We start from the raw sequence: 114968 nt of genomic DNA, 5'->3' as shown, positions 1-114968 counted from the left end.
TGCCATGATGACGCCCGTCGGCCGCCAGATCGTTTTGCAGGCGACACCGAAATCCGAGCTGGTGCGGGCGATTGCGTTGATCACATGGCCCGCGCTGATCGCACCTGTTCTCGGCCCCGTGATCGGCGGCTGGGTGACGACGGCAATCGGCTGGGAATGGAATTTCCTGATCAATGTGCCGCTCGGCCTTCTCGGGCTTGTCCTGGTGATGAAATGCGTGCCGCAAGACCGACCTACAGCACCGCGCAGCTTCGACACCTGGGGCTTTGTGCTGACATCCGCCGCGCTTGCCCTGTTTCTCAGCGGCCTCGAGCTCTTCAGCGGACCGCATGGCGGCGCCTGGGCGCTGGCGCTGGTGGTGGCAGGTGCGGTCTCGGGTCTGCTCGCTATCCGCCATCTCAAGGCAACCGCCCATCCGCTTATGGATCTCTCCGTCCTTTCGGTGCCGACCTTTGCGCTGGCGACCCTGACGTCGGGGACTGCTGGACGCCTGGCGATCAATGCGACACCCTTTCTCCTGCCCTTGCTGTTCCAGGTCGGTTTCGGCTTCGACGCGCTGCAGACCGGGCATCTCATCCTTGTCTACTTCCTGGGCAATCTGATGATGAAGAGCGTGACCACCCCGCTGCTGCGCATACTCGGTTTCCGGCGCTTGCTGGTGACGAACGGGATGCTGGCGGCGGGCAGCGTCGCGGCCTTCGCCCTTGTTGAGCCTGACACGGCCTATGGGCTCCTCGCGCCGCTGCTGCTTTTTGCGGGCCTCACCCGGTCCATGCAATTCACGTCGCTGTCGACCATCGCCTTTGCCGATGTCTCGCCGGAGCAGCGTGGCGCCGCGACCACCATAGCAGCCATGCTGCAACAGCTCTCCATGCTGCTGGGTGTCGCGCTATCGGTGTTGGTCATCCGGCTGTCGGCCTTCCTCCAGGCGGGCGGTATTGATGAGCCAGCTGTCTCGCTTGCCGATATCCGGGCCGCCTTCGTCGCGGTCGCCGTCGTTGGACTGGCATCGGCCTTGCGCTTTCTGGTTCTACCACCGGATGCGGGCGCAGAAGTCTCCGGCCATCGGGTGTGACGCTTCTCTATTGCCAGCCCACCTGCCGCGGGATTGGCATCTCCGTGCCGCGTCGCGGCACGGAGGTCTTGACGAACGCTCGGAAGCCTAAGCGGACTGAATGCTGTTGATCTTGTCGAGACCGCCGACAATATCGGCAAAATCCTTCCACACGGACTGGGCACCCTTCTGCCAGTCTTCGAAGGCTTCGGGCTTTAGGAGCTTGCCGCCATTTGCCAGGGCGGTCTCGACCGACTTGGCTTCGTCTGCGACGATCAACTGGTTGAAATATTGCGCCCCTTCCGCAGAGGCTTCCGCCAGAACCGTCTTTTCCTCGTCGTTGAGCTGGTTCCAAGTGCCCGCGGCAAAGTAGACCACGCCGGATGCCCAGATATGGCCTGTTTCGGTCATGTAGGGCACCACCTCGTAGAGCTTGAAGCCGGCATAGGCGGACTTGGTCAGGTCCATGGCATCGGCAACGCCGGTGGCAAGAGAATTATAGGTTTCCGTGATCGGGATGCCGACCGGCGTGGTGCCGAAGGCGCTCCACAGCTTAGTGTGAAGCGGGCTCTGAATCACGCGGATCTTCTTTCCGTTCAATTGTTCGGGCCGGGTGATCGGCTCCTTGGCCAGCAGGTGTCGGGCGCCATAGTTGATGAAGTCGCCGACGATGAACTGCTGGGCTTCCAGCTTCTTCCTGAGCTCTGCGCCCGTCTGGCCGTTGACAACGCGGCGAACATGGTCGGCATCGCGGAACAGGAAGGGCAGGTCGAGAAGTTGCAGTTCCGGGACCCAGCCCGACAGCGAAGACACGGTCGACAGGCTGGCATGGACGGAACCGAGACGCAGCCCCTCCGCCACTTCCTTCTCGCCGCCAAGCGCACCGTTCTTGACGATATTGAACTTGATGCGGCCGGGCAGCTTGGCTTCCACCAGTTCGCTGATTTTCACCCAGATCTTTGTCTCTGGCTTGTCGTCTCCAAACAGCGATGCGACGGTCAGGGTGCGCGGGGCCGCATAGGCCGAGCGCAGGAAGGCCGGCGCGGCAAGGGCAGCGGTACCGATGGCACCGATCTTCAGTATAGTGCGGCGGTTGATGGGATGCATAACGTTGTCCTCCGATTAGAACAGGCTGGCCCAGGCGCAGAGAATTGCGAGGGCGACAAGAAGGGAAAGCAGGTAGGGCGCGACCGCCCGGAAAAGCGCGGTCGCCGGTACGCGGGTGACACCACTGACAACGAAAATCAGCATGCCGATGGGCGGCGTCAGGCCGTGGATCATCAGGTTGACCACGATGATGACGCCGAAATGGATGGGATCGATGCCCGCGGCGATCGCGGCCGGCAGCAGGATCGGTCCGAAAAGCAGGATGGCCGCGCCGATATCGAGCACGAGGCCGACAACCAGCAGGATCAGGTTGGACAGCAAGAGGACGGCAATCTTGCTTCCGCCCAGCAGTGTGACGAACTGCGTAATGAGGTCGGATACATTGTCCACCGCCAGAAGGAAGGCAAACGGTCCGGCGGTGCCGATCAACAGCCCGATAGCGGCGGCCTCCGTGGCGGACTGGCGAAACACGGCAAAGATGCCTGACGCGCCGACCCTGCTGCCGATGCCAAGGAACAGGGTGTAGAGGGCTGCAAGAGCCGCAGCCTCGGTCGTCGTGACAATGCCGATGCGAATTCCGGCCACCACGATCACGCCCAGGCCGAACGCAGGGATGGCCGAAAGAGCCGCCTTCCAGCGTTCGGCGCCAGGGACTCGGGGCTGCGGGGCAACATCGCGCACCGTCAGGTGGATCGCCACAGCGAGGCAGATGGCCATAAGCCCGCCTGCGAAGAAGCCCCCGACCAGCAGCGAGCCGACCGAGAGATTGGTGGCGGTAGCGAGGATGAGGAAGGCAATCGAGGGCGGGATGACATTGTCGAGCACCGAGGTGGCGGCGATGATGGCGCCCGCCTGATCGGGGCGATAGCCGTGCTTGACCAGTTCCGGCTGGAAGGTCGAGGCGCCAAAGGCGGCATTGGCCACTGATGATCCTGAGGCCCCGGAAAACAGCACGCTGGTCAGGAGCGTCGTCTGGGCGAGGCCGGCGCGGCGATGGCCCACCATGGCTGCGGCAAAACGCACCAGTTGCTGGGCGACCCCGGATGCTGTCAGCATCGCACCCGCCAGCAGGAAGAAGGGGATGGCGAGCAGCAGGAATTTCGACATGCCTGTGACCGTCGAGGAGACGATCGCTGGCTCCGGTAGCGGACTGCCGAAGGCCATCGCCACATAGGCTGCCGCCAGGAAAGCATGGGCAAGGGGGGCCGCGAGCACCAGCCCGAGCGCTGCCACCAGACCGAGCCAGATGCTGGGCGGCAGCGGACTTGCGATCTGTAGTAGGGGAACACCGGCATAGACGGCTGTCCCGATCGCCAGGGACGCCACGGCGGAGACAGCGTTGCCCTCCCCAAGGCGCTGTAGCAGCAAGACGGCGAGCACCAGGCCGCCGCCAATGCCGATGAAGCCAAACCTGACCCATTCCGGCAGGCCGAGCGACGGCGAGGTGCCGCCGAGCATCGAGACAATCTCGCTGCTGCCAAACATCAGGATCAAACCCGCCGTGACGGAAAAACTATCCGCAAGCGCTGCAATGGCGGGATGCAGGCGGGTGGGAAAGAAGCGCAGGAAGACGTCAAGCCGCATGGCGAGAGCACTCTTCAGGCTCAGGGGAGCGCCGATCGAAATCAGCGCCACATGCAACCAGATGCCCAGGTCCTCAGAACCGACAAAGCCAGTACTGAACACATAGCGCAGGCCGACACTGGTCAGCACAACAATCAGCAGCACGGCGAGAAGTGCCGCGGCTACAGCCCCCAGCACGGCATCCAGGGTGCGTGATACGCGCCTTGCCATGACGCGTCCGGCATCAGCCGCCGGGTCGAGTGTCTGGGTGGAACTGGCCATATCAATCCCTTGCGATCCCTCAGGATGCCTTTGCGTTCGAGAGATCCCGGTCAAACAGGGTTGACCATGTGTAGTTGCGTGCCGGCGCGACGTGCCGCGTGACGTCGAGGCGTGGCAAGACCTTTTCTCCGAAACGAAACGCCTCCTCAAGCAAAGGCATGCCCGAGAGGATGAAGGTTTCCACGCCTGCCTTGCGATAGGCCTCCAAGGTCCGGATCACCGTGTCCGGGGAGCCGACGATTGCGGTGCCGGGTCCAGGTCGTACCAGACCTATGCCGGCCCAGAGATTGGGGGCGATTTCCAGGTCTCTCAGGTTTTCCGGCTTCTGGCCACCATGCATCGCGGTCATGCGGCTTTGGCCGACCGAATCCGTCTTGCTGACAAAGCGCTGGTTGGCGGCAATTGCGCGCTCGTCCATGCGCTTGTACAGGTCGGACGCCGCATCCCAGGCCTCTGCGTCGGTGTCGCGGACGATCACGTAGAGGCGTATGCCGTAGTCCAGGCTGCGGCCATATTCGGCCGCCTTTGCCTTGACCGCTGCCACCTTGGCCCCGATCTGCTCCGGCGTTTCGCCCCACGACAGATAGGTCTGCACATGCTTGGCAGCGACATCCAGTGCCTTGTCGGAGGATCCTCCGAACCACAGAGGGGGAGGGGCAATTGTTTCCCCCACGGGCAAAGCCAGTTTCGCGCCCTCCGTCTGGAAATACTTGCCATGGTGGCTGACGGTCTCACCGGCAAACAGCCGGTGCCAGATCTGCAGATATTCATCCGCCATATCGTATCGCTCGTCGTGGGGCATAGTCATGCCGTAGGCGCCGAGCATCTTGGCGTCGCCCGACACCACGTTGATCAGCAGGCGATCGCGTGAGAACTCCTGCAGCGTGGCTGCCATCTTCGCCAGAAGGGTCGGCGCGACAAGCCCAGGATGGATGGCGACGAGGAATTTCATTCGTTCCGTATAGGACAGCAGTGCGCTTGCCAGAACCCAGACGTCATGGGCTCCGGTGGCAAACAGCGCACCGGTGTATCCGAGTTGGTCATAGGCGAGGGCCAGTTGCTTGTAATAGCCGAGATCGACCTTTCGGGATCCTTCGGGCTGCCACGGATAGGCGCCATCGGGCGCGCACATATACCATAAGACGTTCATCGTCTGTCCTAACGTTGTATTGCGGTTTGGCCAGGAACAACAGGCGCATCGAAATGGCCGTGGCGAAACAGCGTCTCCGTTTCGTCCTGCTGTTCCGACAAGATCGTGTCGTCGAAGGGCACGACGGAGAGATCACGCGAGCGCAGGACCCGGGCCCAGGATGCGGCATCGCCTTCGCTGCCGGGTTCCGCTGCCAGCAGATCGGCCGCCTTGTCGATATCCGCCATCACCTCCCGGCCGACCCGGTCCAGTTCGGCAGCGATGGCTGCTCGGGTCGCCGGATCCAATCCATGGCGCGCCAGCGTCCAGAACAGCGAACGGTTGGGAATAAGGGATCCGCAGCGCACCAACTCCCTCAGATCGTCTCGCTGCAGAGCCGCCTCCAGCCGCGGCGACATGGTTACCCAGGCCTCGACCTCGCCGTCCAGCAGATCCTTCTGCGCATCCCTGTCGCCACTTTCGATGCGCGTCACGTCGCTCAGGGCGAGCCCTTCGTTTTCCAGGCTTTTGGCGAGAAGATAGGTGTGGAACGAGCCGTCGATCAGGGATATGCGCGTTCCGACAAGTTCTGCAACCTCGCGGATACGACTGTCCCTGCGCACAAGGATCGCGCCATTGGCGGGTCTTGGCGCCGATGCGGCAATATAGATCACGTCGAGGCCGCAGGCATCGGCCTCAATCGGAGGCGTCGAGCCTGTGCCGCCGAAATCGATGTCGCCAGCCTGAAGAAGCGCAGCCGTGTCCCGACCTTCGCGGTAGGGAATGAAGCGGGGCGAGAACTGAGCGAAGGCGCCGGGCCAAAGGCGCGCCAGACGCAAATGCAGATTATTCGGGTGAACGCCGATTTTCATGACCTCTCCTCTGATGGCCATCAATTTACTTTTTTATAGAATGATGGCGAGGAATGGTTTGGCGCGCGGTGCGTCGCCAAGAAGATAAAAAACTATAAAATCTATAGATTGCAAAATATACAGTGATCTAACGCTTTGACGGGAGCATCGCATTGAAATTCCTGCAATCTGAATTTACATTTTTATGAACTGTAGGGCGGGGAGTGTCATGACCAGACCCATATCGACGCGGATTTGTCGGAGTGTCTCCGAGGCAAGCGACCTTTTGAAGCTGATCGCCAATGCCAATCGGCTCGCCATTGCCTGCTACCTGCTGGAGCGCGAAGCCTCGGTCTCGGCGTTGGAATTCGAGCTAGATATCCCCCAGCCGACCCTGTCGCAGCAACTGAGTGAACTGAGGGCGGCGGGCGTGATCGAGGGGCGGCGTGAGGGCAAGGCGGTGGTATACCGGGTGGTCGATCCGCGGATCGTCACGCTGGTTCAGACGTTGCGCGGCTTCTACGCCGATCTTTCCGACGTCACGGGCAAGGCGCGCATGGGGCGTCTGCCGTTGGACCAGATGATGTTTGATTAAGTGATGATCGATATCTACACCTGGCCGACGCCCAACGGCTTGAAAATCTCCATTGCGCTCGAAGAGCTTGGCCTTCCATACCGGGTTCACAGCATCAATATCGAGAAGGACGAGCAATTCGCGCCTGCATTCGTTGCGATAAACCCGGCCGCAAAAATTCCTGTCATTGTGGATCAAGACACCGGAACTGTTCTCACGGAATCCAGCGCGATCCTCGTTTACCTTGCGGAGAAAACGGGAAGGCTGCTGCCTGAGGGTGGCGCGGCGAGGCTGCAGGTTCTGGAATGGCTTTTTTGGCAATCGGCAAGCTTTGGCCCCACGCTCGGCTATGCCCACTATTTCCTGACCTATCATGCCGGCGCGGCACCCTTTGCGGAGACGCGCTTCGGGGCGGATGTGCGCCGTCTCTATGAAACGCTTGAGCGCCGCCTCAATGGCCGTGAGTTTGTCGTTGACGTTTACTCGATCGCCGATATCGCTGTCTGGCCCTGGGTTTCCAGATTTGCCCGGCACCGGATCTCACTTGATGATTTTCCCGAAACGCGCCGGTGGTATCTGGTGCTCGGCAACCGCCCTGCCATACAGCGCGGATATCGTATCCCCCATTTTACCGCCGGGATCCCTTTGCCGTAGCGGACGCGCGCCCGGCCGAAAAAGCGGATCTGCGGGCTTGCAGCCTGACCGCCGATCCCATGGCGACATAAGACTAAGGGAACCGGTGCCGGGGTAGGATTTTCCCCAAAGCATGCAACGAATGAAACGTTTATTGTCTATAGAATTTATCGTCTGATCTATCCTTGGTGTTACGGATCTGGTCGATCCAGGGGATCCGCCAGTCCAAAACAGCCGCTGTGAGACGCTGATGACCGCGGCCAATGCGAGGAGTGAGGACGATGACGAAAAGCGCACATAACGAAACGCTTGCACTACATGCCGGCTGGAGAGCCGATCCGTCGACCGGGTCGGTCCAGCCACCCATCCACCAGACGACGTCATTCCAGTTTCAGAGCGCGGACCACGCATCGCGGCTCTTTGCCCTGGAGGAACTGGGGCCGATCTACACCCGTATCGGCAACCCGACAAACGACGTGCTGGAGCAGCGGCTTGCAGCGCTCGAAGGTGGTGCCGCGGCCCTCGTGCTCGCGTCAGGCCAGGCTGCGTCTGCCTTCGCCGTGCAGAACCTTGCACGGGTGGGGGACAATATCGTCAGCTCCACCGATCTCTATGGCGGTACCTGGAACCTCTTTGCCAACACCTTGAAGGACCAGGGCATCGAAGTCCGGTTCGTGGATCCGCAGGATCCGGAGGCGTTTGCCCGTGCGACGGACGAGCGCACGCGCGCCTATTATGCCGAGACCTTGCCCAATCCGAAGCTCCAGGTGTTCCCGATTGCCGAAGTCGCCGCCATTGGCCGCAAGCTCGGCATTCCCTTGATCGTCGACAACACCGCTGCTCCGCTGCTCGCCCGTCCCTTCGATCATGGTGCCGCCGTCGTCGTCTATTCGACGACCAAGTATATCGGCGGCCATGGCACCTCGATTGGTGGCGCCATCATCGATGGCGGCAATTTCGACTGGGAAGCGGCCGGCGCCCGCCAGCCTGCGCTGAACACGCCTGACCCAAGCTATCACGGTGCGGTCTGGACCCAGGCGGTGAAGCCGCTCGGCCCCGTGGCCTATATCGTCAAGGCCCGTACGACCCTGCTGCGCGACCTTGGCGCGGCCTTGTCACCCTTCAATGCCTTCCTGACCCTTCAGGGACTTGAGACCCTGCCTCTGCGCATCGAGCGCCATAGTTCGAATGCCCAAAAGGTAGCGGAATTCCTGTCCAAGCGTCCGGAAGTCAGCCGTGTCATCTATCCCGGTCTGCAGCAGGGTGTCGCCCGCGAGCGGGCGGACAAGTATCTGAAGGGCGGATATAGCGGACTTGTCGGCTTCGAGCTGGCCGCCGGTCGCGAGGCCGGTCGCCGTTTCATCGATGCCCTGCAACTGCACTATCATGTCGCCAATATCGGTGACGCCCGCAGCCTGGCGATCCATCCGGCATCGACCACGCATTCGCAGTTAACGGCCGAGGATCAGTTGAAGACCGGGGTCACGGCAGGCTATGTCCGCCTGTCGGTCGGTATCGAGCATATCGACGACATCCTGGCCGACCTGGAACGGGGGCTGGAGGCTGCTGAGGGGCTGAGGGCCGCGGCCTAATAAGCTCAGATCGTAATCAATGAATTGAAGGCGGAGCGAGGCATGTCCTCGCTCCGCCTTCTTGCCATTGGAGGGCTGCTCTGGCGCTTTGAAACGAGAGGGACTGCAATGTCAGCGCCCGGGAGAGATGCTCATCCCATGAGCGGGAGCAGCATCTTTCCCGGGCGCTCGAGTGCACGACGCTTTCGGGATCACCGTGACGGGGTCACACACGCACAGTTTTACCTCCCAAGTCGGCGGTTGCGCGAACCGCGAAATTTCAGGGTCGAATTTTCCTGCGCGCGGAATAATATAGCACATTAAATCACTAGAAAATATTGATTGATTCAAGCGGGATGCTACCCTTTCAGCACTGACACGAAGGAAGCATCCATGACGAAATTCAACAGATTTCTGGCCTTGGGCATATCAGCCCTCGCGGTTTCGGCCGTCGCTATGTCCTCCGTTTTTGCCGCGGAGCCGGTGAAAGGTGGAACGCTCATTTACCTTGAGCAGCAGGCCCACACGAACCTTTATCCGCCGGCAGGCGGTTTCTATCCCAATGGCGGGATCCTGAATCAGATCACGGACAAGCTCACGTACCAGAATCCAAAGACGCTCGAGATCGAGCCCTGGATTGCACAATCCTGGGAAGTCAACGCTGATGCGACGGAGTACACTTTCAAGCTTCGGCCAGGCGTCACCTTCTCCGACGGCACGCCTCTCGATGCGAGCGCTGTTGCCAAGAACTTCGACACCTTTGGCCTGGGCAACAAGGCTCTGAAGCAGCCCGTCTCGGAAGTCGTCAACAACTACGATCGCAGTGAGGTGATCGACCCGCTGACGGTGAAATTCTACTTCAAGCGCTCATCGCCCGGCTTCCTCCAGGGCACCGCCGTGATCGGTTCGGGCCTGGTCTCTCTCAAGACGCTTGAATTGCCGTTCGAGCAGCTTGGCGACGCCACAAAGATCACCGGCTCGGGACCGTTCGTGGTCGAAAGCGAAACGCTTGGCAAGGAGCTCAACCTGAAGGTCCGCGAGGACTACAACTGGGGCCCGGCGAAGCTTGAGCATCAAGGTCGAGCCTATCTCAACGGTATCAAATACATCGTAACGGGCGAAGACAGCGTTCGCATCGGTGCGCTGCTCTCCGGTCAGGCCGATTTCATCCGGCAGATCCAGGCCTATGACGAGGGCCAAGTCGAGGCTCAGGGCTTCAAGATCTATGCTCCGAGCACCCGCGGCATCAACAACAGTGTGGTCTTACGCCCCGACAATTCGCTTGTCTCCGATGTCAGGGTTCGCCAGGCCTTGCTGGCGGCGACCAACCGGCCGGAAATTGTCTCCACCCTGTATTCCAAGAACTATCCCGTCGCGACGTCCATCATCGCGTCCACTGCGATCGGTTACGTAGACCAGTCTGCCAAGCTTGGTTTCGATCTCGACAAGGCCAAGGCGTTGCTCGACGAGGCTGGGTTCAAGCCCGGTGCGGATGGCATTCGTGAAAAGGACGGCCAGAAGCTGGTGCTGACCGCTTACGAATCCCTGCCGCAGCCGCAGAACAAGGCGGCGCTTCAGTTGGTCGCACAGCAATGGAGCAAGGTCGGCGTGAAGCTCAACGTGCTCGCCGGCGATGCCGGCAGCCGCACCGTCGACGATCTCGATCCGTTGAAGACGCCCGTGTCTCCGGCCATGGTCGGCCGCGCCGATCCCGACGTGATCAAGAGCCAGTATCATCCGAAGAACCGCGACGTGCTGCGCCAGAAGGGCGGCGGCAGCGACAAGGTGCAGAGCTTCGTTGACGACAAGCTGAATGCGCTTTTGGAAGGGATCGCCTCGGAGCCCGACCGCGAGAAGCGTCTGAAGATCGTTGCTGAGACGCAGGCCTATGTGCTCGATCAGGCCTATGCCATCCCGATCTTCGAAGAGCCGCAGGCCTTTGCTGCCGCGCCCTATGTCGAAGGTGTCGCGTTCGAGGCGGTCGGTCGCCCGAGCTTCTACAGCGTCTGGCTCAACAAATAAGACCTTGAGGCGGTCGGCCATGCCGGCCGCCCATTCCATCGACATGCCGCTTCCGGATGAAGGAAAGTGCAATGGCAAGATATGTGATTTTGCGGATCGGCCAGGCCTTGCTGGTGCTTTTGGCGGCCTTCACGCTGTCATTCATCCTGCTCCAGGCGATGCCCGGAGACGCGGTGCTGATCAAGTTTCTCAATCCCGAATACGGGCTGAGTCCAGAACAGATCGCGGAACTGCGCGCTTCCTATGCTGTGGGCGGCCCTCTGCTCACACAGTATGTCACCACGCTGACCAATTTCCTCCAGGGCGATTTCGGTTATTCGGTTCAGGCGGGCGTTCCGGTATCGGCGCAGCTTGCCGCCAATGTTCCCGATACGTTGAGGCTCGCGCTGTTCGGCTTTCTGGCCGCGATCGGTCTTGCCAGCCTGATCGCCTTTCTGTCGAGCTTTACGCCCTTTTCCTGGCTTCGAAATCTGGTCCAGTCGCTGCCGTCGCTCTTCATCTCCATCCCGGTCTTCTGGCTTGGCATCATGCTGATCCAGATCTTTTCCTTCCGGCTGAAGCTGGTGTCGGTCATCAATCCCGGTCCATGGGAAAGCCTTGTTCTGCCGGTTCTCACACTTGCCGTGCCGATATCTGCGCCGCTTGCGCAGATCCTGATCCGCAATCTCGACGAGATCCAGACCCGGCCATTCGTATCCGTCGCGCGCGCCAAGGGGGCATCGCGCGGACGGGTGCTCTGGCGGCATGTGGCCCGCAACGCCATTCTCCCGGTCTTGACGATTGCCGGCGTCCTGTTTGGCGAGCTGATCGCCGGCGCCGTGGTAACTGAGACCGTTTTTGGCCTGAACGGCATCGGCGGACTGACCGAAAAGGCCGTCGGCAACCAGGATCTGGCGGTGCTTCAGGCCATCGTCGTGATCTCGGCGACAGCCTTCGTCTTGATCAACCTTCTGGTCGATCTGGCTTATCCGTTTCTCGATCCGCGCCTGCGCAGCAGGAAAGGAGCTACCGTATGACGACCTTCGATCCATCGACGAGGGATTTCGTGCTCGCCGCCGAGAGGCCCGCCTTGTCAGGTCAGATCCGCAGGCCGCGTTGGTTGCGATCCTTATCACGGCTGCGGCCCGGCCTGGTCCTGGCCTGGCTTGTGCTCGCCACCGTCATTCTCTGGGCTTTGTTTCCCGGCCTCTTCACCAGTTACGATCCGCTTGAGGGCGTGCCCGGCGGCCAGCTGAAGGCACCAAGCCTGCTGCATCTCTTCGGAACGGACTCGCTGGGGCGCGATCTCTATGCGCGGGTCGTCTACGGTTCCGTGCATTCTTTGTCGGGTGCTGTGGCTGCCGTCGGCGTCGGTCTGGTGGTCGGCGCGGCACTCGGACTTGCGGCCGGCGCGATCGGCGGGTGGATTGATGACGTGATCATGCGTTTCGTTGATGTGCTTCTTGCGATCCCGACACTGCTGCTGTCGCTCAGCATCATCATCCTGCTCGGCTTTGGCACCATCAATGCGGCGATTGCCGTCGGCGCAACCGCCATTGCCGGATTTGCCCGCCTGACCCGATCCGAGGTGGTCCGGGTGCGGCACAGCGAGTTCGTTGAGGCGGCCTTCGGCAGCGGCGGAACGTTTTTCAAGGTGCTTTGGCGCCACATCCTGCCCAATTCTCTGACATCCGTCATCGCGTTCACCGCCCTGCAGTTCGGCTGGGCCATCCTGCAGATCTCCACGCTCGGATTTCTCGGCTATGGCGCGCCGCCGCCCACACCCGAATGGGGCCTGTTGATTGCCGAAGGCCGCAACTACATCGCAACCGCCTGGTGGCTGACGGCAGTGCCCGGCTTCGTTGTCGTGGCAGTTGTCCTTGCTGCCAACCGGATCAGTCAGTCGATCGGCGGGAGGTCCTGATGAGCGCGCACGAGAAGCAACCCGTCCTCGACGTGGAGGGCCTCAGCATCTCCTATGGCGATGATGGCGGGTTTACCCCTGTGGTTCATGAGGTGTCGTTCAGGGTGGCGTCTGGCGAAGTTGTCGCCCTGGTCGGCGAAAGCGGCTCGGGCAAGACATCAACCGCCCAGGCGATCATCGGTCTGCTGGCTGGCAATGGCCGCATCGACAAGGGTGCCATCCGCCTCAACGGGACGGACATCGTGGGATGGAGCCAGAAACGGCTGGATACTATCCGCGGGGCTGCGATCAGCCTCATCCCGCAGGACCCGTCCAGTTCGCTCAATCCGGTGCTGACGATCGGCGCGCAGGTGCGGGAAATCCTGGAGCTTCACGGCCGCGCCAAGGGCCGCGAGGCGGATCGTCGGGTCATCGAACTGCTTGAGCATGTCGGCCTGTCCCAGCCGGAGCTGCGCGCGCGCCAATATCCGCACGAGCTTTCTGGCGGCATGAAGCAACGGGTGCTGATCGCCATCGCGATTGCGTTGCAACCGGCATTGATCATTGCCGACGAGCCGACCTCTGCGTTGGATGTCACCGTCCAGCGGCGCATTCTCGACCTGATCGACGATCTGCGCCGCGAGTTTGGTACATCGGTTCTGCTGGTGACCCATGATCTTGGCGTGGCGGCCGACCGGTCCGACCGGCTGGTTGTTCTGCAGGGCGGACGTATCCAGGAGCAAGGCCGCACCGCCGACGTCCTGGCCTCACCGCAGAGCCCCTATACCCGCAAGCTTCTCTCTGATGCGCCATCGCTGGCACCCGCCACGGCAAGGGCTCCGGTGGATCCGGTTGCAGACGACGTCATTGTCGTTGACAATCTCGTCCAGGACTTCAGGCTCTCCGGCGCCGGGGAATTCCGTGCTGTCGGCGGCGTGTCCTTCACGGTTAAAGGAGGCACGACGCATGCCATCGTCGGTGAAAGCGGTTCCGGAAAAACCACGACCATCCGGGCCTTGGCCGGCTTCCAAAGTCCGACCGATGGTGCGATCCGCATCGATGGCCAGGATGTGAAGGCGTTGCGCGGCGAAACCCTGCGCCAGTTCCGACGCACCGTGCAACTCGTGTACCAGAACCCGTTCAGCTCGCTCGACCCCCGCCAGACGATCTCCCAGGTCGTCGAGGAGCCGCTCCTCAACTTCTCCACTGTTGCGCGGCGCGAGCGTCTCGAACGGGTGGCGGCGATCATCGATCGCGTGGGGCTGCCGCCGGCGGTGCTGACGCGACGGCCGCACGCGCTTTCGGGTGGACAAAGGCAGCGGGTTGCCATCGCTAGGGCTCTTATTCTCGAGCCTAAAGTGGTCTTGCTCGACGAGGCCGTGTCAGCCCTTGATGTCACCGTGCAGGCGCAGATCCTCGACCTTCTCGCCCGCCTGCAACAGGATTTCGGCCTGACCTATCTGTTCGTGTCGCATGACCTCGCTGTCGTTCGGCAGATTGCCGACACCGTCTCCGTGCTGAAGGGCGGCAAGCAGGTGGATTACGGCGCTGTTCGTGACGTGTTTGCGCGGCCCTTGAGCGCCTACACGCAAGAGCTCCTGGACGCCATTCCGGGCAAGAGACTACCGGCCCTTCACGGGTCTGATTTTCACCAAGCAGGATGACCACCATGACCAGCACAAGACACGGCAAGCGCCTCGGATTCTTCACCCGGCTTCTCGACGAGGCGGAGGCCGGTGAGCGCTATCGTCTGGCAGCCGAGCAGATCGCGCATGCCGAAGCCTTCGGCTTCGACAGCGCGTGGATCGCCCAACATCACTTTCATGCCGATGAAGGCGGGTTGCCGGCTCCAACGGTGTTTCTGGCCCATGTCGCGGCCCGGACCTCCAGGATCCGCCTGGGAACAGGGGTGATCACCCTTCCGATGGAAAATCCGATCCGAGTTGCGGAGGATACGGCCGTGCTCGACCTGTTGTCGAAGGGTCGCTTGGAGATCGGCTTTGGTACGGGCGGCACGCGGGAATCGTTCGAGGCTTTCGGGATCGACAGCGACAAGCGAGGCGATGTCTATGCATCACACCTCAAAACCGTGCGCGATGCCTGGGCCGGGCGCGACCTTGCCGCCGGCAACCGGCTCTATCCGGCCGCTCCGCAATTGCTGGATCGCGTCTGGCTCGCAACCTTTTCCGCTACTGGTGCGAAACTGGCAGGAGAAAGTGGCGATGGCCTGATGCTCTCACGCACCCAGCCACGTGCTGCCGAAAATCCCGACGCCACGCTCTGGGATCTGCAGAACCCGATGATCGACGCTTATCTCTCCGCCCTGCCGGCGGGCCGGGCACCGCGCATCCTCGGGTCCCGCAGCGTCTTCATTGCCGACGATCGCAAGGAGGCGCTGCGTCTGGCAGAGATTGGCCTGACCCGAGTTGCAAAGCGTTTCGCGGAGGCGGGACATCGCATCGTCGGCAGCTCCGTGCAGGACCTCATCCGGGCACTGGACAGCCACGTGGGTACACCCGAAGACGTGATCGCCTCGCTGAAGGCCGATACCGCGCTCGCCCGTGCGACCGATCTGGTGTTCCAGGTTCACTCTGTCGATCCGCCGCATCGGTCCATCCTGCGGTCGATCGAACTGGCGGCGACGGAAGTGGCGCCTGCTCTCGGATGGGCGCCTGCTCAGACTGAACACCTCGCCGCAGCCCAGTAAGACATCAAAGACCTCAAGGTAGGAAAGCATGACCACACCCATTCCTGACGTCATCGATCACCTCGCCGGGATCGCTGCCCATAGCGAACTTGACCGGCTTCGCGCGCGGCGTCCCGTGACCCGGGAGAACGCGCAGAAAAGCTACAGCGCCCTGTTCGAACCCGCCTCGACCGACGATGTGAGCCTGGCCGAGCGTTTCGCCGTTGCGGTCTTCGTCGCCGAACTGCACGGTGCTGCCGAAGCCGCAAGGTTTTATACCGAGAAGCTCGATACTGTGGCTGAAGGTGTGGCTTTGTCCGCCTTCGCCAAGTCGGCTGCGGCGGAAGCTGCCGATCGCGGCCCTTACGGCCATTATCCAGCCGGTCCTCTATCGGCTGAAAATCAGGACGGGCCGCATTATCACGTGTCATCCGCGCTGCAGGCCTCCGCCAGCGCCCGGCTTGTCGCAGCGCTGGAGCATGCGCACCTCCTGGTCTTCCATCTTCGTGATGCCGATCCGGCGGCGCTTCGCCGGCTGATCGAAGCGGGATGGTCGACCACCGGCATCGTCACGCTTTCGCAGCTCATCTCTTTCCTGGCCTTCCAGATCCGTGTCATTGGCGGTCTGAAAGTCCTGGCCGCAGCCTGAATCCGAGGATTTTTAATGACCGATACCGTAATCGAACCCGGCGTCACCAATCCGCCTGCTGTCTTCACCCAGGACAGTATCGGCTGGACGCCCTGGCTGGAGCCGTTGCAGGAATCCGACCTGACGGAGCGGCACTGGGAGGGGCTCGTGGAGACGTCTCGCGCCAAATCGCCCTACTTCATGCTGCTGGTGCGTGATCCCGCCATTCTCGAGGCGCGGACCAAGACGGACAAGGATATTTTCTACAATACGGTGGACGGCTTGCCGCGGGCGGATCGAGAGCTGGCCGCGACGGCCGCATCGCGCTTCAACGGTTGCATCTTCTGCGCCTCGGTGCATTCGCGCTTTGCATCCCATCACTCCAAGCGCGGCGAGGACGTGCAGCGTCTGCTGGATGAGGGCATCGAGGCTGATCTCGGCGAGCGGTGGAATGCGATCGTTGCCGCATCTGTCGCGCTCACCGCAACGCCTCCGACCTTCGGACCGGAGCACGTTGCTCAATTGAAGACGGCTGGTCTGAGTTCCGATGACGTGTTTGACGTCATTCACGGCGCAGCATTCTTCAACTGGGCGAACCGTCTGATGCTGACGCTTGGCGAACCTCTGCCGGCAACGGTCGCGGCAGCAGCATAAGGCGCGGTCAACAATATCGACCATCTTTCTAGCGGGGCACATCCCCCGTCCGTCTGCTTAAGGAGGGGCGGGGGATCGTGCCGTCAGATCGGGCTCTCCCAAGGCAATCAAAGCCTTGGCGAATAGCCTAACCCTACCCTATCTCAACAATTCCCGCAGTCGCGGCGTTGCGAAGTCGAGGAACGTCCGGAGTTTCAGCGGCATCAGGCCCTCCGATATGTGTAGGAGATGAACCGGCGAAGCATTCTGTTCAAAATTCTCCAGCAACGGCACCAGCAAGCCGGCCTCGACTGCCCGCTTTGCCTGATAGGCCATGACACGCGTTATTCCGAGACCTGCTGCGGCAGCATCGACCGCCGCTTCGGCCGTGTTGACGGAAAGGCGCGTCCGGATTGGCACTTCGATTTCTTTTGCCCCGTCGCGGAACGTCCACAACCGTGTTGAGAGTACTCCGTTGAATGCAATGCAATCGTGGTCCTTGAGGTCGTGGGGATTTGACGGATGGGAGCGCCGCGCCAGATAGGCGGGATTGGCATAGGTGGTAGTGCGGATCGAACCCAGGCGGATCGCGATGAGGCTGCTGTCTGAAAGCTCGCTGATGCGCAGGGCGACATCGATATGTTCGTCAGCGAGACTGATCGTCCGATCGCTCAGCGTCAGGTGAATGTTGATATCCGGAAATGCCTTCAGGAAGTCCGTGATAACCGGCAGCACATGCAGGCGACCGAAGACAATCGGCGCCGTCATGGTCAGGTCTCCCTTTGGTGCAGCATGTTCTCCGGTCGCGCGGCGTTCGGCTTCGTCTACTCGCTCAAGAATTTCGCGCGCTGCAGCGACGTAACTCTCTCCGGCCTCCGTGAGCAGAATCCGGCGGCTGGTGCGGGTAAGCAGGCGAACGCCAAGATGAGCCTCCAATTCGGCGATCTTGCGGCTCACCGTCGGTAGCGGCGCGTGCAAGGCGCGTGACGCAGCGGAAAGGCTGCCCTGTTCCACCACGGACAACAGAACCGCCATGGCATCAAGCCGATCCATATCTGGCTTCCATAAAACGAGAGGATGACTACAGAAATAGGTCTCTACTACGAAAAGATGGATATCGCTAGCTATTTGCCATGCCGGATGATGGTGTCCGGATCTCAAGGGAGCCAGCGATGAAACTCTATCACTTTCCACTATCAGGCCATGCGCACCGCGCTCGCCTCTTCCTGTCTCTGCTCGACGTGAACGCTGAGATCATCGAGGTCGATCTCGCAAGCGGCCAGCATAAGACGCCAGAATTCCTCAAGCTCAACCCGTTCGGTCAGGTGCCAGTGCTCGAAGATGGTGGTGTCGTCGTCAACGATTCCAATGCCATCCTCGTCTATCTTGCCACGAAGCTTGGCCGCAAAGACTGGCTGCCGGATGATCCGGCTTCCATCGCGAAGATCCAGAAGTGGCTTTCCGTCGCGGCCGGAGAAATTGCCTATGGCCCGTGCGCGGCACGTCTGATCACGGTTTTCGGCGCGGACTTCCGGGCCGATGAGGTGATTGCACGCGCTCAGCGGGTTCTTGCCCTCATCAATGCTGAACTTGAAAACCACCCCTTCATGACAGGCGACACGCCGACCGTCGCGGATGTCGCACTTTACAGCTACATCGCTGGCGCGCCGGAAGGCAATGTTGACCTGGCAGGGCATCCGCATGTTCTCCAATGGCTGGCGCGGGTCGAAGCTTTGCCCGGTTTCGTTTCTTTCCCGAAAACACCAGTCGGCCTCGCAGCCTGAGACAATCTCGCGGTCGGGACCTTGGTCCCGACCGCCGTTTCGCAAAGGAGGCTCCAATGGCTGTTGAAGAATCGTCACCGTCGTCACCGTGGCATGCGGGTGAACTGCAGTTGCAGCGGCACGCCGGTGTGGCCGAGCAGATGGATCCCATCGGGCGCAGGGTCCTGCGCACCTTCCTGCTGGAGCAGCACCGCGAGTTCTATCCGCTGCTGCCCTTCATTGTCATCGGATCGGTTGATCGCGATGGCATGCCATGGGCAACGATCCGCAGCGGACGGCCAGGCTTCCTGCATTCGCCCGATCCGCTGACACTAGACATCAATGCCGCCAGCGATCCGGATGATCCGGCCGAAGACGGACTGAAAAACGACGACGCGATCGGTCTGGTTGGCGTCGATCTCATCACGCGCCGGCGCAATCGGTTGAATGGGACTATTATCCGCAGCGGCAGCGACCGCTTTTCCGTTGTCGTCGGGCAGAGCTTTGGCAATTGTCCGCGCTATATCCAGAACCGGGATTTCAGCTTTGTGCGCGATCCGGCCTTGCCCAAGCGTTCCGAGGTGCTGGTTTCAGATCGGCTGGACGGACACGCGCGGGACATCATCGAAGCTGCCGACACTTTTTTCGTGACGTCTTATGTGGAGCGCGACGGTGAGGGACGACAGGTGGATGTCTCCCATAGAGGTGGCCGGCCCGGCTTCGTTCGCGTGGATGCCGATGGTGGCCTGACAGTGCCGGATTTCAATGGAAACCAGTTCTTCAATACGCTCGGCAATTTCATCATCAATCCGCGCGCAGGACTTCTATTCGTTGATTATGCGACGGGTGACCTGCTGCAGATCACTGGCAGAGTCGACGTCATACTGGATTCACCCGAAATTGCAGCCTTCGAGGGCGCCGAACGTCTTTGGCGCGTGACGCCTGACGAGGTGGTGCTGCGCAAAGACGCATTGCCGCTGCGATGGAGCCTGCTCGAAGGCGGCCTATCGCCGAGCAGTCTGATGACAGGCGGATGGAAGGAGGCCGCAAGCCGCCTCAAGATTGCGGCCCAGCCAAAGACATGGAGACGCTTTCGCGTGCAGCAGGCCATCGAGGAAAGCTCGACGATCCGCTCGCTATACCTTGCACCTGTTGATGGCGAGGCTCTCATCCCACATCAGGCAGGACAGCATCTGCCGATCCGCATCAAGGACGGGCAAGATACGGTCCGTCGCAGCTATACGATATCCAATGCTCCAGCGGATGGCTTCTACAGGCTGAGCATCAAGCGGGAAGGCCGGGCATCCAGACTTCTGCTCGCAATGCAGGAAGGCGACGAGATCGAGGCACTGGCGCCGGTGGGAGCGTTCACCATCGACGCAATGGAACGCAACCGACCGGCCGTTCTCCTTGCGGGTGGCATCGGCATCACGCCGTTGCTGCCCATGTTGCGCCATGTCATCCAGACGGGCGACAGGACGCGCTATCGCCGACCAGTCTGGTTGTTCCGGTCGTCGCGCATGTCTGCCGAAAGAGCGTTTGATCGCGAAATCGGCGAACTGGTTGCACGCAGCGAAGGCACGATTCGGGATGTCAGGGTGCTCGGTGCGCCTGATGTCGGCGAAGAGGGGCTCTTTGATGCAGCGGGCCGCATCGATATGCCGTTGTTGAAGGCCCATTTGCCATTTGCCGACTTTGACTTCTATATCTGCGGGCCGTCGTCCTTCATGCAGTCGATGTATGACGGGCTGCGCGGACTGAATATCCCAGACGGCCGTATCCATGCCGAGGCTTTCGGCCCTTCCGGTCTGAAGCGTGATCCTGATGCTCGCCTGTCCGCGCGGTCGACCAAGCCCACACCTCACGTTCCGACCCGCGTCGTCTTTACACAATCGGGAAAAGAGGCGCTCTGGCAGCCTGGCGGTGGCTCCTTGCTGGATCTCGCAGAGCAGAGTGGCCTCAGTCCCATCTACGGCTGCCGGGCTGGCACTTGCGGCGATTGCCGAACGAAGATTGTCACGGGTGACGTCAGCTATCAGTCAGAGCCTAGCTATGCGGTCGCAACGGGCGAGGCACTGATCTGCTGTTCGGTGCCTGCACAGACGGACGAGGATTTGCAGCTCGAACTGTGAGGACTGGCCAGATCGGTGCGCGCCTTTGCCCATCCAGCTCTATGGAAGAGGTGCATCGGATTGGCCTCTCAGTTCGCTGGCGCCATCAGGCGCAACGGCGAAACGATGGTCGAGCGCACTACGCTGGCCCCTGTGCGGGCGAGGCGAAGGCCGAGCGTTGCGTCGTCGGTATCGATCCGCTGTTCGGCCAGACGGCTCGCGAGCGCCTGTAGCATGTCAGAATTCTCCGCAAAGGCGTTGTGCCCGAGCATGTCATTCTGCTGTACGTCGGTGGCATCGATTACGCTGATGCCCTCGCGCGCGAGTTCAGCCTTGTAGGGCCTGAGATCGACCGAGCCCAGCCGGCCGACGTCGCCAGCGATGAAGGTTGAGGCCGCCAGCGCCAGATCGTTGCGCGAGGCATAGACAGTGAAGCGCGGCCGCTTCTCTCCCATCTCGATCACCTGGCGGCGGAACACGTCGACATCGATATCCGGCGAGGCGAGCACGACATTGCGCACCTTAGGCGAGACCCGCCCGGCCTTCAGTGCCACGTCGCGCAGCGCCTCCATCGTTAGCCAGGTGCCCATGGAATGGGCGAGCACGGTGATATCGGCCACATCAGGGCTGCGAATGGCTTCCTCCAACAGGGTTACCAGACCGAAGCGCGAATAGATCGTGCTCTCCTTGTCATAGACATAATCGAGCGCATTGCCGCGCGATGGCCAGGTAAACAGCACCGGCGCGGCATCCGCGCGGATGTCATGCGTTATCTGGGCGAAGCGGAACACGGCGTCGGCATAGGTCGTGTTGAAACCGTGCACGAAGATCAGCACCCGCCGCTTGCCGCCACTGCTGCGTTTGAACCAGTCCATAGCCTGGGTCTCACTCATCTGCTTGGCACTGGTCACGACGAAGGCCCTTTGCGGATCCGCCCGGCCACCGCTCGGCCACTGGATCTCGCCGGGGCGACGCCGGTCGTCCGGGGGGATCGACACGGTGATGTTGTCGAGCCGGATGTCCTCGCCGCGTTCGCCGGAATAGCGCAGGGCCTTGTGCTCAGACGGCGCACGCGTTGTCGCCACCAGCATATCGACCTTGCCGGTGGTGGGATCGTCGACCGTCACTGGCACGAAGACGTCTGGCCGATGGCCGCAGGCAGCCAGCACCAGAAGGAGGCCGAGAACGCCGGCCAACCGGCCAATGCTTGCAAGTGAAAACCGCGCCGATGGCGCGGTTCCCCTTGAGACGGGCTTCGTGAAGACGGATCTACTGAGCATGCGTGATGGTCCCTTCGGTCGCAGTATCGCCCACGCCGACCGCCTTGTCCTGCTCGGCCATGAGGAGCCAGAGCAGCAGGCAGGGCAGCAGCGTCAGCGTCAGCACGGTAGCCGCCGCCAGGCCGCCGATGATGGCATAGGCCATCGGGCCCCAAAAGATCTGGACAGCGATCGGGATCATGCCGAGGATGGCGGCAAGGGCCGTCAGCAGGATCGGCCGCGACCGGTGGACGGCCGCATGCACGATCGCCTCGCGGATCGGCTCACCCTTGGCGACATTCTGGTCCACTTCCTGGATCAGGATGACGGCGTTGCGGATGATCATGCCGGAGAGCGCGATCACGCCGAGCTGTGCGACGAAGCCCATCGGCGTGCCGGTCGGCAGCATGGCGGCCACCACGCCGATCAGGCCGAAGGGGGCCATGGCCACGGCAAGTGCCATGCGCGAGAAGCTCTGCAGCTGGACCATCAGCAGCGCGACGATGACGATCAGCATGATCGGAAGCACCGCGAAGACCGAGGCATTGCCCTTGGCGGCTTCTTCGGTGATGCCGCCCGACTGGATCGCATAGCCGATCGGCAGGGTTTCCCTGAGCGCTTCGAGCGAGGCGTTGACCTCGGCAGCAACGGTTGCCGGCTGCAGCCCCTTGGCGACGTCAGCCTGGACGATGATCATCGGACGACCCTGACGGTGCCAGATAACAGGTTCTTCCATGCCGTATTCGATCGTCGCGACCTGGCGCAGCGGCACCGAACGGCCATCGCTGCCACGCAGGTTTATGTTGCCGATCGTCGCGATCGACGTGCGGTCAGCCTCGATGCCCTTGACCACGACGTTGACCAGTCGGTCGCCGTCCCGGACACTGGTGATGGTCGAGCCGGCGAAGATCGCGGAGATTTCGCTTGCCACCGATTCCGAGCTCATGCCCAGCGCCCGCGCCTCGACCTGGTTGACGACAACAGTCACGCGTCGCTGCGGTTCGCCGGCCGTCAGGTTGACGTCGCGGGTGTTGGCATTGTCACCGACGACATTCGCCACCTTCAGCGCCAGTTCGCGCACTGTCTTGTAGTCTTCGCCGGTGACACGGTACTTCAGCGGCCAGCCGACCGGGGGACCGAGTTCGAGCGGCGAGACACGGGTGGTGACATCGGCGAAGTCCTTGCGCATGGCCTCTTCGAGGCGGGCGCGCACGGCGTCGCGTTCGTCGATGCCCTTGGTGACGACAACGGTCTCGCTGACATTGTCGTTTTCCAGCAGCAGATCCATCGGCAGGTAGAAGCGAACCGAACCGGAGCCGACATAGGTGGTGAAGTGGGCGACATCGTCGTCCGCCTTCAGCAGGGCTTCGAGCTTGCGGGCCCGCTCTTCGGTCGCCTCGCGCGAGGCGTTCTGCGGCAGGGTCAGGCTGACAAGCAGTTCGGGGCGGTCGGAGGCCGGGAAGAATTGTTCCTCAAGTTTGGTTGCGCCGAAGCCGGAGAGGACGAGCAGCGCGACCGCCGTTCCCAAGGTCAGCCAGCGATGGCCAAGCGACCAGTTCAGCGCCCGCTTGTAGGCGGCCATCACGCGTCCGTCTTGTTCCGCATGGCGCGGCATGGTCTTGGGCAGGATCCAGGTGCCGAGCAGCGGCGAGAAGAGCACCGCGACGATCCAGGACGCCAGAAGCGAGATCAGGACGACCATGAACAGGGAGAATGTGTACTCACCCGCACTCGACGCTGCAAAACCGACTGGGATGAAACCGGCGATCATGACTAGCGTGCCCGTCAGCATCGGGAAGGCGGTGGTCTCATAGGCATGGCTTGCGGCAACCGCCCGGTCTTCGCCGTTTTCGAGACTGGAGACCATGCTTTCCACGGTGATCATGGCATCGTCGACGAGCAGGCCGAGTGCGATGATCAGGGCCCCGAGCGAAATACGCTGCAGGCCGATGCCGGCGAGGTCCATGCCGAAGAAGGTCATGGCCAGCACGAGCGGGATCGAGGCGGTGATGACGAGGCCGGCCCGGGTTCCGAGCGAGACGAAGGAGACGGCGAGCACGATGACGATCGCCTCGATCAGCACCTTGACGAAGCCGCCCACGGCCTCCTTGACCACGGTGGTCTGGTCGGCCACCTGGATCATCTCGATGCCATGCGGCAGTTCGGCGGCGATCTCGGCCATGCGCTCCTTGAGGGTCTCGCCGAAGGCGAGCAGGTTGCCGCCTTCGGACATGGAGATGGCGAGACCGATAGCCGGCTCTCCGTTGACCCGGAAGGCAGGCGCCGGCGGATCAACGAGTTGGCGCTCGATGCTGGCGACGTCTTCAAGCCGAATGAACCGGTCGCCGACGCGGAAGGTGAGGTCGTGCAGGCTCTTCTCGGAGGTGAAGGCGCCACTCACGCGCAGCGAGACCTTCTCGCTTTCGGTGCGCACCGTGCCCGTCGGGGTGATCGAATTCTGAGCGCGGACCGCTTCCATGGCAGCGGCCGGATCGACGCCAAGGCTGGCGAGCTTGGCCGAGGAGAATTCGATGACGATCTCTTCTTCCTGGACGCCGAGCACATTGACCTTGCCGATATCCTTGATCGCAAGAAGCTCCGCTCGAACGGTCTCGACGCGGTCACGCAGTTCGCGCTTGGAGAAGCCCTCCGCCTGGAAGGCGTAGATGCTGCCGAAGGTGTCGCCGAACTCGTCATCGAAGAACGGGCCCTGTACGCCCTGGGGCAGGGTGGGAGCGAGATCGGTGATCTTCTTGCGGACCTTGTACCATACATCGTCAACCTCCGCAGGCGGGGCGTCGTCCCGCAGGTTGACGAAGATCACCGACTGGCCGGGGCGCGAATAGCTCTGGGTGTGATCGAGATAGGGCGTTTCCGAGAGCTTCTTTTCCAACTTCTCGGTCAACAGGTTCACGGTGTCCGTGGTGCTGGCGCCCGGCCACATGGCCGAGACCACCATGGTCTTGATGGTGAACGGTGGATCCTCGTTGCGGGACAGGCGCTGATAGCTCCAGATGCCGGCGACCACGGTCATGATCATCAGGAAGATGACCAGCGACTGATGCTGGAGTGCCCAGGTGGAGAGGTTGAACTTCTTGCTCTGCGGTTTCGATGCGTTGGCCATCACTGACCCTCCCCTGCCTCGAGCTTGACCACTTCGCCGTCACGCAACTTGCTGACGCCGGCCGTGGCGATGATGTCACCTGTCTTGAGGCCGGAGGCGACGTAGATGTTCTGGTCGTCGTAGCGATCGATCTGGACGGTGCGATAGGCGAGCTTGCTCGACGCCTTGTCGAAGACGAAGACGGCCGTCGCACCGTTGCTGTTGGTGAGCGCAGAGGCGGGCAGCTCGACCAAATCCCTGGGCGAGATCACGATGGTGCCGAGCACGGCGGCGCCGAACGGCATACGCTGGCCTTTGTCGTCGAGCGATACCTTGACCCGGAAGGTCCGGGTGATCGGATCGGCGGACGGCGTCACCTCGCGCACGGTCCCCGTTGCGGTTGCCGCCGGGTTGGAAATCAGGCTGACCTCTACTTCGGTGGTCTCGGCGCCGGCATTGAGCAGTCGCTCCGGAATGTCGAAGACGGCGTCGCGATCCTGGTTTGATATGACGGTTACCACCTGCTGGCCGGCCTGTACCACCTGGCCGACATTGGCGCCGACGGCCGAGACTATGCCGTCGCGCGGCGCCTTGATCTCGGTATAGGTCAGCGTCTCCTCTGCCGTCGACAAGGCGGTCGTGGCGGCTGCAAAACGCGCTTGCGCTGTCTGCAGGTTGGCCTCGGCCTCCTGCAGCTGCGCTCGCGATATGGCGTTCTTCGAGAAAAGCTCGCGGTTGCGCTCGGCGGTCAGGCGGGCGAATTCCAGGGCTGACTGGGTGGTTGCCAGTTCGGCGCGCGCGGTCAGCACGTTGTTCTGCGCGGGTACCTTGTCTATGCTGGCGAGGCGTTCGCCGGCCTTGACCTCGATGCCATTCTCCACACGGAAGGTAAGCTGGCCGTCGAGACGGAAGCTCATCGGGGTCTCGTAGCGTGGGCGGATTTCGCCGGTCTGGCTGACGGTCTCGCCGATCGAGCGGATCTCGGCGACGACCGACTTAATCGGACGGGGTGCCTTGGCTTCCGGCTCGGCCTCGCTGCAGCCGGCGAGCAGTCCCAGGACACCCGCCAGCGCGACGTATTTCAGAATGCTGGTCTTCATTGTGCGGCTCCTTGCGGGCGAAGCCCGCTGATGAACAGTTCGATCTTTTCATCGACAAGTTGATCGACATTTCCAAAGTCGAAATCGTTGAAGGTGGAGGCGAGGGTCACGATGCCATGCACGCCGGCCCAGATAATCTGCGTGGACCGCTCGCTGTCTGAGGTGGCGATAAGGCCTGCGGCAGCAGCCTTGGCGATCTGCTCGGCAAGCTGGCGATACGGCAGCATCGTAGCTTCGTCTTCCATCAAGGGTGACGTGAGCCCCTGATCGTTTTCCAAGAACAGCATCCGAAAACGATCACGGTCCTCAAGGCCAAAGCGAGCATAGGCCTTCATCATGGAACGGACGGCAGACAGCGGATTATCCGCTGTCCGATGGATTTCGTCGAAGCGGTTGCGCAGCTCGGTGATCGCATCACGGCAGAAGTCGACAATCAGATCCTGCTTGCTTGGATAGTAGCGATAGAGGGCACCTGCCGTCATCCCGAGGCTGTCCGCCAGCCCCCGCATCGACAATTGGCCGAGGCCCTCGCGTCCGACGATCGTCGCGGCGGCTGACAGAATGGTTTTGCGGAAGTTGCGGATGTCGTCGTCGCTCAGTGCTTGTCTTGGCATGATCACTCTCTCACGGAATTAAATTACGCGTTCAATAAACGCGTTTAATAAACGTGTCAAGCGATCAGCGAAAGTCTCATGTTCGCCGTCGGATGACGCGATCATGGTCTCAAGGATTCGCTTCTGACGATGCATCGTCACAGCAGGCGCGTCATGAGGTTGGGACTAGCTTCCAATGGTCGGAACAGGGGCGGAGCCATCCAAGCCCGATGTTGCAGGGGCTCCTATTGAACTCAGGGTAAGGGAGTCCAGAACCAATCCGGTTCGAGGTTGGCCGCTCTTTAGATTTAAAAATGGACGGGATCTTACTTTAAATCAGACGGCAATTGAGTTAAGAATGGCCGCATGAATGAACATCCGAGTCCAAAGTCGCTTGTCGATCGGAAAGCCTTGCCTCTCATAGAGGCAGCGCTCGCCGATACCCGTGTGGTTTTGATATCGGGGCCTCGGCAGGCTGGCAAGACAACGCTCGCGCGCATGTTCGCAGACAGGGATCGGCCATATATCACATTGGACGATGCGAGTACCTTGAATGCCGCTAAAGCCGACCCGACAGGGTTTGTTCGCGGAATCAAGCGGGCGATTATCGACGAAGTCCAACGAGCGCCCGATCTGATGCTGGCAATCAAGGCAAGCGTGGATGAGGACCAGGAGCCAGGCCGGTTTCTGCTAACAGGTTCTGCCAATCTCGCGACCATTCCTGCGATTGCTGACTCGCTCGCCGGACGAATGGCTGTCATTCCGCTTCTACCCTTCGCGCAGGCCGAAATCCGTGCAAGTCCGGGCCTCATGCTCGATCGGTTGTTTGCGGGGGAGGAACCAGCCGTTGACGGTAAGATTGTTCTGGGCAATGACCTGATGAGCATGGTTCTTGCCGGTGGCTATCCTGAAGCCTTGAGGCGCACCACGGCGGCCCGTCGCGTCTCGTGGCTCGAAGACTATGTCAGTCTGATCCTGGACCGCGACGTGCGCGACATTGCCAACATAGATCAACTCGATCGTTTGCCGCGCCTCCTGAATATTCTTGCGGAGCACGCTGGGCAGTTGATCAACAATAGCAGCTTCGGTTCGGCGCTGGGATTATCCGGGGTCACCGCTCAGAAATACATAGCCATCCTGGAGCGGCTATTCCTCATCAAGACGCTGGTGCCATGGTCGAACAACCGGCTTAGTCGGCTTGTCAAAACGCCAAAGCTGCATTTCATCGACACGGGGCTCCTGGCTGCGTTGCGCGAGGATGAACTGGCCCGGCTATCCGGTGACAAGACTCGATTTGGCGCCATTCTGGAGAGTTTCGTCGTCTCCGAACTGATGAAGCTGGCATCCTGGTCAGAGAGACGCGTATCGTTCTCACACTATAGAACCAAGGATCTGGATGAGGTCGATGTCGTGATCGAAGACCGGCGCGGTCGGATCATCGGCATTGAGGTCAAGGCGTCTGCGACCGTCAAGGCAGATGATTTTCGTGGGTTACGTCAGTTGCAGGCAGCCGTCGGTGACCGTTTCGTGCGAGGCCTCGTGTTGCATGATCATGACCGCATCACACCATTCGCCGAACGCCTGCAGGCAGCACCCATCTCGATCCTGTGGTCGATGTGAGTGGGTCTGTAGGTTCAAGTTACCGCTGCACGATGATGATAGCCCTTCTTCAACAGAAAGATTTGTGGAGCGGGAGCCTTTCGGACCGGATAGGAGGCCCTTCACCGCAGCGTACCCTTCCATCACTCCGCGCCGTGCTAACTCACCATGCTATTAAGATAGCTGGCATATTTCTCGGCCAAGCCAGGCTGTAGCTGTTCAAGGACAGGTAGAGCGCTTTGATAGGCGTAGTCGAGATTGTTGATGCTGGGCACTTGGTTTGCAAATCGTCGTGCCTGCTCATGGTAAATTCCAGGGTTCTTCTCGACCGACTGGGCGAAGCTGGTCAAGGTGATCTGGGCATTGATGGCCAGCGCCCTATGCCGTTGTTCGTCAGAAAGCGGCAGGCCTTTCCATGTCATCAGGCCGTGGATATCGACGAAGCGCAGCAGCGCCGTATAAAGCTCAGCTTCATCCGGAAGCCCCGCGCGGCGGAACAGTAGAAGCTTGGTCTCTTCCAACGAACTCTTCTCAGCCCAACGGCCAAGATCATAACGGAACAGGGTTGCGGGCTCGTGCAGAATACGCCCTGAGGCAATCAGGCAGTATATCAGCACCCAGTCGCAATAATCACCCAGGGTGGGATGACACGCATTGAACTTGCGATAGAGGCTGACCAGCAGTTCTCGCCGAAACGCGCTGTAGAATACGCTGTTGTTGCGAGGAGCCGCCTTTACTAGCTGGCGGATCCGATCATCGGCATTCTCGGCGTCGAGTGGAAATTTCTCTATCGAGCGCGCGCCGTCCTGCACTGTCCAGACCATGGTAACGGGCCTGACCCCGACAACGTCGTTTGGCAGGTCTGCCAGATCCACCCGCCGTCGTCCGTCCAGGGAATAGAGTTCGTCATCATCGCCCATCGCGAGAACATATGGCGTGTTTGCGGTTTCCATCGTTGTCAGGAAGTTGCGCCGCGCGTCAAATCCGTCCGTGTCGATATAGGTCAGGTGCGGCGATGCATTCTCGAAGTGCCGCTTCTTGTCCGGGTCTCCTGAATTGTCTGCGACGATCACCTGCGCGCCGGTCTTTTCCGCGTAGATCAATGCGCTTTCGAGAGAGGCTATGGATGTCTTCAATGGGCGATTGCTGGGGATAAGAATGGAAAGCTGCGTCATATCATGGCCCCGCCCGTTGCTGCATCGTCCCTTGAAGGCTGTGTTTGGCTGTACTGGGGAGGAGAATCCGACAGTAGAGCCATGTTTTGCCGTCTGGCGGCTACCTACCGCAAGCGCCCGCGAGAACCGGCGCTACGCACCTTGGAAAGCAATTTGTGCGAAGCCGTATTGGCGCCCGCCCCCACAGTGCCTTCAAGATCGATCAGTTCAATAGGTTCGACTATTGCGTTGACGATATCGTAGATCTCATGGGGATTTGCCGCGCCTGCCACGTCGTTGCGCACGTAAACGCCATTATCGGTAAAACCGGTGGGCACTTCTTTGAGATAGCCTTTGAACTTTGGATTGAAATCTTTTAAAAATCGGCCGCCATGCCACTGGCGAAGGGCGGTCTGATAAGCGGCTCGCATGGCATCGAAGGCTTCGCGATCTCGGAAGTGCTCCACTGATCGCGCGCACGCCATGACGAAATTCCGCTCCCAATTGAGGTATTGGAACTTGTACTTCCACTTGTACCATTGCTGGGCGATGGCGATCGACGAGCTTACGCCCAGCATGTTGCTGAACGGGAAATCCTTGAGATATGGATCAAGATCGAAGCTGCGACCAAGTTCGGCCTCGTACAAGGCGACTTTCGCCTTGATATCGGCCATTCGACCGATGGAATAGGAGTTACTTTCCGGACAGGCCCCGAATATAGAGAACGGACGCTCGCAAAACACGAATTGTTTGCCGTTGTTGATCACCTTCATGGCCATGTCGTAGTCAACCACCGGATGCTCGAAATAGCGTCCTCCGGCTTCGTCCCTGATCTTATCCAGCAGCGACCGGCTGATCGCGGAGTGATACACCGAGAAGCCCGATCCAGGGACGATCGTCGAGCCTTCCCACCCGAACATGCGCTGTTGCAATTGCTTGCGGGTGAACCTTTTCGCGCCTTTGTAGAGCGGTACGTGGAAAAATCCGACCGGCTCTCCTTCGACGGGCCAGGCATAGGATATGCTGCCCCAGCCGACCGCTTCGACATCAGTCACGTGCTGCTCGACATTGCCGATGAGATCGGCGACGTCGGGATCGCAATGGTCATCATCGCCGATAAAGACAATCCACTCGCCGGTCGCGGCGCACATCGTGCGCTCCCAGTTATCAATCATGGACAGGGTCTGCGGGGCCGATGGAATATAGACGATGCGAGGATCACCTCGCAGACCGGCCATGTAGCTATTCATGACCTCAGGATCGTCAGAATTATCCGCGATGACGAACTGAACATCCGTCCGAGGATTTCGCACCATCCCCTCGATAGTCGCCTTGAGGTAGCGTTGGCGGTTTCGCGACGGAACGCAGATCGACACTTTGGGTTGCTTTACCATATCTAATTTCCTGTCACCAACGCAGCCAGCACCATCTAGGATGGTATGGCCTTAATCTGATGCCAGGCTTGCGTTTTGAGGAAACCTATCGTGGGTCAGTAGGGCTTGATGACACCCCCGCCCCCCCACCCGCATCGGCTTGGACCACAAGGCGCCGAGAAGAAAGCCTGGTACAAGCTCTAGAGCGTAGCTTGTGCAGATAAACGGCGGCGGTTGGGGAGTGCGGTGGCATGATCCAGCCGAAATGCACATGGATGCGGCGCCTAAAGGCCAGGAAAAATGCGTCCCCCTGACCGGTGCTGGCGGGAAGTCTTCAATGAGGTTGCGATGACGAGACTGCTTTTTGTTATACCGCCATACTTCAATGCGTCTGACTATATCGGCAAGGTGCGCAACGCCGTCCTTCCGGCCTTCACCATTCCATACGGCATCCTGTCGATGGAGACTTACCTCAAGAAGAACTGCCAGACGGATCTTGAGATTCAGCTGGTGGATCTCAACGTGACCTTGAAGGAACTGGTCGAAGACGGTCGCGCCGACGACCACGAGCAGATTTTCGCCGACCAGTTGCGCGGTATCCTCGATCAGTTCCGTCCCGACATCGTCGGCGTTTCGGCCCTGTTCAACTCCTCGTTCCGCTATATCCAGTCGCTGGTTGCGACGGTGAAAGCCTTCGACCGGGATATCTTGACCATTGCCGGGGGCGGTTTGCCGTCTGCCGCCTACAAGATGATGTTGGAGCGGTGTCCGGACCTGGACGCGATTTGCAAGGGCGAAGGCGAGCAGCCGCTCAAGGCGCTGATTGACGCCCCGGATCGCACGGTCGTGCTGGCCGACCATAAGGCCTGGGTCACCCGCGAGGGCGTGGCGCGCGGCAAGGTGCCGGCACATGATTTCATCGACGACCTCGATGACATCCCCCAGCTCAATTATGAAATTCTCGATCTGGACAATTACAACAGCCGCAGCATCGACAAGCGCTATGCCGGCGAACAGCGCCGCGAAATGGCGATACACACCTCGCGCGGCTGTCCGTTTCTGTGCGTCTTCTGCTCCAATCCGTCGCTGCATGGCCGCACGGTCCGCTTCATGTCGATCGAGCGTGTTGTCGAGGACGTTCGCCGAATGCGCGATGAGTTCGGCATGACCGTGCTGATGGTCGAAGATGACCACTTCTTCCAGGACAAGGAGCGGGCGAAGCGTTTGCTGGCCGCCCTGGCCGAACTCGATGTGCGCCTGGAATTTCCAAACGGCGTGGCGGTCTATGCCATCGACGAGGAAGTGGCGGAACTCTTCTCCAGGGCAGGGGTGTCGGCCGTTGCATTGGCGGTGGAGTCGGGCTCGGATCACGTGCTCAACAATATCATCAAGAAGCCGCTGAAGAAGAAGCTGATCCGGCCGGCAGTCGAGGCTCTGCGCAAATTCGATGTGCGCAGCCACGTCTTCATCGTTGCGGGCCTTCCCGGAGAAGAGGACGAGCATCGGCAGGAAACGCTGGAAATGCTCTTGGACAACGGCTTCGACTGGATCCACGTCTATCTGGCGATCCCCATTTATGGTAGCCGGCTTTACGAGATCTGCGTCGAGAAGGGCTATATCCAGTCCACCGACAACGACGATTTCGTCGCAACGAAGACAGTGCTCAACATTCCCGGCCAGGATCCCAAGAAGCTTGAGGCCTATGCCTACGAGACGCAGCTTCGCGTCAACTTCATCGAGAACTACAACATGCGCATCGGCCGCTACGATGTCGCCATTCACTACATGAAGAATGTCTGCGACAAGTATCCCGATCATGCGCTCGGGCAATTGTATCTCGCCCGGTGCTATGCCGCGACCGGCGAGCAGAAGCTGGCGATCGACCACGCGACCAAGGCGCTCGAGATCTTCGAACGTGATGCCTATTGGCGCGAGCTGGCAGAGCGATATGACGTCGATTATTCCAACGCCTTGACGCTGGCTTTGCCGGTCAATCAGGCTCCGCAACTGATCTCACACGTCGGGTGAGGGGCCTTAAGCCGAGGCAACTCGGCGTGGCAGGTGACCGATGGCACCGCATCTGAATTTGGCAAGGCCGGTCTTTTTGCCGGCCTTTTCGCTTTGGTGCGGGCAGTGCCGCTGATGTTCCCGACACCAAGCCCCAATGCAAATTCGGACCGAAGGCGGTCAGCGCCTTCGGTCCGAATCTTTCGTCATAGGAGAGGCGTCTGCGCTCTATGTTCAGGCGCGATAGAGGAAACCGTCCGCCGAGGCCGTGATCATGATCTTGTGCTCGATCGTCTTGTCGATGGTGAGCTTCAGGGCATCACCGTCGGCAGCGGTGCGTCCTTCTGACTCCAGCAGCTTCATGTATTCCCACACAGCGGTCTTGGGATTGTTGCCCTTGCCCCAGGGACGGTCGGCGCACATGTCGGGCGGAAGATCTTCAACGCCGCTGTCCCACACGACGCAATAGGAGTTCTTTGACGTCAGCGGTGCGTAGAGCTCCAGTTCCGCCAGCACATGCTCATGGGTATGGTTGGAATCGAGGAAGACCATGATCTTCTTCTGGCCCTCGGTATGCGCAAGCACCTGGTCGAAGATGCCCCGGTCGACCGATGAACCCTGGATCATGTGGATCTTGTGATGCATCGGGTGGCGCTCGACACCGGCGCGATTGTGCGGCCTGATATCGATATCCACGCCGACCACTTTCCGGGTGCTGGCCTTCGGGTCGAGCACCGTGCCGGCTTCGATGGCGTCGCAGTAATCCATCATGGCCAGCATGGATGCGCTCATCACCAACGAGCCGCCATGGGCAATGCCGGTCTCGATGATGAGATCCGGGCGGCAACGCCAGATCAATTCCTGGATCGCATAGATATCCTGCGGAACCTGGATGATCGGTCGCCCGAGCCAGGTGAAGTTCTGGGCATAGTTATGCCGGATGCATTCCCGCACCCAGATCTGCGACAGCCCGATGAAGCCGGTGTCCTGGCCTGCGCCAAGAATGTTTCCGCGGACGTATTCAGCGAATTTTTGATCTTCGGTCATGCCGGTACTTTCGATCCCTATATTTTCCTAGCGTGTATATCGAACCACTGAGTCCGAGGTGCGATCCGGGTTCCCTGCCGGTCGCGCACGGTTGTGGCATAAAGCTCGACCATCGTATCGTAGTCCATCCAGCCGCCGGGGATGTCTTCCCCCAGGGGACCGGAGGAACCCGGCCTGAACTGGTGCCCTAGCCGGTCGTCCCGCATATCGGGCACCTTGGACTGGTCGAGCAGTTTGAAATTGGTGTATCCGACCTCGGCCAGGATACGAAGGTAGTCGAAGCCGAAGCGGCAATCCTCGACGCTCAGAAACGCCGGAACCGCTTCGGCGGAGGCCAATTGCTGCAGGACCACCAGATCCACGCCCTCGACGTCGATCTTCAGTGTATGGGGCACGCCATAAGTCTCAAATAGCTCCAGCAAAGTGACGCAGCGCACCGTGATTTCCTGACATCGGCTGTCGTCGCGCCCGGCCCAGTTGATGTCGATGCTGCTCCAGTGATCGTTGTCGACATTGACGAAAAAGACGGTTTCTCCGCTGTGCTGCCAGATCGCCGCGTGCAGGATCGTCAGGTCGCCAGCTTCTATCTGCGTCTGGAAACGCTGTCTTGCTGCCTCGCAAAGGCCCGGATTGGCCTCGATCGCCAGCACGCGAAAGCCGCGGCGCAGATAATATTCCGTATCGTCGCCGTTGTTCATGCCCAGATCGTAGATCAACGGCCTGGTTTTCGTATCAGACATGGGCTCGGTATCTCTCTTCCGGAATGGCATAGACGACGGCGCCCGTGCCGCACCAACTGTGCAGCCGGAACAGGAAGCGGTAATCGCTCAAGGTGTTGCGAAGCCATTCGGGGATAGCCACGATCCCATCCGCATTGTGATAGACCGTGATGGCAAGCAGCGGACGATGGGTGAGCAACATCGTCTGCGCGCCTATCAACGCAGACAGTTCGCCGCCCTCAAGATGCAGTTTCACGAAGCTTGGCGCGATATCCAGGATATCAAGGGGAGTGGTTCGGCGGACAGTCTGGCCGGTTGCGGCAATCTGGGATGCATAGCCAAGCCCCGCATGGAACCGCGCGTCACGCGCGTCTGCCGCCAGGAGGGCATCGCTGACGGTTACCTTCTCGCGCATGTCTGGCGGCAAGGTTGCTACCGTTTCGCTCAGCGCCGAGGCGCTGTGCGGGTCCGGCTCGATGGCATGGATCGAGGCGAAATTGCCTCCGGTCTCATCAATCATGCGGCGCAGGACGATCCCGTCATAAGCGCCTGCATCGACAAAGACCTCCCTGTCCGTCAGGACCGCCTTGACTTCTGGAATGAAGAACCGGTCGGCGATGTTGATCGGAGCCTCGTCAAACGACCATTCTTCACGCAGCCTGCGCCAGGCCACGAACTGGAGGTAATGCGCCCGCGACAGATCATCGGACCATGCGGACACCACCTGCTTCATCGCCGTGACGTCATCTGCTGCAAATTCCCCGGCAAACCAACCATTGGATAGGGGATGCCGGTCGCGAAAAGCTTCCGCAACGTCATAGAATGGCACGACGCGTTTCCAGCCCGCATCGTTCAGCGCCGCCTGCAGCGGCGCAAAAGCAAAGTTGACGATGCTGACCGCGAGGATGCCGTTTTCCTTGACCGACATTGGTACGTTATCGGGAGCGGCCATCGGCAGGCCGCCCCATGACGGGTCGGCTGAAAGCGCTGCGGCATCACGATCAACAACCAGGGCGATCGGACGGCCAACCAGATTGAGATGGTCCCGGGCGAGGCGCCCCAAATTTCCGGCGCCATAGAGGACGAGCGGATCGTCGTCCTCAAGGCGTACAGGCCCGCAGTCGGCTTTGGCAGCCCCGATTTCCTCGATCAGGTGACATGCCATCGCGGTATCGGGCACATCAGATAAGCTTCTGGCGACGATCGGATCGGTGGTATGGCGCCCTTGCCTCGATAAAATTAGTTGCGCGTCTTCCGGAACTGTCATTGTCGTACGCTTCTGGCTCAGGTCAATTGGAACGATAGTTAAACGATTCGGAAACAACGCCGATGCAACACTTAGGCGATATCTAGCGAGATGACCTTGCCCGAACGTGTCGCAAAAACCGTATTATTGACTGGCGCAAGCGGTTTCGTGGGGCGGCAAATATGCAGAAGCCTTGTTGAGCAGGGCCATGAGGTCGTCGCAACCGTCCGCAGCCAAAGCGCGCGCCGGTCGGATCTTGATCCCGGGATATCGCGCATCATCGAAACGGATGACCTTTTCCAGGAAACCGAACAATGGTGGGCTGACAAGCTCAGGGGCATCGATGTCGTCGTTCATGCCGCCTGGTATGTCGAATGGCGCAAATATGTGGACTCCGAGGCCAACCTGGACTGTCTCACGGGCACGCTGGCGCTGATTCGCGCAGCATCGCGCAGTGGCATCGGCCATTTCATCGGGCTTGGCACATGCATGGAATATCAGCTTCCGTCATCACGCCTGACGATCGAATCACCTCTCCAGCCGCAGAATCTCTATTCCGCCTGCAAGCTGTCTGTTTACCATATTCTTCTGGAATATTGTAAGCATCAGGGTCTGGCGTTCTCATGGTGCCGGATTTTCTATCTATTTGGAGAGGCAGAGAATTCGTCTCGCCTGGTGCCCTATATCCGACGGCAGATCGAAAACGGAGAAATTGCCAAGCTTTCCGCTGGCACGCAGATTCGGGACTTTCTGGATGTGAAGCGAGCGGGTGAAATGATTGCCAAGGTTGTGACGACTGGTCAGCGTGGCGCAATCAACATCTGCTCAGGTACGCCAATCACCATACGCAAGTTGGCGGAAACGATTGCAGATGAATATGGCAGGCGCGACCTCCTGGAGTTCGGAACAGCGCCGATCCACCCATCGGACCCGTCGGTCGTCGTGGGAGTATGCAACGTGATCGAGCCCTGAGAAAGTCGGAGACATCGAATGAAAGCCCAGTTGAAGCCGCGTATCAACCTCGAGGGCCGTACCGCGCTTGAGACTGTCATTCCTCTGGAGACGCCGTTTATTGTCTTCATCGATCCGGCAAGTTCCTGCAATTTCAAATGCACATTCTGCCCGACAGGCCACAGAAGCCTGATTGCCGATACCGGGCGGTATCAGGGCGCGATGAAATATGAAGTGTTCACCAAGGCAATCGACGATCTCGCCGCCTTTGGTAAACCGATCAAGGTTCTGCGCATGTACAAGGATGGCGAGCCCTTCCTCAACAAGCGTCTTGCCGACATGATCCGCTACGCCAAGAACAGCGGATATGTCGACTATATCGACACCACGACAAACGGCACCTTTCTGACGCCAGAACGCCTGGGGCCGGTCATCGAGGCCGGACTGGACAAGATCAACATCTCTGTTGATGGCATGACGCGCGAGACATACCAGCAGTTTACCGGTTTTGATTTTGATTTTGAAAAATTCGTCAGCGGCGTAAAGTGGCTTTACGAGAACAAGGGCGATCTGGAGATTTCGATCAAGATCCCCGGCGAACTCATCACCGAAGACGAGCGCCAGCTGTTTTTCGACACCTTCGGGGATCATTGCGACCGTATCTTCATCGAGAATTTTGCGCCGTGCTGGCCGGAATTCAATGTCGAGGAGCGCTCGGGCATCAAGATCGGCGACGTCGGCATTTATCAGCAGACGCTGCGTCCCACCGATACCTGCCCGTATATCTTCTACGCCATGAGCGTGAATGCCGATGGCCTTGTGTCGTCCTGCTTCCTCGACTGGGGCCGCAAGCTGATCATTGGCGATGTTCGCACGACGCCTCTGTCCGAAATCTGGAATTCGGACAAGATGAACGCCCTGCGCCTGCAGCATCTTGAAGGTCGCCGCTGCGAGAACAAGGTTTGCGGAAGCTGCGGCCAGCTGACCCACTGCCTGCCGGACAATATCGATGACCATCGCGACATGCTGCTGAAGCGGTTCCGTGAAAAGGTCGTGATCAATCCGGCCGTTCCGGCCCCCGGCGGTATCAGAGAGACAAGCCCGATCGCCGCTGAATGAAGATCCTGCATCTCATGCCGCATCTGGGGGGAGGGGTCGGCAAGGCCCATTCCGCCCTTCGGCATGCGGCGTCTGGCGGCATCGAGCACCACTACCTCCTGCTTGAAGAGCCACGGGACCGGCGCTTTGTCGAGCAGATCGAAGCCTTGGGTTCGACAGTCGATGTCTGCCTCGACAGGTCCTCGATTGAGGCGCATGTCGCGGCTGCCGATATCGTGCAAATCGAGTGGTGGAACCACCCCTTGCTCTACAGGCTCTTGAGCAAGCCACTGCCCGAGGCCCGGTATGTCTTCTGGGTCCATATATCGGGATTGAATGCGCCCTATTATCCCCCGGGGCTAATCGAGCGGTCCAGCCGTTTCGTCTATACCTCGTCCTGCTCGCTGGACTGGGACGGCCTCTCGGGCTTGCCGGCGCAGGTCCGGGACCGGCTTGCCGTGATCGGCAGCGGATTTGGTTTTGATCCGCTGTCGCTGTCGTCAACCTATCAGAAATCGCAGGTCACCTATCTCGGAACCGTCGACTTTGTGAAGATGCATCCCGAATTGTTCGCCATCATCGATGGGTGTCCCGAAGACTGTCACGTGACGCTTTACGGCGCATTCGATGCTGAGGGCGAGCCCGTTCGGGCATGGCGGGCGATGCGGCACCCCGAGCGCGTGACCTTTGCCGGACAGATTGCCGACCCGCGCGCGGTGTTGGAGCAGACCGCAATTTTCCTTTATCCCTTGCGGCCAGATCATTACGGCACGGCGGAAAATGCGTTGATAGAGGCGATGTCGGTGGGCGCGGTGCCACTGGTGATGGCCAACCCGGCTGAAATGGCTATCGTTCGCCACGGGGTGAATGGGGTCGTTGCTGCTGATCCCGCCGACGCTGCGGCAAAGCTCGCGGATCTTCTGCGCCATCGCGAACAGCTTGCGCCAATGTCAATGGCGGCCATGCAGGATGCCGCCAGTCTTTATACGCCCACGAGATCCGCCAGGCTTTTTCAAGATCTTTATCGGGACGTGATGACGACCCCAAAGATTGCCCCCGACTTTGCCTCGGTCATCGGCAGTGAACCCCTGCAGTGGTTCCTGTCCACCCAGTTTCCAGATGGCCGCGCAACCGGCGACTTGCGCCTCTCAAGGACGGGATCCTCCTCCAAGGGTAGCCTGGATCACTTCCTGGCCGTGTTCCCCGACGACGAGGGGCTTCTGTCGCTTCGCCCGACGACCCAGCCAGGAGCATATCCATGAAACTCGCTGTGCTAGTCTCTTCCGGCGGCGCTGCGTTTGAACAAGTGGCTCGCATCACGCAGCGGGAAGGTATCAGCTTTACCGTCATCACAGATAGAGAATGCGGTGCGGAAGCAGTAGCCCACCGCATCAAGGCGCATCATGTGAGGGTGGACGAGAAATCCAGACAACTCTTCTCGGCCAAAGTGGCGTCGACCGTGCACGCGCTTGGTATCAAGAACCTTCTGCTGTTTTTTGACCGGCTGGTTTCCAGCGAACTCTTCGACAGTGTCGAGACCTACAACATCCATCCGGCGGCATTGCCGGCCTTCAAGGGATTGAGGGGCGTGGAAGACGCTTATGCAGCGCGCGTTCGCCTGCTTGGGTGTTCACTTCATCGGGTTGATCAGAGCATGGATGGCGGCGAGCTGATTTCGCAGATTGCGTGTGGAGTGGACCCGGAATGGCCTCTTTCCCGATGGCAAAAGCGTGCATACCTCATGAAGGTCTATTGTGGTTTGGTCTGGGTCAACAAGGCCATGGGTACCGACGCAGGCCTCCCGCCCGTGAACGCCTCACATGGCCTCCCAAGCAGTTGGATGGATGCATTTCGAGACTTGCAGGCAATGGACGGTGAAGCCGTGGTATGAGGTGAAGCCTAATGCAAGCTCCCTGTCAGGAAAACCCAGGCCTCGCTGGCGAATGCCGTGCTTGGCGGAAGATCGACCAGCACTGCCGCGGTGGAGCGAGGCGATAGACGCGCCAAAGGCTCCTGGCCTCTTGGGCACCATTCAAACTACTTTTTAGCTGCCCATTCTGTCGTCTGAAGTAGGCCTCTTGACTTTTGATGATGATCGTCATATTTAATGATTATGAACATAATCAAAAACTGGTTGTCGTGGGTCGACCAGGGTAAGCTAAGAGGCGAGCTGCATGAGCAGGCAACAGAAGACGGTGTTCTTGACGGGCGCATCGAGTGGTATCGGCAAGGCGACAGCAATTGCTCTGACCAAAGCAGGGTATCGCGTCATCGGCACGAGCCGGACCGCAAAGCCTGGCGAGGTCCGTGATGGGATCCGACTGATCGCCTGCGACGTCACTTCGGAGGCGTCAGTTGCGGAAGCGGTCGCAGCAGCACATGCCGAGCTTGGACGCATTGACCTTCTCATCAACAACGCAGGCTTCGGGATCGTGGGAGCTGCAGAAGAGAGCTCCATCGAGCAGGTGCGGGCGCTCTATGACACCAATGTCCTCGGTGTCGTGCGTGTGACGAACGCCGTACTCCCCATTATGCGTAAGCAAGGCAGTGGTCGCATTCTGAACGTAGGTTCCGGCCTTGGTTTCATCCCCGCACCGTTCAATACGCATTATTCGGCCACCAAGCATGCACTCGAGGGATATTCGGAAGCCCTCGATCACGAAGTTCGGGGCTTTGGCATTCGCGTGCTGGTGATAGAGCCGGGTACGACTGCTACGTCCTTCGAGGCAAGCTCTGTGCCCGCAGACGCTCCCCTTAAGGACTACGATCGTCTTCGCGTTGGCTACAACGTTGCCTATGCCAAGGCGATGGAGGCAGCAGATACGGCGCAAAGCGTTGCCGACACCATTGTCCGGGCGGCGACCGACGAGGCCCCGAAGCTGCGTTACCCCTCGGGCAAGGTGGCGCAGCAAGGCGCTTTTGCCCGCCGCTTCCTGCCGCGGGGCCTGTTCGACAAGGTGCTGCACAAGCAATTTGGTCTCGGTTAAGGGCCGCCTCAAGGCTTCTACGGACGGTTTCAGAGAATTGGAGAACAAGCCCCATGAAGGCTTTTATCGTTGAGAAATACAAGAAGAACGGCCCGCTGCGCCTGGTCGATGCGGCCGAACCTGTGCTTGGAGCAAATGACGTTCTCGTCGAGATCAAGGCGACGGCTGTCAATCTGCTGGATTCCAAGATCCGGGATGGCGAGTTCAAGCCGCTTCTGGCCTACAAGCCGCCGTTCATCCTTGGCCACGATCTCGCAGGTACGGTTATCGCGGTGGGTTCGAGTGTCCATCGTTTCAAGGTCGGCGACGAGGTCTATTCGCGGCCGAGAGATCACCGGATTGGCGCATTCGCCGAGCGTCTTGCAGTGCATGAAAGCGATGTTGCCCTGAAGCCGAAGAACCTGAACTGGGCGGAAGCTGCTTCCATTCCTCTGGTCGGCTTGACAGTCTGGCAGGCGTTTGTGGAACTTGCCAAGCTCCGCAAGGGTCAGAAGGTGTTCATCCAGGCGGGATCTGGCGGCGTGGGCACGTTCGCCATTCAGCTTGCCAAGCATCTGGGCGCGACCGTCGCGACCACCACGAGTGCAAAGAATATCGAGCTTGTCCGCTCCCTCGGTGCGGATATCGTGATCGACTACAAGGCCCAGGACTTCGAAACCGTCTTGTCCGGCTACGACCTCGTGCTTCACAGCCAGGACCAGAAGGCATTGCAGAAGTCGCTTCGGATCCTCAAGCCAGGCGGCCATCTCATCTCGATCTCAGGGCCGCCGGATCCGGGATTTGCGAAGACGCTGGGCTTGAATATCTTGCTGAAACTTCTCTTCACCGTGCTCAGCAGAGGGGTGCGCAAAGAGGCAAGGAAGCGCGGCGTGCGCTACGATTTCCTGTTCATGCGCGGCGATGGCCAGCAATTGTCCGAGATTGCTTCGCTCATTGAGAATGGGGTCATCAAACCTGTCGTGGACAAGGTTTTCCCGTTTGAAAAGATCGGTGAAGCTCTGGCCTATGTCGAGACAGGACGTGCCAAGGGCAAAGTCGTCATCGAGGTTCAATAGGAGCTGACACGGGAGCAAGGCCCTGCGCGGTCGCCACTCTCCTCTACGAGGATAGCAATTTCTTCGACCAGACCCTTGACATTAAATATTACGATCATAATCTAACATTTAAGATTTCGATCGTAATTATTATAGTCCATTCAGAAACGAAAGAAGCAACACATGTCTGCCAAATCAAAAGTCCTCATCACCGGTGCATCGACAGGGATCGGTGCGACCTATGCAAAGCGGTTCGCCGAGCGTGGCCACGACCTCGTGCTCGTCGCACGCTCCATCGAAAAGCTCGAGGCGAACGCCATTGAACTGCGACAGAAGACGGGTGTGTCCGTCGATCTTCTGCCAGCCGACCTGACGACAGAAGCAGGTTTGCATGCTGTGGAAGCACGACTGCGCGACGACGCCTCGATCGGAATTCTTGTCAACAATGCGGGCAGCAACGTCGGTGGCACCTTCGTCACGCAAAGCATCGAGGACCTGACAAAGCTGGTGACCCTCAACGCGACCAGCGTCATGAGTCTATCGCATGCTGTCGCCGCTCGTTTCGCAGAGAAGGGTGAAGGCTCGATCATCAATATCAGCTCGGCGCTGGCCTTCGCCCCGGAATGGCAGACCTCCGTCTATACCGCAACAAAGTCGTTTGTCCTGTTGTTGTCCCAGGCCCTGCAGGCGGAGCTTGGCCACAGGGGCGTTTATGTCCAGGCCGTCCTGCCTGCGGCAACACGCACCGAGATCTGGAACTTCGTCGATGAAGACAAGCGTCCGCCATTGATGGAAGTGGCCGAACTGGTCGATGCCGCACTCGTTGGCTTCGATCGCCGCGAAGCCGTGACCATCCCTCATCTGCATGAGGAGCTGCGTTGGCAGACGCTGGAAACCGCGCGCCAGGCGCTTTTGCAGGATACCGGACACACCACTGCCGCCAGCCGCTACCTGGGAGCGAAGTAGCCGCGTCAGCGCAATGTTACGGAGCAGCCTGGACAGGGGGGCGACCCATGTCCCCTGTCTTTCGTTGCACATTGTTCTGCCAGAAAGCTCGAAATCACTCTTTTGTTGCAACCAACGAAACGAGGGATGAGATGAAAGTCACGCGCGAACAGGTCACCGAAAACAGACGTCGTATTCTCGATGCGGCAAGTCGGCTCTTCCGAGCCAAGGGCCTTGACAGCGTCACGGTCGCCGAGGTCATGCAGAGCGCCGGACTGACCCATGGCGGTTTCTACGGGCACTTTTCATCCAAGGATGATCTGATCGCACAGACCCTTGCGCATTGCCTGACGATGGGCAGCGATAAGCCTTTCGATCTGCAGGCCTATGTGGCGCATTATCTTTCGCCCGAGCATCGTGACAATCCAGCCGATGGCTGTCCGTTCGCCGCGCTTGCGGCCTATGTTCAAAGGCAGGGGGCTGATGCGCGGACGGCTATGTCCGAGGGCGCCCGGACACTCATCGGCCGAATGACCGGCGAACAGGACACGCCCGCCTGTGCAGAGCAAGGGCCGTCCATCATTGGGAGCTGGGCGGCCATGGTTGGAGCCATGGTTCTTGCCCGAGCTTTCAATGATCCAGATCTCTCGGATCGAATCCTGGAGGAAACACGCAGTCTCGTGGCCTCAACTCTGGCGCAGCCGAATACCGAAGACACTGCTCTAGAGGGCGTATAGATGTCGCGGTCGAAGACGTCCCGATCGTCGCGTCGTTTTACTTTTGAAGGATGGAATGGGCCGCAGCCTCAAGAATCTCGCTGGAAAGCGCTGTGTCCTCCACCGCACGTGCCAGGACCAACGCGCCCACCATTGTCGCCATGGTCGCAATCGCTTCCTCCCGACCGGAACCCTCTCCTTCAGTTTCAACTAGAGATTCCAGGAGTGCAAGCTGATCCTTGATGCCGCGCTGCATGACGCGCCTGGCTTTCGGACCATGGCGTGCCACATCGGGGCCGAGTGCTGCAAAGGCGCAACCCTCTGCAACTCCATTTCGATGTTGATCGGACAGATAAAGACCGACGACCTTCTCAAGGGATGCGCGCTTGTCTGTTCCGAGCAAGCTCGACATGCGTTGCGCCGTCTGATCCAGCGCCGCTTTCGTCGCCTTGGCAATGAGGTCGTCCTTGGATTCGAACTGCTTGTAGAAACCGCCATGGGTCAGGCCCGCTGCCTGCATGAGCGTGCTGACCCCGACGCCATCAAAGCCCTTTTCGCGAAACAGCCGGCTGGAGGTTTCGATGACCTGCTGGCGGTTTTCCTCGGCCTTTTCCTTGGTGACTTTCATGTCATTGCTCTCAACTTCGCGCGATGGCAATTATATATGATGATTGGCATCTTACTCAATGGCTATCCTGCAGATATGACCGGTCGCCGATCGGAATGACGTCTGACCCTGGCGCTATTAGGTGGTGTGGACAAAACGAAAATGCGGGTATATACACTTAAATATGACCAGATGTTATTCGATGATGCTGCGCGAGGCGGCCCGGAAAGTATCGGCCCTCTATGACGAGGCGCTGGCTCCATTCGGAATTAATATTGCCCAGTTTTCGCTGCTTCGGCGCGTTGAGCGACTTCAGCCAGTCAGCATGACCGATCTCGCTCGAAACGCACACCTGGATCGATCAACGATCGGACGCAATATCCGGGTGCTGGAACGTATGGAACTTGTGCAATCTGGCCGTGGTGATGTCGATCAACGCGAGGCGATGATCACGCTCTCCGATCGAGGTGTCGAAATGCTCAACAAGGCCGGTCCAATCTGGGATGACTGCCAAAGCGCGATGGAAGCCCGGCTTGGGCCAGTCAAGATCACGGCTTTGCAGGACATTCTTCGTTCTCTCTAATTTTTTGACCTTATGTGGGTATATGCCCGCATATGGGGAGGCTCACGATGCCAGCAGCGCAGATATCACCAGTCGCGAAATATCTCTCGCATAGGGGTATCCATTACGGTTGGGTCGTTGTCGCGACGACGTTCCTGACCATGATGGTGGGTGCAAGCGCCGTTGGCGCACCCGGGGTATTGATTGGTCCCCTGCAGAAGGAGTTCAGCTGGAGCGTGGCCGAAATCTCCGCGGCATTTGCCATTCGCTTCCTTCTGTTCGGTGCTGTCGGTCCTTTCGCGGCAGCATTTCTCAGCCGTTTCGGCGTCAAACGTGTCTCCGTGTTTGCGCTCCTACTCATTGCCGGGGGCGTAATCGGTTCGTTTACGATGACGAGTTTGACGGAGCTTTTTCTGCTGTGGGGCGTCGTCGTCGGGCTGGGAACCGGATTGACGGCCATGGTGCTCGGAGCAACCGTCGCGACCCGATGGTTCGTTGCCAAACGCGGTCTGGTCATTGGCTTGCTGAGTGCAAGCGTCGCCACAGGACAGGTGCTCTTTCTCCCAGCTTTTGCCGCTCTTTCCGAGGCCTGGGGTTGGCGCATCGCGCTAGGCCTGCTTTTGGCGATGCTTGCCTTGAGTTCGGTCGTCGTTCTTCTGCTGATGCGTGACCGGCCCGCGGATGTCGGTCTTCTGCCTTATGGTGCAGTGGAGGCACCCAAGCCGGAGCCCCAGGCTGCTTCGCTGTTCGCCACGCTCGTCGCCCCGATCCGGGTGCTGGGCATGGCTGTTCGATCCGGATCCTTTTGGATCCTGTTTGGAACATTCTTCATTTGCGGAGCGACCACAACGGGCCTCGTCCAGACCCATCTGGTGGCGATCTGCGGCGATTTCGGCATTGCACCGGTCACGGCCGCTGGAATGCTCGCGGCGATTGGCGCCTTCAATTTCGTCGGTACCATCGGTTCAGGCTGGCTGTCTGACCGGTTTGACAGCCGCTGGCTGCTCTTCTGGTATTACGGTCTGCGCGGTCTTTCGCTACTTTATCTGCCCTATACGGATTTCGGGTTCTACGAGCTGAGCCTCTTCACCCTGTTCTATGGCCTTGATTGGCTGGCGACCGTTCCTCCGACGGTCAAGCTCATCTCGGAAAAGTTTGGGGCCAACGCCACCATCGTCTTTGGCTGGGTGTTTCTTGGCCATCAGATCGGCGCTGCGATGGCCGCCTGGGGAGCAGGGCTGACCCGCAGCTTTTACGCCACCTATCTGCCCGCCTTCTATATTGCGGGGGCGATTTGCCTGGCCGCCGCGATCGCCGTGTTCGCGATCCAGAAATCCCTAAGCGTCAACCAGCCGCAGCCAGCTTGATCCTTTCGCAGGAAGGAAACACCGGTCTTCGCGTTTCAAGGCTGCAAGCGCACAGGCCTATGCAGTTGCAATCATTAGGATGGTCGCCTGGCCGACGATCCATCACCAAACGACCAACCAAGGAAAAGATCCGATGGGAAGCAGAGAGATCATTCTGACAAAGCCCGTGCGCACGGCAATTGGAACATTCAACGGCGCGCTGAAAGCTGTTCCTGCAACCGAACTCGGCGCTATCGTGGTGAGGGAGACCTTGAAGCGGGCCGGTCTCGCTGGCGATGTCATTGGCTCGGTTACTATGGGCAATGTCATCCAGGCCGGAAATCGTATGAACCCGGCCCGGCAAGCCGCCATTCATGGCGGACTGCCTGTATCTGTCCCGGCTCTGACGGTGAATCGGGTCTGTGGTTCCGGCGCGCAGGCGATTGTGAGTGCTGCCCAGGAGATTTCCAGTGGCGATACCAACGCGGCCGTTGCGGGTGGCATGGAGAATATGGACCGCGCACCATATCTGATGGATGGGGGCCGTTGGGGCTATCGCATGGGGCCGGCGCAGATCCTCGACAGCATGCTGACCGATGGCCTGCAAGACGCATTTTCTGGCGAGCATTCCGGATGGCATACGGAAGATATGGTCACGCGCTTCCAGATCACCCGCGAGGCGCAGGATGCATTTGCCGCGCGCTCGCAGCAGCGATTTGCCGCAGCGCAGGCTGCCGGCCATTTCGACGCCGAGATTGCGCCTGTGGAGATCAAGGGACGTCAAGGCATCTCGACTTTCTCCGTCGATGAAGCGGTGCGACCGGATACGACAGTCGACACCCTGTCCAGGCTCAAGCCTGCCTTCCGCAAGGATGGAACCATCACGGCAGGCAATGCACCGGGTCTCAACAGCGGCGCGGCAGCAATGGTCGTCGCAGAACGGGGCTTCGCGGAAAAGATGGGCGTCGAGCCTGTTGCACGCCTCGCAGGTTATGGCGTTGGTGCCGTCGAGCCGGGCATGTTCGGGCTTGGGCCTGTTCCCGCCGTGCGCAGGGCCCTGGAACGCGCCGGATGGTCGCTCGGTGTTATCGAACGCATCGAGATCAATGAGGCTTTCGCCGCCGTTCCCCTTGCCGTCATGTGGGAACTCGGATTGCCGGGGGATATCGTCAATGTCGATGGCGGTGCTATCGCCCATGGACACGCGATCGGCGCCACTGGGGCAGTTCTGGTGACGCGCCTCATCCATTCGATGAAACGAGACGGGCTAAAACGGGGCATGGTGACCCTGTGCATCGGCGGCGGGCAGGGGATCGCCTTAGCTCTTGAGACCCTGTAGTCGCCAAATTTGTGCGAGGTACATGTTCGAAAGTTTCGAGAAAGACCGCTGTTGGCTGTTGGCGTAGAGATCTCCTGTGTCACTGTCGGTCACGGCACCTCGAGGCATGAAGATGAGCATCACCGGCCATGGTCATTGGAAAACCGATAGTTTCATCACCTCTTCTACGAAGTCGGCGACAATGCGCGAAGGATATCGGTTGGGCGGTAGCACCAGGAGTGTGCGGAAGTAGATTGCCGGCTTGAACGGGATGATTGTCAGGCCTCGACCAATATAAGGTTCAGCGGTCATGGGGTTGACGAGGCCGATGCCGAGCCCTGCCTGAACCATGGCGCAGATGGTGGTGGAATACGGCGTTTCCAGCACCACCTTCAGCTTGGCGGAGCGATCGCGGAAGATCGCTTCGGCCGCACGGCGAGTCGTGTCTTCCGGTGACAATGCTATGAACGCTTCCCCGTCTAGATCCTCGGGCGTGAGTTCCTTCGCATTCTCCAACCGATGCCCATCCGGGACGGCGATGGCGGCCCGATAGCGCGCAAAGGGTCGAACATCGACGCCTTCGGTTTCGATCTCGTCGGCGGCCAGCCCGACATCGACCTGTCCCGAGGCCACGAGATCCTTCACGGTCGAGGACAATTGTGCCTGAAAGGCAATGGCAACATTCGGATGCCGCGCCTGGAAGCCGCGCAAGGCCCGTGGCAAGATGTTCGTGCTGAGTGCGGACAGGCTGGCGACCTTGATTTCGCCAGAACCGAAATCGCGAATTCGCGCTGCAGCACTTTTCAGCCGGGTTAGCCCGGAAAACGAGCTCTCTACCTCCTTGAAGAAGATGTTCGCCTCGGCGGTCGGGAACATGCGACCGCGTTCGCGCCTGAACAGGGCAAAGCCGATATCCCGCTCGAGTTCCTGTATCGCCTTGCTGACGGCAGGCTGGGAAATGCGCAGCACCTCCGCGGCACGCGACGCCGTGCTGTTGGTCATCACGGCGTGAAACACCTCGATCTGACGAATGTTCATTCAAGACCTCATAACCTACAGGAATAGAGTGACATGATATTGATATTGGACGGAATTGACATGCCGATGTTTTAATCCGCTGAAGAAATTGCTCAGGATTAAGCGGAATGAAAGATCTTACGCAGTGTGTCGTAACGCCGGACGTCAATGTTGATGGGTTCGAAGCCCTTGGTGTCGCGACGCACCGGGCTTCCACCATTGTCTTCAAGAATGCGGACGCCTATGCGACCCGCGGCCAGCGTGGTCACGAGGGCTATACCTACGGGCTCTACGGGACACCAACGACACGCACTCTGGAAGCCAAGCTCACCGCGCTGGAGCAGGGTGTCCGCACATTTCTCGTGCCGTCGGGGCAGGCAGCGAACGCGATTGCGGCGCTGCCCTTCTTGAAGGGTGGCGACAAGATCCTGATTGCAGATACCGCTTATCCGCCCATGCGCGACTTTGCCAACCAGGATCTGGCGCGCTTCGGTGTCGAGGTTGCCTATTATGATCCCGTCTCCATCGAGGATCTGACCGCAAAGATTGATGGCCGCACCAAGCTCGTCTGGTGTGAATCCCCTGGCTCCACGACGATGGAGATCCAGGACCTGCCAGCCATTGCCGCTATCGCGCATCGACACGGTGCGCTTGTTGGCTGTGACAACACCTGGGCGACGCCACTCAACTACAAACCGCTGACGCTCGGAGCCGATATCGTTACCGAAGCCCTGACGAAATATGTCTCGGGTCACTCCGATCTGTTGATGGGATCGATCACCGTGCGGTCGGAGGACCTCATTACGCCGATCCGCGCCACGCTTGGGCGTTTCGGGATCGGAGTATCTCCTGACGATGCATCACTTGTGCTGCGAGGTTTGGAAACGCTGGGTGTCCGCCTCAAGCACGCCGCGGATGGCGCTGCGACGCTGATCGACTGGATCGCCCGCCACCCCTCGGTCGAGCGCGTGCTGTTTCCGGCCCTGCCGGGCGCTCAGGGCCACGAGATCTGGAAACGGGACTTCCTGGGCACAAGCGGGGTCTTCAGCGTGGTTTTGACGTCGGAAGCGGTGCCCCACGCCGCCGCCGCGCTCGACGTCCTGAAAACAATTGCGATCGGCGCCTCATGGGGTGGAACCCGAAGTCTCATCGCGCCCATGCCTGTTCGCCAGAACCGCACAGCCACCGCCTGGACGAGCGACGATCTCGTGCTGCGCATCAGCGTCGGGCTGGAAGACCCGACCGACCTCCAGGCCGACATCGAAGCGTTCTTTGCCGAGATCCTCCGCCGAACGTCGCAGGCAAAACTGGTGCGGGCAAGCTGACCATCACTCAAAACGCACTTCAACAACAAAGGGGAATAACATGCGTTCGAAAATTCTTGGACTGGGCTTCCTGCTCACGAGCATGCTGTCGGCCGGCCTGTCGCCGGCTGTCGCAGGGCCAACGCTTGACGCCGTCAAGGCGCGCGGCTTCCTGAAATGTGCGTCAAGCCAGGGCACCGTTGGCTTTGGCGCGCCCGACGAAAAGGGATATTGGCGCGGCCTCGATGTCGAGACCTGCCGGGCCGTGGCGGTTGCCATCTTCAATGACAAGGACAAGGTGGAGTTCGTTCCGCTCAGCGGCCAGCAGCGCGTACCGGCCTTGCAGACCGGCGAAATCGACATCCTGCCGCGCACGTTTACATGGACCTTGCGTCGTGATGCGAACGGTCTGAATTTCACGACGCCCAACTATTATGAGTTTACCGGCTTCATGATGCCTAGGGCGCTCGGGGTGACGAAAGTGGAGGACATGTCCGGCGCCACTGTCTGCGTCCAGACAGGATCCACCACGGAGGTCGTCGCCAATGACGTATCGAAGGAGCATAATCTCGGGCTGAAGCCTGTCGTCTTCGAAAACAGCTCTGCAGTCAGCCAGGCCTTCTTCTCCGGCCGTTGCGACGCCCTGATCACCGATGCGGCTGCACTGGCTTCGATCAGGGCAACGTCTGCCAAAAATCCCGATGACTACATCATCTTTCCGGCAACCCGGTTCATGGACGCTTTGACGCCCGCCGTTCGCCATGGCGACGATCAGTGGCTCGATATCGTCAACTGGTCGATCCAGGCCTTGATCGCCGGCGAACAACTGGGCGTGACCCAGGCCAATGTCACCGAGATGCAGACATCGGAAGATCCTCGCGTCAAGCGCTTCCTTGGCGTTGAGCCTGGAAACGGTTCGGCACTGGGGCTGGACGAGAAATTTGCGGCCAACATCATCGCCCAGCTCGGCAATTACGGCGAAATGTTCGATCGCAATGTCGGCAAGGATAGTCCGTTGAAGCTGGAGCGGGGCGCCAATCGTCTCTACTCCGATGGCGGACTGATGTTCCCGCTGGCATTCCAGTAAGTACATGGAGGCCGGCATGCTTTCCGCACTCTGGGACAATCGTCGCATTCGAACCAATGCGCTTCAGGTCTTGCTGTTTGCTGGCTTTGCCGGTCTTCTTTTCTGGCTGTGGTCCAATACGGCGGCCAATCTGGCCGCCCGGGGCATCCGGGTCGGTTTCGACTATCTGAGCAGGCAGGCGAACTTTCCCATCTCGGAAAGTGTCCTGCCCTATGATCCCGCAGATACATTCGGCTGGGCTTACGTGATCGGTGTGACCAACACCGCCGTCATCTCGTTCACAGCGATTATCATCTCCACACTTGTCGGCCTGTTCATCGCTCTCGTCCGGCTATCGAACAATCCCTTGGCGTCAAAGATGGCGGCATTGTTTGTCGGTGTCATCCGCAACATGCCGCTCATTGTGCAGCTCCTCTTCTGGTACGCGCTGGCGACGACCTTGCTGCCGGCACCGCGTCTGGCCTTCAACCCGCTGCCCGGCTTCTATCTGTCTCTCAGGGGGCTCTATATTCCGGCGATCTCGCTTGGCCCGCAGGCGGGTCATTTCGCTATCGCCTGCCTTGCTTTCCTCGTGGCGGCCATCCTGATTCATCGATGGGCATCGCAGTCCGTCCGGTCCGTGGGCAAATGGATCCTGCTTGGCGGCCTGCTCACGGTTGCTGCTATGCTGCTTCGCCCCTCGGCAAGCTTTCCGGAACTGAAGGGTTTCAATTTCGTCGGGGGTCTTCGCCTGTCCCCGGAATTTGCGGCCCTTATGCTCGGTCTCGTCCTCTACACCTCGGTTTTCATTAGTGAAGTCATCCGCGGTGGGATCGAAGCTGTGTCACGCGGACAGTGGGAGGCCGGACGTGCACTTGGTCTGTCCGAACGGCACGTCATGTTTCGCATCATCATTCCACAGGCTTTGCGGATCATCGTTCCTCCCATGACTTCCCAGTATCTGTCGACGGTGAAGAATACGACACTGGCGCTGGCCGTCGGATATCCGGAACTTGGTCTCGTGGTCGGAACGGTCATCAATCAGACGGGACAGGCCATAGAGAGCATTTCCATCCTTCTGGCCGTTTTCCTCACGATCAGTATCGCCGTTTCGATGTTCATGAACTGGTACAATGCCCATGTGGCACTGGTGACGCGATGACAACACTTTCCATTTCGCACGGCCACGTGGCCGCCGACATACTGCCCGCGCGGGAAGCGCCGCCGATCAAGCGGACGCCCATTCGCAAGATGCTATTTGGCGACATCCTGAGTGCGGCTCTGACGACCGGCGCGCTGCTGACGATCTTGGCGCTGCTTCCGGCACTCCAGTGGGGTCTTCTGGACGCCACCTGGACGACCTCGGATCCCGAGGCCTGCCGAGCCGGCGGGGCATGCTGGGCCTTCATCGGCGCCAAACTTCGTTTCATCCTCTTCGGCCTCTATCCACCCGAGGCGCAATGGCGCCCTATGGCCGTGATGGGCCTGATGGTTATGATGGTTCTGATGTCGCTGTCGCCAGCGCTCTGGGGGCGAAAGCTGGTTATCGCATGGCTGGTGGCCGTGGCCGTGATGCTGGGCCTGATGTGGGGCGGCGTTGCGGGAATGCCCTTTGTGCCCACCTCGCAATGGGGCGGTCTGCCGGTCACCCTCCTGCTGGCTCTGCTGTCGCTGGGGTGCGGCTTTCCCTTCGCTGTCTTTCTGGCGCTCGGACGGCGGTCATCCCTGCCAATCCCAAGGCTCCTGTCCGTCGGGCTGATCGAGACGGTCCGCGGACTTCCACTTGTCGGGCTGCTGTTTGTCGCCTCGATCCTGCTTCCCCTGCTCCTGCCGCCAACCTGGACGATCGACAAACTTGGACGGACCTTTGCGGCGCTGACGGTCTTTGCGGCGGCCTATCTTGCCGAGGTCATTCGCGGCGGGTTGCAAGCCATCCCCTCCGGTCAGATCGAAGCGGCGAAAGCACTCGGCATTCCCAACTGGAAGGCGATCCAGCATATCGTGATGCCGCAGGCCATTCAGAAGGTCATCCCGCCGCTAACGAATACGGCGATTGTCATGGTCAAAAACACCAGCCTGGTGATGATCGTCGGGGTGTTCGACATGCTGAGTGCCGGTCGCTCGGCGGCCATGGACCCAATCTGGCCCGCGCCCTATCGCGAAGCCTACCTGTTCGTCGGCCTCATCTATTTCGCGCTCTGCGTTGCCATTTCCTATTACGCCCGCTGGCTTGAACTGCGTGTCAAAGCACAGGATTACCGATGATATCTGAACAACAGCCCAATCTTGAACCGTCTGCCATCGCGATCCGCAATCTCGACAAATGGTATGGCACATACCATGCGCTTCGCAATGTCACCCTGTCGGTCAAGGCCGGTGAGCGCATCGTCATCTGCGGGCCATCCGGCTCCGGCAAATCGACGCTCATCCGATGCGTCAACCATCTTGAGGATCATCAACAGGGCGAGATCGTCGTGAACGGTGTCACGTTGAACGACAGCCTGAAAAACATCGATGCGATCCGCCGCGATGTCGGGATGGTGTTCCAGCACTTCAACCTGTTTCCGCATCTCACCGTTTTGGAGAACTGCGCGCTGCCTCAGATTTTGTCACGCGGAACGCCGAGGAAGCTCGCCGAAGACCGCGGCATGCAACTTTTGGAACAGGTTCGGATTCCAGAGCAAGCGCTGAAATTTCCCGGTCAGCTCTCCGGTGGCCAGCAGCAGCGCGTCGCCATCGCCCGTGCCCTGTGCATGTCGCCCAAAATCATGCTCTTTGATGAGCCGACATCCGCGCTTGATCCGGAGATGGTGAAGGAGGTTCTGGAGACGATGGTTACCCTTGCCGAGGACGGCATGACCATGATCGTCGTGACCCATGAGATGGGGTTTGCCCGTCGCGTGGCAGATCGTGTTGTGTTCATGGATCGCGGCACGATCGTCGAAAGTGGCGCGCCGGACACTTTCTTCGACGCCCCAACCCATGAGCGGACAAAAAGCTTTCTCAGCCAGATCGTTCATTAGCGATGGGACCATGGATCAATGCATTGCGCGCGCTCGGAGGTCGGCGCGAGGACGAGACATACCCGATTGCCGATCTCGTCGGCCATTCCGAAAGGCTGTTCCCTGAAATCTGTCAGGACGTGCTTTCCAAACGATACCGACTGCCGGGATAAAGAAGGCGCACAGAGGTGACGATGTGCTCGCCGGACCAGGTGCGGCGGCGGATCAGCAGGCAGGGCTCGGTCCGGGCAATGGCGAGATGCCGGCATTCCCAGGATTGCGGCAGCACAGCCTCGACAAACTGTTCGGTATGGGTGATTGGCGCCACTTTCGTTAGATAGGCGTTCGGCGTCGTCACGCGAAAATCCTGGTCGAGATACCATGGCGCCATGGCCGCATTGACGAAGCGGTCCTCCAGTTGGATCGGCAGATCGTCCTCAAGGTGCAGGATCACGGAATGAAACGCTTGGGCACCAACAGCCACATCAAGAGCTTCCGCCAGTTCGTGTCCACAGATTTCCATCTGCGCCAAGATAACCTGAGAGGTGTGTAGCGAACCGCGTTCGGCGATTTCGTCGGCGATGTTGCGCACGCCCATGAAGGGGGCGGACCGCTTCCTGTTGGCCACGAACGAGCCACGGCCCTGCACCCTGACGATGACGCCTTCCATGGCGAGTTCCCTCAGCGCGCGGTTTGCCGTCATGCGGCTGACACCAAGTGTCTCCGCCAGTTCGTTTTCGGAAGGAATGCGGTGATCGGCTGGCCACTCGCCGCTATCGATCCGCTGCTTGATATCGGCTTTCAAGCGCTCATAGAGCGGCGCATCGCGAAGGCCTGACGTCGCCATGGTCTCCTCCGCCTCAAACATGTTCGCCTCTCCCGCTGCTGCCGCCCTGTGCATACAAGAGACCACGCCGAGATGCAGCGCAATTTTTTGCTCGGCCTCTTGTCGGCTTAGGAAATCTCTGACATCTTCCCTATACAACTTTGTGAGGGCCGATCAATGACGATGCTGCGAACCCTGTTTTGCCCGCAGATCCTGCTGGCCGACGGCTGGGCGGCCAATGTCGTGATAGCCATCGACGGCCACGGCCGAATTGCAGGGATTGAACGAGGCCCAACGGGCTCGGCCCATGCAGAGATCGTACGCGGTCCCGTGGTTCCAGCCCAGGCAAACCTGCATTCCCACGCGTTTCAGCGCGCTATGGCCGGCTTGGCCGAACAGGCCGGCGCGACGGAAGATAGTTTCTGGACCTGGCGCGAGGCGATGTATCGGCTGGTTGCCCGGATGAGACCTGACGACATCGAAATTGTTGCCACAAAGTTGTACAGTGAACTTTTGAAAGGTGGCTTCGGTCACGTTGTGGAATTCCACTATTTGCACCATGCCGATGGTGGGCGCCGCTATGATGATGGTGCCGAGACCTCGTTGCGGATCCTGAAAGCAGCAGAAACAGCCGGCATCGGGCTTACCCATCTGCCCGTCTTTTATGCCCATGCGGGTTTTGGAGGCACGGCGCCGAACCAGGGCCAGCTTCCGTTCGTTCATGATGTCGATCCGTTCCTCAAGCTGCTGGAGCGCCTTGCACCGGCCTGTGCGGCGCAAGGGGCAAGACTCGGCCTTGCGATCCATTCCTTAAGGGCAGCAACGCCCGAAGAAATGCGCGCGGTTCTCGCCGCTGAGCGGACGGGTGGGCCAGTGCATATCCATGTCGCTGAGCAGGAACGCGAGGTGGAGGATTGCCTGGCCTGGAGTGGACGTCGTCCGGTGGAGTTCCTGCTGGATGAGATGCCGGTGGACGACAGGTGGTGCGCCATCCATGCCACCCATATGACGCCGCAGGAAACGGCGCGGCTGGCGCGCTCGGGCGCTGTTGCCGGCCTCTGCCCTGTCACGGAGGCCAATCTTGGCGACGGCATTTTCCCGGCAGCCGATTTCCTGGGGTTTGGCGGCGCCTTTGGCATCGGAACCGACAGCCATGTGGCGACATCCGTGGCCGAGGAACTGCGGCTGCTGGAATATGGCCAGCGGCTGCGCGACCGACGCCGCAACCGGCTGGCGTCAGGTTCGGGCGCTTCGGTGGGCCGCACGATGTTTGATGCCGCCCTTTCTGGCGGCGGTCGTGCAGCGGGACTGGACACCCACGGCATAAGCGTGGGGGCACGCGCCGACCTCGTCGTGCTTGATGGCGATCATCCGTTCATCGGGACGGCGTCCGGCGACCAGATCCTGGACCGCTGGCTGTTTGCCACGGGATCAGATGCCGTTCGCGATGTCATGGCTTCGGGGCAATGGGTGGTACGCGACGGCCGCCACCGGGATGAAGAGGCGATCGACCGCGCCTTTCGCGACGTGCTCGTGAAACTCGCCTGAAGCACGGGAGGAGACAGCGTAATGACACTGCTCGCCCGACCCGAAGGAACCCAGACCTTGCTTTTGCGGAATGCAAGGCTCGCCACGCTGGCGCCTGGCCAGCCCGGCCTCGGCATCGTCGACAACGGTGCTGTGCTGATCGAGAACGGTCGTATTCTCTTCGCAGGCCCGCAAGACCAGGTGTCCGTGCAGCCAAATATGCAGGTGATCGATTGCGAGGGCCGCTGGGTGACGCCGGGCCTCATCGATTGCCACACCCATCTCGTCCATGCCGGCAATCGGGCCAAGGAATTCGAGATGCGGCTTGCCGGCGCGTCCTACGAGGAAATCGCCCGCGCCGGCGGCGGCATCGTCTCGTCGGTGCGTCAGGTGCGCGAGGCGAGCGAAGCGGATCTTGTCTCGCAAACTTTGCCCCGGCTCGATGCGCTGATCGCCGAGGGCGTGACAACCGTCGAGGTCAAATCCGGCTACGGGCTGACTGTCGAAGACGAACTCAAGATGCTACGGGCCGCACGGCAGCTCGCCGATAAGCGGACCGTATCTGTCACCACGACCTATCTCGGGGCGCATGCAACGCCTGCCGACTACAAGGGGCAGAATCGCGATTTCATCGAAGATGTCGTGATGCCGGGCCTTAAGGCAGCCCATGCGGAGGGGCTGGTCGATGCGGTGGACGGCTTTTGCGAGGGCATAGCCTTTTCTCCTGAGGAGATGCGGATTGTCTTCGATGCGGCGAAATCTCTCGGACTGCCGGTGAAACTGCATGCTGACCAGTTGTCCAACCTCCATGGGGCAGCGCTGGCAGCCGAATATCAGGCATTCTCGGCAGACCACCTGGAATACACCGATGAAGACGGTGCTGCCGCGATGACACGGGCCGGAACCGTCGCGGTGCTGCTGCCAGGCGCCTATTACTTCATCCGCGAGACGAAAAAGCCGCCGGTCGATCTCTTCCGCAAACACGGAACGGCCATGGCGCTTGCCACGGACTGCAATCCCGGCACCTCGCCGCTGACCTCCCTGCTGCTGACCATGAACATGGCCGCCACGCTGTTTCACATGACGGTCGAGGAATGCCTTCTCGGCATCACCCGCAATGCCGCCCGCGCGCTCGGACGTCTCGATACGGTCGGCACCATCGAGGTCGGCAAGCAGGCCGACCTTGCCATCTGGTCGGTCGAGAGCCCGGCTGAGCTCGTCTACCGCATCGGCTTCAACCCGCTCTACCTACGCATCTGGAACGGCCACATCACCAAAGGAATTCTGTCGTGACCATTACGCTTCACCCCGGCCGCGTCTCCCTCGCCGAACTCGCGCAGATCTACTGGAGCAGCGAAAGTGCCGTGCTCGACCGCAACTTCGACGCCGGCATCGAAGAAGCGGCCGCACGAATTGCCGAAATCGCCGCTGGCAACGCGCCGGTCTACGGCATCAATACCGGCTTCGGCAAACTCGCCTCGATCAAGATCGATGCGGCCGACACGGCGACTTTGCAGCGCAATCTGATCCTGTCGCATTGCTGCGGCGTGGGCCAACCGCTTGGTGCCAACATCGTGCGCCTGATCATGGCGCTGAAGCTGATCTCGCTCGGTCGCGGCGCCTCCGGTGTCCGCCTCGAACTGGTACGGCTGATCGAAGGCATGCTGGACAAGGGCGTCACGCCGCTCATTCCGGAAAAGGGCTCCGTGGGTGCGTCCGGCGATCTTGCGCCCCTCGCGCATATGGCGGCCGTGATGATGGGCGAGGCGGAGGCCTTCTTTGAGGGCGAACGGCTTTCCGGCGCCGAGGCGCTGAAGCGCGCGGGGCTGACGCCAGTGGTGCTCGCGGCCAAGGAAGGCCTGGCCCTGATCAACGGTACGCAGGCCTCCACCGCGCTCGCGCTAGCCGGCCTCTTCCGTGCCCATCGCGCCGCCCAGGCGGCACTGATTACCGGCGCGCTCTCGACCGATGCCGCGATGGGCTCGTCGGCGCCCTTCACCGCCGACATTCATACGCTGCGCGGCCACAAGGGGCAGATCGATACGGCGACGGCCCTCCGCGGCTTGCTGGCCGGCTCCGTGATCCGCGACAGCCATCTGCAGGGCGACGAGCGGGTGCAGGACCCCTACTGCATCCGGTGCCAGCCGCAGGTCGACGGCGCCTGCCTCGACCTGTTGCGCATGGCCGGCCGCACGCTCGAAATCGAAGCGAATGCCGTCACCGACAATCCGCTCGTGCTTTCCGACATGAGCGTCGTCTCGGGCGGGAACTTCCATGCGGAACCGGTGGCCTTCGCCGCCGACCAGATCGCGATTGCCGTTTGCGAAATCGGCGCCATTGCACAACGGCGCATCGCGCTCTTGGTCGATCCGGCCCTGTCTTACGGGCTGCCGGCCTTCCTCGCCAAGAAGCCGGGGCTGAATTCCGGTCTGATGATTGCGGAGGTCACCTCGGCTGCTTTGATGAGCGAAAACAAGCAGATGGCGCATCCGGCCTCGGTCGATTCGACGCCGACGTCCGCCAATCAGGAAGACCATGTCTCGATGGCCTGCCATGGCGCACGGCGCCTGCTGCAGATGACCGACAACCTCTTCTCGATCATCGGCATCGAGGCGCTGACCGCCGCCCAGGGCGTCGAATTCCGCGCGCCCCTGGCGACGAGCCCGGAACTGCAACGGGTGATCTCCGTCTTGCGCGCCCACGTCGCCACCTTGGAGGAGGATCGCTACATGGCGCCGGATCTTGAGGCCGCCGGTCGGCTGGTGGCAGACGGGACACTGGTTGCGGCCGTGTCTGGCGGGTTGTTGCCGGGGCTGGAGGGGTGATGTCGATGACTGCGTTACCCCCCTCTGCCCTGCCGGGCATCTCCCCCTCAAGGGGGGAGATCGGCAAGACGCTCTCTCCTTGCCTCAATGATGCAGCTCGGCAAGCCGCTGACTCCACGGGAAGATGGGCATTCCAGCCTTGCCGCGGATCAATCTCCCCCCTTGAGGGGGAGATGGTCGGCAGACCAGAGGGGGGTATCACAGCCTCCCACCGAGGTGGCCTGCAATGATGCCGATCTTCGAAATCACCAAAGGCACCTCGCCTGTCATCCTTGCGTTCCCACATACCGGCACGGATGTCCCGCCCGCGATTTGGGATCGTCTTGATGACAACGGAAAGCTGCTCGCCGATACCGACTGGCATATCCATGAGCTATATGCCGGGTTGTTGCCGAATGCGACGACCGTCCGGGCGACCTTCCATCGCTACGTGATCGATGCGAACCGCGATCCTGATGGCTTGAGCCTCTATCCGGGGCAGAACACGACGGGCCTTGTGCCGGAAACAGATTTCGACGGCGTTGCCATCTGGAAAAGCGGCGGGGAGCCAACGAGCGATGATGTCGCCGAGCGCCTGGCAGGTTTTCACGCTCCCTATCATGCGGCACTCAGCGCCGAAATTGAGCGCGTAAAGGCGATCCATGGCGTGGCGGTGCTGTATGACTGCCATTCGATCCGCTCGTTGATCCCCTTCCTGTTTGAAGGGTCCCTGCCGGACTTCAATATCGGCACGGATATGGGGCGCACCTGCGATGCCAGGATCGAGAAAGCCGCTAAGGAGATTGCCGGTCGGGCCGAGGGCTATACGTCTGTGGTCAACGGCCGCTTCAAGGGCGGCTGGACGACCCGGCATTACGGCAAGCCGGAGAGCGGCGTGCATGCCATCCAGATGGAGCTGGCGCAAATCACACATCTGGCCACCGAAGCACCGCCTTTCGCCTATGACGCCGGGAAGGCCGAAGCGCTGAGACGCCATCTCAAGGACATTTTGACATCAATCGAAGCCATCGCGCTCGAACTGAAACACTGAGGAGCGAGGACCATGAGCAATCCCAGACATAATATCCGCGACGTCCGCGCCGCAACCGGAACCGAGCTCTCGGCCAAGAGCTGGATGACGGAAGCGCCGTTGCGCATGCTGATGAACAATCTCGATCCCGATGTCGCCGAGCGGCCGCACGAGCTGGTGGTCTATGGCGGCATTGGTCGTGCCGCGCGCACCTGGAATGATTTCGACCGGATCGTCGAGACGCTGAAAACGCTCACGGAAGAAGAGACGCTGATCGTCCAGTCCGGCAAGCCCGTCGGCGTGTTCCGCACCCACAAGGATGCACCGCGCGTGCTGATCGCCAATTCCAATCTCGTGCCGCACTGGGCGACCTGGGATCACTTCAATGAGCTGGATAAGAAGGGACTGGCCATGTACGGCCAGATGACCGCCGGCTCGTGGATCTATATCGGCACGCAAGGCATCGTGCAAGGCACCTACGAGACCTTCGTGGAAGCCGGCCGCCAGCACTATAACGGCAACCTGAAGGGTAAGTGGATCCTGACCGGTGGCCTTGGTGGCATGGGAGGCGCCCAGCCGCTCGCCGCCGTCATGGCCGGCGCCTGCTGCCTTGCGGTCGAATGCGACGAGACCCGCATCGATTTCCGCCTGCGCACCCGTTACGTCGATGCCAAGGCGCATACGTTGGACGAGGCGCTTGCCCGGATCGACCAGTGGACCAAGGCGGGCGAAGCGAAATCCGTCGGCCTCGTCGGCAATGCCGCCGAAATCTTCCCGGAACTGGTGCGCCGTGGCGTTCGCCCCGACATCGTCACCGACCAGACATCGGCCCATGATCCGATCCACGGCTATCTGCCATCAGGCTGGACGGTTGCCGAATGGCGGGCGAAGCAGGAAAGCGATCCGAAGGCGGTGGAAGTCGCTGCCCGCGCTTCGATGAAGACCCATGTGCAGGCGATGGTCGATTTCTGGAACATGGGCATTCCGACGCTCGACTATGGCAACAACATTCGCCAGGTCGCCAAGGAAGAAGGCCTCGAAAATGCCTTCGCCTTCCCCGGCTTCGTGCCGGCCTATATCCGTCCGCTGTTCTGCCGCGGCATCGGCCCGTTCCGCTGGGCCGCACTTTCGGGCGATCCGGAGGATATCTACAAGACGGATGCCAAGGTGAAGGAACTGCTGCCCGACAACACGCATCTGCACAACTGGCTGGACATGGCGCGCGAGCGCATTTCCTTCCAGGGCCTGCCAGCCCGCATCTGCTGGGTCGGTCTCGGCGATCGCCACAAGCTTGGCCTCGCCTTCAACGAGATGGTGCGCAATGGCGAGCTGAAGGCTCCCGTCGTCATCGGTCGCGACCACCTCGATTCCGGTTCGGTTTCTTCGCCCAATCGCGAAACGGAAGCGATGAAGGATGGCTCCGACGCCGTGTCCGACTGGCCGCTTCTGAACGCACTGCTGAACTGCGCCTCCGGTGCGACCTGGGTTTCGCTGCATCATGGCGGCGGTGTGGGCATGGGCTTTTCCCAGCATTCCGGCATGGTCATCTGCGCCGATGGTACTGACGATGCCGCCCGCCGGCTGGAGCGGGTGCTTTGGAACGACCCGGCGACCGGCGTCATGCGCCATGCCGATGCGGGCTACGACGTCGCGCTTGATTGCGCCAAGGAAAAGGGCCTGCACCTTCCAGGCATCCTCGGGAACTGATCGGATGCGAATTCTCAGATCTGCCGACCACAGGAGAATGCCGTGGAAGAACGGAGCGGGCGAGACGGTGGAGATCGCCGTCTTTCCTGAGGGCGCCTCCGTCGAAGACTTTGACTGTCGCGTCAGCATGGCCTCCGTTGTCACGGATGGTGCATTCTCGCTGTTTCCGGGCGTAGATCGAACGCTGAGCATCCTCTCGGGCGAAGGATTGTCGTTGTCCGTGGAGGGACACGATGCAGCAACCCTGCGCACCGATAGCGAGCCTTATGGCTTTCCTGCGGACCTTCCGACAAAAGCCAGGCTGATGGCAGGCCCGGTCGCTGACCTCAACGTAATGACCCGCCGTGGCCGATATGTCCATCGGGTCACCCGCCAAGTCGGCCAAAGATTTAAACTCGATGCGCGACAGGCGACCCTGCTGGCGATGGGACAGGGGACGCTTGGGAGTGAGGGCGGTGATATCAGGCTGCATTCCCTGGATGCCATTGTGCTGGATCACGGCGAACAGGTGGTGCTGATCGCTGATCGGGATGTCACGTTGTTCGTCGTGGAAATCGCCTTAGTAGCGGCGTAACGAGAAGTACCAACTTCTGGTTTTTGCGCTTTTTGCAGCCATGATATGACATGACGCTTGGATGAGACGGAAGCAAGGAAACATCAGGTTTGGCCACCAGGGATAGCGAGTTTTCGCCACGCGAGATCGAGATGTTTGCGGCGGTCATGCTGCACGGTTCCACCACCAAGGCCGCCGATGCGCTTGATGTCACCCAGCCCGCCGTCAGCAAGATGCTTTTGCAACTGACGGAAAAGGCGGGGTTCCAGCTGTTACGCAAGAGCCGCCAGCGGCTCATTCCGACGCCCGAAGCCCATATGCTCTATGCGGAGGTGAAGCGGGTGTTCGAATCGGCGCGGGACATCTGATCCAGGTGAAGCTGGCCGATCATTCCAACAACATCCGCCGAATAACCGTACAGTCACGATCAATGTTCAGCACCGACCTCATGGCGGAAGCTGCGTCCGCCATGGTCAACCATGGTTCGTTCAAGCCGGAATACTGTGCGTAAATGCCGGCACGCCTCATCATGATCGATGAGAAAGGGGAGTGTTTAGCTTCTCCTATTCACCTACTCAATGACAACCAGATCTTGCCAGCCGGTGGTCAGCGGCTCGCCGCCGCCGGGGCGGGCGACGATGCAGTCTTCGACCCGTGCCGAGAAGGTGCCGTCTTGGAAGATTGAGGGCTCGATGGTGAAGATCATGCCTTCTTCGACGGGGGTTTCGTCGCCTTTGGTGAGGAACGGTGGTTCATGCACGTCCCAGCCTATGCCATGACCCAGACGGTGTCGGAATTTATCACCGTAGCCAGCATCTGCGATGACGTCGCGGGCGATCTTGTCCACGTCCTGGCAGGTCGTGGCGCCTGCTTTCAGCGCCGCTATTCCGGCGCGTTGGCTGTCCATGATCAGCCGGTGTACCTTGATCTGCTCGTCGCTCGGGGCGCCGAAGCTCACCGTGCGGCCGAAATCATAGCACATCCCGTCATGCACGGCGCCAAAGTCGAAAAGCACCGAGACCGGCGCGGTCAATACGCGCGGCCAGGTTTCTAGACGACGGCCGAAACGCATTGGGTGGTTCGGTCCGGTGTTATAGAGCGAGGTGGTGAACGATGGCCCCAGCGATCCATGGCGCTTCATCTGAAAGTCGACTTCCGCCACGATGTCCAGCTCGGTCATCCCGATTTTCAATTTCGGCAGAACATCGGCAAAGGCGGCTTCGGTCATTCGGCCTGCCTCCCGCATGGTGGCGATTTCACCCTCATCCTTGATCACACGCAGGGCGCGCAGGATATGGGTGGCCGAGGTGAAGCGCGCGGCCGGCACCAGCTTTTGCAGTTCCATCAGGCTTTCAGCCTCGGCATTGTCTGAGGTGGCAATGGTCGCGCCGTCCTTGATGCCGAATTCCTTCAGGATGCCGCGCACCATCTGCACCGGGTCGTCCCAATCGCCCAGAACCCGCACATCCAGGCCATCAGTGCCGCCCTTGGCGCCGAATTCGGCCGTCATGCGGGGAATGGTCAGGATCGGGTCGCGGCCCGGCGCGATCCAGGCCCCTTCCAGCCACATGCCGGGATGCAGGTTGCGCCCATAGTTCGGGATGTCGCGATGAATGCCGGTGAGGTAATCCAGGTCGGTGCCCAGCGGAACGAAGACAAGGTCCGCCTTGCCCGGCAGAAGTCCCCGGAAACGGGTCATGCGATCTTGGTAGGTAGCCATCATGTCTCTCCCTTTGGTGGTTTGATTTTTTAAAGCAGGTGACAGGCCGCGCGCCTGCCCGGCGCGATCTGGCGCAAGGCCGGGGATTCCACGCGGCAACGGTCTGTCGCCAGCGGGCAGCGCGGATGGAAGTGGCAGCCTGAAGGCGGGTTCAGTGGCGAGGGAATTTCGCCGGCGACAGGGTGAAACGTGGTGCGCCGACGGTCGAGCCGTGGTACCGCCTTAACCAGGGCACGGGTGTAGGGGTGTTGCGGCGCGTCGAAGACCTCTTCGGCCGGGCCTTCTTCGACCACGCGGCCGAGATACATGACCAGCACCCGGTCTGCCAAATGCCTGACAATGCCGAGATCGTGGCTGATGAAGATGTAGGTCAGGCCCAGTTCTTCGCGCAGATCCATGAAGAGGTTGACGATCTGCGCCTGAACCGACACGTCAAGCGCCGATACCGCTTCGTCACAGATCAGCACCTCGGGCTTGACCGCCAGCGCGCGGGCAATTCCGATACGCTGCCTTTGACCGCCGGAGAACTGATGCGCAAAACGGTCGTGGAAGGCGGGATCGATGCCACAGCGTTCCATCAGGGTGCGCACATAGGTTTCCAGTTCATTGGCGCCGACGATGCGGTGCACCCGCGGCGCCTCTCCAATCAGTTCGGTGACCCGCTTGCGCGGGTTCAGCGACGAAAACGGGTCCTGAAAGATCATCTGACGATCCAGGCCTTGCGTCACGTCGCGTGCCTTGCCTTGCTGCAGCACCTCACCGGACGACGGTCGTGTCAGGCCTGCAGCCATGCGGCCCAGGGTGGATTTGCCGCAGCCAGACTCCCCGACTATGCCGAGCACATCGCCCCGGTGCAGTGTGAAATCCACCCCATCCACCGCCCGGACCACCTGCGGACCGGGGCCAAGCCCCAGGCGCCCGATGGCGCGGGACAGAAGGCTGTCGTTCTGCCGAAAGGTCTTGGTCAGGCCGCGCGCCTCGAGAATGGGTAGCTCGGCTGTCATGCCACGGCTCCGGCTGGTTCGGTCAGGGGGTGATGGCAACGGACGGTCTGGCCTGCGCCTGTGGCCCGTGGCTCGGGCCGGACCGTATCGCAGACCGCACTGCGTCGGGCGCAACGCGCTGCAAAGGCGCAGCCCTGAGGCAGGTCGGACAGCAGGGGCATGCGCCCCGGGATCATCGGCAACCGCGCGCCCTTCGGCTGGCTGGCCGCGACGCTGTCGATCAGACCGCGCGTGTAGGGATGCGCTGGCGTGTCGAGCACGGCATCGACAGGGCCTTCTTCGACGACGCGGCCCGCATACATGACCGAGACGCGGTCGGCGATACCCGCCACGACAGCCAGATCATGGGTGATCCACACCAGTGCCGTGCCCCGCTCACGGCACAGCCGCTGCGCAAGGGCGAGGATTTGGCCCTGAATGGTGACATCCAAAGCCGTCGTCGGCTCATCGGCGATGATCAGTTCCGGACTGTGCAACAGGGCGGTTGCGATCGCCACGCGCTGGCGCATCCCGCCCGACAATTCATGGGGCCATGCCCGCAACCGCTGCTCGGGCGCGGCAATTCCCACTTCCGACAGTGCTGCCACCAGCCGCCTGCGCGTGTCGGCACGCGACAGGGAGGCATGGGCGCGCAAGGCATCGCGCATCTGGGTCTCCACCCGCAGAACCGGGTTCAGCGTCATCATCGGATCCTGGAAGATCATGCCAATCCGGCCGCCGCGGACGTGACGCATCTCGCGCGGGGGCATGCGGCGCAGATCGGCACCACCTAAGTGAATGCTGCCGCCCGTGACCCGCGCCGCTCCCGGCAGGAGCCCGTTGATGGAAAAACCGGTCAGCGATTTGCCCGACCCGCTTTCGCCGACCAGTGCGACGATTTCACCGGCGTTGACGGTCAGATCCACGCCATCCAGGGCACGCAGTTCGTTTTGACCGCTGTCAAACACCGTGGTCAGGCCACGCACAGACAGAACCGGGGCCATGGCTCAGCCTCTCAGATGGGGGTTGAGGACTTCGCGCAGGCGGTCGCCCACGACGTTGATCGACACGACCAGCACCAGCAGCACCACGCCGGGCAGAACCGAAATCCACCAGCGTCCGGATTGCAGATAGTCGAACCCGTTGGCGATCAGCAGCCCGAGCGAAGGCCGGGTGGGCGGCAGGCCCAGTCCGAGGAAGCTGAGCGTCGCCTCCAGCGAAATCGCCTGCGCCATCTGGATCGTGGCAACCACCAGCAGCGTCGGCAGGCAATTGGGCAGGATATGGAAAAACAGGATGCGCAGCGATGGCAGACGCAGGCCACGCGCGGCTTCGACGTAGTCACGGGCGTTTTCCACCAGCGCCACGCCGCGGACGGTGCGGGCAAAATAGGCCCATTGCACGACCACCAGTGCGATAATGATCTTGTCCATCCCGCGTCCGAGGATGACCAGCAGGATCAATGCCACCAGAATGGTGGGCAGGCTGAGTTGCAGATCGACGATCCGCATCAGCAGAGCATCGATCCAACCTCTGCGAAACGCGGCAATCAGCCCGACCAGCGTGCCGAAGGCCAGAGCGAGGACGCCGGATGCCAGCCCCACGATCAGCGAGATCCGCAATCCGTAAAGCATGGCCGACAGCATGTCGCGGCCCTGCCCATCGGTGCCCAACCAATAGGTCATGCCGCCGAAACTGGCTTCGCCTGGCGGCAGGAGGTTGTCGATGATGGACACGGAGCGAAGATCATATGGGTCCTGCGGCGTGATCAGCGGTGCGAAGATCGCCGCCAGTGACATCGCGACGAAGACTGAAAACGCAATGCTCGCGGTCGGGGAGCTGAAAAATGCCGTCAAAAAGGCGCGCAGGCGGGAGGGGCGTTCGGCGATGATCATGGCATCCTCACGCCGCCCCGGCGCCAAGGCGCACACGCGGATCAAGCAGCGAATACAGTATGTCGATCACCAGATTGAGCAGCACGAACATCGTGACCACGAAAATCAGGTAAGCAACGATGAGGGGGCGGTCGAGCACACTGATCGCGTCGATCAGCATCTTCCCCACGCCCGGCCAGGAAAAGATCGACTCCGTCACCACGGCAAAGGCGATGACGCCGCCGAACTCCATGCCGAGAACCGTGACGATCGGGATCAGCAGGTTCTTCATCGCGTGCCAGCCCAGCACTCGGTATTCGGGCACGCCATTGGCGCGGGCAAACCTGATGTAATCGGAGGTCATGACCTCGCGCAACCCGGCGCGGGTCAGGCGGATGACCATCGACATCATCAGCAGGGAAAGCGTGAAGGCAGGCATCGCCAGATGGCGCAGGCCGTTCAGGGTCAGAAAGCTGACCTCAACGCCGAACACATTCACCAGATCGCCCCGGCCGATGGCGGGCAGCCATCCCAGCTTGACGGAAAACGTCAAGATCAGGATGAGCCCGATCCAGAAGATCGGCACGGAAAAGCCGATCATCGACAGGCCCATGATGGTCTTGGAGACCCAACTGTCGGGACGAAGCCCGGCATAAAATCCGAGTGGCAGACCGACCACCAGAGCCAGCACCAGGGCGGCGATCGCAAGCTCCAGCGTTGCGGGAAACCGCTCCCAGATCAGGCTCATTGCCGGGACGCCGTGGGTGAAGGAGCGACCGAGATCTCCCTCGGCGAGGTTGCCGAGGAAGATCAGATATTGCTGCCAAACCGGGCGATCCAGGCCAAGATTGACCATGATCTCGTCCAGACAGGCTTTCGTGCATTCGGACGAGGCAAAGACATCGACGGGGTTGCCGATCACATGGATCCCGAAGAACACCAGGACAGTCATCACGAACAGGACCAGCATGGCCTGCAGGATGCGCCTGAGGATGAATTCAGTCATGGCTTGACCCTCTGCCTCGCCCGCTCAAACGTCAGTTCACGCGTTTGACCTCGGTCGCCAGCGTGCGCTCGTTGGTGCGCGGCGAATGTTCCAGACTGGACTTCATGGCCCATTTGTTGACCTGGAAATGCAGCGGGATCAGCGCATAGTCCTCCATCGCCCAGCGGGTCGCGTCCTGCAAAAGCGCAAGACGTGCGGTGCGGTCGATAGTGCGCTTGGCAAGCACCGATTTCGCATCGATCGAGGGGTTGGAATAACGGCCGAAATTGCCGTTTCCGCCGCCGGTCGCAGCGTTGTAGGTTTCGAGAATGCCTGAGACAGTGTAGGTGGCCTCGCCGGCAACGGTCCCCCATCCGGTCAGCGACATCGAGAATTTCGGGCTGTCAAAGCCGGGGAAACTGTCGGCGCCGCCACGGATCAGGTCCGAGAAGAACACCGCACGCGGCATCGTATCCACTTCGGTCGCAATGCCGATCTGGGTCCAGAATTGTGCGACCGCCTCGATGATGCGCGCGTCGTTGATATAGCGATCATTGGGGCCGTGGATCGTCATGCGGAAGCCATCGCCATAACCGGCTTCAGCCAACAGGGCCTCGGCAGCGTCAGGATCATAGGCATCGGGTTTCAGATCATCGACATAGCCGAAGAAGCCCGGCGGCACGATGTTGCGGGTGGGCTGGCTGGCGCCGCCCATGATCCGGTCGCGAATTGCCTCGCGATTGATGGCCAGCGACAGCGCCTTGCGCACGCGCCAGTCGCGCATCGGGTTGGGCATCGGGCTGCCGTCATTTGCCGTGATATAGGTCTCGCTGTGGCGATAGGACGGCATCATGTAGATGAGCCGGTCCGACGCGATGGAAGACACTTTGAAGCGGGTGTCGGCTTCCAGCTGCGGCAGGTCCACGGTTGGCGGATAGTCAATCAGGTCGACATCGCCATTCAACAAGGCTGCCAATCTTGCGCTGTCCTCGCCGACGGGCCGGAACACGACTTCATCCCAGCCAGGATCGCCGCCCCACCAGTTTGGATTCTTGGCCACGACAATGCGATTGCCCGGACTGAATTCCTTGTAGAGGAACGGTCCTGTCCCGATGGCTGCGGCGCCGGAGTTGAAATCGACCGAGGGCTTCTTGCCGGGAACCACATGCTGCGCGACGATCGGGATCATTGCCAGATCCTCGGCCATCGTCGGATAGGGGCCTTCGGTGGTGATGCGAACCGTGAGGTCGTCAACCTTGGTCCAGGCCTTGCCGCCCTTGGCAAGCTGGAAGGCGGGGCTTGCGGTTGCGCCTTCAATGCCGGCTTTCAGGCGGTCGAAGGAATAAATCACGTCATCGGCGGTAAACGCTTCGCCGTCGTGCCACTTCACGCCGGGGCGCAGTTTGAACTCCCAGGTCGTGTCGTTGATGGGGGCCCAGGAGACAGCGAGGCCGGGCGAAGGCTGCGATGCGCTGTCGAGATCGACCAGATGTTCGAAGATATGTTCCTGCAACTGCAGGTCGGCGGAAAGCTGGGTCCAGTGCGGGTCCAGCGTCGCCGCTTCCGAGCGTACGCCGATGGTCAGCACCTCCTGGGCCCAAGCGCCCTGAGCCGCGGTAAGGGCAAGGGTGGCCGCAATGGCCAAGCCAAGTCTGTTCACGTCTGATCCTCCTGTTTGGTGATTTGGGTCCCCACATCGCGGCAATATGCATTTGCTCATTGAACGGCAAAAGTTCGCATTGCGCACAAATGTTCTTTGAATGCTAAGCAAAGCGATGGCGTCTGTAAACCAGAAATTTGAACATAAGTTCGCATATTCCTCGCGGCTGTTTGTGGCGGGCTCCTTCCGGAGACCTCAGTGGGGCCCCTGCGGATCGCCTGTAACGATCGGTTGGACTTTGGCGTGCGACTGGCGGTGGTTGTGAGTTGCTGTCGATGTGAGCCTGGCGGTCGTTTTGCCGGTATCCGCGAGGATTGGGAGAGCTACGATCTTTGGCCGCATTTGTGGTCGATAGAATGGGCGTTTTTGCGTGCTTGGTGCCCAATCTGATGAAAATACGCTTTATCCAAGCATGTTTCCGCGCTCTTGCGGCGCGCTCACAGAAAGTTGTATCCGTCCTCGCGCTGAGACTTGCTAACACTCCGTGCGTGAGCGAGACGCGGTAATGTCTGTTCGATTTGAATTACCATAGTCCCCAACCAACCCTCTGATTTGCTGTTGACACGGCTTGAAAAAGTCGCTCAATTGTTCGCATAGAGAACAAATGTACGAACATTTGCCTCTAGGCTGATTGCGCGGGAGGGCACTGAGGCTTGCAGAATACGGATGAAATCTGGGCGCTGGTGGACGGCAAGAAAGACCGCTTTGTCGAGCTTTCGGATCGGGTGTGGGATGTGCCCGAACTGCTTTACGAAGAGCATCAAAGCGCCAGGCTGCATGCGGATGCGCTTGAAGCGGAAGGTTTTCGCGTACAGCGAGCACTCGGCGGTATTGCCACGGCCGTGATGGGCGAGGCAGGCCAGGGTGGCCCTGTTATCGCTATTCTCGGCGAATATGATGCGCTGCCGGGTCTCAGCCAACAGGCCGGATCAGACCGACACGAACCGCTGGTCAAGGATGGTAACGGCCATGGCTGTGGCCATAATCTCCTGGGCGCCGGTGCGATGTCTGCGGCCACTGCGGTCAAGGATTACCTGGAGCGCCATGGTTTGCCGGGCCGTGTCCGCTATTACGGCTGCCCCGCTGAAGAAGGTGGTGCGGCAAAGACCTTCCTGGTGCGCGACGGATATTTTGCCGATGTCGATGCGGCACTTTCCTGGCACCCGATGTCGTTCAACGGGATCATTCCGCCGCTGACGCTCGCTGTCAGCATGGTGGATTTTCATTTCAGCGGGCGGGCGGCGCATGCCGCTGTTGCGCCGCATCTGGGGCGCTCGGCACTGGACGCGGTCGAACTCATGAGTGTCGGCGTCAACTATCTGCGCGAACACGTGCCGCAGGATAGCCGGATCCACTACGCCTATCTCGACGCGGGCGGACGCGCGCCCAATGTGGTGCAGGCACAGGCCACGGTGCGCTATTCCGTGCGCTCGCTCAGGGCTCGCGACATGCGCGACCTGGTGGAGCGGGTGCGCAAGATTGCTGAAGGTGCGGCCCTCATGACGGATACGCAGGTGCGGTCGACCGTGGTGACGGCCATGTCTGAAATGCTGGACAACCCGCCGCTGTATCGCTTGTTGCATGACAACATGGCGCGGCTGGGACCGCCGGATTTTGACGAGGCCGACCGCGCCTATGCGAAGAAGATGCAGGCGACCTTGCAGCCGGAGGCCATCGCCGCCGCATTTGCGGGGGCAGGGATCGAGCCGGACTCGGCGCCTCTGCATGAAGGACTGGTGCCGCTGGAGGCTCGCGGTGTTCCCATGCTGGGATCGACAGACCTGGGGGATGTCAGCTGGGTCGTGCCCTTTGCCCAGGCAGGACAAGCGACGCACGCCTTGGGCACGCCGGGCCATACATGGCAGATCACCGCGCAGGGAAAATCGCCTGCGGCTCACAAGGCAATGGTCCATGTTGCCAAAGCCCTGGCATCCACGGTCATCGATCTTCTGACCAATCCAAGACATCTCGAGGCCGCTAAGGCCGATCACGCAAAGCGAGTGGCTGCGGAGCCATACGTGCCGCCGCTGGCGGCCGACGCGCAACCGCACGTGCCGTGACGGAAGGAATACGACGTGACATTCTCCTCAAACAGGCTTTCCGCCCTGCGCGACATCATGCAGCAAACCGGTGCAACGCTGACGGCGCTCGCTCCCGGAGCGCATATGCATTGGGTGCTGGGCTATCATCCCCATCCCGATGAGCGCGCGACCTATCTGCTCGTCGGTCCGGCAGAGGCCGTGATGGTCGTACCGTCCGTCAATGCACAGGATATCGCGGCGCGTGTCGACCTGCCACTGCATGTCTGGACGGACGAAGACGGTCCGGCGGCCGCGCTGGCCAGCGCCTTGAAGGCTGTCTTGCCCGGCGGCACTGTCAGGCTTTCGCTTGACGAAACGATGCGGGCCGACGCGGCGCTGTTGCTGATCGATCATCTGGGGAATGCAGCGCGAGGCTTCGCCACCGAGACGGTGGGGGCTTTGCGAATGCGCAAGGACGATACGGAGTTCAACGCGTTGAAAGCCGCGGCACTGGTGGCAGACAAGGCGATGAAGGCCGGCTTCGCCGCCCTGCGACCCGGCTTGACCGAACGGCAGGTGGCCGAGGCAATCCGTGGTGGCTTTGCGCAACAGAACACCCCTTCGGCCTTCTGTCTGGTGGCCAGCGGTCCCAACGGCGCCTATCCCCATCATTCGACCGGCGATCGGGTGATCCAGTCGGGCGACGCCATTGTCATCGACATTGGCGGCACGACGGGCGGCTTCCCAAGCGACATGACCCGCATAGCAATCGTTGGTCATGCGCCTGAAGGCTATGACGAGGTTCACGCAATTGTCGAGCGCGCGGTCCAGGCAGCGATGGCGGCTGCGCGGCCAGGCGTCGTGGCAAAATCGGTGGACAAGGCCGCACGCGATGTAATCGCCCAGGCTGGCTATGGAGAATACTTCGTCCACCGCACCGGCCATGGGCTTGGGTTGGAGGTGCACGAACCACCATACCTCACCGCCACCTCAGAGACGGTTTTGCAAGAAGGTATGGTCTTCTCGATTGAACCGGGGATTTACATCCCGGGCCGCTTCGGCATCCGCCTGGAAGAGATCGTCATTCTGCGGGCCGATGGGCCGGAAATCCTGTCGTCCCTGCCGCGTGACGCCTTTGTCGCCACATGAGGAAGGTTGGCCCGCCTGCGAAGAGCCGAAGGTAGAGCTTACTAGCGCCAGAAAAACCACTGCTTGACCCACACACGAGGTCGCCGATCGCGCTCGACGTGTGAATGGCGTCCTATTGCTAACTGGAGAGGAAAGACCATGAAAAAAAGACTGTTTCTGTCAACCGCGATAGCGGTTCTGTCGATGGGGGCGGTAGCGCATGCCGAAACGCTGCGCTGGGCCCTGGCTGGGGATGCGCTGACACTGGACCCGCATGCCCAGAACGAAGGCGTGACGATCATGCTGCAGTCGCAGATGATGGAGCCTTTGGTCTCGCGTGCCCCCACCGGCGAGCTGGAACCGACGCTGGCGACGGAATGGGCGGTCAAGGCGGGCGATCCGACCGTCTGGGTGTTCAAGCTGCGTGAGGGTGTGAAGTTTCACGATGGCGCCACGTTCGACAGCGAAGACGTGATCTTCTCCATGGACCGGGCGCGGTCTGAATCCAGCCAGATGAAGGGCATCATTGCCTCGATCGCCGAAGTGCGCGCCACCGGCCCCCATGAGGTCGAGATCGTTACCAAGGGCCCGAACCCTGTCCTGCCTGCTGCCCTGACCAGCATCTTCATGCTTGATAAGGGTTGGACCGAAGCCAATAAGGCCGTCACCGTGCAAAACGTGGCCGCGGGCGAGGTGACATTCTCGTCGACCAATGTGAACGGCACCGGCCCTTACACGCTCGTCTCGCGCGAGGCGGATGCCCGCACCGTGATGCGCGCCTTTGACGGCTATTGGGGCAAGGGTACTTTCCCGCTCGCGTTTGACGAAATTGTCTTCACCCCGATCCAGAACGCATCGACCCGTGTCGCCGCCCTGCTCTCGGGTGAACTCGATTTCATTCAGGACGTTCCGGTTCAAGACATTGGCCGCGTCAAGGGAACGGCGGGCCTGAAGGTCGAAAGCTCGCCTGAAAACCGCGCTGTCTTCTTTGGCCTGAATGTGAGCGACGCGCTGGTCGGCGGTAATATCGACGGCAAGAACCCGCTCGCTGACGTCAAGGTGCGTCAGGCCATCAACATGACCATCAATCGGGAAGCGATCCGCGATGTGGTCATGCGCGGCCAGTCTGTGCCGGCCGGCATCATCATGCCGCCCTTCGTCAACGGTTGGACCGAAGAGCTGAACAGCTACCCCGCGCCGGACAATCAAGCGGCCAAGGCACTGCTGGCGGAGGCAGGCTATCCAAACGGCTTTCCGATCACCCTGGACTGCCCGAATGACCGTTACATCAATGACGAGGCGATCTGCCAGGCTGCCGTCGGCATGCTGGGACAGATCGGCATCCAGGCTCGCCTGAACGCGACCTCCAAGGCCCTCTTCTTCCCGCAGATCAATGCGATGAAGACCGACTTCTACATGCTGGGTTGGGGCGTTCCGAGCTATGACTCGGAATATATCTTCAACTTCCTCTACCACACCCGCGAAGCGTCGTATGGTAGCTGGAACAGCACGCGCTATTCCAACCCCGCTCTGGATGCGCAGATCAAAGAAATTGCAGCCGAAATCGATCTGCCCAAGCGTGATGCGTTGATCGCGGAGATGTGGGCCGCTGCCAAGAAGGACCTGGCCTATATTCCGATCCATCACCAGATGCTGAACTGGGCGATGAAGGACAGCTTGAAGGTGACGGTGGACCCGGACAACCAGGCACGCGTGAAATATTTCGCGCTGAACTGACCCTTACATAAACCGAGAAGATCCGGCGGCGCCATTGCCGCCGGGTCTTTGGTCGTTTTCAGTCGAGAACATCGAGATGCTCGCATTCCTTATTCGCCGCCTGTTCCAGTCTGCCGTTGTTCTGCTTGTTGTCGGGGCGGTGTCCTTTGGCATGTTCCGCTTCATCGGCGATCCGGTGAACAACATGCTAGGGCAGGAACGCACCCAGGCCGACATAGTAGAACTGCGTGAACGCCTCGGCCTCGACCGGTCGGTCCTCGTGCAATACGCGGTCTTCCTTCGCAATGCGGTGCAGGGTGATTTCGGCATCAGCTATCGGCAGGGGCGGCCCGTGGCCGACATCATCGCGGAACGTGCACCCGCCACGTTGGAACTGGCGGCCGTATCCGGGCTGATGGCTCTGGTCTTCGGTATTGGACTGGGCGTCATCACCGCGATCAAGCGCAACAGCCTGATGTCCAGCGCGATCATGACCTTGTCCTTGATCGGGGTGTCGCTGCCCACGTTCCTGATCGGTATCGTGCTGATCTATGTGTTTTCGGTACAGTTGGATTGGCTGCCCAGTTTTGGCCGGGGCGAGACGGTACGGGTCGGCGGCTGGACAACGGGCTTTCTCACGCAATCCGGTCTTGTCGCATTGATCCTGCCGGCCATCACGCTCGGCCTTTACCAGATGACCTTGATCATGCGCATCGTGCGGTCGGAAATGCTGGACGTGCTCCGGCAGGATTACATCCGCTTCGCCCGCGCCCGTGGTCTGCGCGAACGCTCGATCAACTTCCGCCACGCGCTGAAAAACACGCTTGTGCCGGTGATCACGGTCACCGGCTTGCAGATGGGCAGCATCATCGCGTTCTCGATCATCACCGAAACCGTGTTTCAGTGGCCAGGCATGGGCCTGCTGTTCATCAACGCCGTGCAGTTCGTCGATATTCCGATGATGGCGGCCTACCTGATGCTGATGTCAGTGCTGTTCGTCAGCATCAACCTGGTGGTCGACCTGCTGTATTTCGCCATTGATCCCCGGCTGCATATGGAAAGTGTCAAAGCATGATCCGCCACCTCTCCTCCCTCTGGCAGTCGGATTTCGGCTGGAAATTCCGCCATTCGCCGATGGCGATCCTCTCGGCCTTGGTCACGTTGGTCCTGGTCCTTGCAGCGATCTTCGCCCCCTTGATCGCGCCCTACAACCCGTTTGACTCGTCGAGCCTGAACCTGATGAACGGCTTTTCCGCACCAATGACGCCAAACGCCTTTACCGGCGAGGTCTTCCTGCTCGGCACCGACGACCAGGGTCGCGACGTGTTTTCGACTATATTATATGGGATGCGGGTTTCGCTGTTTGTCGGGGTGCTGGCCGTCCTGTTTGGGCTTGTGCTCGGCGTTTCGCTGGGGCTCGTGGCAGGCTATGCCGGCGGGCGGGTAGATGGCTTCATCATGCGGGTGGCCGATATCCAGCTGACATTTCCCGCCATTCTGGTTGCCATGCTGATCTTCGGGGTCGCAAAAGGCATCATCGATCCGCAATACCGGGATCAAATGGCGATCTGGGTGCTGATCATCGCAATCGGCCTATCGGATTGGGTGCCGTTTGCCCGCGTCGTGCGGGGAGCGACCATGGTGGAAAAGAACCGTGACTATGTCCAAGCCGCGCGCCTGATCGGCCGCAAGCCGGTTGCGATCATGGTCCTGCACATCCTGCCCAATGTCCTGAACCCCATACTGGTAATCGCCACGATCTCTTTGGCGCTGGCCATCATCGCCGAGGCCACGCTCAGCTTTCTCGGCGTTGGCGCGCCGCCGACGCAGCCATCCCTCGGCACGCTGATCCGCATTGGCCAGACCTTTCTGTTCTCTGGCGAATGGTGGATCCTGCTGTTCCCGGCCATCACGCTGCTGGCGCTGGCATTGGCCGTCAACTCCTTGGGTGACTGGTTGCGCGACGCCCTGAATCCGAGGCTGAAATGACATCAACGCCTGTCTTGTCCGTCCGCAACCTCGTGGTTGCGATCCCCTCCCGTTCGGGCATCAGTCGCCCGGTGAACAACATCAGCTACGACATAGCACCTGGGGAAATCCTGGGGGTCGTGGGCGAAAGCGGTGCCGGAAAATCCATGGCCGGCAATGCCATCATCGGGCTCCTGGACCGCCCCGCGCATATCGCCTCGGGCGAGATCTGGCTGAACGGCCAGCGCATCGACAACCTGCCACCGGACGCGTTGCGTCGCATTCGAGGGCGTCGGATCGGCATGGTGTTCCAGGACCCGCTGACCTCGCTGAACCCGCTGTTGCGGATCGGCGATCAGTTGACCGAAACGATGCGGGAACACCTGCCGCTGACGGCGGCGCAGGCGCGCGATCGTGCTGTCGCGGCCTTGGAGGAAGTGGGTATCCCCGCCGCCGCAGAGCGACTGAACAGCTATCCGCACGAGTTTTCCGGCGGCATGCGCCAGCGGGTGGTGATCGCGCTTGCACTGTGCGCGGAGCCGAGCCTCGTGATCGCCGACGAGCCGACGACCGCGCTGGATGTCTCGGTGCAGGCGCAGATCATTGCGCTACTACGCCGCTTGTGCCGCGATCGTGGCACGGCAGTCATGCTTGTCACCCACGACATGGGCGTTATCGCCGAGGCCGCGGACCGCGTGGCGGTGATGTATGCAGGACGATTGGCGGAACTTGGCCCGGTTCGCGCGGTGATCAACGCGCCGCGGCATCCCTATGCCGACGGGCTGATGGGGGCCATGCCGTCGCTGTCGATCGGGCAGCGCCGGTTGCGCCAAATTCCCGGCGCCATGCCGCGCCCGTCCAAACTTCCACCCGGTTGCGCCTTCCATCCGCGATGTCCTCGATCGGCCGATAAATGCCGTACTGACCCGCCGCCCGTGATCGCCGATGATCCCCAAGGCCGGGCCGCCTGCTGGTTCCCGCTGGAGCATTCCACATGACTGCCTTTGTCGACGTCACTCATCTTGGCCGCAGCTTTGACGTATCCAAGCCTTGGTTGAACCGCGTCATCGAGCGGCTGCCGCGCCGAACTCTGTTGGCCGTATCGGATGTCTCGTTCCAGATCGAGGAGGGCGCCGTCTACGCGCTTGTGGGCGAGAGCGGATCCGGCAAATCGACCATCGGGCGGATGCTTGCTGGCCTGATGCCACCGAGCGAGGGGACGGTGAAGGTAGGGGGTGCCGACCTCCACGCCGATCCGGCCATACGCAGGGATGCCGGCATTCAGATGATCTTTCAGGACCCCTATGCCAGTCTCAACCCGCGCTGGCGAGTACGCCGCATCATCTGCGAACCCGTGGTGGTCAAAGGTGGCACGACCGAGGGGCTGGCCGAGCGCCTGCTGGAACAGGTGGGCCTGTCTGCCGAAGATGCCGACAAGTTTCCGCACGAATTTTCTGGCGGGCAGCGACAACGCATCTGCATCGCCCGCGCCTTGGCGGCAAAGCCGCGTCTCATCATTTGCGACGAGCCGACCTCGGCACTGGACGTGTCGGTGCAGGCACAGGTCTTGAACCTGATGAGCGATCTGCGCGACGAATTGGGCCTGACCTATATGTTCATCAGCCACGATCTGACTGTGGTTCGCCACATGGCGGACCGGATCGGTGTGCTCTATCTCGGTCGCTTGATGGAAGAGGCGACCCCGGCGCAACTGTTTGCCCAGCCGCGACATCCCTATACCCAGATGCTGCTGGCTGCGGCGCCGCTGATGGACGGGCGCACGCGCGACATAGACTTGCCCAGGGGCGAGGTGCCGGACCCCATCTCGCCGCCGCCCGGCTGCGCTTTCCATCCGCGCTGTCCATTCGCTGTGGATCTCTGTCGAAAGCAGCGCCCGGAACTGCGTGATTTCGCTGGAACGCGTGTCGCCTGCCACCGCGCAGAAGACATCGCATCAGAGTCGGCAGCCTGAGGCTTCTTGCGTTCCTCGACCGGATCCGCGCTGGGCGCCATGGCAGCCGTTAGTACGGCATATCAGGCAAGCATCCGGGCGAAGCTTGTCTTTTCTTCAAGGGATCCTCCGGCATCGCTCGAGTGGGATGCCGGAGGGGATACTCGGAGTGGGATACTGTCAGATCAGGCGGCAGGCGCCAGCGCCTCGGCGACGGCCTCGGCCAGGGTGGCCGTCTGCCGGCCAATGAACTTGCCGAGCTGGCCGTTGTCCTCATGCAGGACGCCGGTTGCGACGCCCTGGGCTTCGACGCCGGCGATCACTTCGGCCAACATCTTCGGAAGGCCGATCTGTTCCAGAACGACGGCGTGCTGCGCTTCGGTCAGGTTCTGATAGACATAGGGCTTGCCCGTCTGACGGACCACTTCCGCTGCGATATCGGCCATACGATAGCCCTTGTCTCCCCCGAGTTCGTAGGTCTTGCCGTCATGGCCTGATGTCGTCAGCGCGATGGCTGCCGCATCCGCAAAGTCCTGGCGCGAAGCCCAGGAGATGAGCGCGTCGCCTGCGCTACCGATCAAGGCGCCATGCGCCAGGGACGGGGCGATAGCGACGGTATGGTTTTCCCAGTACCAGCCATTGCGCAGGATCGTGTACGCCAGACCCGAGGCCTTCAGCGCTTCTTCCGTCTTGGTATGGTCGGCCGAGAACCAATGAGTCCAACGGTCTGCATGCAGCAGGCTCGTATAGATCACGCGCTTGACGCCAGCCTTCTTGGCCGCGTTGATCACGTTGATGGGTTCTCCATCGAACTGGACGAGATGAGAAGCAGCGTTTCGACGCCTGAAAGAGCGGTTTCGAAGGAAGAAGGAACGAAGTAATCGGCGGCGCGTGCTGGAACGCCAAGGTCTTCAGCCTTGGCCGGGTCACGAACGAGTGCGACGATTTCATCGGCGGCCACGCGCGTCAGAAGGCTCTTCACCACCTTGCGACCAAGCTGTCCCGTCGCACCAGTTACTGCATACATAGTCATGTCTCCGAAATAAACGAACACCATTGTACGTTTTGTAAGCGTACAATGGTGTTCGTTTACTGTTGGCGCAAGAGCATCGACCGAAATTTTTGCTAAGACGGTCGATCGGTCATCGGATCGGACTCCCGTGCGTTCGCGTCCTTCAGCGCCAGGTTGCTATTCCTCGACCTCGCGAGTCCTCGTTCCGTTGGTCATACAGGCTCCGGTGGCGCTCAATCTCGTCGATGTGGCCGAGCAGGCAGCCGGCGAGTTGCATGAGTGGTTCCGAGACCTAGCGGCCAAGATCGGTCAGGCTGTATTAGACCTGGGGCGGCATCGTGGGAAAAACCTCTCGGGAGACCATACCGTCGCGCTCCAGCGCGCGTAGTGTTCTCGTCAGCATCTGCTGAGAGACGCCGCCGATGAGGCGCTTCAACTCGTTGAACCGGTGCGGTCTTTCGCTCAGCAACGTCATCACCAGGATCGTCCACTTGTCTCCCATTCGGCCCAGCATTTCGTTCACTTTTGTGCAGTCCAAGGTGTGCAGCTCCGTTCAGGGTGGGCAGATGGATGTGACCAGGTCTCACGCGTCTGCGTTCTTGCGGCTTCCCGGGTGCAGACATCATATCGGCAGCACCATTGAAACCCTGAAAGGATATCGCAGTGACACAGAAGAAGACCATAGCCGTTTTCGGCGCGGGAAGCGGACTTGGTGCGTCGGTGGCCCGCCGGTTTGGCCGCGAAGGCTATCATGTTGCCCTCGTCGCCCGTCGTAAATCGGTTCTTGAAGAACACGTGGCTGAACTCGCCAAGGACGGTATCTCGGCAACGGCATTCGCCGCGGACCTGACCGATACCGGCGCAATCCCCGAACTGGTGGCCTCCATCGAAGCAACGCTTGGCGGCATCGATGTTGCGGTCTATGCACCCCTGCCGCCCGGTTTCGGCTTCGTGCCCGCCGCCCAACTCGATGCCGACAAGCTGAAGGACCTGACGCCCCTTTACCTCCTCGGCCCGGTCGAAGTGGCAAACCGGGTGCTGCCCGGCATGCTGGCGCGTGGGGATGGCGCCATTGTCATCGTCGGCGGTTCGACGGCCGTCAAGCCAATGCCGGGTCTCAGCGGCGTTGGCCCCGTGATGGCGGCTGCGCGCAATTACATTCTCACGCTCAACGGTGAGGTCGCCGACAAGGGCGTTTATGCCGGCGGCGTCAGCATCGGCTCCTTCATCGGCAATTCCACGGGCATGCGCAGCGCCAAGGAAGCCGGCATCCCCATCGATCCGGCCATGGTCATTCAGCCGGACCGGATCGCCGATGAAATCTGGACCTCCGTCACCCGGCGCGAGCGTGCCGAAGTCATGCTTCCGTGATTTCCGGTCCGGTCTCTTTTGCGGCCGCATTCCGATGAATGCGGTCGGCCGGATCGGATGCCGTGGGATCGGTCGGGATCCACCGAAGATCCCCGGACAGCCCGCGAATAACAAGCAAAAGCCGGCGATTGATCGCGACGCGCTGGTCTGGCTCCCCATCGAGCTTCCAGCCATAGGACACCATGCGGCAGGCCAGAAGCACCTCCTCCGGCGTCAGGCTTTGCCGGACCATTCCCTGAACCTTGGCGTTCTCAAGGGGCGCGGCGATGAGGCTCAACAGCGGGGCGGGCGAACAGGCCTCTCCGGGTTCCGACGTGTTCTGGCTTGCGCTGGCGAAGGCGTGGTAGATATCGCTGACATCGATGAGTTTGCGCATGACCTCGAACAGACCGCACCCCTCGGCCACGTCGATTTCCCCGCGGATCACCTCGATCTCGTGCTCCAACACGGCCTGATAGAGTTCGGTTCGGTCAGCAAAATTGCGATAGAGCGTCGCCCTTGTCACGCCGGCCTTTTCGGTGATCAACTCCAGCGGCGCATCGTCGCCGTGCTGACGCACGATCTCGCGGGCGGCGATCAGAAGGCGTTGGCGATTTTCTGCTGCATCTTTTCTCAAGAGCCTATGCTCTCCATGTTCTTTGAAATCTTCCCTTTACATGCCGCAAGGGTGGACGGTCGATCCGGTTTGTCAAGGCGTCGATCAGCGCTCACGCCTCGACCTCTCGCCCCGCCGGACTGTTCGGCTGCCCGCAGTGATGGATCGTTCCAGTTCAATCGGATAGTGTCGCTGAATGCGTGATCTCAATCTCAAAGCCACCGAGTATTTCGAAGCCGTCGCTCGGCTGAACAGCGTGACCAAGGCGGCCGAAGAACTGGGCATTTCGCCCTCGGCAGTGAGCCAACAACTGTCACTGCTTGAGGCGCAACTTGGCGTAAAGCTCTTCCGCCGTGAGAAAGGTCGTCTCGTGCTGACGCTGGACGGGGACCGCCTGTTCCAGACCACGACCCAGGCCTTCAGCGCTATCCGCAATGCTCGGTCGGCGATTTCCTTTCAGCGCGACCGACGCAATTTCGTCATTCGTGTCAGTCCGAGCTTTGGGGTGCGCTGGCTAGGGCCTCGGGTCGGGGCATTTGCCGCCGAAAACGAGGACTGGAACATCCGGATCGATGCGACGCCCGACTTCACTGCGTTTGAAACCGAAAGTGTCGACATCGACCTGCGCTACGGCATGGGCACCTGGAGCGGCGTGGCCGTCACGCCGTTGATGCACGATCTGGTTCTGCCTCTCTGCAGCCCTGACTATCTGGAACGTTTGCGGCAGATTGATCCCGATCCCTCGCGGCAACTCGCCGGTGCCCGCCTCATCGACAGTGTCAAGACGCTGTATCGCTGGGATCTGTGGCTCGCGGCCAACAGGATCGATATCCCCAGGGTGAACTATCCGCTACGGTTCGACCGATCCTCGATGTCAATCGAGATGGCGAAGCAGGGAGGAGGTGTTGCTCTCGACAGCGTCACCTTGTGTCTCGGCGAGTTGCAGAGGGGCGAGTTGGTCCCCTTTTCGACGGCCTATCAAGTGATCGATTTTCCCGCCTACTGGCTGGTTTGTCCGTCACGGCATCTCACTCGACGCATCGTTCAGCGTTTCCAGGCCTGGATGACGAATGCGTGCAAACAGCATGACGATGCCGCCCGCACCCATCTGACGCAGTTGGGGTGCCGTTTCCGGATCGGTTCGGCAACTGACCTGATCGAGGTGAAGCCTTGGGGGCTGTAAGCCTATCGGCTCTTCGTTAAGGTGACCTACAAAGCTCTTTCACTTTTCTTAAAATCCTTCCTCCGATGTCAGTGCTATTTCTGACCGCAGAGAATACCGGGAGGAAATAATGACTTTGGCTGGCCGCGCTGTCGCGCGTTCCAATGTTTCATTGGAGCTGCGCGCTTGGAACATCCGACGTAAAGCACTGCTCATGGGGCAGGTTCAAGGACAGGGCTATATCGGGCAGGCGCTCGGCATCGCAGACGTTCTCGCTGCATCCTATTTCCACGCTCTGGACTATCGTCCGGAAGATCCTGAGTGGGAGGGGCGAGACCGCTTTCTGCTATCGATCGGCCATTATGCCATCGCGCTCTACGCGGTTCTCATGGAAGCCGGCATCCTGCCTGAGGATGAGTTGCAGACCTATGGGATGGATGACAGCCGCATGCCGATGTCCGGCATGGCCTCCTATACGCCGGGTATGGAAATCACCGGTGGTTCGCTGGGCCATGGGCTCGGCATTGCCGTGGGAATGGCGATGGGTCTGAAGCGCAAGGCCAATCGCGCCTTCGTCTACAACCTGATGTCGGATGGCGAATTGGGCGAAGGATCCACCTGGGAAGCGGCGATGTCCGGCGCCCACCACAAGCTCGACAACCTGATCTGCCTCGTCGATTTCAACGACCAGCAGGCTGACGGCAAGTCGACGGAGATGCTGTGCTCCGAGCCGTTGACCGAGAAATGGGAAGCCTTTGGCTGGCACGCCCAGCGGGTCAATGGCAACGATCTCGCCGCTGTCGTCGAGGCGTTCGACAAGGCGCGCGCGTTCAAGGAACTCAAGCCGCGCGTCATCATCTTCGATACCACCATGTGTAAAGGGGTCCCCTTCCTCGAAAGCCGCGAAATCACCCACTTCGTCCGCGTTGAAGCGGATGAATGGGACAAGGCGCGCGCTATTCTGGAAGAAGGAAAACCGGCATGACCCTCGCATCAATGGCCCGCAAATACGAAGCCCGCAAAGCGCCCGAAGGCGAGCGTCAGGCGACCTCCGCGATGATCGCCTCTCTGGCGGCCGAGGGCTATGACACCGTCGCGGCCCCGTTTGGCAATGCCCTGGTCGACGCCGCGCGCAAGGATGAACGCATCGTCGGTCTCACCGCCGATCTCGGAAAATACACCGACCTCCACATCTTCCAGCAGGCGATGCCGGATCGCTTCTACCAGATGGGAATGGCCGAGCAGGTGCTGATGTCGGCAGCCGCGGGTCTCGCTCGCGAAGGCTTCATCCCTTTTGCAACGACCTATGCCGTCTTTGCCTCGCGTCGCGCCTACGACTTCATCGCCATGGCGATTGCCGAGGAAAACCTGCCCGTGAAGATCGTCTGCGCTCTGCCGGGTCTGACGACGGGCTATGGCCCGAGCCACCAGGCGACGGAGGATCTCGCGATCTTCCGCGGTCTGCCGAACATGACGCTGATCGATCCCTGCGATGCCGACGATATTCTCGGCATGGTCCCGCAGATGATTGCCCATGAGGGCCCTGTTTACTCCCGCCTGCTCCGCGGCAAGGTGCCGTCGGTCATCAAGAAGCACAAGCCTGACTATCGGTTCCAACTCGGCAAGGCGCAGTTGATCCGCGAGGGCAAGGATGTCCTCGTGATTTCCACTGGCCTGATGACCATGCGGGCACTCGATGCGGCTGTGAAGCTGGCCGACGACAAGGTGGACGTGGCGGTGCTGCACTGCCCGACCATCAAGCCGCTCGATCTCGAAACCATCGCCGCCGAAGCGGCGAAGGGGGGAAGATTGGTCGTCACCGCCGAGAACCACACGCTGATGGGCGGCTTGGGGGAGGCCGTTGCTGCCGGGCTACTGTCGCGCGGCATCGCTCCGCGCTTCCGCATGATCGGCCTTCCGGACGCGTTCCTGGAGGCTGGCGCATTGCCGACGCTGCACGAGATGTACGGCATCTCGGTGGGCAAGGTTATCGAACAGATCAAGGGCTGGCTCTGAAGAGCCCGCCGAATACCTCAAACAGCATAAAGGGAGGAGAAGGGCTTATGAGCCTTCTGAAGGGAAAATTTGCCGTGGTGACGGGCGCTGCCTCGGCACGTGGCCTTGGAAAGGCAACTGCGAAATTGTTCGCCGAACATGGTGCGACCGTCGCCATTCTCGATCTTGATGCGGAGGCCGCACGCAGTGCCGCCGCCGACCTCGGGCCCGATCATGTCGGCTTGGCCTGCAACGTGACGGACAAGGCTGCCTGCGACGCGGCCATCGCCGAACTCTTGAAGCGCTGGGGCCGCGTCGACATTCTCGTGAACAATGCCGGCATCACGCAGCCGCTGAAGGTCATGGACATCGGTCCATCCAATTACGACGCCGTGCTCGACGTAAACCTGCGTGGCACGCTCTACATGAGCCAGGCGGTCATTCCGGGGATGCGGGAGCAGAAGTCCGGCTCTATCGTCAACCTCAGCTCGGTTTCCGCGCAGCGCGGCGGCGGCATCTTCGGCGGCCCGCACTATTCCGCCGCCAAGGCCGGCGTGCTTGGCCTGACCAAGGCGATGGCCCGCGAACTGGCGCCTGCCAATGTCCGCGTCAACGCGATCTGCCCCGGCTTCATCGCAACCGACATCACCGCCGGCAAGCTGACGCCTGATATGCTCGAGAAGATCGTGGAAGGCATCCCGATGGCCCGCGCCGGTGAGGCATCCGATGTCGCCGGTTGCGCCCTGTTTCTTGCATCCGATCTCTCTGCCTACTGCACGGGCACGGAGGTGGACGTCAACGGTGGCTCGCTGATCCACTGATTAGATCGAGATCGTCGAAATGACTGCTTTCCAAGAGGAGGAGGCGGTCTAGCGGAGCCAGGCTTCGCACTTAAGCACTATCACCAAGGAGGAGAACATGCATATGAACATCAACAGACGGACATTCCTGACAGGCGCCAGCGTGGCTCTTGCTGCTCCGGCAATCGTGGTCGGCATTCGCCCGGCACGGGCTGCCACCACGCTGACCCTCGGCCACGGCGCGGCACCCGGCAATCCGCTCACGGTCGCAGCGGCAAAGTTTGCCGAACTGGTTGGACAGAAGACCGAAGGCCGCGTCACGATCAATGTTGCTGGCGCCGAAACGCTCGGCAGTGATTCCGCCATGCTGACCAGTCTCCGCACCGGCGCACTCGACTTTACTGCAAACAGCCAGGGCGCAACCTCGGCGATTGTTCCGGAACTCGCCGCGCTTGGTCTGCCTTTCCTGTTTGCCGACACTGCGGCAGCGATGCGGGTGCTCGCCGGCCCCGTCGGCGAGGATCTCAACAAGCGTTTCGAGGCCGTTGGCGTCGTTCCGCTCGACTGGTGGGACAACGGCATCCGCCACCTGACCAATTTTAAGCGGAAGGTGACCACACCGGACGAGGTCAAGGGACTGAAAGTGCGCACGCCTGCTGACCCGATGACGATCGACATCTTCCAGTCGCTCGGTGCCAGCACGGAACAGATTGCCTTCGGCGAACTCTATATTGCCCTGCAGCAGGGCGTCGTCGACGGGCAGGAGAACCCGCTTGCCAATATCGAAAGTTCCAAGCTGTTCGAGGTCAACCGTTTCATCAGCCTCACAGCACACAAGTGGGAATCGACGCCATTCCTGATGTCCAAGATCGCCGAAGCGCGGCTGGGTGCCGATCTTGAGGCCGTTCGCGCCGCCGCGAAAGAGGCCGGGGATCTGCAGCGCAAGCTGTCGCTCGAAAAGTCTGCGCAGGTGCTCGAGGCCTTCAAGAAGAATTCGGCGGTTGACGTAACGGAAGTCGATCGTTCAGCCTTCGTGAAGGCAACGACCGTCGTCGCGGAAAACTGGAAGCAGAAGCCGTTCGGGGACTTTGTCAAACAGATCGAAGCGGCCGCACGCGGCTGATTCTACTGCCAAGCCGGAGGCTTTCCATGTCTGCTCTTTTGAGGTCCCTCGACATTTTGGCGCTTTTGACCGTGAAGTTCGCACGCTTCATGGTTATCGCCAGCGGCATCGCGCTGACTGTCGTCACCACGACGAACGTTTTGGCCCGATACGCGCTGAGCAGCGGCGGTTTTTCTTTTGCACAGGAACTGCCAATGCTGATCTTTCCCTGGTTCATCCTGTCAGGGATCGTGTTGGCCGCGCATATGGGCGGCCACATGGCCGTCGAGTGGCTCTATGACAAGCTGACCGGAACCGCCCGGCTTGGCGCCTTCGCCCTGGCAGGCGCGATCAGCGTCCTGTCATTTCTGGTTCTCGCCTATCAGTCGGTGCTGGTGGCAGAGATCGCCAGCGCCGAAAGCAGCCCCGTGCTTGGTATCCCGAACAGCGTCGGATACTACGCGCTGGCAATCGGTGCCCTGCTCGTCGCCCTGTTGACGGTCGCCGCCACGGCCCGTGTCTTCCGGCACGGCTGGGAGCACCGGATCGAACTCAAGATGGAGGATGTGCCCCTATGACGCTCATCATGATTGCCGCCTTCTGCATCCTCATGGTTCTGGCGGTTCCGGTCGGTTACGCCCTAATCATCTCCGCCGGTATCGCGGTGCTGTTCAACGGCTATATTCCGCTCTCGATCGTGGCCCAGCAGGTCTATGACCAAACCCAGTCTTTCCCAATGCTGGCGCTGCCGTTCTTCATGCTGGCGGGCACGCTGATGCTCGGTGGAGAACTCGGTCGGCAATTGCTAGAGCTCGCCTCCAAGGCAATGCAACGCTGGCGAGGTGGGCCACTCTCAACCACGGTCGTTTCGTCCGTCGTGTTCGGTGGTGTCTCTGGCTCGGCCGTCGCCAATGCCAGCGCCCTGGGATCGGTGTTGATTCCCTGGCAGAAGAAGCACGGCTATCCGCCGGCGCTCTGCGCCGCCAACAATGCAACGTCCTCGGTCATCGACGTGCTGATCCCGCCGTCGATCCCGATGATCCTGTATGCCTTGGTCAGCGGGGTGAGCGTCGGCGACCTGTTCGTTGCGGGCATCCTGCCCGGGCTGATCATGGCGGCGAGCTTCGTCTTTGTCTGCTGGTTCGTCTCGGTGCGCCGGAACTATCCGACGCAGAAGGCCCGCCTCGGCGGACGGGAACTGGCAACGCTCGCGATCAAGAGCTTTCCGGCTATCCTGCTGCCGATCCTGATCATCCTGCTCTTGCGCTTCGGTTTCGCAACGCCGACCGAAGTCGCCGTGCTCTCGGTCGTCTACTCGCTGCTCCTCAGCCTGCTGTTCTACCGCGATCTCACGTGGAAACGCTTCTGTGACAACGTCGTTGAAGCCGGTGTCGGGACGGGTGTCGTCATGCTGGTAATCATGGGGAGTGCTGCTGTCGGCTGGGTGCTGACCTTCGATCAGGCGCCGCAGCAGATGGCCGACTGGGTCGCGAGCAACATCTCGAGCCCCATCGCCATCATCCTGATGATGAACATCATCATGCTGATCGTGGGCATGCCGCTCGACATGCCACCCGCCATCCTGTTGCTCGGCCCGATCTTCGTGCCGCTCGCCGACGCGATCGGCCTGGACCGCGTGCAGCTTGGCTTGATGATGGTGATCAATCTCGGTATCGGTCTCTATACGCCGCCGATCGGAACCACGCTCTTCATCTCGTCGTCGATCGCGAAGTCCCCGCTCGGCGAAACGACGCGGGAACTTGCGCCGTTCTTCATAATGGCGATGCTTCTGCTTTTCGCCGTGAGTTTCGTTCCAGCCCTTACGCTTTACTGACAGCGAGTGAGGCGGCGGCGTATCGCCGCCTTTCTACAAACCGATATGGAATACCTACTCTGCAAGGCTATCAGTGTTTTGATTTAATCTGTCAAAGTCTTGCTATTGATCCGGAATGTTCTCTTTCAGCACCACCTGGATACGCGGGCCGATATAGCTGATCGCTTCACCGCGGATGGCGGCTTTGAGCATTGAAATTGTTTCGCGGGCTTCGACACGCGGATTCTGGTCTATCAGCGCATCCATCGTACCCTTGATAAGCATCAGCCTCGTGTCTTCTGTCACCTCATGGCCTACAAAAACGACCTCGCGACCTCGACCGCATTCATCGAGCGCTTTGCCAATGCCGGAATTGCCACCGCCGATATTGTAAATGCCTGCAAGATCGAGGTGGCGCTTCAGAAGCGAGGTAGATTCCGCGTAGGCGCGGATGCGGTCATCTCGAATTTCGCGCAGGTCGACAATTTCGAGATATGGAAATTCTTCCGACAGGATGTGGCGGAATCCCATTTCTCGCTCTTCATGGCCGCGATAGGCAAGCGAGCCGGCAAAAAGGGCGATCTTTTGCGGCTGGTCCTTCGGCAGAAAGCGACCGATCATATAGCCGGCCAGGCGACCGGCAGCTCGATTGTCGACCCCGACATAGCCGATGCGCGGGGTATGCTGGATATCAGATACCATGGTCACGATCTTGACGCCGCGATCGGCCAGACGCCGCATCGCTTCGCGCACTGCCGGATGATCGAATGCGAGCAGGCCTACACCTTGCGAGTTGTCTTCCAGTTCGGCGAGTTTGGCGGCGAGCACATCCGGGTTGAACCCTTCGACCGTATGAATACGCGCATCAAGATCCGTCATTGCGGAGATCTGGCGTTCAAGTTCGGATTTGAGGTTCAAGATGAAGGCGTTGGTGCCTTCGGGCAGAACGAAATCGATGCGGAGACGACTATCCTGACCGGTTGGCGCGGTGAAATAGCCAAGCCGTGTCGCAACCTCCATGACGATGAGCCGCGTTCGCTCCCTGACGCCCGGACGATTATTGAGAACCCGGTCGACCGTGGCGGTCGAGACACCGGATTCTCTTGCAATGTCAATCAATGTCGATCTCACGGCCTCTGCCTTTATATTTTGATGTGAAATGATGTAGTTCAACTGACGGCAAAAGCAATCTTAAAATCAGTTGATGCGTTGATATCCCCGATTTGAACGGGGATCTGTCAGGCTCATTCCTTCAATCGAACGGGTAAAGCGCTTATTTATCAACGAATTGATTTGCAAGGTTACGCCTGAATGCAATCAAATGATGCGATGCATGATGAATTTGATGCAAAATGATGTTGACAGTCATCATAATGGTCGTCATTTTCCTCATCATTGGGCGGAAGGAGGTCTGCCCGGTGGGAGGATAAGATGGTCTCAAGACTTGAAATGACCCGTCGTGGCCTGTTGGCCAGTGGCGGCAAGGCGGCTGTGCTGACAGCCGCCATTGGTATTGCACCGCAATTCATCCGGCCGGGTCGGGCCTTTGCTGCGGACGCACTGGCGCCAGGCATGATTGGCGGACCGACCGGATTTGACGGAGCCGAACGGTACCAGTATGGCGCGGAGACGCCCGAAGGCCGGGCCGTGGAAGCAGCCAAGGCTCTCAAGGCAGCCGGCAAATCGCCGGAACGGATCGTTCTCGGCCTGTCTGACGGTTCGATCGGGCAATTGACGCAGCCTTTCCCGAAGGGCGCGCCCTCGATCAAGGATCTGTGGGAAAAGGAAACCGGAATCAAGCTTGAGATCGTCGGCGTTCCGAACGGACAGGAATTCACCAAGACGATGCAGGATATCTCCACCAAGGGTGGGGCGTTCGACATCTATGCCGTTGAATGGAACCGTCTGGGCGATCTCGCTGAAACCGGCGGCATCCTCAATCTCGACGATTTCGTTGCGGCACACAAGCCGGAATGGGACGATCCGGAGCGCGGTTACGTCAACGGCAAGCAAGGCGTTTCGCTGCTCAACCAGTATAATGGTTCGACCTATGGTGTGTCGCTGGATGGTGACTTCCAAACCTGGAACTACCGCACCGATCTCTTCAACGACGAGGCCGAGAAGAAGGCCTTCGCCGACAAGCATGGCTATGAACTGAAGCCACCGCGGACCTGGAAGGAACATTCCGAGATTGCGGCCTTCTTCCACCGTCCGGACAAGGGTCTGTTCGGGTCGACCGACCTGCGCAACCAGGGCTGGGGCTATACCAACTGGTATCAGCGCTATGTTTCGATGGGCAATCCGAACCAGTTCCTGTTCGATGAAAGCGGAAATCCGCTGATCAATTCCGAGGCCGGCTATGCCGCCACGCTGGAATATGTGGAATCGCTGTCGCATCACTCGCCGGATGCGATCTCCTGGGGCTGGCCGGAACAATATGGCAATTTCGCCAATGGCGGTGCGGCGATGACCTGCGCCTTCTCCAACCTGCCGAAATTCCTCGACAATGCCGGCAATACCGGCTCCAAGGTCACCGGCAAGGTGGGTTCCATGCTGCCGCCGGGCCGCGATGTCGATGGCAAGCTGATCCGCCGCACCGTGCTCTGGCTCAACCTGTCGGCTTCGATCTCGTCGCAGTCCAAGCATCCGGAAGCCTGTTATCTTCTGCTGCAATGGCTCGGTTCGAGCCGGATCTATTCGTGGATGACGGCCAATCCGGGCGGTTACTTCGATCCGTTCCAGCTGTCGAACTTTTCCGATCCGCTCGTGCGCCAGACCTACCACGACTACCACATGGATATCGTCCGCGAGAGCGTGGCGCGCGCCGTGCCAACCATCAACTATCCGGGTGCGACTGCCTTCCACAATGCGCTCGACGAGAACCTCGTCGCATCGCTGACCAAGGCCAAGACACCGGAACAGGCGATGGCAGACACCGAAAAGGAATGGAAGCGCATCGCCCGGCGCATCGGCGAAGACAAGCTTGTCAGTGCCGTCAAGGCGAACATGGCTGCCTGGCCGACCGTGGTCGATTGATCGACTGCACAGTTTTTCTCCCCGGGCATGGAGGGGCGTTTTCGCCCCTCCGATCTCCAACAATCACAGTTGATGGCCATGCATCGTTCGTTTGCCCTTGAGTGTCTTCGCTATCTCGCCATTTGCGCGGCGTTGGCTATCACGCTCGTCCCCATTCTCTGGATGGCCTCGATGGCCTTCAAGCCGATCGCCGAATGGACGGCGACGGGCGATCAGTTGACCTGGTGGCCCAGACAGCCGACGCTCGACAATTTCCGCTTCATTTTTGGGCAATCCTCGAGCGAACTGATCGTCGCGCTCGACAAGACCGCGGCCAAGCCCATTCTCGCCTCGCTGCTTTCGGCTGTGTTCGGCACGCTTATCGCCATGGTGTTCGGCACATCGGCCGCCTATGGCCTGTCGCGCTTCGGATCTGGCGGGAATCTGCCGCTGGCGCTGATCCAGCTCCGGCTGTTTCCGCCGATGGCCGTCATGATCCCGGTCATGATCATGTGGGCCTTCTTCAACATGGTCGATACTTGGTGGGGCCTCGCGCTGATCTATGGCATCGTCACGCTGCCATTCGCCTTCTGGCTGATGAAGACCTTCTTTGACGACATGCCGCGCGAAATCGAGGACGCGGCGCGGGTGGAAGGCTGTTCGCGCTGGCGCGTCTTCACCAAGATCACGCTGCCAATGATGCGCGCGCCGCTCGCAAGCTCAGCCCTCTTCGTCTTCATTCTCAACTGGTCGGACTATCTGATTGGCCTGCTTCTGACCACCCGGGAATGGGTAACGATCCCGGTCTATATGGCCTCCCTCTCCTCCTCGATGACCGGACAGCTCTATGGCGCCAAGGCCGCGCTCGGTCTCATCGCCGCCGTGCCGCCCGTCCTTATGGGTATCGCCATCCAGCGCCATCTGGTGCGGGGGCTGACATTCGGGGCGCTGAAGCAATGAGCCTCGACCATCGTCTTGAACAGGGAGGACAGAGCGTCATGCCAGCTCTCGATCAGACCGTATCTCCATCCAGCAACGCGGCGACGGATGCCGACGAAGGCCGCCGCCTTGGACTGTGGTTGACGCTTCCGGCCCAGATCCTGGTGCTGTTTATCTCGGTCTTCCCGCTTCTGATGCAGCTTTATATCTCGCTCACCGACTGGTCGCCGCTCGATGGCACCGGCTGGTGGATGGCCTGGGAAAGCTGGAATACCTTCGCCAACTACACCGATCTGATGACGGACAACCGCTTCTTCGGCGCGCTCGGTCGCACTGCGCTGATCATGCTGGTCTGCGTGCCGGTCGAGTTCCTGCTCGGGCTCGGGCTCGCGATCCTCTTCGTGCAGGACTTTCCGGGCAAGCGAGTGTTCTACTCGATACTGCTGATGCCGATGATGGTGGTGCCTGCCGTGGCCGGCTACATGTTCTTCATGCTCTTCCAGTCGGGTGGGCCGGTGAATATGCTGATTTCGGCGCTCACCGGCCAGCCAGTGGCCCTTGCCTGGCTATCAAGCCCCGGAACGGCGCTGATCGCGGTGATGATCGCCGATATCTGGCAATGGACGCCCTTGATGTTCCTCATCCTCTTAGCCGGCCTCGTCGGCGTGCCGGAGGACCAGCTGAAAGCGGCAAGCCTGCTCGGCGCTTCCTGGCCGCAACGCTTCCGCTACATCATGCTGCCACGCATGAAGACGATTATCCTGATCGCGCTTGCCATCCGCGTCATCGAGAATTTCAAGATCTTTGACACGCTCTTCATCATGACAGGCGGCGGCCCGGGTGTCGCGACCGAGACGATATCCGTCTATATCTACAAGGTCACCCAGCAGGATCTTATCTGGGGCTATGTCGCGGCGATCGCGCTCGTCATCCTCATCGTTCTCTCCATCCTTGTTTCCCTGGCGATATCCCGGATGAACAAGGCGCGTGCGGAGGCCTGACATGACGTCGATCCATCTCGAAAATCTCGAAAAGAGTTTCGGTGCCTTCCAGGCCCTGAAGACCATGGACCTGAAGATCGCCGACGGCGAGTTCGTGGCGCTGCTCGGACCCTCCGGCTGCGGCAAGTCGACGACGATGAACATGATCGCCGGCATGGAACGGCCGACCGGTGGCCGCATTCTCTTCGACGGTCGCGATATGATCGACGTGCCGATGGGTAGGCGCGGGGTCGGTTTCGTCTTTCAGAACTATGCGATCTTCACCCATATGACGGTGCGCGACAACCTCGCCTTCGGCCTGAAGATGCGCCGGTTGCCGGCAGCTGAAATCAACCGCCGCGTCAGGCAGATGGCGGAGTTCCTGCAGCTCACCGAACTGCTTGACAAGCCCTCGGCGAAACTCTCGGTCAATATCCTGCAGCGGTTGGCGATCGGCCGTTCGGCAATCGTCGAACCGGCAATCTTCCTGCTCGACGAGCCACTCTCCAATGTCGACGCCGCCTTCCGCTCTGTCATGCGCACCGAACTCAAGCATCTGCAGCGGCAGTTCCGCCAGACCATGGTCTATGTCACCCATGACCAGCTCGAAGCCATGACGATGGCCGACCGGATCGCGGTGATGGATCACGGGGTGCTGCAGCAGGTGGGTACACCGCTCGAGGTCTACAACCATCCGGCCAACCTATTTGTTGCCAATTTCATCGGGGCGCCGGGCATGAACCTCATCCGTGGTACGGTTACCGAAGAGAGCGCTGAAATCCGTATCGATCTCGGCCAGCTCGGCCTGTCTCCGGTGCTGCCACGCGGGCTTGCCGCTGCTCTACGGCGCCGCAAGCGCGCCGATGTGTGGTTCGGTTTCAGGCCCGAACAGGTGTCGATTGACCGACAGGGTGGCGGTATCTCGCTACCGGTGTTGTTCGTCGAGCGGATCGGCGCGCGCACGACGCTGCATTTCGGCGCCGAACGCACGCTCGCCAAGGCAGTGATTGACAATGGCGAAGGGATAGAGGCCGGCAAGATGGCGCCCGTGGCGCTCGCCAGCGAAGGCGTGAGACTGTTCGATGCCGACACCGGCATGGCGATCGGGGAGGCTTGATACCATGGCGACCATCCGCTTCGAAAATGTCACCAAACGCTATGGCGACAAGATCGCCGTCGACGATGTCAGCTTCGAGATCGGCGACAATGAATTCTTCTGTCTGTTCGGGCCACCGCTCTCAGGCAAATCGACGATTCTGAAGCTGATCCTCGGCCTCGAAATGCCGGACAGGGGCGAAATCCTCATCGACGGCAAGCCTGTAACCCATGTACCGGCGCCGGCGCGCAACGTCGCGATGGTGTTCCAGAACCTGGCGCTCTTTCCGCATATGACGGCCGGCGACAATGTGCGCTTTCCGCTGGTCGAGCGGAAGGTGGCGCCCGATGCGATCGCCAGACGCGTCGCAAGCGTCGCCGAAAAGCTCCATATCTCGCATCTCTTGCACAAGATGCCGGCCCATCTCTCCGGCGGCGAGCGACAGCGCGTGGCAATCGCCCGGGCTCTTGTGCGCGATCCGGTCGCCTATCTAATGGATGATCCAATCTCAGCGCTCGATGCGCGGCTGCGCGAGGAAACCCGCGTCGAACTCAAGCGCATCCAGCGCGAGCTAGGTCATACGCTGGTCTATGTGACGCATGACCAGGAAGAGGTGATGTCGGTGGCGGACCGGATGGCGATGCTCGAACATGGCGCCATCCGCCAGATAGATACGCCGCAAGCAATCTACGACAATCCAGCCAATCGCTATGTGGCAGGGCTTCTGGGCTCACCGCAGATCAACATTCTGTCGATCGAGGCTGGACCGACACCATCGGCTGCCGCCGGCGCCTTGCAACTCGATCCGGCGCGGATTCCGGATGGTGCGGTCGGCATCGGCATCCGGCCGGAAGACCTCAAGGTCGGAGCCGATAGTGGAGCGGCGAACCAAGCGTGGGTCTTCGAAGTCGAGCCGCTCGGCGGCCATACGGTCGTCACGCTTGAAAGCGGTCCTATCCGGCTTCGGGCCCTGATGCGCGGTCAGCCGCAGATCCGGCTCAACAGTTACGTGGGGCTCGCGTGCGAGCCGGCGCGCATGTTCTATTTCGACAGGGCCGGGAGGGCCCTGCCGAAACTGCAAAATCTGTGAAGGGGAGGAGAAGATGACGAAGGCTGAGCCATTTCATCCTGATGTCAATGTTCGGGAAAAGGGCTATCGCATCGGCTGCATCGGCGCCGGCATGATCATGGCGGAATGCCATCTTGCCGCCTACAAGATGGCCGGTTTCACTGTGGCCGCCATCGCGTCGCGTACGAGGCCGCGCGCTGCTGAGGTCGCCAAGCGCTGGGACATTCCGACCGTGCACGAGACGCCGGAGGCGCTGATTGCCGATCCTTCGATCGAGATCATCGATATTGCCTATCCGCCGGATCAGCAGCCGGACCTGATCCGCAAGGCGCTTGCCACACCGCATATCAAGGCGATCCTCGCCCAGAAGCCACTGGCGCTGTCGCTTGAAGAGGCGAAGAAGCTGCGCGACGAGGCAAAGGCGGCCGGCAAGATCATCTCGGTCAACCAGAACATGCGCTATGACCAGTCCATGCGGGTGTTGAAGGAAATTCTCGATCGCGGCGAACTCGGCCAGGTGGTCATCGCCACGATCGAGATGCGCGCGATCCCCCACTGGCAGGGCTTTCTTGAGGATTACGACCGGCTGACGCTTGCCAATATGAGTGTGCATCATCTCGATGTGCTGCGCTTCCTGTTCGGCGATCCCGATGAAATCTATACCGCAGCCCGTACCGATCCGCGCACCCGGTTCGACCATAGCGACGGCGTGACCGTCTCGACGCTGAAATTCCCCAATAATGTCCTTGCGGTGTCGCTCGAAGATGTCTGGTCGGGTCCGCGCGAGGAAGGCTTCGACAGCGACATCTACATCAAGTGGCGCGTGGAAGGCACCGATGGCGTCGCGCAGGGCACGATCGGCTGGCCGGATGGTTCGCCCTCGACGCTGACCTATGCGTCGAAGAAGACCACCGGCGGCAAATGGGTCTCGCCCAAATGGGACACGATGTGGTTCCCGCATGCCTTCATCGGCGTGATGGAACAGCTGCAATATGCGCTTCGCTCCGGCGAGGCCCCGGCACTTTCGGTTGCCGACAATGTCAAGACCATGGCGCTCGTGGAGGCCGGCTATCGTTCGATGGCCGAAGGGCGTGCGGTCAAACTCGCTGATATCGCTATCTGATTTCGATCCAAAGGGAGGACTCAACCATGATGCAGACCGGCATTTTCACCGGATATTTCCCCTACAGCCTCGAAGAGACTGCAAGGAAGATCCGTGCGCTCAACTTCAACACCGTGCAGCTCGACCTGCATTTCAAGGATATGGATCTGAGTGCAGGCCAGATCACCAAGGAAAAGTGCATCCGCATCCGCGAGACGTTCCGCGATCACAATCTGCCGATCTGCTGTATCTCCGGCTATACCAACATCATCCATCCCGATCCGGCCGAACGTGCCCGTCGTGTTGGCTATCTCAAGGAAATCATCCGGCATGCACAACATCTCGGCACGCCTTATGTGATCTCCGAAACCGGCACCTACAACACCGAGTCGGACTGGGTTCATCATCCGAAGAACAAGACGGAAGAAGGTTTCGAGGAATGCCGCAAGGTCATCGCCGACCTGTCGCAACATGCCTATGATCACGGCGCGACCTTCCTGCTCGAAACCTATGTGAACAATGTCGTCGGTTCCGTCGAGGAAACGGTGAAGATGTTCGCCCAGGTCGATCACCAGGGCCTCGGCCTGCTGATGGATCCGACCAACTATTTCGAGACCCACAATATCGACCGGATGGACCAGATCCTCAATCAGGTTTTTGACACGCTGACCGACAAGATCAGGATCGCTCATGCCAAGGACGTCAAGCGCTCGGGCGATGACAAATCCGAAAAGCATGCCGATATCGGCGATGCAGATGCGATGGAAAGCCATACGTTCCGTGGCGTCGGCGAGATCGAACTGCCTGCCCCGGGCCTCGGCTCGCTTAACTACGATCTCTACCTGAAGCGGCTGGCGCAGAAGCATCCGAACATTCCGATCATCATCGAGCATCTGGAAGAGTCGGATGTACCGCGCGCCAAGACATTCCTGGACGGCAAGCTCCGGGCCCAGGGCCTCTGAAACCCGGATCACAAGGAATGACATCGGGCGGAATAATCGCCCGATGTCGGACAGATGACGTTTCAGCGACGGAGCAGCGGCGATGGTGACACTTTATGGCGAGCGCAGGACCAGACGGGAGCTTTCCGCCTATGCGGGCAGCCTGTCGCAGTTCGCCGGCGTGCGCCTGATGACGCTGGGCGACGGCGTCGAACGTGGCGTGCGCCTGCTCGAATTCCGCACCGGTACCGGGCTTCGCTTTACCGTCCTCATCGATCGTGCGATGGACATCGGCGATTGCGAACATAACGGCATGGCGATCGGCTGGCATTCCGCGACCGGATTTCGCCATCCCGGCCTGCATGATTATGAAGGAGAGGGTGGCCTGGGCTGGATGCGGTCCTTTTCCGGACTGCTTGTCACCTGCGGCCTCGATCATACGCTCTTCATGGCCGAGGAACCGGCGGACCACTATAATTACCGGCCGCGCCAGACGGTCAAACATTCGATCCATGGCCGCGTCGGCACCATTCCCGCCCGCCTATCGGGCTATGGCGAACGCTGGGACGGCGATGATTGCTGGCTCTGGTGCGAGGGGATCGTGCGGCAGGCCGCCGTGTTCGGTGAACATCTCGAACTCACCCGCCGCATCGAGGCGAAGGTGGGGACCGACGAGATTCGGATCACCGACCGGGTTGCCAATCGTGGCTTCAGCCCGACACCGCATATGTATATGTATCACGTCAATGTCGGCCATCCGGTGCTGGCGGAAGGATCGCGTTATGCCGCGCCGATCCGCGATGTTCTGTGGGCTGCCCATGAGGGCGAAAATTATCGTGCGCAGAATGTCGGCTATGACCGGATGCCGGCGCCGCAGGAGCGGTTTCACGAACAGGTATGGGAACATGACGTCGTGGCTGATGCGGCCGGACAGGTGCCGGTGGCACTCGTCAACGACCGTGCGGGGCTTGGCCTCGAAGTATCATTCCGCAAGGACCAGTTCCCCTGCCTTTTCGAATGGCAGGCCCTGCAATCGGGACTCTATGCCCTCGGTATCGAACCTTCGACAGACCATGTGATGGGCCGTGGCCGGGCGCGCGAGACAGGCGAACTTATCTGGCTCCATCATGGCGAGGAGCGCCGCTACGACGTGACATTCCGGGTGCTGGCCGGTGCGCCTGCCCTTGCCGCATCGCTCGGCAAGATTGCCGCGATCGCAACACAGCCGGCGGATAGTTTTCCGAAACCATCCGGCCAGTTTCCGAACATCACGAGAAAGAAGCAAGAACCCGCCGGCTGAACGGCAGGGGCATGGAGGTCAACGACATGTTGGATAGGGTAGATAAGCGGGATTATTCGCTGACCGGCGAAGGTGCTGCGCGCGCCGTCGCGCTCGGCCTGGCCTCGGCAGAATGGTATCATTCGGATGTCGACCGCAAGACGATGAAGGCACTGATGCAGCGCTCCGATGCCGCTGCGATCCGGGACACGGTGATCTGGCTCGGATTGATGGTCGTTTCAGGCGCGTTCGGCGTCTATTTCTGGGGAAGCTGGTGGTGCGTTCCGTTCTTCCTAGTCTATGGCGTGCTTTACGGGTCGGCAAGCGATGCGCGCTGGCATGAATGCGGACATGGAACCGCCTTTCGCACCAGTTGGATGAACGACGTCGTCTACCAGATCGCCTCCTTCATGCTGATGCGCAATCCGGTGAACTGGCGCTGGAGCCATGCGCGGCACCATACCGATACGATCATCGTCGGCCGTGACGCGGAAATCGCCGTGATGCGGCCGCCTGATCTCCTGAAGGTGATGCTGAATGTGTTCGGCATTCTCGACGTCCATCATTCGCTGATCGGGCTCATTCGCAATGCGGTCGGTCGCTACTCCGCCGACGAACGTGACTACATTCCGGCCACTGAAATTCCGAAGGGCGTCCGGGCAGCGCGCGTGCATGTGCTGATCTATATCGCCACCATCGTCACCGCACTTTATCTGCAATCCTGGCTGCCGCTGATGCTGATTGGTCTGCCACGCATGTATGGCTGCTGGCACATGATCATGACCGGGCTTCTGCAGCATGGCGGCCTTGCCGAAAACGTGCTCGACCACCGGCTGAACAGCCGCACCGTCTACATGAATCCGATCAGCCGCTTCATCTATTGGAACATGAACTACCATGTCGAACATCACATGTTCCCGATGGTGCCCTACCACGCGCTGCCGGAACTGCATCGTCTGATCAAGCATGACCTGCCTGTGCCGAACCCGTCGATCATCCATGCATATCGCGAGGTGATCCCGGCCTGGCTGCGCCAGTTGCGCTACGAGGACTATTTCGTGAAACGGGAGCTGCCGCCAACGGCACGGCCCTATCGCGAGGATCTGCAACCGAACCTCGTCCACTGAACTGACACTGACACTGAGGGAAGGTGTGACCGCCCCGCAAGGGCGAAAACCAACTCATGTCCAAGAACCGGAGAATGACAATGAGCGACTGGATTAGGGCCTGCGCGCTGGACGATATCGACGCCGAGGATGTGATGCGGTTTGACCATGCTGGCCAGACCTTTGCGATCATCCGCGCCCCCGACGACACTGTCTATGTGACAGACGGGCTCTGCACCCATGAGCGGGTCCATCTCGCCGACGGGCTGGTGATGGGTCATGTCATCGAATGCCCGAAGCACAATGGGCGCTTCGACTATCGCAACGGCAAGGGGCTGAAGGCGCCGATCTGCGTCGATCTCAAGACCTATGAGGCCAAGGTGGAGGATGGCGACATCCTCTTCCGGATCGGCTGACGGTCCTGTCATGAAAACCGACGGACCCATCGTCATCATCGGCGCCGGTGAGGCGGGTGCTACACTCGCGGCAGACCTCGCGCGGCGCGGAAATTCCTTGCCGATCCATCTCGTCGGGGCGGAGGATTGCGCGCCCTATGAACGGCCGCCACTGTCGAAGGCCCATCTCGAGCCCGATGAGATAGCGCGAGTGGTTCCGCTGTTTGCCGGTGGAGACATTCCGGACGCGATCATTCATCATCGCGGCGTCCATGCGCTGCGGATCGACCGAGCGGCGCGGACGGTCGAACTGTCGGACGGCCAACGACTGGACTATGGCCGGCTGGTGCTGGCCACCGGCGCCGCGTCGCGGCGCTTGCCGATCGCCGAGGGCATTGTCGGCATTCACTATCTCAGAAACCTCCGCGAAGCGCAGGCGTTGCGGCCGCTTCTGTTGGCCGGTGGCCCGATCGCCATTCTCGGGGCCGGCTTCATCGGGCTCGAAGTGGCGGCTGCCGCGCGCAAGCACGGAACGGCTGTGAGCGTCATCGAGCCGCAGGCACGAATTCTCGCGCGCGGTGTCTCGGCATCGATTGCGGGAAAGGTCCAGGAACTGCACGAACGGAACGGCGTCGCCTTTCGCCTTGGGACGAGCGTGAGCACCATCGATCGAAGCGGCGATACGATTGCACTCATCCTTTCGGATGGCGGAACGATTGCGGCTACCACAATCGTGATCGGCATTGGCGCTGTGCCTGAGGTGGCGCTGGCGCGCGAGGCAGGTCTGATGGTCGACAATGGCATCACCGTCGATGCGCGGCTTCAAACCTCCGATCCAGCCATCCTGGCGATCGGCGATTGTTGCGCCTTTCCGCTTTCGATCTATGGCGGTCGGCGGGTCAGGCTCGAATCCTGGCGCAATGCACGCGACCAGGCGGCCATGGCTGCGGCCCTGCTCTCCGGCGAAGCGATCGGCGAGATGCCGTTGCCCTGGTTCTGGTCGGACCAGTATGATCATGGGCTGCAGGTGGCGGGCCTCATCGATGAAGGGGGGACCGAAATATTGCGCCGGCCCAACGAGGATGTGCTTATGAGCTTTCATCTCGCCGCCGATGGTCGGCTGGTGGCGGCGCAAGGTTTCGGGCCGGGTCAGGCGGTGGCCAGAGACATAAGGCTCGCCGAGATGCTGATTGGCCGCGGTGCCCGGCCAGACCCGGCATTCCTTGCCGATCCGTCTGTCAAACTCAAATCGCTACTCTGATCCTGGAAGGGGAAACGCATGTCCAGAAAGAGACCCACCATTGCCGACCTCCGCGCGATGAAAGGAAAACGTCAGCTGACCATGCTGCGCGTCATGACACTCGAAGAGGCCGAGGCGGCTGAACAAGCCGGTATCGATATTGTCTCGATCCCACCGGATCTGATGCTCAATCCTGAATATCGCGATGCGGCGCCGACGCTCTTTTCGATGCCCGGCGACAATTTCTTCGAGATTGGCACGGCGGACGATTTCGTGCGTTGGGCCTTCCGGCTCTACAAGGCCGGGGCGGATGCCGTCTATTGCTCGGCAAGCTATGCTACGGTGAAGGCGATGGCGGACGAGGCGATCCCGGTGATCGGCCATGTCGGCCTGATCCCGTCACGGGCGACCTGGACGGGTGGCTTAAAGGCGGTCGGCAAAACCGCGCAGTCTGCGCTCCAGATCATGGATGCTGTGCGCAAATATGAAGCGGCGGGCGCCTTCGGTGCAGAAATCGAGGTGGTTCCCGTCGAGGTGGCCAAGGCGATTTCGGAACGAACTTCGCTCTTCATGCTGTCAATGGGCGCTGGCACCGGCTGCGATGCGCAATATTTGTTCGCCGAGGATATTCTTGGCCAGAACCGCGGCCATATGCCCCGCCATTCCAAGGTCTATCGCAATTTCGCCGCTGAATATGACCGGCTCCAGCAGGAGCGGATTGCCGCGTTTACGGAATATCGCCAGGATGTTGAAAGCCTCGCCTATCCCGAGAGCCGCCATGTTGTCCAAATGGACCCCGCCGAGCTCGAAAGCTTCCTGAGGGCGCTCGATTCCTGAGCGTCTACCACACCCCTTCGACATCAGCGTCTGGCCCGGCATAACGGGCCTGACGGGGGCCATTTTGTGAAAGAGATGAAATGCTTACTTATGTACTGACGGTCACGTGCGTGTCGACCCGCGGCATTGTAGCTGCGATCTCTGGTTACCTCGCCGAACAGGGTTGCAACATCGTCGACAGCTCCCAGTTCGACGATCTGTACACCGGACAGTTCTTCATGCGCATTTCCTTCATTTCGGAGGAAGGTGTCACCGAGGCCAAGCTTGAAAAGGGCTTCATTCCCGTTGCCGAGAAGTTTGGCATGAACTGGAACCTGCATGACGGCGCCAAGCGCATGAAGGTCCTCCTGATGGTGTCGCGCTTCGGCCACTGCCTCAACGACCTGCTCTATCGCTGGAAAATCGGCGCCTTGCCGATCGATATCGTCGGCGTCGTCTCCAACCATTTCGACTACCAGAAGGTCGTCGTGAATCACGACATTCCATTTCACCACATCAAGGTGACCAAGGAGAACAAGCCGCAGGTCGAAGCCCGCATCATGGATTTGGTTGCACAGACCGACACCGAGCTCATCGTGCTGGCCCGTTACATGCAGGTGCTTTCGGACGACATGTGTAAGAAGATGTCCGGCAAGATCATCAACATCCACCACTCCTTCCTGCCGTCCTTCAAGGGGGCGAATCCTTACAAACAGGCCTTCGAGCGTGGTGTGAAGCTGATCGGTGCGACCGCCCATTACGTGACCGCCGATCTCGACGAAGGTCCGATTATCGAGCAGGACGTTGCCCGCATCACCCATGCGCAGTCCGCGGACGACTATGTCTCGATTGGCCGTGACGTGGAAAGCCAGGTACTGGCACGGGCCATCCACGCCCATATCCATCACCGCACTTTCATCAACGGCAACCGCACCGTGGTCTTCCCGGCAAGCCCGGGCTCCTACGCCTCCGAGCGCATGGGATGATCCATGACCGTTGTCCTCAACGGATAGGCCTCCGCCGCTTCGGTGATCGAGGCGACAACTTCGGCAGCAACGACACTGAAAAGCTCCGGTCATCGCAAGCACGGTCTTCCAGTTGTCATCGTCGGTCATGATCCTGCAAGCAACGGCTATGTCGGCGCAAAGAGCCTCATCGCCAAGCCCGGCTGGTGCGATGATCCTGGTGCGCCCTCGCCCGTCCCAGGCCCCCTCGCCTGCCCCCGCGTGCGTGCGGGGAGCAACGTAGCCGCGATCCTCACCGCGAACGAGATCGAGCGGAATGACGTGCCGGTCACTCGCGCGACAATCAGGCGAAGCTCATCCGCTTCACAGGTTTCGGCGCATCGGATATCGCGAACGACATGTTTCTCCGCCCCGGTGAAGCCGAGTTCCGCAAGGGTGGGATGATCTGAGCTGCGCGCTGGAAGCTGCGGTCAATGAGGTCAACTATGTGTCCCTCGCCCGCTGCACCCAGTATGCGCATTTCACGCAAGACTTTATCATCAGGGCGATCTGGACTGGGCTGCAGCTTCTCGGTTGGCGCGGGGGTCGCGTGCTTGGGCCAGTTATTGGTACAGGGTTATCCCCCTGCCCTCACGCCGGCCGATTATCGGGACAACGCCTATGTGACCGGAATTGAGTTCGATCCTGTGACGGCACGCATCACCCGGCCGCTTCAGCCAGCGCCCGGATCATCAATGGCGATTTCACCCGTACCGACCTGTCGCCAATCTACGACCTCGCCGTCGGCAACCCGCCCCTCCCCGATCGCGCGGTCCGCTCCGACTGAGCCAATCGTTCGCTCGGCATTCGCCTGCATGACGATTTATTGCCGGAAAACGTGGGCGCGGAGCCGGTGCATGTCGTGAATTGGGCGGCGTTCAGCTTCGCCCCTTGATGGCGACGATGCGCATCGAGCCCCCCTCCCCCCTGCTTCGGTGATGCAAGGAGGTTTGCCGGGGCTGTGAGCTTCGATCTACTGCCAAAAGGGTTGGCTTCTGATTCTGCCTCAAGCTGGTAGACCCGATGGCTACAGGTCTCAGGATGCTTTGTGCGACTAGCAAGACTGTGAATAGCTAACGGAGCCACGAATCCATGCCGTGCCTCTATGGCAATGAAAAACAACAGGAAAACGGAGCCAGCCAGGCATAGGTTACCCAGCAGATGAAGACATTGACGAGTTGTTAACTTTAAATTCCTTGCTGGGTATTCAGAATCGGGAGATAGTTGCGCAAATGATGGCGAAAGCGCCATTTTTTTGAAAATTATCCTCCTCAGGAAATAGTTTGCAAAATGAGCCCGTTGCAGCCCAACCGTTTTGATCTGGAAATCGCCGAACAGGGTTCGAAGATTTCAGGCGCCTTGCATATGCTGCGTAGCCAACAGTACCCGCCAGATGCTCGCAAGGGTCTGCGAAGGTTCCAGATTGGCGAAGTTGCTGACTTTATGGGCGTAACCCAGAGTCATCTCAGGCAGCTTCATGCGGAAGGAAAAGGTCCAGAAGTCGAAACGGTCGGCGGCCGGCGGTACTACACGGCCGATCAGATGCTGGAGCTCCGTGAGTTTCTCGAAGCCAACAAGAAGTCTGACAAGAGATACTACTTGCCGAAACGCCGCGCCGGTGAGCAGATGCAAGTGGTGTCAGTCGTCAACTTTAAAGGTGGAAGTGGAAAGACAACGACAGCTGCGCATCTCGCTCAGTATCTTGCACTGACAGGACATCGCGTACTTGCCGTCGATCTCGATCCGCAGGCGTCATTGACGTCCCTCTTCGGCATCCAACCAGAGCTCGATGAGACATCTTCTCTCTATGAAGCGATTCGCTTTGACGACGAGAAGAAGTCAATTGCTGAGGTCATTCAGCCGACCAACATTCCGGGTCTTGACGTCGTTCCTGCGAACCTCGTGCTCCAGGAATATGAATATGATGTGCCGCTCGCTATCTCGTCGAGAAAAGATGATGAGGGACGACTGTTTCATATGCGCATTGTCAATGCCTTGAAAGCTGTCGATGATCGATATGATGTCGTTGTCATAGACTGCCCTCCTCAGCTCGGGTACCTGACGATCACCGCACTGATGGCCTCGACGGGTATTCTGATAACCATTCACCCTCAGATGTTGGACATCATGTCAATGAGCCAGTTTCTCATGATGCTCGGTGGCATCTTGACGCCGGTTGCCGAGGCTGGTGCGGAGATCCGGATTGAGTGGTTCCGATACCTTGTAACAAGATTCGAGCCCACGGACATCCCGCAAGCCCAGATGGTAGGTTTTATGCAATCCATGTTCGCGCAACATATGTTGAGAAACCACATACTCAAATCGACAGCCATTTCCGATGCTTCAATCAAGAAGCAGACACTTTATGAAGTCGAACGTGGTGATTTTGTCAGGTCAACCTACGACCGTGCAATCGAGAGCCTTAACGCTGCCAATGGCGAGATCATGGACTTGATCCATAGTGCATGGGGGCGAAAATGACTTTCTTGTCAGCCGTTTTTTTTGCCGATTTGATCAATGAATTCAGGTCGTTGTTGAAGATGAACCATGTGAAAGGAGATGTTCGTGGCACGTGATAATCCGTTCGCTAAGTTGGACCTCTCAACCATTCCTGAGAGGAAAGCCTCTGGTCACCCTAGCTATGCCATGACCGGAGCAGCAAAAACGGTGGTCAGATCGATCGAGGATCTTGCTGAGAATACAAAGAAGCTGATGGACGGTGAGGTGGTCGTGGAGTTGGACCCACGGTTGCTTGACGTCTCCTTGGTCGCTGACCGTCTTTCTGACGAGGACGAAGAATATCAGGAGCTCAAACAAGCGATCCGGGAATCCGGCCAGTCCACGCCAATTCTGGTACGACCAATACCCAACAGCCAACGATATATGGTGGTGTTTGGTCACCGAAGGCGTCGGGTCGCTGAAGAACTCGGTATACCTGTCAAGGCTGTCATTAAGAAGCTGGATGACATCACATCCGCCATTGCGCAGGGACAAGAAAATTCAGCACGATCGAACCTCTCCTTTATCGAGCGTGCCTACTTCGCCCGTAATCTCTTGGCGACTGGAATGACCAAGGATGTTGTCAGATCTTCCCTTGCTATCGATGAGGCCATGCTCTCCAAGATGCTTGGGGTAGTCGAGGTCATACCGGAGCCAGTTATCAAGGTGCTTGGAGCCTCGAAAAAAATTGGCCGTGATAAATGGCTCAGCTTGCGACAGTTGCTTTTAGCCCCAATGCTTCTTCGCGCATCCAACGACTATGTATCCACGCCTGACTTCCTGGAAATACCGGAGGAAAGGCGGTTCGATGCACTGCATGATTTCGCGAAGAAATATAAGGCCAAATCGGCAGCGAAGACCCCAAAGGCAGTCGAGCCAGTCAAAGAATGGACATCCGGGGATAAGTCCCTGAGCTTGGCCGTGAGTTCTAGAGCAAAAAAGGTGGCAATCGAGCTATCTAGCATTGAGGCTAAGCCATTTAGCAATTGGCTCACGGCTCGAATAGACCGCCTCTACCAAGAGTACCAACAGTCCAAGACCAACACTGACGGAGAGTAAGCAGCAAAAGAAAAAGGCCCCCAAACGGCGAACCGTGGAAGCCTCTCTCGTTATCCGTAGCAAGATCGAGAATCGCATTTCCCGGAATCACAGTCAAGAGTCTTTGGCACCGTTTTGGTGAGCAGATTTCTATTGCCTAAAGAAAGGTGAAGGAAAATGCATCTCGAAAATGTGACGACGCCCTTTGGGCGGCGGCCTGCTGTGCTTGCGCTCGTGAAGAGGCAGCTACAGACGGCCGAAACGAAACCAAACCGCCCGGTCGAAAAGTGGAAGGTGTTTCGCGACGCCTGCGAGGCACGTGAGCGCCTGGGTCTCCAGGACAGGGCACTGGCGGTGCTCGACGCGCTCTTGACGTTTTATCCGGAGAGCGAGCTCAATTCCGAGAATGGATTGGTGGTCTTCCCATCCAATGCCCAGCTCTCGGTCAGAGCGCATGGCATCACGGGAACGACCTTGCGACGGCATCTGGCTGCCCTGGTCGAAGCTGGCCTCATTCAGCGCCGGGACAGTCCGAACGGCAAGCGTTACGCGCACCGGGATAAGGGGGGCGATATAGAGCAGGCCTTTGGATTCGATCTTTCGCCACTTTTGGCGCGCGCTGCCGAACTTGCAAACCTGGCGCAAGAGGTTGCGGCCGAACGCCTTCAGTTCCGTCGAGCCAAAGAGGCACTGACGATCTGCCGGCGTGACGTCCGCAAGCTGATTTCCGCTGCTATCGAGGAGGGAGCTGCCGGCGACTGGGACGCGATTGAGGACATGTATGTCGGCATTGTCGGCCGACTTCCGCGCAGCCCAGTCCGTCACCAGGTGGAAACAGTCCTCAACGAGATGCAGCTTCTGCGCTCTGAGATCCTCAACCTTCTGGGAAAACAGCTAAATTCTCAAAATATGGATGACAATGCTGTTCAAAGTGGATGCCACATACAGAATTCAAAACCCGAATCCATCAGTGATCTTGAACCTAGCTCTAGACTAGAGCAGGGCGGAGCCGTCGAGCCAGAAGCTGAACCCGCAGTGATAGCCCAACCGTTGGCAAAGCCTGAACAGATGAAGGCATTTCCGCTTTCGATGGTGCTGAAAGCCTGCCCGCAGATTTCCGACTATGGGCCCGGGGGCACGATTTCCCATTGGCGTGAGTTGATGGGCGCTGCGGTCGTGGTTCGATCCATGCTTGGGGTCAGCCCCTCAGCCTATCAGGAGGCGTGCGAGGTGATGGGACCGGAGAACGCCGCGGTTGGCATGGCCGCAATTCTGGAAAGGGCGGGGCATATCAACTCGCCAGGTGGATATCTTCGCGACCTGACGCGCCGAGCGAGGGCAGGGGAGTTCTCACTCGGTCCGATGATCATGTCACTGCTCCGCGCAAACTCAGGAGCAGACAGGCGATCGGCATGAGTGTTGAGTGAACTGAGCGGATTGGCGCAAGGCTGGCCGAACGACGGCAAGCTCTATAAAAGCCCGATTTCGTAATTCGGGGTAAAACGAATGGAGCATTGATGGCTGATAGCCTTAAGGCGCTTTCTTTGGCGATTGGGCTGCTTGGGAGCGATCCGAGCGTCAACGCGGGGGAATGGAGAGAGTATGTCTGGAGGACTCAGACCATTGATACCTGTCTTAAGACGTCTTGTCCTCCAATCTCGCTGAAATGGGATTGGAAGCGGCCGCAGACAGTAACGGTATCGCTGACGCCGACGATGAACGGCCTGACTATACGAACCAGGCTGTCAAATGATGACCCACTGGATGGCGACGATGTCTGTGTGACACTGCTGTTGCGCGATCAAGCGGGGGCGACAATCGCCGTGTTTCACGAAAACCGCCACTCCGATCCTGGAACAGATATCACCGGTTCGACGACGCTCAGCCTCGGCAAGAAGGTCATCTCAGCAATCAGGTCGGTGGCTCTCGGTACCAAACAGTGCCGTGGTGGACCGCAGCAGGATGACGCCATCTATCGCAAGGCGAGAAAGATGTTGGGTCAGAGGTAGCCAACAAGCATGACGGCAACACGCCAGACGTTGGCGCTGCTATCAGCAGAAGCTGACATTATTATCGCAGCCTCGGTTTTTCGCAGTGCTGTCTTTGGACACCACTGCCTTTGTAAGGCGCAATACATGCCGCCATGGCTGTAGTTTGCGGGGGAGGTGTTCAAGATCGCACCATGGGCCGCAGTGAGAGTTGCTTTAGACCGGCCAGACCGACTGCAGCTTTTCGCCGGCGAGAATGCGGTCGCGCGCGGCGGTCTCATGTCGGCCGAGTTGGTCTGCCTGATCGGCAACGGCTTCCACATGCTCCTTCGGAATGCACACCACGCCGTCAATGTCACCGAATATCACATCGCCGGGCTTTATCGTTACGCGACCTATGGTGATGGGGACCTGTGCCTCAATAGGCTCTTTCTTGCCGGTGACCCCAACGGGGCTGGGCTCGGTGCCGAATAGCGGATAGCCAAGCTTGCGGACCTGCGCCAGATCGCGCACCGTGCCATTGACGATCGTCGCCGCAGCGCCGCGCGTCTTTGCGCCCGAACTCATCAACTCCCCGGAGCAGGAGCCGGGGGCGCAAGAGGCGTCGCAAACCAGGATGCCGCCTTGGGGGGCGTTGTCGATGGCGTTGTGATAGACGTCCTGTGGCTCGCCCTTGCGATCAGAAAGTCCGAACAGAACGGTAACAGCCGGACCACACACCACTTCTCCTTCCGCCAGTGCACCGAGGAGCTTGATTCCCTCAAGATGCCCCCAAAGTCCAAGCGCCTCCATGCTGTCGTGCACGTCACCGGAATACCATTTCTTGAGACGTTCAATGGCGTTCCAGTCGACATCCGAGTAGTTGAAGTCAGGCATTCTTAGTCTCTCCCTTGGTAGCTTTTTCAATTGCGATGCGCAGATAGTTGGCGCTGTTATCGATCTGGGCGCGGATCAGCGCCTTGGCGCCCGCCTCGTCACGATCGCGGATCATCGAATAGATCTCGGCATGCTCGTCATAGGCCTCGACCAGCGATTTCGTCGGCACGCGACTGGTCACCTGGATCACCTCGTTGATGAGGCTGGCGAAGTTGTCATAGATGATCGACAGGATGCGGTTGCCGGCCGAGTGCACCAATGCCAGGTGGAACGCGGCGTCGGCATCGACGAAGCCCGAGAAATCCATCTCGTCTCGCGCCCTGCGCATACGCTCCAGGTTTTCGGTCACGGTATCGGCTACGGGCGTGTCCCGTGAACAGAGGATCTCGATGACTTCGGTCTCGACCATGCGTCGAGCCACCATCAACTGCTTGAGATATTCGGGTTCGCTCGCCAGCCGCTGTCGAACCGTCACCGCCAATGTATCGAGAAACTCATTGACGTCCTCGCGAACGACCGTGGTCCGCTCGCCATGGCGGCGCATGACCAGGCCCTTGGTCTCCAGGGTGTGAATGGCTTCACGAACCGCCCGGGTCGAAACCCCAAATTCGCGCGCAATCGTGCTTTCCGATTCGAGCTTGTCGCCGATCTTGAGGGCGCCATTCAGGATGCTCGCCTCTATCGCGGCGGCAACAGTTGTGTGAAGGCGGTCGCGTTTGGAGGCTTGGACTGTGTCAGCTTTGATCATAGGAGGCTCGCATGTTCTGGCTTCGGCTTTCCTGACTTTAGCGAGCCTGTTGACGCATCGCCATCCTTGCGCTTAAGATACTTATGTCATAAGTCATATGTCAAGTGTCCTGATGGATGAGGATCGTCAGGCCCTGATGCAAATGCAGATCCTTGGGAGGAACAAGAATGTCATTGTTTAGAAACTTATTGAGCCCGGTCCTGGCGGGTGCCGCCGGTATCGCCGTGATGCTGGCAGCCGGCGCTGCCGCCGCCGAGTGGCCTGAAAAGGCCGTTACCATTATCGTCCCATGGGCCGCCGGTGGCGGCACGGACGCCACGGCGCGCGCGGTGGCTGAAGGTTTGCAGAAGAAGTTCGGCCAGCCGTTCAACGTGATGAACCGCACCGGGGGCGGTGGGCTTGTGGGCCATGCAGCGATCGTGCAGGCCGCGCCCGATGGCTACACCCTCGGCGTCATCACCATCGAAAGCGCCATGTATGAGGCGCAGGGCCTCAAAGGCGCAACACCTGCCGACTTCAGCTTCATCGGCCGCTTCAATGCCGATGCCATCGGCGTGAACGTCCGTGCAGACGCCCCCTATTCCGATCTGAAGGGCCTGATCGAAGCGGTCAAGAAGGATCCTGGCGGTGTCGCGGCCTCCGGCGCAAACCGTGGTGGCCTTTCACACCTGGCATGGGTTGGTATGTTGTCAAAGGTCGGGATCGATCCCATGGCGGCCAACTGGGTAGCATCGGATGGTTCGGCGCCGGCGCTGCAGCAGCTCGCATCGAATGCGATTGCTGTCGTTTCCACCTCCCCGGCCGAAGCAAAGGCCCTGGTGGACGCAGGCCAGGCCAAGACGATTGCTTTGATCTCCAGCGAGCGCAGCCCTCTGTATCCGGATTTGCCGACGTCGGATGAACTGCTTGATATCAAATGGTCGCCCTTGCCGTTCCGCGGCCTTGCCGGTCCCAAGGGGCTACCTGATGACGTTGTCCTGAAAGTCAGCGCCGCGCTCAAGGAAATCACCGAGAATGCTGAATTCAAGACGTTCATGACGTCTCGCGGTTTCTCTGTCGCCTATCAGGACGGACCGACCTTCGCTGCAACGGTCAAATCCGCCCAGCAGGGACTGACGGAGACGATGAAGGCCGTTGGCCTCGCGAAGTAAATGGCACTGCATGTCCGGGCCCCGGGTAGAGCCTGCGCCCGGACATGCATCAAATCGAACCGCCATCGTGCGAGATTTTGACATGAAGCTTAGTGAAAGACTGACCGGGCCCGGCCTGGTTCTCTTTGGCGCGGGTGTCATTGCGGCGTCCAGCCAGTTGCCTGGAGTTCCCGGGGTTCAATTCGGCGCGGACCTGATGCCTGACGTCGCCGGTGCAGCGCTCATACTGTTCGGCATTCTGATTGCCTGGCCGGCTTGGTCTCAAGCGGATGGCGGCCCGCTGCTGGACGTCAGCGAATGGGATGTGTCCTGGCGCAAGCGCATAACCGCGCTCTGGACCGTCGGCGGCCTGATGACCGGCGCACTGCTTTTCCAGACCCTCGGCTTTCCCCTGGTCGGGCTGATCTACATGGCCGGCCTGATGGCTCTCATAGGTGCGCGGCCCCTGACCATTGCGATCGTCACGCCCTTGTTTGTGCTCGCGCTCTATCTCGGTTTTTCGCGTGTCATGATGGTGGAGCTTCCGGCCGGGCCTCTGGGAGGTTTGCTATGATGTCCCTCGACACCCTCTGGCAGGCACTGTTGATGGTGATGGCGCCGGGCGTGCTGCTCGCTATTGTAATTGGGGCCGTCTATGGACTGTTCATCGGTGCGCTGCCTGGGCTGACGGCGACAATGGCGACCGCACTGCTCGTTCCCGTGACATTTTACATGGAGCCGCTGGCCGCGATCGCCCTGATCGTCTCCAGTACGGCGATGGCGATTACCGCCGGCGATATTCCCGGCGCCTTGATCCGTATTCCCGGGACGCCGGCCTCTGCAGCCTACACGGAAGAGTCCTACGAGATGACACGCCGGGGCAAAGCCGGCGAAGTTCTTTCACTCGGCTTCTTCTTTTCCGCACTAGGTGGATTGATCGGTGCGGTTGTTCTTCTTGTCTCCGGTCCCGCCTTGGCGCAGGTCTCCTTAAACTTTTCCAGCTTCGAGTTCTTTTGGCTTGCTGTGCTGGGCCTGATGACCTGCGCCCTCGTCAGCGCGAACAATCCCGTGAAGGGCGGCGTTTCTCTGGTGCTCGGCATTCTCGTGTCCACGGTCGGACTCGATGTGACCACTGGCCAGCCGCGCTTCACCTTCGATGTCCTGGAATTGAGCGGCGGTGTCAGCTTCATTCCGGTCATGATCGGCATGTTCGCGCTGTCGGAGATCCTGCGCGGGTTCACCACCCTTGAACGGGAGCAGCCTGCTCCTCTCAAGGTCGGTGACGTCAAGCCTTATCGCGGGATGTTGGCGCTGCTCCGGCGTTATCCCATGAGTGTCGTGCGCGGCACCTCGCTTGGCGCGGCGATCGGCGCCCTTCCGGGTGTCGGCGGCGACCTTGCGGCCTGGATCTCCTATGGCCTCAGCCGCAAGTTCTCGAAGACGCCGGAAAAGTTCGGTACCGGGCATCCGGAAGGCTTGGTGGAGGCGACATCCTCGAACAATGCAGGGCTGTCTGCGGCCTGGATTCCAGCGCTGGTCTTCGGCATTCCCGGTGATGCGGTCACGGCAATTGCCGTTGGCGTCCTCTTCATGAAGGGCGTGTCGCCTGGTCCCCGTCTGTTCGTCGAAAACCCGACGATGCCGACGGCGATCATCATATCCTTCTTTGTCGCCAATCTGCTGCTCTTCCCCTTGGGCTGGATCGCGATCAAGGCGGCGCGCCATATCCTGTCGATACCCAGGGCGGTCATCGTACCGATGATCCTGCTGTGCTGCTTCATTGGTTCATACGCTGTCAACAACACCTTGTTCGACGTCTGGGCGATGCTGATTGCCGGTCTGGTCGGATACCTGATGGAACGAAATGGCTTCCCGATCGCGCCGCTGATCCTCGGCCTTGTGCTGGGCCCGGTGCTGGAGCGCAACTTCATCATGTCGATGCAGATTGCGCGCGGCGACCTTCTCGACTTCTTCGACCGACCGGTCGCCGCCGGACTGGGCACTATGGTCTGCATCGTGCTGGTCATCACCATCTATCGCGCCTGGACAAGGCGCGGCCTCGTTTCCTCGAGCGCCATGGCCGAAGACGCCGCCATGGACGCCAATCAATCCCTGAAAGGAAATTCCCAATGAGCGATGCTTTCTCCGTCAAGGACCGGGTGGCCGTGGTCACAGGTGGCCTGGGACAACTCGGGACGCAGTTTACCAAGACGCTGGCTGAAGCCGGTGCGAAGGTCGCGATCTTCAGCCGACGCCCGTTCTCACGCGAGCAGATCACTGAGAAATTCGGTGCTCTCGCCGATCAAGTTCGCGTCCATGAGGCCAGCGTGCGTGACAAGGAACAGCTTATCCGAGCGACGGACCAGTTGATTGCGGATTGGGGTGTCCCGCATATCCTGATCAACAATGCCGGTATCGACAGCAAGCCGAATGGCGATGCTGATCAGAATGCGCCTTTTGAGCACTATCCGCAGAAATACTGGGATGAGATCATCGATACCAACCTGACCGGCGTGATGCTGACGACCCAGGTCATCGGCAGCAAGATGGCGGATGCCGGCCGTGGCTCGATCATCATGGTCGGCTCGATGTATGGAATGGTGTCACCGAACCAGGCGTTGTACGCCTATCGCGAAGCGCGCGACGGCAAGCCGTTCATCAAGGCGATCTCTTATGCCGCCTCGAAATCCGGCCTCATCAATATGACGCGCTACCTCGCCACCTACTGGGCCAAGAAGGGTGTGCGGGTCAATCTCGTCACCTTCGGCGGCGTCAAGACGGGTTCTTTCGACAAGGAGTTTATCGACGCCTTCCTGGAACGGGTGCCCATGGGACGGCAGGCCGAGATCGAGGAGTTCGGTCCCATCGTCCAGTTCCTCGGGTCTGATGCGTCAACCTATATGACGGGCGCCAATCTGGTGCTTGACGGCGGTTTTACCGCTTGGTGAATGCCGCCCTGGAGTTGCCAGTAAGCGCTGGCAACTTCCTGTCTCGCCCGGCAATGCTCTGCATATTGGCGCAGGCGCATCAGTCAGAAGGTGGAATTGCTCGATGCCTCTTTGCGAAGCATCGCCACAGCAGACGCCTCACGATGCGGCGAATAGCTTGCAATGGTCAGAACGGGGCAAAGCCAAGGGAATCGACGCTGCAATATCCCGTTTTGAAATTACAATTAGGGCGTCCAGATGCGAGATCGTTCAAGATTGGCCGCTAGTTCGATGTAGAATTGACGGGACCTCTTGGCCAGACTCCTCCATCGGCCAAGCCACGGGAACGTCCTTTCGATGACCCGAAGGCGCGGTCTTGGTGACTTCATGATCTCGACCGCCGGGCGCCCGATCTTCCCTATTGTCGCTTCACCATGACCGACTCGCTTGCGGCTTAGCAGAATAGTGTTTCCGACGGATTTTGTTGAAACAAACGCGCAAGAGCCGTTCCACTGCCATGGGTTGCCGCTGCAAGCGGGCGTTGCCCCTCAGTTGACCAGACCCAAACTTAAGCTCCCACATAGACGGTTCGCTTGCGCAGGTAGGCTTCCAATCCGTGCTTTCCGTCCTCGCCGCCGAGGCCGGATTGCTTCCAGCCGTTGTGAAAGCCCTGCGCGGCCTCGCCAGCACCGCGATTGACACGAAGGCCCGCGTTTCATCCTTATTGCCGCGCTGTACGCACCGTTGTCAAATGATCTGCGTGAGCGTGTTGTTGCAGCCGTTTTAAACGGCGAAAGTAGTCGTGCAGTCGCTGGACGTTTTGGCGTCGCTGTCT

General features: G+C 60.2%; 104 protein-coding genes and 3 pseudogenes (1 of these 107 running past the window's edge). 76 read left to right on the top strand and 31 right to left on the bottom strand.

What is annotated here, in order from left to right; genetic code table 11:
• Nucleotides 1–1075, top strand: partial view of a DHA2 family efflux MFS transporter permease subunit gene (locus tag B9A97_RS15390; protein WP_084366236.1) — the 3' portion only. It extends 353 nt beyond the left edge of the window; only the last 1075 of its 1428 coding nucleotides appear in the window; its start codon lies off the left edge, out of view; the stop codon is at nt 1073–1075.
• Nucleotides 1076–1162: 87 nt separating this feature from the next.
• On the opposite strand, the gene B9A97_RS15385 is transcribed toward B9A97_RS15390, so the two are convergent.
• The 4 genes from B9A97_RS15385 to B9A97_RS15370 form a co-directional block, all read right to left on the bottom strand.
• Nucleotides 1163–2161 carry a TRAP transporter substrate-binding protein gene (locus B9A97_RS15385; RefSeq protein WP_084366235.1) on the bottom strand — a complete coding sequence of 333 codons (999 nt, stop codon included), beginning with the start codon at nt 2159–2161 and terminating at the stop codon, nt 1163–1165.
• 15 nt (nt 2162–2176) lie between these two features.
• Nucleotides 2177–3955, bottom strand: a complete 1779-nt coding sequence (locus tag B9A97_RS15380) for a TRAP transporter large permease (protein WP_244564248.1) — start codon at nt 3953–3955, stop codon at nt 2177–2179.
• 70 nt (nt 3956–4025) lie between these two features.
• Nucleotides 4026–5156, bottom strand: coding sequence for an LLM class flavin-dependent oxidoreductase (locus B9A97_RS15375; RefSeq protein ID WP_084366233.1), 1131 nt, complete (start codon nt 5154–5156; stop codon nt 4026–4028).
• Nucleotides 5157–5164: 8 nt separating this feature from the next.
• Nucleotides 5165–6007: an ABC transporter substrate-binding protein gene (locus tag B9A97_RS15370; RefSeq protein WP_084366232.1), complete on the bottom strand. Its 843-nt coding sequence runs from the start codon at nt 6005–6007 to the stop codon at nt 5165–5167.
• A 208-nt stretch (nt 6008–6215) separates the two neighbouring features.
• On the opposite strand from B9A97_RS15370, the gene B9A97_RS15365 reads away from it, so the two are divergent.
• The 10 genes from B9A97_RS15365 to B9A97_RS15320 all read left to right on the top strand — a co-directional run bounded on the left by B9A97_RS15365 (nt 6216) and on the right by B9A97_RS15320 (nt 16636).
• Nucleotides 6216–6581, top strand: coding sequence for an ArsR/SmtB family transcription factor (locus B9A97_RS15365; RefSeq protein ID WP_084366231.1), 366 nt, complete (start codon nt 6216–6218; stop codon nt 6579–6581).
• 3 nt (nt 6582–6584) lie between these two features.
• The gene (locus B9A97_RS15360) at nt 6585–7214 is read left to right on the top strand and encodes a glutathione S-transferase family protein (RefSeq protein WP_084366230.1); all 630 of its coding nucleotides are present in this window, start codon (nt 6585–6587) and stop codon (nt 7212–7214) included.
• A 260-nt stretch (nt 7215–7474) separates the two neighbouring features.
• Nucleotides 7475–8785 carry an O-acetylhomoserine aminocarboxypropyltransferase/cysteine synthase family protein gene (locus B9A97_RS15355; protein ID WP_084366229.1) on the top strand — a complete coding sequence of 437 codons (1311 nt, stop codon included), beginning with the start codon at nt 7475–7477 and terminating at the stop codon, nt 8783–8785.
• Between the two features lie 435 nt (nt 8786–9220).
• On the top strand, nt 9221–10786 hold the full coding sequence (locus B9A97_RS15350; protein WP_244564247.1) for a TIGR04028 family ABC transporter substrate-binding protein: 1566 nt from the start codon (nt 9221–9223) through the stop codon (nt 10784–10786).
• A gap of 71 nt (nt 10787–10857) precedes the next feature.
• Nucleotides 10858–11802 (top strand): ABC transporter permease, encoded by a 945-nt coding sequence (locus B9A97_RS15345; protein WP_084366227.1) that lies wholly within the window; start codon nt 10858–10860, stop codon nt 11800–11802.
• Entirely contained in the window at nt 11799–12689 is an 891-nt protein-coding gene (locus B9A97_RS15340) for an ABC transporter permease (RefSeq protein WP_084366226.1), read from the top strand. The genes B9A97_RS15345 and B9A97_RS15340 overlap by 4 nt, the downstream gene beginning before the upstream one ends.
• A complete protein-coding gene (locus B9A97_RS15335; RefSeq protein WP_084366225.1) occupies nt 12689–14332 on the top strand; it encodes a dipeptide ABC transporter ATP-binding protein in 1644 nt (547 codons plus the stop codon). Before B9A97_RS15340 ends, B9A97_RS15335 begins: the two co-directional genes overlap by 1 nt.
• Nucleotides 14333–14337: 5 nt before the next feature.
• Nucleotides 14338–15375, top strand: a complete 1038-nt coding sequence (locus B9A97_RS15330; RefSeq protein WP_084366224.1) for a putative FMN-dependent luciferase-like monooxygenase — start codon at nt 14338–14340, stop codon at nt 15373–15375.
• Nucleotides 15376–15403: 28 nt separating this feature from the next.
• Nucleotides 15404–16003: a CMD domain protein gene (locus tag B9A97_RS15325; protein WP_084366223.1), complete on the top strand. Its 600-nt coding sequence runs from the start codon at nt 15404–15406 to the stop codon at nt 16001–16003.
• 15 nt (nt 16004–16018) lie between these two features.
• Nucleotides 16019–16636 carry an alkylhydroperoxidase domain protein gene (locus B9A97_RS15320; protein ID WP_084366222.1) on the top strand — a complete coding sequence of 206 codons (618 nt, stop codon included), beginning with the start codon at nt 16019–16021 and terminating at the stop codon, nt 16634–16636.
• A 138-nt stretch (nt 16637–16774) separates the two neighbouring features.
• On the opposite strand, the gene B9A97_RS15315 is transcribed toward B9A97_RS15320, so the two are convergent.
• Nucleotides 16775–17668 carry a LysR family transcriptional regulator gene (locus tag B9A97_RS15315; RefSeq protein ID WP_084366221.1) on the bottom strand — a complete coding sequence of 298 codons (894 nt, stop codon included), beginning with the start codon at nt 17666–17668 and terminating at the stop codon, nt 16775–16777.
• A 119-nt stretch (nt 17669–17787) separates the two neighbouring features.
• Between B9A97_RS15315 and B9A97_RS15310 the strand changes: the two genes are divergently transcribed.
• Both B9A97_RS15310 and B9A97_RS15305 read left to right on the top strand, forming a co-directional pair.
• Nucleotides 17788–18399 (top strand): glutathione S-transferase family protein, encoded by a 612-nt coding sequence (locus tag B9A97_RS15310; RefSeq protein ID WP_084366220.1) that lies wholly within the window; start codon nt 17788–17790, stop codon nt 18397–18399.
• Between the two features lie 56 nt (nt 18400–18455).
• A complete protein-coding gene (locus tag B9A97_RS15305; protein ID WP_084366219.1) occupies nt 18456–20510 on the top strand; it encodes a 2Fe-2S iron-sulfur cluster-binding protein in 2055 nt (684 codons plus the stop codon).
• A gap of 68 nt (nt 20511–20578) precedes the next feature.
• Here the strand turns inward: B9A97_RS15305 and B9A97_RS15300 are convergent, their stop codons facing one another.
• Genes B9A97_RS15300 through B9A97_RS15285 form a run of 4 tightly spaced genes read right to left on the bottom strand, consistent with a single transcriptional unit; the run spans nt 20579 to nt 26565 of the window.
• A complete protein-coding gene (locus tag B9A97_RS15300; RefSeq protein WP_084366218.1) occupies nt 20579–21769 on the bottom strand; it encodes an alpha/beta hydrolase in 1191 nt (396 codons plus the stop codon).
• Complete coding sequence (locus tag B9A97_RS15295) at nt 21759–24872, bottom strand: efflux RND transporter permease subunit (RefSeq protein WP_084366217.1); 3114 nt, start codon at nt 24870–24872, stop codon at nt 21759–21761. The genes B9A97_RS15300 and B9A97_RS15295 overlap by 11 nt, the downstream gene beginning before the upstream one ends.
• Nucleotides 24872–25951: an efflux RND transporter periplasmic adaptor subunit gene (locus B9A97_RS15290; protein WP_084366216.1), complete on the bottom strand. Its 1080-nt coding sequence runs from the start codon at nt 25949–25951 to the stop codon at nt 24872–24874. The genes B9A97_RS15295 and B9A97_RS15290 overlap by 1 nt, the downstream gene beginning before the upstream one ends.
• Nucleotides 25948–26565, bottom strand: coding sequence for a TetR/AcrR family transcriptional regulator (locus B9A97_RS15285; RefSeq protein WP_084366215.1), 618 nt, complete (start codon nt 26563–26565; stop codon nt 25948–25950). Before B9A97_RS15285 ends, B9A97_RS15290 begins: the two co-directional genes overlap by 4 nt.
• 345 nt (nt 26566–26910) lie before the next feature.
• Between B9A97_RS15285 and B9A97_RS15280 the strand changes: the two genes are divergently transcribed.
• Nucleotides 26911–28164 (top strand): ATP-binding protein, encoded by a 1254-nt coding sequence (locus B9A97_RS15280; protein WP_084366214.1) that lies wholly within the window; start codon nt 26911–26913, stop codon nt 28162–28164.
• Nucleotides 28165–28301: 137 nt separating this feature from the next.
• On the opposite strand, the gene B9A97_RS15275 is transcribed toward B9A97_RS15280, so the two are convergent.
• Together B9A97_RS15275 and B9A97_RS15270 are read right to left on the bottom strand one after the other, a co-directional pair.
• The gene (locus B9A97_RS15275; protein ID WP_143530491.1) at nt 28302–29318 is read right to left on the bottom strand and encodes a glycosyltransferase family protein; all 1017 of its coding nucleotides are present in this window, start codon (nt 29316–29318) and stop codon (nt 28302–28304) included.
• A 104-nt stretch (nt 29319–29422) separates the two neighbouring features.
• On the bottom strand, nt 29423–30691 hold the full coding sequence (locus B9A97_RS15270) for a glycosyltransferase family 2 protein (RefSeq protein ID WP_084366212.1): 1269 nt from the start codon (nt 30689–30691) through the stop codon (nt 29423–29425).
• A 327-nt stretch (nt 30692–31018) separates the two neighbouring features.
• On the opposite strand from B9A97_RS15270, the gene B9A97_RS15265 reads away from it, so the two are divergent.
• A complete protein-coding gene (locus B9A97_RS15265) occupies nt 31019–32698 on the top strand; it encodes a B12-binding domain-containing radical SAM protein (protein ID WP_084366211.1) in 1680 nt (559 codons plus the stop codon).
• A gap of 213 nt (nt 32699–32911) precedes the next feature.
• Here the strand turns inward: B9A97_RS15265 and B9A97_RS15260 are convergent, their stop codons facing one another.
• Genes B9A97_RS15260 through B9A97_RS15250 form a run of 3 tightly spaced genes read right to left on the bottom strand, consistent with a single transcriptional unit; the run spans nt 32912 to nt 35608 of the window.
• Complete coding sequence (locus tag B9A97_RS15260) at nt 32912–33724, bottom strand: cephalosporin hydroxylase family protein (RefSeq protein ID WP_084366210.1); 813 nt, start codon at nt 33722–33724, stop codon at nt 32912–32914.
• 17 nt (nt 33725–33741) lie between these two features.
• The gene (locus tag B9A97_RS15255; RefSeq protein WP_084366209.1) at nt 33742–34464 is read right to left on the bottom strand and encodes an FkbM family methyltransferase; all 723 of its coding nucleotides are present in this window, start codon (nt 34462–34464) and stop codon (nt 33742–33744) included.
• Nucleotides 34457–35608, bottom strand: a complete 1152-nt coding sequence (locus B9A97_RS15250; RefSeq protein ID WP_084366208.1) for a class I SAM-dependent methyltransferase — start codon at nt 35606–35608, stop codon at nt 34457–34459. Before B9A97_RS15250 ends, B9A97_RS15255 begins: the two co-directional genes overlap by 8 nt.
• Before the next feature lie 192 nt (nt 35609–35800).
• On the opposite strand from B9A97_RS15250, the gene B9A97_RS15245 reads away from it, so the two are divergent.
• The 8 genes from B9A97_RS15245 to B9A97_RS15210 all read left to right on the top strand — a co-directional run bounded on the left by B9A97_RS15245 (nt 35801) and on the right by B9A97_RS15210 (nt 43441).
• Nucleotides 35801–36661 carry an NAD-dependent epimerase/dehydratase family protein gene (locus B9A97_RS15245; RefSeq protein ID WP_084366207.1) on the top strand — a complete coding sequence of 287 codons (861 nt, stop codon included), beginning with the start codon at nt 35801–35803 and terminating at the stop codon, nt 36659–36661.
• Between the two features lie 18 nt (nt 36662–36679).
• Nucleotides 36680–37759, top strand: a complete 1080-nt coding sequence (locus B9A97_RS15240) for a radical SAM protein (RefSeq protein ID WP_084366206.1) — start codon at nt 36680–36682, stop codon at nt 37757–37759.
• The gene (locus tag B9A97_RS15235) at nt 37756–39000 is read left to right on the top strand and encodes a glycosyltransferase (protein WP_084366205.1); all 1245 of its coding nucleotides are present in this window, start codon (nt 37756–37758) and stop codon (nt 38998–39000) included. The genes B9A97_RS15240 and B9A97_RS15235 overlap by 4 nt, the downstream gene beginning before the upstream one ends.
• Nucleotides 38997–39629 carry a formyltransferase family protein gene (locus B9A97_RS15230; protein ID WP_084366204.1) on the top strand — a complete coding sequence of 211 codons (633 nt, stop codon included), beginning with the start codon at nt 38997–38999 and terminating at the stop codon, nt 39627–39629. Before B9A97_RS15235 ends, B9A97_RS15230 begins: the two co-directional genes overlap by 4 nt.
• A 283-nt stretch (nt 39630–39912) precedes the next feature.
• Complete coding sequence (locus tag B9A97_RS15225; RefSeq protein ID WP_084366203.1) at nt 39913–40725, top strand: oxidoreductase; 813 nt, start codon at nt 39913–39915, stop codon at nt 40723–40725.
• A gap of 53 nt (nt 40726–40778) precedes the next feature.
• Nucleotides 40779–41780 (top strand): NADP-dependent oxidoreductase, encoded by a 1002-nt coding sequence (locus tag B9A97_RS15220; RefSeq protein WP_084366202.1) that lies wholly within the window; start codon nt 40779–40781, stop codon nt 41778–41780.
• Nucleotides 41781–41942: 162 nt separating this feature from the next.
• The gene (locus B9A97_RS15215) at nt 41943–42725 is read left to right on the top strand and encodes an SDR family NAD(P)-dependent oxidoreductase (RefSeq protein ID WP_084366201.1); all 783 of its coding nucleotides are present in this window, start codon (nt 41943–41945) and stop codon (nt 42723–42725) included.
• Nucleotides 42726–42856: 131 nt separating this feature from the next.
• Nucleotides 42857–43441, top strand: a complete 585-nt coding sequence (locus B9A97_RS15210; protein ID WP_084366200.1) for a TetR/AcrR family transcriptional regulator — start codon at nt 42857–42859, stop codon at nt 43439–43441.
• A gap of 37 nt (nt 43442–43478) precedes the next feature.
• Here the strand turns inward: B9A97_RS15210 and B9A97_RS15205 are convergent, their stop codons facing one another.
• The gene (locus tag B9A97_RS15205) at nt 43479–44048 is read right to left on the bottom strand and encodes a TetR/AcrR family transcriptional regulator (protein ID WP_084366199.1); all 570 of its coding nucleotides are present in this window, start codon (nt 44046–44048) and stop codon (nt 43479–43481) included.
• 181 nt (nt 44049–44229) lie between these two features.
• Between B9A97_RS15205 and B9A97_RS15200 the strand changes: the two genes are divergently transcribed.
• The 3 genes from B9A97_RS15200 (at nt 44230) to B9A97_RS15190 (ending at nt 47274) form a co-directional block, all read left to right on the top strand.
• Nucleotides 44230–44610 (top strand): MarR family winged helix-turn-helix transcriptional regulator, encoded by a 381-nt coding sequence (locus B9A97_RS15200; protein ID WP_244564242.1) that lies wholly within the window; start codon nt 44230–44232, stop codon nt 44608–44610.
• A 47-nt stretch (nt 44611–44657) separates the two neighbouring features.
• Nucleotides 44658–45956 carry an MFS transporter gene (locus B9A97_RS15195; RefSeq protein ID WP_244564241.1) on the top strand — a complete coding sequence of 433 codons (1299 nt, stop codon included), beginning with the start codon at nt 44658–44660 and terminating at the stop codon, nt 45954–45956.
• 133 nt (nt 45957–46089) lie between these two features.
• A complete protein-coding gene (locus tag B9A97_RS15190) occupies nt 46090–47274 on the top strand; it encodes a thiolase family protein (protein ID WP_084366197.1) in 1185 nt (394 codons plus the stop codon).
• Nucleotides 47275–47406: 132 nt separating this feature from the next.
• Here B9A97_RS15190 and B9A97_RS15185 read toward each other — a convergent pair whose 3' ends face one another.
• A complete protein-coding gene (locus tag B9A97_RS15185; RefSeq protein ID WP_084366196.1) occupies nt 47407–48291 on the bottom strand; it encodes a LysR substrate-binding domain-containing protein in 885 nt (294 codons plus the stop codon).
• Nucleotides 48292–48398: 107 nt separating this feature from the next.
• Between B9A97_RS15185 and B9A97_RS15180 the strand changes: the two genes are divergently transcribed.
• From B9A97_RS15180 to B9A97_RS15160, 5 genes are read left to right on the top strand one after another with little or no spacing between them, the layout of a single operon-like run.
• Complete coding sequence (locus B9A97_RS15180; protein WP_084366195.1) at nt 48399–49595, top strand: trans-sulfuration enzyme family protein; 1197 nt, start codon at nt 48399–48401, stop codon at nt 49593–49595.
• A 40-nt stretch (nt 49596–49635) separates the two neighbouring features.
• On the top strand, nt 49636–50661 hold the full coding sequence (locus B9A97_RS15175; RefSeq protein ID WP_084366194.1) for an amino acid ABC transporter substrate-binding protein: 1026 nt from the start codon (nt 49636–49638) through the stop codon (nt 50659–50661).
• Nucleotides 50662–50677: 16 nt separating this feature from the next.
• Nucleotides 50678–51802, top strand: coding sequence for an amino acid ABC transporter permease (locus B9A97_RS15170; protein WP_084366292.1), 1125 nt, complete (start codon nt 50678–50680; stop codon nt 51800–51802).
• Nucleotides 51799–52905: an amino acid ABC transporter permease gene (locus tag B9A97_RS15165; protein ID WP_084366193.1), complete on the top strand. Its 1107-nt coding sequence runs from the start codon at nt 51799–51801 to the stop codon at nt 52903–52905. The genes B9A97_RS15170 and B9A97_RS15165 overlap by 4 nt, the downstream gene beginning before the upstream one ends.
• On the top strand, nt 52902–53663 hold the full coding sequence (locus B9A97_RS15160) for an amino acid ABC transporter ATP-binding protein (protein WP_084366192.1): 762 nt from the start codon (nt 52902–52904) through the stop codon (nt 53661–53663). The genes B9A97_RS15165 and B9A97_RS15160 overlap by 4 nt, the downstream gene beginning before the upstream one ends.
• Nucleotides 53664–53775: 112 nt before the next feature.
• Here B9A97_RS15160 and hutC read toward each other — a convergent pair whose 3' ends face one another.
• Nucleotides 53776–54510 carry a histidine utilization repressor gene (gene hutC, locus B9A97_RS15155; RefSeq protein ID WP_084366191.1) on the bottom strand — a complete coding sequence of 245 codons (735 nt, stop codon included), beginning with the start codon at nt 54508–54510 and terminating at the stop codon, nt 53776–53778.
• 135 nt (nt 54511–54645) lie between these two features.
• Between hutC and hutF the strand changes: the two genes are divergently transcribed.
• The 7 genes from hutF to B9A97_RS15115 all read left to right on the top strand — a co-directional run bounded on the left by hutF (nt 54646) and on the right by B9A97_RS15115 (nt 62457).
• Nucleotides 54646–56016: a formimidoylglutamate deiminase gene (gene hutF, locus B9A97_RS15150; RefSeq protein WP_143530489.1), complete on the top strand. Its 1371-nt coding sequence runs from the start codon at nt 54646–54648 to the stop codon at nt 56014–56016.
• A gap of 21 nt (nt 56017–56037) precedes the next feature.
• Complete coding sequence (hutI, locus tag B9A97_RS15145) at nt 56038–57288, top strand: imidazolonepropionase (RefSeq protein WP_084366190.1); 1251 nt, start codon at nt 56038–56040, stop codon at nt 57286–57288.
• Nucleotides 57285–58820, top strand: a complete 1536-nt coding sequence (hutH, locus tag B9A97_RS15140; protein ID WP_084366189.1) for a histidine ammonia-lyase — start codon at nt 57285–57287, stop codon at nt 58818–58820. Before hutI ends, hutH begins: the two co-directional genes overlap by 4 nt.
• Before the next feature lie 229 nt (nt 58821–59049).
• Nucleotides 59050–59850 carry an N-formylglutamate deformylase gene (gene hutG / locus B9A97_RS15130; protein WP_084366290.1) on the top strand — a complete coding sequence of 267 codons (801 nt, stop codon included), beginning with the start codon at nt 59050–59052 and terminating at the stop codon, nt 59848–59850.
• A 12-nt stretch (nt 59851–59862) separates the two neighbouring features.
• The gene (hutU, locus tag B9A97_RS15125; protein ID WP_084366188.1) at nt 59863–61536 is read left to right on the top strand and encodes a urocanate hydratase; all 1674 of its coding nucleotides are present in this window, start codon (nt 59863–59865) and stop codon (nt 61534–61536) included.
• Between the two features lie 4 nt (nt 61537–61540).
• Entirely contained in the window at nt 61541–62110 is a 570-nt protein-coding gene (locus B9A97_RS15120; protein WP_084366187.1) for a HutD/Ves family protein, read from the top strand.
• 89 nt (nt 62111–62199) lie between these two features.
• The gene (locus tag B9A97_RS15115) at nt 62200–62457 is read left to right on the top strand and encodes a LysR family transcriptional regulator (RefSeq protein ID WP_244564240.1); all 258 of its coding nucleotides are present in this window, start codon (nt 62200–62202) and stop codon (nt 62455–62457) included.
• Between the two features lie 203 nt (nt 62458–62660).
• Here the strand turns inward: B9A97_RS15115 and B9A97_RS15110 are convergent, their stop codons facing one another.
• Genes B9A97_RS15110 through B9A97_RS15085 form a run of 6 tightly spaced genes read right to left on the bottom strand, consistent with a single transcriptional unit; the run spans nt 62661 to nt 69311 of the window.
• A complete protein-coding gene (locus tag B9A97_RS15110) occupies nt 62661–63809 on the bottom strand; it encodes a M24 family metallopeptidase (protein WP_179145300.1) in 1149 nt (382 codons plus the stop codon).
• A gap of 29 nt (nt 63810–63838) precedes the next feature.
• Nucleotides 63839–64813 carry an ABC transporter ATP-binding protein gene (locus tag B9A97_RS15105; protein WP_084366185.1) on the bottom strand — a complete coding sequence of 325 codons (975 nt, stop codon included), beginning with the start codon at nt 64811–64813 and terminating at the stop codon, nt 63839–63841.
• A complete protein-coding gene (locus B9A97_RS15100) occupies nt 64810–65796 on the bottom strand; it encodes an ABC transporter ATP-binding protein (protein ID WP_084366184.1) in 987 nt (328 codons plus the stop codon). Before B9A97_RS15100 ends, B9A97_RS15105 begins: the two co-directional genes overlap by 4 nt.
• A 3-nt stretch (nt 65797–65799) precedes the next feature.
• Nucleotides 65800–66687, bottom strand: coding sequence for an ABC transporter permease (locus B9A97_RS15095; RefSeq protein ID WP_084366183.1), 888 nt, complete (start codon nt 66685–66687; stop codon nt 65800–65802).
• A gap of 7 nt (nt 66688–66694) precedes the next feature.
• Nucleotides 66695–67672 carry an ABC transporter permease gene (locus B9A97_RS15090; protein ID WP_084366182.1) on the bottom strand — a complete coding sequence of 326 codons (978 nt, stop codon included), beginning with the start codon at nt 67670–67672 and terminating at the stop codon, nt 66695–66697.
• Between the two features lie 31 nt (nt 67673–67703).
• Complete coding sequence (locus B9A97_RS15085; protein ID WP_179145299.1) at nt 67704–69311, bottom strand: ABC transporter substrate-binding protein; 1608 nt, start codon at nt 69309–69311, stop codon at nt 67704–67706.
• 653 nt (nt 69312–69964) lie between these two features.
• Here B9A97_RS15085 and B9A97_RS15080 point away from each other — a divergent pair.
• The 7 genes from B9A97_RS15080 (at nt 69965) to B9A97_RS15050 (ending at nt 78116) form a co-directional block, all read left to right on the top strand.
• Nucleotides 69965–71371: a M20 family metallopeptidase gene (locus B9A97_RS15080; RefSeq protein WP_084366180.1), complete on the top strand. Its 1407-nt coding sequence runs from the start codon at nt 69965–69967 to the stop codon at nt 71369–71371.
• Nucleotides 71372–71386: 15 nt separating this feature from the next.
• A complete protein-coding gene (locus B9A97_RS15075) occupies nt 71387–72481 on the top strand; it encodes a M24 family metallopeptidase (protein ID WP_244564239.1) in 1095 nt (364 codons plus the stop codon).
• 138 nt (nt 72482–72619) lie between these two features.
• Nucleotides 72620–74197, top strand: a complete 1578-nt coding sequence (locus B9A97_RS15070) for an ABC transporter substrate-binding protein (protein WP_084366179.1) — start codon at nt 72620–72622, stop codon at nt 74195–74197.
• A gap of 76 nt (nt 74198–74273) precedes the next feature.
• A complete protein-coding gene (locus tag B9A97_RS15065) occupies nt 74274–75251 on the top strand; it encodes an ABC transporter permease (protein WP_084366178.1) in 978 nt (325 codons plus the stop codon).
• Complete coding sequence (locus tag B9A97_RS15060) at nt 75248–76165, top strand: ABC transporter permease (RefSeq protein WP_084366177.1); 918 nt, start codon at nt 75248–75250, stop codon at nt 76163–76165. The genes B9A97_RS15065 and B9A97_RS15060 overlap by 4 nt, the downstream gene beginning before the upstream one ends.
• On the top strand, nt 76162–77142 hold the full coding sequence (locus B9A97_RS15055) for an ABC transporter ATP-binding protein (RefSeq protein ID WP_084366176.1): 981 nt from the start codon (nt 76162–76164) through the stop codon (nt 77140–77142). Before B9A97_RS15060 ends, B9A97_RS15055 begins: the two co-directional genes overlap by 4 nt.
• Nucleotides 77139–78116, top strand: coding sequence for an ABC transporter ATP-binding protein (locus B9A97_RS15050; protein WP_084366175.1), 978 nt, complete (start codon nt 77139–77141; stop codon nt 78114–78116). Before B9A97_RS15055 ends, B9A97_RS15050 begins: the two co-directional genes overlap by 4 nt.
• Before the next feature lie 164 nt (nt 78117–78280).
• On the opposite strand, the gene B9A97_RS15045 is transcribed toward B9A97_RS15050, so the two are convergent.
• The 3 genes from B9A97_RS15045 to B9A97_RS30390 all read right to left on the bottom strand — a co-directional run bounded on the left by B9A97_RS15045 (nt 78281) and on the right by B9A97_RS30390 (nt 79621).
• Entirely contained in the window at nt 78281–78886 is a 606-nt protein-coding gene (locus tag B9A97_RS15045; protein WP_348532397.1) for an NAD(P)H-binding protein, read from the bottom strand.
• The gene (locus B9A97_RS30395) at nt 78883–79122 is read right to left on the bottom strand and encodes an NAD(P)H-binding protein (RefSeq protein WP_348532396.1); all 240 of its coding nucleotides are present in this window, start codon (nt 79120–79122) and stop codon (nt 78883–78885) included. The genes B9A97_RS15045 and B9A97_RS30395 overlap by 4 nt, the downstream gene beginning before the upstream one ends.
• Nucleotides 79123–79426: 304 nt before the next feature.
• The gene (locus B9A97_RS30390) at nt 79427–79621 is read right to left on the bottom strand and encodes a winged helix-turn-helix transcriptional regulator (protein WP_210189705.1); all 195 of its coding nucleotides are present in this window, start codon (nt 79619–79621) and stop codon (nt 79427–79429) included.
• A gap of 149 nt (nt 79622–79770) precedes the next feature.
• Between B9A97_RS30390 and B9A97_RS15035 the strand changes: the two genes are divergently transcribed.
• Nucleotides 79771–80478 (top strand): SDR family NAD(P)-dependent oxidoreductase, encoded by a 708-nt coding sequence (locus B9A97_RS15035; RefSeq protein ID WP_084366174.1) that lies wholly within the window; start codon nt 79771–79773, stop codon nt 80476–80478.
• On the opposite strand, the gene B9A97_RS15030 is transcribed toward B9A97_RS15035, so the two are convergent.
• Nucleotides 80465–81094 (bottom strand): TetR/AcrR family transcriptional regulator, encoded by a 630-nt coding sequence (locus tag B9A97_RS15030; protein WP_084366173.1) that lies wholly within the window; start codon nt 81092–81094, stop codon nt 80465–80467. The genes B9A97_RS15035 and B9A97_RS15030 overlap by 14 nt on opposite strands.
• 175 nt (nt 81095–81269) lie before the next feature.
• On the opposite strand from B9A97_RS15030, the gene B9A97_RS15025 reads away from it, so the two are divergent.
• The 7 genes from B9A97_RS15025 (at nt 81270) to B9A97_RS14995 (ending at nt 87966) form a co-directional block, all read left to right on the top strand.
• On the top strand, nt 81270–82256 hold the full coding sequence (locus B9A97_RS15025; protein WP_084366172.1) for a LysR family transcriptional regulator: 987 nt from the start codon (nt 81270–81272) through the stop codon (nt 82254–82256).
• A gap of 109 nt (nt 82257–82365) precedes the next feature.
• Nucleotides 82366–83220 (top strand): transketolase, encoded by an 855-nt coding sequence (locus B9A97_RS15020; protein WP_084366171.1) that lies wholly within the window; start codon nt 82366–82368, stop codon nt 83218–83220.
• Nucleotides 83221–83231: 11 nt separating this feature from the next.
• Complete coding sequence (locus tag B9A97_RS15015; protein WP_210189704.1) at nt 83232–84251, top strand: transketolase family protein; 1020 nt, start codon at nt 83232–83234, stop codon at nt 84249–84251.
• A 47-nt stretch (nt 84252–84298) separates the two neighbouring features.
• Nucleotides 84299–85051: an SDR family NAD(P)-dependent oxidoreductase gene (locus B9A97_RS15010; RefSeq protein ID WP_084366169.1), complete on the top strand. Its 753-nt coding sequence runs from the start codon at nt 84299–84301 to the stop codon at nt 85049–85051.
• A gap of 97 nt (nt 85052–85148) precedes the next feature.
• Nucleotides 85149–86153, top strand: coding sequence for a TRAP transporter substrate-binding protein (locus B9A97_RS15005; RefSeq protein WP_084366168.1), 1005 nt, complete (start codon nt 85149–85151; stop codon nt 86151–86153).
• 26 nt (nt 86154–86179) lie between these two features.
• Nucleotides 86180–86710, top strand: a complete 531-nt coding sequence (locus B9A97_RS15000) for a TRAP transporter small permease (protein WP_084366167.1) — start codon at nt 86180–86182, stop codon at nt 86708–86710.
• Entirely contained in the window at nt 86707–87966 is a 1260-nt protein-coding gene (locus tag B9A97_RS14995; protein WP_084366166.1) for a TRAP transporter large permease subunit, read from the top strand. Before B9A97_RS15000 ends, B9A97_RS14995 begins: the two co-directional genes overlap by 4 nt.
• A gap of 102 nt (nt 87967–88068) precedes the next feature.
• Here the strand turns inward: B9A97_RS14995 and B9A97_RS14990 are convergent, their stop codons facing one another.
• Nucleotides 88069–89076, bottom strand: coding sequence for a LacI family DNA-binding transcriptional regulator (locus tag B9A97_RS14990; protein WP_084366165.1), 1008 nt, complete (start codon nt 89074–89076; stop codon nt 88069–88071).
• 300 nt (nt 89077–89376) lie between these two features.
• On the opposite strand from B9A97_RS14990, the gene B9A97_RS14985 reads away from it, so the two are divergent.
• The 18 genes and pseudogenes from B9A97_RS14985 (at nt 89377) to B9A97_RS14895 (ending at nt 108473) form a co-directional block, all read left to right on the top strand.
• Entirely contained in the window at nt 89377–90981 is a 1605-nt protein-coding gene (locus B9A97_RS14985; RefSeq protein WP_084366164.1) for an extracellular solute-binding protein, read from the top strand.
• A 72-nt stretch (nt 90982–91053) separates the two neighbouring features.
• Nucleotides 91054–91920, top strand: coding sequence for a carbohydrate ABC transporter permease (locus B9A97_RS14980; protein ID WP_244564238.1), 867 nt, complete (start codon nt 91054–91056; stop codon nt 91918–91920).
• Between the two features lie 38 nt (nt 91921–91958).
• Nucleotides 91959–92900, top strand: a complete 942-nt coding sequence (locus B9A97_RS14975; protein ID WP_084366162.1) for a carbohydrate ABC transporter permease — start codon at nt 91959–91961, stop codon at nt 92898–92900.
• Between the two features lies 1 nt (nt 92901).
• Complete coding sequence (locus tag B9A97_RS14970) at nt 92902–93996, top strand: ABC transporter ATP-binding protein (protein WP_084366161.1); 1095 nt, start codon at nt 92902–92904, stop codon at nt 93994–93996.
• Nucleotides 93997–94000: 4 nt separating this feature from the next.
• Complete coding sequence (locus B9A97_RS14965; protein ID WP_084366160.1) at nt 94001–95065, top strand: ABC transporter ATP-binding protein; 1065 nt, start codon at nt 94001–94003, stop codon at nt 95063–95065.
• A gap of 13 nt (nt 95066–95078) precedes the next feature.
• Nucleotides 95079–96167 carry a Gfo/Idh/MocA family protein gene (locus B9A97_RS14960; RefSeq protein ID WP_084366159.1) on the top strand — a complete coding sequence of 363 codons (1089 nt, stop codon included), beginning with the start codon at nt 95079–95081 and terminating at the stop codon, nt 96165–96167.
• 26 nt (nt 96168–96193) lie between these two features.
• Nucleotides 96194–97108 (top strand): sugar phosphate isomerase/epimerase family protein, encoded by a 915-nt coding sequence (locus tag B9A97_RS14955; RefSeq protein ID WP_084366158.1) that lies wholly within the window; start codon nt 96194–96196, stop codon nt 97106–97108.
• Nucleotides 97109–97190: 82 nt separating this feature from the next.
• Nucleotides 97191–98387 (top strand): aldose 1-epimerase family protein, encoded by a 1197-nt coding sequence (locus B9A97_RS14950; RefSeq protein ID WP_084366157.1) that lies wholly within the window; start codon nt 97191–97193, stop codon nt 98385–98387.
• Nucleotides 98388–98413: 26 nt separating this feature from the next.
• A complete protein-coding gene (locus tag B9A97_RS14945; protein WP_084366287.1) occupies nt 98414–99493 on the top strand; it encodes a fatty acid desaturase family protein in 1080 nt (359 codons plus the stop codon).
• 80 nt (nt 99494–99573) lie between these two features.
• The gene (locus tag B9A97_RS14940) at nt 99574–99888 is read left to right on the top strand and encodes a MocE family 2Fe-2S type ferredoxin (RefSeq protein WP_084366156.1); all 315 of its coding nucleotides are present in this window, start codon (nt 99574–99576) and stop codon (nt 99886–99888) included.
• A 10-nt stretch (nt 99889–99898) separates the two neighbouring features.
• Nucleotides 99899–101128: an NAD(P)/FAD-dependent oxidoreductase gene (locus tag B9A97_RS14935; RefSeq protein WP_084366155.1), complete on the top strand. Its 1230-nt coding sequence runs from the start codon at nt 99899–99901 to the stop codon at nt 101126–101128.
• A gap of 18 nt (nt 101129–101146) precedes the next feature.
• Nucleotides 101147–101944 carry a 3-methyl-2-oxobutanoate hydroxymethyltransferase gene (locus tag B9A97_RS14930; protein WP_084366154.1) on the top strand — a complete coding sequence of 266 codons (798 nt, stop codon included), beginning with the start codon at nt 101147–101149 and terminating at the stop codon, nt 101942–101944.
• A gap of 80 nt (nt 101945–102024) precedes the next feature.
• Nucleotides 102025–102909 (top strand): formyltetrahydrofolate deformylase, encoded by an 885-nt coding sequence (purU, locus tag B9A97_RS14925; RefSeq protein WP_084366153.1) that lies wholly within the window; start codon nt 102025–102027, stop codon nt 102907–102909.
• Nucleotides 102910–103146: 237 nt separating this feature from the next.
• A pseudogene (locus B9A97_RS30155) lies at nt 103147–103711 on the top strand (hypothetical protein); the annotation flags it as partial.
• Between the two features lie 506 nt (nt 103712–104217).
• Entirely contained in the window at nt 104218–105408 is a 1191-nt protein-coding gene (gene repA / locus B9A97_RS14910; protein WP_084366152.1) for a plasmid partitioning protein RepA, read from the top strand.
• 84 nt (nt 105409–105492) lie between these two features.
• A complete protein-coding gene (repB, locus tag B9A97_RS14905) occupies nt 105493–106485 on the top strand; it encodes a plasmid partitioning protein RepB (protein WP_084366286.1) in 993 nt (330 codons plus the stop codon).
• A 156-nt stretch (nt 106486–106641) separates the two neighbouring features.
• A complete protein-coding gene (gene repC, locus B9A97_RS14900; protein ID WP_084366151.1) occupies nt 106642–107880 on the top strand; it encodes a plasmid replication protein RepC in 1239 nt (412 codons plus the stop codon).
• 101 nt (nt 107881–107981) lie between these two features.
• A complete protein-coding gene (locus B9A97_RS14895; protein WP_084366150.1) occupies nt 107982–108473 on the top strand; it encodes a hypothetical protein in 492 nt (163 codons plus the stop codon).
• A gap of 195 nt (nt 108474–108668) precedes the next feature.
• On the opposite strand, the gene B9A97_RS14890 is transcribed toward B9A97_RS14895, so the two are convergent.
• Together B9A97_RS14890 and B9A97_RS14885 are read right to left on the bottom strand one after the other, a co-directional pair.
• Nucleotides 108669–109328, bottom strand: a complete 660-nt coding sequence (locus tag B9A97_RS14890; RefSeq protein ID WP_084366149.1) for an RraA family protein — start codon at nt 109326–109328, stop codon at nt 108669–108671.
• A complete protein-coding gene (locus tag B9A97_RS14885; RefSeq protein WP_084366148.1) occupies nt 109321–110076 on the bottom strand; it encodes a FadR/GntR family transcriptional regulator in 756 nt (251 codons plus the stop codon). The genes B9A97_RS14890 and B9A97_RS14885 overlap by 8 nt, the downstream gene beginning before the upstream one ends.
• 167 nt (nt 110077–110243) lie before the next feature.
• Between B9A97_RS14885 and B9A97_RS14880 the strand changes: the two genes are divergently transcribed.
• The 4 genes from B9A97_RS14880 to B9A97_RS14865 all read left to right on the top strand — a co-directional run bounded on the left by B9A97_RS14880 (nt 110244) and on the right by B9A97_RS14865 (nt 114154).
• Entirely contained in the window at nt 110244–111227 is a 984-nt protein-coding gene (locus B9A97_RS14880; RefSeq protein ID WP_084366147.1) for a tripartite tricarboxylate transporter substrate binding protein, read from the top strand.
• An 82-nt stretch (nt 111228–111309) separates the two neighbouring features.
• On the top strand, nt 111310–111780 hold the full coding sequence (locus B9A97_RS14875) for a tripartite tricarboxylate transporter TctB family protein (RefSeq protein ID WP_179145298.1): 471 nt from the start codon (nt 111310–111312) through the stop codon (nt 111778–111780).
• Complete coding sequence (locus tag B9A97_RS14870; protein WP_244564237.1) at nt 111777–113339, top strand: tripartite tricarboxylate transporter permease; 1563 nt, start codon at nt 111777–111779, stop codon at nt 113337–113339. Before B9A97_RS14875 ends, B9A97_RS14870 begins: the two co-directional genes overlap by 4 nt.
• Entirely contained in the window at nt 113336–114154 is an 819-nt protein-coding gene (locus B9A97_RS14865) for an SDR family oxidoreductase (protein WP_084366145.1), read from the top strand. Before B9A97_RS14870 ends, B9A97_RS14865 begins: the two co-directional genes overlap by 4 nt.
• A gap of 547 nt (nt 114155–114701) precedes the next feature.
• Here B9A97_RS14865 and B9A97_RS29410 read toward each other — a convergent pair.
• A pseudogene (locus B9A97_RS29410) lies at nt 114702–114827 on the bottom strand (hypothetical protein); the annotation flags it as partial.
• Nucleotides 114828–114865: 38 nt separating this feature from the next.
• On the opposite strand from B9A97_RS29410, the pseudogene B9A97_RS29405 reads away from it, so the two are divergent.
• Nucleotides 114866–114968, top strand: a pseudogene (locus B9A97_RS29405) (IS630 family transposase); the annotation flags it as partial.

Origin of the sequence: Rhizobium sp. RU36D (assembly GCF_900176345.1) — a bacterium.
Lineage (GTDB): Bacteria > Pseudomonadota > Alphaproteobacteria > Rhizobiales > Rhizobiaceae > Allorhizobium.
The sequence above is the reverse complement of the archived record's forward strand: the minus strand, read 5'-3'. Positions and strand labels throughout refer to the sequence as shown.

What these genes read in the sequence shown, in the direction of transcription:
- B9A97_RS15385 (WP_084366235.1), bottom strand. Translation starts at nt 2,161, where the DNA reads ATGCATCCCATCAACCGCCGCACTATACTGAAGATCGGTGCCATCGGT.
- B9A97_RS15380 (WP_244564248.1), bottom strand. Translation starts at nt 3,955, where the DNA reads ATGGCAAGGCGCGTATCACGCACCCTGGATGCCGTGCTGGGGGCTGTA.
- B9A97_RS15375 (WP_084366233.1), bottom strand. Translation starts at nt 5,156, where the DNA reads ATGAACGTCTTATGGTATATGTGCGCGCCCGATGGCGCCTATCCGTGG.
- B9A97_RS15370 (WP_084366232.1), bottom strand. Translation starts at nt 6,007, where the DNA reads ATGAAAATCGGCGTTCACCCGAATAATCTGCATTTGCGTCTGGCGCGC.
- B9A97_RS15365 (WP_084366231.1), top strand. Translation starts at nt 6,216, where the DNA reads ATGACCAGACCCATATCGACGCGGATTTGTCGGAGTGTCTCCGAGGCA.
- B9A97_RS15360 (WP_084366230.1), top strand. Translation starts at nt 6,585, where the DNA reads ATGATCGATATCTACACCTGGCCGACGCCCAACGGCTTGAAAATCTCC.
- B9A97_RS15355 (WP_084366229.1), top strand. Translation starts at nt 7,475, where the DNA reads ATGACGAAAAGCGCACATAACGAAACGCTTGCACTACATGCCGGCTGG.
- B9A97_RS15350 (WP_244564247.1), top strand. Translation starts at nt 9,221, where the DNA reads ATGTCCTCCGTTTTTGCCGCGGAGCCGGTGAAAGGTGGAACGCTCATT.
- B9A97_RS15345 (WP_084366227.1), top strand. Translation starts at nt 10,858, where the DNA reads ATGGCAAGATATGTGATTTTGCGGATCGGCCAGGCCTTGCTGGTGCTT.
- B9A97_RS15340 (WP_084366226.1), top strand. Translation starts at nt 11,799, where the DNA reads ATGACGACCTTCGATCCATCGACGAGGGATTTCGTGCTCGCCGCCGAG.
- B9A97_RS15335 (WP_084366225.1), top strand. Translation starts at nt 12,689, where the DNA reads ATGAGCGCGCACGAGAAGCAACCCGTCCTCGACGTGGAGGGCCTCAGC.
- B9A97_RS15330 (WP_084366224.1), top strand. Translation starts at nt 14,338, where the DNA reads ATGACCAGCACAAGACACGGCAAGCGCCTCGGATTCTTCACCCGGCTT.
- B9A97_RS15325 (WP_084366223.1), top strand. Translation starts at nt 15,404, where the DNA reads ATGACCACACCCATTCCTGACGTCATCGATCACCTCGCCGGGATCGCT.
- B9A97_RS15320 (WP_084366222.1), top strand. Translation starts at nt 16,019, where the DNA reads ATGACCGATACCGTAATCGAACCCGGCGTCACCAATCCGCCTGCTGTC.
- B9A97_RS15315 (WP_084366221.1), bottom strand. Translation starts at nt 17,668, where the DNA reads ATGGATCGGCTTGATGCCATGGCGGTTCTGTTGTCCGTGGTGGAACAG.
- B9A97_RS15310 (WP_084366220.1), top strand. Translation starts at nt 17,788, where the DNA reads ATGAAACTCTATCACTTTCCACTATCAGGCCATGCGCACCGCGCTCGC.
- B9A97_RS15305 (WP_084366219.1), top strand. Translation starts at nt 18,456, where the DNA reads ATGGCTGTTGAAGAATCGTCACCGTCGTCACCGTGGCATGCGGGTGAA.
- B9A97_RS15300 (WP_084366218.1), bottom strand. Translation starts at nt 21,769, where the DNA reads ATGCTCAGTAGATCCGTCTTCACGAAGCCCGTCTCAAGGGGAACCGCG.
- B9A97_RS15295 (WP_084366217.1), bottom strand. Translation starts at nt 24,872, where the DNA reads ATGGCCAACGCATCGAAACCGCAGAGCAAGAAGTTCAACCTCTCCACC.
- B9A97_RS15290 (WP_084366216.1), bottom strand. Translation starts at nt 25,951, where the DNA reads ATGAAGACCAGCATTCTGAAATACGTCGCGCTGGCGGGTGTCCTGGGA.
- B9A97_RS15285 (WP_084366215.1), bottom strand. Translation starts at nt 26,565, where the DNA reads ATGCCAAGACAAGCACTGAGCGACGACGACATCCGCAACTTCCGCAAA.
- B9A97_RS15280 (WP_084366214.1), top strand. Translation starts at nt 26,911, where the DNA reads ATGAATGAACATCCGAGTCCAAAGTCGCTTGTCGATCGGAAAGCCTTG.
- B9A97_RS15275 (WP_143530491.1), bottom strand. Translation starts at nt 29,318, where the DNA reads ATGACGCAGCTTTCCATTCTTATCCCCAGCAATCGCCCATTGAAGACA.
- B9A97_RS15270 (WP_084366212.1), bottom strand. Translation starts at nt 30,691, where the DNA reads ATGGTAAAGCAACCCAAAGTGTCGATCTGCGTTCCGTCGCGAAACCGC.
- B9A97_RS15265 (WP_084366211.1), top strand. Translation starts at nt 31,019, where the DNA reads ATGACGAGACTGCTTTTTGTTATACCGCCATACTTCAATGCGTCTGAC.
- B9A97_RS15260 (WP_084366210.1), bottom strand. Translation starts at nt 33,724, where the DNA reads ATGACCGAAGATCAAAAATTCGCTGAATACGTCCGCGGAAACATTCTT.
- B9A97_RS15255 (WP_084366209.1), bottom strand. Translation starts at nt 34,464, where the DNA reads ATGTCTGATACGAAAACCAGGCCGTTGATCTACGATCTGGGCATGAAC.
- B9A97_RS15250 (WP_084366208.1), bottom strand. Translation starts at nt 35,608, where the DNA reads ATGGCATGTCACCTGATCGAGGAAATCGGGGCTGCCAAAGCCGACTGC.
- B9A97_RS15245 (WP_084366207.1), top strand. Translation starts at nt 35,801, where the DNA reads ATGACCTTGCCCGAACGTGTCGCAAAAACCGTATTATTGACTGGCGCA.
- B9A97_RS15240 (WP_084366206.1), top strand. Translation starts at nt 36,680, where the DNA reads ATGAAAGCCCAGTTGAAGCCGCGTATCAACCTCGAGGGCCGTACCGCG.
- B9A97_RS15235 (WP_084366205.1), top strand. Translation starts at nt 37,756, where the DNA reads ATGAAGATCCTGCATCTCATGCCGCATCTGGGGGGAGGGGTCGGCAAG.
- B9A97_RS15230 (WP_084366204.1), top strand. Translation starts at nt 38,997, where the DNA reads ATGAAACTCGCTGTGCTAGTCTCTTCCGGCGGCGCTGCGTTTGAACAA.
- B9A97_RS15225 (WP_084366203.1), top strand. Translation starts at nt 39,913, where the DNA reads ATGAGCAGGCAACAGAAGACGGTGTTCTTGACGGGCGCATCGAGTGGT.
- B9A97_RS15220 (WP_084366202.1), top strand. Translation starts at nt 40,779, where the DNA reads ATGAAGGCTTTTATCGTTGAGAAATACAAGAAGAACGGCCCGCTGCGC.
- B9A97_RS15215 (WP_084366201.1), top strand. Translation starts at nt 41,943, where the DNA reads ATGTCTGCCAAATCAAAAGTCCTCATCACCGGTGCATCGACAGGGATC.
- B9A97_RS15210 (WP_084366200.1), top strand. Translation starts at nt 42,857, where the DNA reads ATGAAAGTCACGCGCGAACAGGTCACCGAAAACAGACGTCGTATTCTC.
- B9A97_RS15205 (WP_084366199.1), bottom strand. Translation starts at nt 44,048, where the DNA reads ATGAAAGTCACCAAGGAAAAGGCCGAGGAAAACCGCCAGCAGGTCATC.
- B9A97_RS15200 (WP_244564242.1), top strand. Translation starts at nt 44,230, where the DNA reads ATGATGCTGCGCGAGGCGGCCCGGAAAGTATCGGCCCTCTATGACGAG.
- B9A97_RS15195 (WP_244564241.1), top strand. Translation starts at nt 44,658, where the DNA reads ATGCCAGCAGCGCAGATATCACCAGTCGCGAAATATCTCTCGCATAGG.
- B9A97_RS15190 (WP_084366197.1), top strand. Translation starts at nt 46,090, where the DNA reads ATGGGAAGCAGAGAGATCATTCTGACAAAGCCCGTGCGCACGGCAATT.
- B9A97_RS15185 (WP_084366196.1), bottom strand. Translation starts at nt 48,291, where the DNA reads ATGAACATTCGTCAGATCGAGGTGTTTCACGCCGTGATGACCAACAGC.
- B9A97_RS15180 (WP_084366195.1), top strand. Translation starts at nt 48,399, where the DNA reads ATGAAAGATCTTACGCAGTGTGTCGTAACGCCGGACGTCAATGTTGAT.
- B9A97_RS15175 (WP_084366194.1), top strand. Translation starts at nt 49,636, where the DNA reads ATGCGTTCGAAAATTCTTGGACTGGGCTTCCTGCTCACGAGCATGCTG.
- B9A97_RS15170 (WP_084366292.1), top strand. Translation starts at nt 50,678, where the DNA reads ATGCTTTCCGCACTCTGGGACAATCGTCGCATTCGAACCAATGCGCTT.
- B9A97_RS15165 (WP_084366193.1), top strand. Translation starts at nt 51,799, where the DNA reads ATGACAACACTTTCCATTTCGCACGGCCACGTGGCCGCCGACATACTG.
- B9A97_RS15160 (WP_084366192.1), top strand. Translation starts at nt 52,902, where the DNA reads ATGATATCTGAACAACAGCCCAATCTTGAACCGTCTGCCATCGCGATC.
- hutC (WP_084366191.1), bottom strand. Translation starts at nt 54,510, where the DNA reads ATGTTTGAGGCGGAGGAGACCATGGCGACGTCAGGCCTTCGCGATGCG.
- hutF (WP_143530489.1), top strand. Translation starts at nt 54,646, where the DNA reads ATGACGATGCTGCGAACCCTGTTTTGCCCGCAGATCCTGCTGGCCGAC.
- hutI (WP_084366190.1), top strand. Translation starts at nt 56,038, where the DNA reads ATGACACTGCTCGCCCGACCCGAAGGAACCCAGACCTTGCTTTTGCGG.
- hutG (WP_084366290.1), top strand. Translation starts at nt 59,050, where the DNA reads ATGCCGATCTTCGAAATCACCAAAGGCACCTCGCCTGTCATCCTTGCG.
- hutU (WP_084366188.1), top strand. Translation starts at nt 59,863, where the DNA reads ATGAGCAATCCCAGACATAATATCCGCGACGTCCGCGCCGCAACCGGA.
- B9A97_RS15120 (WP_084366187.1), top strand. Translation starts at nt 61,541, where the DNA reads ATGCGAATTCTCAGATCTGCCGACCACAGGAGAATGCCGTGGAAGAAC.
- B9A97_RS15110 (WP_179145300.1), bottom strand. Translation starts at nt 63,809, where the DNA reads ATGGCTACCTACCAAGATCGCATGACCCGTTTCCGGGGACTTCTGCCG.
- B9A97_RS15105 (WP_084366185.1), bottom strand. Translation starts at nt 64,813, where the DNA reads ATGACAGCCGAGCTACCCATTCTCGAGGCGCGCGGCCTGACCAAGACC.
- B9A97_RS15100 (WP_084366184.1), bottom strand. Translation starts at nt 65,796, where the DNA reads ATGGCCCCGGTTCTGTCTGTGCGTGGCCTGACCACGGTGTTTGACAGC.
- B9A97_RS15095 (WP_084366183.1), bottom strand. Translation starts at nt 66,687, where the DNA reads ATGATCATCGCCGAACGCCCCTCCCGCCTGCGCGCCTTTTTGACGGCA.
- B9A97_RS15090 (WP_084366182.1), bottom strand. Translation starts at nt 67,672, where the DNA reads ATGACTGAATTCATCCTCAGGCGCATCCTGCAGGCCATGCTGGTCCTG.
- B9A97_RS15070 (WP_084366179.1), top strand. Translation starts at nt 72,620, where the DNA reads ATGAAAAAAAGACTGTTTCTGTCAACCGCGATAGCGGTTCTGTCGATG.
- B9A97_RS15065 (WP_084366178.1), top strand. Translation starts at nt 74,274, where the DNA reads ATGCTCGCATTCCTTATTCGCCGCCTGTTCCAGTCTGCCGTTGTTCTG.
- B9A97_RS15060 (WP_084366177.1), top strand. Translation starts at nt 75,248, where the DNA reads ATGATCCGCCACCTCTCCTCCCTCTGGCAGTCGGATTTCGGCTGGAAA.
- B9A97_RS15055 (WP_084366176.1), top strand. Translation starts at nt 76,162, where the DNA reads ATGACATCAACGCCTGTCTTGTCCGTCCGCAACCTCGTGGTTGCGATC.
- B9A97_RS15050 (WP_084366175.1), top strand. Translation starts at nt 77,139, where the DNA reads ATGACTGCCTTTGTCGACGTCACTCATCTTGGCCGCAGCTTTGACGTA.
- B9A97_RS30395 (WP_348532396.1), bottom strand. Translation starts at nt 79,122, where the DNA reads ATGTATGCAGTAACTGGTGCGACGGGACAGCTTGGTCGCAAGGTGGTG.
- B9A97_RS30390 (WP_210189705.1), bottom strand. Translation starts at nt 79,621, where the DNA reads ATGCTGGGCCGAATGGGAGACAAGTGGACGATCCTGGTGATGACGTTG.
- B9A97_RS15025 (WP_084366172.1), top strand. Translation starts at nt 81,270, where the DNA reads ATGCGTGATCTCAATCTCAAAGCCACCGAGTATTTCGAAGCCGTCGCT.
- B9A97_RS15020 (WP_084366171.1), top strand. Translation starts at nt 82,366, where the DNA reads ATGACTTTGGCTGGCCGCGCTGTCGCGCGTTCCAATGTTTCATTGGAG.
- B9A97_RS15015 (WP_210189704.1), top strand. Translation starts at nt 83,232, where the DNA reads ATGGCCCGCAAATACGAAGCCCGCAAAGCGCCCGAAGGCGAGCGTCAG.
- B9A97_RS15010 (WP_084366169.1), top strand. Translation starts at nt 84,299, where the DNA reads ATGAGCCTTCTGAAGGGAAAATTTGCCGTGGTGACGGGCGCTGCCTCG.
- B9A97_RS15005 (WP_084366168.1), top strand. Translation starts at nt 85,149, where the DNA reads ATGCATATGAACATCAACAGACGGACATTCCTGACAGGCGCCAGCGTG.
- B9A97_RS15000 (WP_084366167.1), top strand. Translation starts at nt 86,180, where the DNA reads ATGTCTGCTCTTTTGAGGTCCCTCGACATTTTGGCGCTTTTGACCGTG.
- B9A97_RS14995 (WP_084366166.1), top strand. Translation starts at nt 86,707, where the DNA reads ATGACGCTCATCATGATTGCCGCCTTCTGCATCCTCATGGTTCTGGCG.
- B9A97_RS14985 (WP_084366164.1), top strand. Translation starts at nt 89,377, where the DNA reads ATGGTCTCAAGACTTGAAATGACCCGTCGTGGCCTGTTGGCCAGTGGC.
- B9A97_RS14980 (WP_244564238.1), top strand. Translation starts at nt 91,054, where the DNA reads ATGGCCATGCATCGTTCGTTTGCCCTTGAGTGTCTTCGCTATCTCGCC.
- B9A97_RS14975 (WP_084366162.1), top strand. Translation starts at nt 91,959, where the DNA reads ATGCCAGCTCTCGATCAGACCGTATCTCCATCCAGCAACGCGGCGACG.
- B9A97_RS14970 (WP_084366161.1), top strand. Translation starts at nt 92,902, where the DNA reads ATGACGTCGATCCATCTCGAAAATCTCGAAAAGAGTTTCGGTGCCTTC.
- B9A97_RS14965 (WP_084366160.1), top strand. Translation starts at nt 94,001, where the DNA reads ATGGCGACCATCCGCTTCGAAAATGTCACCAAACGCTATGGCGACAAG.
- B9A97_RS14960 (WP_084366159.1), top strand. Translation starts at nt 95,079, where the DNA reads ATGACGAAGGCTGAGCCATTTCATCCTGATGTCAATGTTCGGGAAAAG.
- B9A97_RS14955 (WP_084366158.1), top strand. Translation starts at nt 96,194, where the DNA reads ATGATGCAGACCGGCATTTTCACCGGATATTTCCCCTACAGCCTCGAA.
- B9A97_RS14950 (WP_084366157.1), top strand. Translation starts at nt 97,191, where the DNA reads ATGGTGACACTTTATGGCGAGCGCAGGACCAGACGGGAGCTTTCCGCC.
- B9A97_RS14945 (WP_084366287.1), top strand. Translation starts at nt 98,414, where the DNA reads ATGTTGGATAGGGTAGATAAGCGGGATTATTCGCTGACCGGCGAAGGT.
- B9A97_RS14940 (WP_084366156.1), top strand. Translation starts at nt 99,574, where the DNA reads ATGAGCGACTGGATTAGGGCCTGCGCGCTGGACGATATCGACGCCGAG.
- B9A97_RS14935 (WP_084366155.1), top strand. Translation starts at nt 99,899, where the DNA reads ATGAAAACCGACGGACCCATCGTCATCATCGGCGCCGGTGAGGCGGGT.
- B9A97_RS14930 (WP_084366154.1), top strand. Translation starts at nt 101,147, where the DNA reads ATGTCCAGAAAGAGACCCACCATTGCCGACCTCCGCGCGATGAAAGGA.
- purU (WP_084366153.1), top strand. Translation starts at nt 102,025, where the DNA reads ATGCTTACTTATGTACTGACGGTCACGTGCGTGTCGACCCGCGGCATT.
- repA (WP_084366152.1), top strand. Translation starts at nt 104,218, where the DNA reads ATGAGCCCGTTGCAGCCCAACCGTTTTGATCTGGAAATCGCCGAACAG.
- repC (WP_084366151.1), top strand. Translation starts at nt 106,642, where the DNA reads ATGCATCTCGAAAATGTGACGACGCCCTTTGGGCGGCGGCCTGCTGTG.
- B9A97_RS14895 (WP_084366150.1), top strand. Translation starts at nt 107,982, where the DNA reads ATGGCTGATAGCCTTAAGGCGCTTTCTTTGGCGATTGGGCTGCTTGGG.
- B9A97_RS14890 (WP_084366149.1), bottom strand. Translation starts at nt 109,328, where the DNA reads ATGCCTGACTTCAACTACTCGGATGTCGACTGGAACGCCATTGAACGT.
- B9A97_RS14885 (WP_084366148.1), bottom strand. Translation starts at nt 110,076, where the DNA reads ATGATCAAAGCTGACACAGTCCAAGCCTCCAAACGCGACCGCCTTCAC.
- B9A97_RS14880 (WP_084366147.1), top strand. Translation starts at nt 110,244, where the DNA reads ATGTCATTGTTTAGAAACTTATTGAGCCCGGTCCTGGCGGGTGCCGCC.
- B9A97_RS14875 (WP_179145298.1), top strand. Translation starts at nt 111,310, where the DNA reads ATGAAGCTTAGTGAAAGACTGACCGGGCCCGGCCTGGTTCTCTTTGGC.
- B9A97_RS14870 (WP_244564237.1), top strand. Translation starts at nt 111,777, where the DNA reads ATGATGTCCCTCGACACCCTCTGGCAGGCACTGTTGATGGTGATGGCG.
- B9A97_RS14865 (WP_084366145.1), top strand. Translation starts at nt 113,336, where the DNA reads ATGAGCGATGCTTTCTCCGTCAAGGACCGGGTGGCCGTGGTCACAGGT.